At 48.2% G+C, this 115,343-nt stretch carries 101 protein-coding genes and 1 pseudogene (2 of these 102 cut by a window edge); 32 read left to right on the forward strand and 70 right to left on the reverse strand.

The window, feature by feature from the left end:
* From LWL52_RS10780 to LWL52_RS10840, 13 genes are all read right to left on the reverse strand, one after another.
* Positions 1-229, reverse strand: partial view of a hypothetical protein gene (locus LWL52_RS10780; protein WP_242919685.1) — the 5' end (the start) only. 332 nt of this gene lie to the left of the window's left edge; 229 of the gene's 561 nt are visible here — the first part of the coding sequence; it begins with the start codon at positions 227-229; its stop codon lies off the left edge, out of view.
* A 125-nt stretch (positions 230-354) separates the two neighbouring features.
* Entirely contained in the window at positions 355-915 is a 561-nt protein-coding gene (locus LWL52_RS10785; RefSeq protein WP_242919687.1) for a hypothetical protein, read from the reverse strand.
* 104 nt (positions 916-1,019) lie between these two features.
* Positions 1,020-1,556 (reverse strand): hypothetical protein, encoded by a 537-nt coding sequence (locus tag LWL52_RS10790; protein WP_242919689.1) that lies wholly within the window; start codon positions 1,554-1,556, stop codon positions 1,020-1,022.
* A 91-nt stretch (positions 1,557-1,647) separates the two neighbouring features.
* A complete protein-coding gene (locus tag LWL52_RS10795) occupies positions 1,648-2,157 on the reverse strand; it encodes a hypothetical protein (protein ID WP_242919692.1) in 510 nt (169 codons plus the stop codon).
* Between the two features lie 72 nt (positions 2,158-2,229).
* Positions 2,230-2,784 carry a hypothetical protein gene (locus LWL52_RS10800; RefSeq protein WP_242919694.1) on the reverse strand — a complete coding sequence of 185 codons (555 nt, stop codon included), beginning with the start codon at positions 2,782-2,784 and terminating at the stop codon, positions 2,230-2,232.
* A gap of 95 nt (positions 2,785-2,879) precedes the next feature.
* Entirely contained in the window at positions 2,880-3,335 is a 456-nt protein-coding gene (locus tag LWL52_RS10805; protein WP_242919696.1) for a hypothetical protein, read from the reverse strand.
* Positions 3,336-3,439: 104 nt separating this feature from the next.
* Positions 3,440-4,165, reverse strand: a complete 726-nt coding sequence (locus LWL52_RS10810; RefSeq protein WP_242919697.1) for a hypothetical protein — start codon at positions 4,163-4,165, stop codon at positions 3,440-3,442.
* A 72-nt stretch (positions 4,166-4,237) separates the two neighbouring features.
* Positions 4,238-4,723 carry a DUF4262 domain-containing protein gene (locus LWL52_RS10815; RefSeq protein WP_242919700.1) on the reverse strand — a complete coding sequence of 162 codons (486 nt, stop codon included), beginning with the start codon at positions 4,721-4,723 and terminating at the stop codon, positions 4,238-4,240.
* Between the two features lie 98 nt (positions 4,724-4,821).
* The gene (locus LWL52_RS10820) at positions 4,822-5,517 is read right to left on the reverse strand and encodes an LEM-3-like GIY-YIG domain-containing protein (RefSeq protein WP_242919702.1); all 696 of its coding nucleotides are present in this window, start codon (positions 5,515-5,517) and stop codon (positions 4,822-4,824) included.
* A 5-nt stretch (positions 5,518-5,522) separates the two neighbouring features.
* The gene (locus tag LWL52_RS10825; RefSeq protein WP_242919704.1) at positions 5,523-5,825 is read right to left on the reverse strand and encodes a hypothetical protein; all 303 of its coding nucleotides are present in this window, start codon (positions 5,823-5,825) and stop codon (positions 5,523-5,525) included.
* A gap of 116 nt (positions 5,826-5,941) precedes the next feature.
* Positions 5,942-6,292 carry a cyclic-phosphate processing receiver domain-containing protein gene (locus LWL52_RS10830; protein WP_242919706.1) on the reverse strand — a complete coding sequence of 117 codons (351 nt, stop codon included), beginning with the start codon at positions 6,290-6,292 and terminating at the stop codon, positions 5,942-5,944.
* 84 nt (positions 6,293-6,376) lie between these two features.
* On the reverse strand, positions 6,377-6,940 hold the full coding sequence (locus LWL52_RS10835) for a tetratricopeptide repeat protein (RefSeq protein WP_242919708.1): 564 nt from the start codon (positions 6,938-6,940) through the stop codon (positions 6,377-6,379).
* A gap of 174 nt (positions 6,941-7,114) precedes the next feature.
* Positions 7,115-8,569, reverse strand: coding sequence for a tyrosine-type recombinase/integrase (locus tag LWL52_RS10840; RefSeq protein WP_242919710.1), 1,455 nt, complete (start codon positions 8,567-8,569; stop codon positions 7,115-7,117).
* A 106-nt stretch (positions 8,570-8,675) separates the two neighbouring features.
* On the opposite strand from LWL52_RS10840, the gene LWL52_RS10845 reads away from it, so the two are divergent.
* Both LWL52_RS10845 and LWL52_RS10850 read left to right on the forward strand, forming a co-directional pair.
* Entirely contained in the window at positions 8,676-9,056 is a 381-nt protein-coding gene (locus LWL52_RS10845) for a hypothetical protein (protein ID WP_242919712.1), read from the forward strand.
* Between the two features lie 161 nt (positions 9,057-9,217).
* Positions 9,218-9,850 (forward strand): recombinase family protein, encoded by a 633-nt coding sequence (locus tag LWL52_RS10850; protein WP_242919714.1) that lies wholly within the window; start codon positions 9,218-9,220, stop codon positions 9,848-9,850.
* 556 nt (positions 9,851-10,406) lie between these two features.
* Here LWL52_RS10850 and LWL52_RS10855 read toward each other — a convergent pair.
* The 5 genes from LWL52_RS10855 to LWL52_RS10875 form a co-directional block, all read right to left on the reverse strand.
* Positions 10,407-10,877: a glycine-rich domain-containing protein gene (locus LWL52_RS10855; RefSeq protein WP_242919715.1), complete on the reverse strand. Its 471-nt coding sequence runs from the start codon at positions 10,875-10,877 to the stop codon at positions 10,407-10,409.
* Between the two features lie 197 nt (positions 10,878-11,074).
* Positions 11,075-13,246: a DEAD/DEAH box helicase gene (locus LWL52_RS10860; RefSeq protein ID WP_242919716.1), complete on the reverse strand. Its 2,172-nt coding sequence runs from the start codon at positions 13,244-13,246 to the stop codon at positions 11,075-11,077.
* Positions 13,247-14,572, reverse strand: a complete 1,326-nt coding sequence (locus LWL52_RS10865; RefSeq protein WP_242919717.1) for an ATP-binding protein — start codon at positions 14,570-14,572, stop codon at positions 13,247-13,249.
* Positions 14,569-16,743 carry a tellurite resistance TerB C-terminal domain-containing protein gene (locus LWL52_RS10870; RefSeq protein WP_242919718.1) on the reverse strand — a complete coding sequence of 725 codons (2,175 nt, stop codon included), beginning with the start codon at positions 16,741-16,743 and terminating at the stop codon, positions 14,569-14,571. Before LWL52_RS10870 ends, LWL52_RS10865 begins: the two co-directional genes overlap by 4 nt.
* A gap of 474 nt (positions 16,744-17,217) precedes the next feature.
* Positions 17,218-17,460, reverse strand: coding sequence for a helix-turn-helix domain-containing protein (locus LWL52_RS10875; RefSeq protein ID WP_242919719.1), 243 nt, complete (start codon positions 17,458-17,460; stop codon positions 17,218-17,220).
* 126 nt (positions 17,461-17,586) lie between these two features.
* Here LWL52_RS10875 and LWL52_RS10880 point away from each other — a divergent pair, with 126 nt between their 5' ends.
* The 4 genes from LWL52_RS10880 to LWL52_RS10895 all read left to right on the forward strand — a co-directional run bounded on the left by LWL52_RS10880 (position 17,587) and on the right by LWL52_RS10895 (position 21,322).
* Positions 17,587-18,084, forward strand: coding sequence for a hypothetical protein (locus LWL52_RS10880; RefSeq protein ID WP_242919720.1), 498 nt, complete (start codon positions 17,587-17,589; stop codon positions 18,082-18,084).
* A gap of 45 nt (positions 18,085-18,129) precedes the next feature.
* Positions 18,130-18,381: a hypothetical protein gene (locus LWL52_RS10885; RefSeq protein ID WP_242919722.1), complete on the forward strand. Its 252-nt coding sequence runs from the start codon at positions 18,130-18,132 to the stop codon at positions 18,379-18,381.
* Between the two features lie 1,496 nt (positions 18,382-19,877).
* Positions 19,878-20,780: an SMI1/KNR4 family protein gene (locus tag LWL52_RS10890; RefSeq protein WP_242919724.1), complete on the forward strand. Its 903-nt coding sequence runs from the start codon at positions 19,878-19,880 to the stop codon at positions 20,778-20,780.
* Between the two features lie 266 nt (positions 20,781-21,046).
* Positions 21,047-21,322: an RtcB family protein gene (locus LWL52_RS10895; protein WP_367615710.1), complete on the forward strand. Its 276-nt coding sequence runs from the start codon at positions 21,047-21,049 to the stop codon at positions 21,320-21,322.
* Positions 21,323-21,562: 240 nt separating this feature from the next.
* On the opposite strand, the gene LWL52_RS10900 is transcribed toward LWL52_RS10895, so the two are convergent.
* Together LWL52_RS10900 and LWL52_RS10905 are read right to left on the reverse strand one after the other, a co-directional pair.
* A complete protein-coding gene (locus tag LWL52_RS10900) occupies positions 21,563-23,659 on the reverse strand; it encodes an ATP-binding protein (protein WP_242919728.1) in 2,097 nt (698 codons plus the stop codon).
* On the reverse strand, positions 23,652-24,965 hold the full coding sequence (locus LWL52_RS10905) for an SIR2 family protein (RefSeq protein WP_242919730.1): 1,314 nt from the start codon (positions 24,963-24,965) through the stop codon (positions 23,652-23,654). The genes LWL52_RS10900 and LWL52_RS10905 overlap by 8 nt, the downstream gene beginning before the upstream one ends.
* Before the next feature lie 183 nt (positions 24,966-25,148).
* Here LWL52_RS10905 and LWL52_RS20530 point away from each other — a divergent pair, with 183 nt between their 5' ends.
* The 3 genes from LWL52_RS20530 to LWL52_RS10915 all read left to right on the forward strand — a co-directional run bounded on the left by LWL52_RS20530 (position 25,149) and on the right by LWL52_RS10915 (position 29,860).
* A complete protein-coding gene (locus LWL52_RS20530; protein ID WP_255749057.1) occupies positions 25,149-25,280 on the forward strand; it encodes a hypothetical protein in 132 nt (43 codons plus the stop codon).
* 966 nt (positions 25,281-26,246) lie between these two features.
* Positions 26,247-29,522 carry a S41 family peptidase gene (locus LWL52_RS10910; RefSeq protein ID WP_242919732.1) on the forward strand — a complete coding sequence of 1,092 codons (3,276 nt, stop codon included), beginning with the start codon at positions 26,247-26,249 and terminating at the stop codon, positions 29,520-29,522.
* Between the two features lie 95 nt (positions 29,523-29,617).
* Positions 29,618-29,860, forward strand: a complete 243-nt coding sequence (locus tag LWL52_RS10915; protein ID WP_242919734.1) for a hypothetical protein — start codon at positions 29,618-29,620, stop codon at positions 29,858-29,860.
* A gap of 852 nt (positions 29,861-30,712) precedes the next feature.
* Here the strand turns inward: LWL52_RS10915 and LWL52_RS10920 are convergent.
* The 4 genes from LWL52_RS10920 to LWL52_RS10935 all read right to left on the reverse strand — a co-directional run bounded on the left by LWL52_RS10920 (position 30,713) and on the right by LWL52_RS10935 (position 37,475).
* Complete coding sequence (locus LWL52_RS10920; RefSeq protein ID WP_242919736.1) at positions 30,713-33,034, reverse strand: DUF7133 domain-containing protein; 2,322 nt, start codon at positions 33,032-33,034, stop codon at positions 30,713-30,715.
* Between the two features lie 116 nt (positions 33,035-33,150).
* Positions 33,151-34,473: an MFS transporter gene (locus tag LWL52_RS10925; RefSeq protein WP_242919737.1), complete on the reverse strand. Its 1,323-nt coding sequence runs from the start codon at positions 34,471-34,473 to the stop codon at positions 33,151-33,153.
* A gap of 272 nt (positions 34,474-34,745) precedes the next feature.
* Positions 34,746-35,927: a Gfo/Idh/MocA family protein gene (locus LWL52_RS10930; RefSeq protein ID WP_242919738.1), complete on the reverse strand. Its 1,182-nt coding sequence runs from the start codon at positions 35,925-35,927 to the stop codon at positions 34,746-34,748.
* Between the two features lie 126 nt (positions 35,928-36,053).
* Positions 36,054-37,475 (reverse strand): 3-keto-disaccharide hydrolase, encoded by a 1,422-nt coding sequence (locus LWL52_RS10935; RefSeq protein WP_242919739.1) that lies wholly within the window; start codon positions 37,473-37,475, stop codon positions 36,054-36,056.
* A gap of 803 nt (positions 37,476-38,278) precedes the next feature.
* Here LWL52_RS10935 and LWL52_RS10940 point away from each other — a divergent pair.
* Positions 38,279-38,464, forward strand: a complete 186-nt coding sequence (locus LWL52_RS10940; RefSeq protein ID WP_242919740.1) for a hypothetical protein — start codon at positions 38,279-38,281, stop codon at positions 38,462-38,464.
* Positions 38,465-39,051: 587 nt separating this feature from the next.
* Positions 39,052-40,953 (forward strand): acyltransferase family protein, encoded by a 1,902-nt coding sequence (locus LWL52_RS10945; RefSeq protein ID WP_242919741.1) that lies wholly within the window; start codon positions 39,052-39,054, stop codon positions 40,951-40,953.
* 730 nt (positions 40,954-41,683) lie between these two features.
* Here LWL52_RS10945 and LWL52_RS10950 read toward each other — a convergent pair.
* From LWL52_RS10950 to LWL52_RS10995, 10 genes are all read right to left on the reverse strand, one after another.
* Positions 41,684-42,178 (reverse strand): DinB family protein, encoded by a 495-nt coding sequence (locus LWL52_RS10950; protein ID WP_242919742.1) that lies wholly within the window; start codon positions 42,176-42,178, stop codon positions 41,684-41,686.
* Positions 42,179-43,049: 871 nt separating this feature from the next.
* Positions 43,050-43,526 (reverse strand): cyclophilin-like fold protein, encoded by a 477-nt coding sequence (locus LWL52_RS10955; protein WP_242919743.1) that lies wholly within the window; start codon positions 43,524-43,526, stop codon positions 43,050-43,052.
* Positions 43,527-43,733: 207 nt separating this feature from the next.
* Positions 43,734-44,714, reverse strand: coding sequence for an aldo/keto reductase (locus tag LWL52_RS10960; protein ID WP_242919745.1), 981 nt, complete (start codon positions 44,712-44,714; stop codon positions 43,734-43,736).
* A 281-nt stretch (positions 44,715-44,995) separates the two neighbouring features.
* On the reverse strand, positions 44,996-45,397 hold the full coding sequence (locus LWL52_RS10965) for an SDR family oxidoreductase (RefSeq protein WP_242919747.1): 402 nt from the start codon (positions 45,395-45,397) through the stop codon (positions 44,996-44,998).
* Positions 45,398-45,591: 194 nt separating this feature from the next.
* On the reverse strand, positions 45,592-45,957 hold the full coding sequence (locus LWL52_RS10970) for an alpha/beta hydrolase family protein (protein WP_242919749.1): 366 nt from the start codon (positions 45,955-45,957) through the stop codon (positions 45,592-45,594).
* A gap of 33 nt (positions 45,958-45,990) precedes the next feature.
* Positions 45,991-46,860, reverse strand: coding sequence for an alpha/beta hydrolase (locus tag LWL52_RS10975; protein ID WP_242919751.1), 870 nt, complete (start codon positions 46,858-46,860; stop codon positions 45,991-45,993).
* Positions 46,861-46,889: 29 nt separating this feature from the next.
* A complete protein-coding gene (locus LWL52_RS10980; RefSeq protein ID WP_242919753.1) occupies positions 46,890-48,053 on the reverse strand; it encodes an aldo/keto reductase in 1,164 nt (387 codons plus the stop codon).
* Between the two features lie 95 nt (positions 48,054-48,148).
* Positions 48,149-48,640: a cupin domain-containing protein gene (locus tag LWL52_RS10985; protein ID WP_242919755.1), complete on the reverse strand. Its 492-nt coding sequence runs from the start codon at positions 48,638-48,640 to the stop codon at positions 48,149-48,151.
* Between the two features lie 22 nt (positions 48,641-48,662).
* Positions 48,663-49,832 carry an alpha/beta hydrolase gene (locus LWL52_RS10990; protein ID WP_242919757.1) on the reverse strand — a complete coding sequence of 390 codons (1,170 nt, stop codon included), beginning with the start codon at positions 49,830-49,832 and terminating at the stop codon, positions 48,663-48,665.
* A gap of 47 nt (positions 49,833-49,879) precedes the next feature.
* Positions 49,880-50,449 (reverse strand): DapH/DapD/GlmU-related protein, encoded by a 570-nt coding sequence (locus LWL52_RS10995; protein ID WP_242919759.1) that lies wholly within the window; start codon positions 50,447-50,449, stop codon positions 49,880-49,882.
* Positions 50,450-50,560: 111 nt separating this feature from the next.
* Here LWL52_RS10995 and LWL52_RS11000 point away from each other — a divergent pair, with 111 nt between their 5' ends.
* Together LWL52_RS11000 and LWL52_RS11005 are read left to right on the forward strand one after the other, a co-directional pair.
* The gene (locus tag LWL52_RS11000) at positions 50,561-51,388 is read left to right on the forward strand and encodes a helix-turn-helix domain-containing protein (protein ID WP_242919761.1); all 828 of its coding nucleotides are present in this window, start codon (positions 50,561-50,563) and stop codon (positions 51,386-51,388) included.
* Positions 51,389-51,738: 350 nt separating this feature from the next.
* The gene (locus tag LWL52_RS11005) at positions 51,739-52,305 is read left to right on the forward strand and encodes a dihydrofolate reductase family protein (RefSeq protein WP_242919763.1); all 567 of its coding nucleotides are present in this window, start codon (positions 51,739-51,741) and stop codon (positions 52,303-52,305) included.
* A gap of 272 nt (positions 52,306-52,577) precedes the next feature.
* Here the strand turns inward: LWL52_RS11005 and LWL52_RS11010 are convergent, their stop codons facing one another.
* Complete coding sequence (locus tag LWL52_RS11010; protein WP_242919766.1) at positions 52,578-52,991, reverse strand: hypothetical protein; 414 nt, start codon at positions 52,989-52,991, stop codon at positions 52,578-52,580.
* 372 nt (positions 52,992-53,363) lie between these two features.
* Here LWL52_RS11010 and LWL52_RS11015 point away from each other — a divergent pair, with 372 nt between their 5' ends.
* Positions 53,364-54,599: a multidrug effflux MFS transporter gene (locus LWL52_RS11015; RefSeq protein WP_242919768.1), complete on the forward strand. Its 1,236-nt coding sequence runs from the start codon at positions 53,364-53,366 to the stop codon at positions 54,597-54,599.
* A 696-nt stretch (positions 54,600-55,295) separates the two neighbouring features.
* On the opposite strand, the gene LWL52_RS11020 is transcribed toward LWL52_RS11015, so the two are convergent.
* From LWL52_RS11020 to ypfJ, 5 genes and pseudogenes are all read right to left on the reverse strand, one after another.
* Positions 55,296-56,327: a DUF6340 family protein gene (locus tag LWL52_RS11020; RefSeq protein WP_255749076.1), complete on the reverse strand. Its 1,032-nt coding sequence runs from the start codon at positions 56,325-56,327 to the stop codon at positions 55,296-55,298.
* A 43-nt stretch (positions 56,328-56,370) separates the two neighbouring features.
* Positions 56,371-56,463: pseudogene (locus LWL52_RS20720) on the reverse strand (hypothetical protein); the annotation flags it as partial.
* Positions 56,464-56,476: 13 nt separating this feature from the next.
* Positions 56,477-56,731 carry a hypothetical protein gene (locus LWL52_RS11025; RefSeq protein WP_242920708.1) on the reverse strand — a complete coding sequence of 85 codons (255 nt, stop codon included), beginning with the start codon at positions 56,729-56,731 and terminating at the stop codon, positions 56,477-56,479.
* 208 nt (positions 56,732-56,939) lie between these two features.
* Positions 56,940-57,662 carry an adenylate/guanylate cyclase domain-containing protein gene (locus LWL52_RS11030; protein WP_242919772.1) on the reverse strand — a complete coding sequence of 241 codons (723 nt, stop codon included), beginning with the start codon at positions 57,660-57,662 and terminating at the stop codon, positions 56,940-56,942.
* Positions 57,663-58,006: 344 nt separating this feature from the next.
* Positions 58,007-58,909, reverse strand: a complete 903-nt coding sequence (ypfJ, locus tag LWL52_RS11035; protein ID WP_242919774.1) for a KPN_02809 family neutral zinc metallopeptidase — start codon at positions 58,907-58,909, stop codon at positions 58,007-58,009.
* A gap of 298 nt (positions 58,910-59,207) precedes the next feature.
* On the opposite strand from ypfJ, the gene LWL52_RS11040 reads away from it, so the two are divergent.
* On the forward strand, positions 59,208-59,699 hold the full coding sequence (locus LWL52_RS11040) for a YciE/YciF ferroxidase family protein (protein WP_242919776.1): 492 nt from the start codon (positions 59,208-59,210) through the stop codon (positions 59,697-59,699).
* Positions 59,700-59,882: 183 nt separating this feature from the next.
* Here LWL52_RS11040 and LWL52_RS11045 read toward each other — a convergent pair whose 3' ends face one another.
* The gene (locus LWL52_RS11045) at positions 59,883-60,278 is read right to left on the reverse strand and encodes a (R)-mandelonitrile lyase (protein WP_242919778.1); all 396 of its coding nucleotides are present in this window, start codon (positions 60,276-60,278) and stop codon (positions 59,883-59,885) included.
* Between the two features lie 77 nt (positions 60,279-60,355).
* Positions 60,356-61,435: an NAD(P)-dependent alcohol dehydrogenase gene (locus tag LWL52_RS11050; RefSeq protein WP_242919780.1), complete on the reverse strand. Its 1,080-nt coding sequence runs from the start codon at positions 61,433-61,435 to the stop codon at positions 60,356-60,358.
* A gap of 361 nt (positions 61,436-61,796) precedes the next feature.
* Between LWL52_RS11050 and LWL52_RS11055 the strand changes: the two genes are divergently transcribed.
* From LWL52_RS11055 to LWL52_RS11065, 3 genes are all read left to right on the forward strand, one after another.
* Complete coding sequence (locus tag LWL52_RS11055) at positions 61,797-62,366, forward strand: DUF4256 domain-containing protein (RefSeq protein ID WP_242919782.1); 570 nt, start codon at positions 61,797-61,799, stop codon at positions 62,364-62,366.
* Between the two features lie 255 nt (positions 62,367-62,621).
* The gene (locus LWL52_RS11060) at positions 62,622-64,166 is read left to right on the forward strand and encodes an aldehyde dehydrogenase family protein (RefSeq protein WP_242919784.1); all 1,545 of its coding nucleotides are present in this window, start codon (positions 62,622-62,624) and stop codon (positions 64,164-64,166) included.
* Between the two features lie 272 nt (positions 64,167-64,438).
* Complete coding sequence (locus LWL52_RS11065) at positions 64,439-65,284, forward strand: SDR family oxidoreductase (protein WP_242919786.1); 846 nt, start codon at positions 64,439-64,441, stop codon at positions 65,282-65,284.
* A gap of 278 nt (positions 65,285-65,562) precedes the next feature.
* Here the strand turns inward: LWL52_RS11065 and LWL52_RS11070 are convergent, their stop codons facing one another.
* The 7 genes from LWL52_RS11070 to LWL52_RS11100 all read right to left on the reverse strand — a co-directional run bounded on the left by LWL52_RS11070 (position 65,563) and on the right by LWL52_RS11100 (position 69,374).
* A complete protein-coding gene (locus LWL52_RS11070; RefSeq protein ID WP_242919788.1) occupies positions 65,563-65,835 on the reverse strand; it encodes a hypothetical protein in 273 nt (90 codons plus the stop codon).
* Positions 65,836-66,007: 172 nt separating this feature from the next.
* Positions 66,008-67,252 carry a hypothetical protein gene (locus LWL52_RS11075; protein ID WP_242919790.1) on the reverse strand — a complete coding sequence of 415 codons (1,245 nt, stop codon included), beginning with the start codon at positions 67,250-67,252 and terminating at the stop codon, positions 66,008-66,010.
* Positions 67,253-67,302: 50 nt separating this feature from the next.
* A complete protein-coding gene (locus LWL52_RS11080) occupies positions 67,303-67,593 on the reverse strand; it encodes a hypothetical protein (protein ID WP_242919792.1) in 291 nt (96 codons plus the stop codon).
* A gap of 52 nt (positions 67,594-67,645) precedes the next feature.
* Positions 67,646-67,978, reverse strand: coding sequence for a hypothetical protein (locus tag LWL52_RS11085; protein WP_242919794.1), 333 nt, complete (start codon positions 67,976-67,978; stop codon positions 67,646-67,648).
* A 53-nt stretch (positions 67,979-68,031) separates the two neighbouring features.
* The gene (locus LWL52_RS11090; protein ID WP_242919796.1) at positions 68,032-68,370 is read right to left on the reverse strand and encodes a potassium transporter KefB; all 339 of its coding nucleotides are present in this window, start codon (positions 68,368-68,370) and stop codon (positions 68,032-68,034) included.
* A 64-nt stretch (positions 68,371-68,434) separates the two neighbouring features.
* Complete coding sequence (locus tag LWL52_RS11095; protein WP_242919798.1) at positions 68,435-68,743, reverse strand: winged helix-turn-helix domain-containing protein; 309 nt, start codon at positions 68,741-68,743, stop codon at positions 68,435-68,437.
* 7 nt (positions 68,744-68,750) lie between these two features.
* Complete coding sequence (locus LWL52_RS11100) at positions 68,751-69,374, reverse strand: hypothetical protein (RefSeq protein WP_242919801.1); 624 nt, start codon at positions 69,372-69,374, stop codon at positions 68,751-68,753.
* Between the two features lie 292 nt (positions 69,375-69,666).
* On the opposite strand from LWL52_RS11100, the gene LWL52_RS11105 reads away from it, so the two are divergent.
* From LWL52_RS11105 to LWL52_RS11125, 5 genes are all read left to right on the forward strand, one after another.
* Positions 69,667-70,380, forward strand: coding sequence for a ferritin-like domain-containing protein (locus LWL52_RS11105; protein WP_367615702.1), 714 nt, complete (start codon positions 69,667-69,669; stop codon positions 70,378-70,380).
* Between the two features lie 8 nt (positions 70,381-70,388).
* Positions 70,389-71,189 carry a ferritin-like domain-containing protein gene (locus LWL52_RS11110; protein WP_242919803.1) on the forward strand — a complete coding sequence of 267 codons (801 nt, stop codon included), beginning with the start codon at positions 70,389-70,391 and terminating at the stop codon, positions 71,187-71,189.
* Positions 71,190-71,463: 274 nt separating this feature from the next.
* On the forward strand, positions 71,464-72,021 hold the full coding sequence (locus LWL52_RS11115; RefSeq protein WP_242919805.1) for an RNA polymerase sigma factor: 558 nt from the start codon (positions 71,464-71,466) through the stop codon (positions 72,019-72,021).
* Positions 72,014-72,826, forward strand: coding sequence for an anti-sigma factor (locus LWL52_RS11120; protein WP_242919807.1), 813 nt, complete (start codon positions 72,014-72,016; stop codon positions 72,824-72,826). The genes LWL52_RS11115 and LWL52_RS11120 overlap by 8 nt, the downstream gene beginning before the upstream one ends.
* Before the next feature lie 219 nt (positions 72,827-73,045).
* A complete protein-coding gene (locus LWL52_RS11125) occupies positions 73,046-73,453 on the forward strand; it encodes a hypothetical protein (protein ID WP_242919809.1) in 408 nt (135 codons plus the stop codon).
* Positions 73,454-73,579: 126 nt separating this feature from the next.
* Here the strand turns inward: LWL52_RS11125 and LWL52_RS11130 are convergent, their stop codons facing one another.
* The 3 genes from LWL52_RS11130 to LWL52_RS11140 form a co-directional block, all read right to left on the reverse strand.
* Positions 73,580-74,011, reverse strand: a complete 432-nt coding sequence (locus LWL52_RS11130) for a nuclease A inhibitor family protein (RefSeq protein WP_242919811.1) — start codon at positions 74,009-74,011, stop codon at positions 73,580-73,582.
* A 57-nt stretch (positions 74,012-74,068) separates the two neighbouring features.
* On the reverse strand, positions 74,069-74,929 hold the full coding sequence (locus LWL52_RS11135) for a DNA/RNA non-specific endonuclease (RefSeq protein WP_242919813.1): 861 nt from the start codon (positions 74,927-74,929) through the stop codon (positions 74,069-74,071).
* A gap of 267 nt (positions 74,930-75,196) precedes the next feature.
* Positions 75,197-76,372 (reverse strand): neutral zinc metallopeptidase, encoded by a 1,176-nt coding sequence (locus LWL52_RS11140; RefSeq protein WP_242919815.1) that lies wholly within the window; start codon positions 76,370-76,372, stop codon positions 75,197-75,199.
* A gap of 1,101 nt (positions 76,373-77,473) precedes the next feature.
* Here LWL52_RS11140 and LWL52_RS11145 point away from each other — a divergent pair.
* Entirely contained in the window at positions 77,474-79,093 is a 1,620-nt protein-coding gene (locus LWL52_RS11145) for a tail fiber domain-containing protein (protein WP_242919817.1), read from the forward strand.
* 179 nt (positions 79,094-79,272) lie between these two features.
* On the opposite strand, the gene LWL52_RS11150 is transcribed toward LWL52_RS11145, so the two are convergent.
* Both LWL52_RS11150 and LWL52_RS11155 read right to left on the reverse strand, forming a co-directional pair.
* On the reverse strand, positions 79,273-80,916 hold the full coding sequence (locus LWL52_RS11150; protein WP_242919819.1) for an ABC-F family ATP-binding cassette domain-containing protein: 1,644 nt from the start codon (positions 80,914-80,916) through the stop codon (positions 79,273-79,275).
* A 140-nt stretch (positions 80,917-81,056) separates the two neighbouring features.
* Positions 81,057-81,923, reverse strand: a complete 867-nt coding sequence (locus tag LWL52_RS11155) for a DUF937 domain-containing protein (protein WP_242919821.1) — start codon at positions 81,921-81,923, stop codon at positions 81,057-81,059.
* 1,027 nt (positions 81,924-82,950) lie between these two features.
* On the opposite strand from LWL52_RS11155, the gene LWL52_RS11160 reads away from it, so the two are divergent.
* The gene (locus tag LWL52_RS11160; protein ID WP_242919822.1) at positions 82,951-85,080 is read left to right on the forward strand and encodes an Ig-like domain-containing protein; all 2,130 of its coding nucleotides are present in this window, start codon (positions 82,951-82,953) and stop codon (positions 85,078-85,080) included.
* Positions 85,081-85,355: 275 nt separating this feature from the next.
* On the opposite strand, the gene LWL52_RS11165 is transcribed toward LWL52_RS11160, so the two are convergent.
* The 8 genes from LWL52_RS11165 to LWL52_RS11200 form a co-directional block, all read right to left on the reverse strand.
* Positions 85,356-86,009 carry an OmpA family protein gene (locus LWL52_RS11165; protein ID WP_242919823.1) on the reverse strand — a complete coding sequence of 218 codons (654 nt, stop codon included), beginning with the start codon at positions 86,007-86,009 and terminating at the stop codon, positions 85,356-85,358.
* 2 nt (positions 86,010-86,011) lie between these two features.
* Positions 86,012-87,769 carry a hypothetical protein gene (locus LWL52_RS11170; protein ID WP_242919824.1) on the reverse strand — a complete coding sequence of 586 codons (1,758 nt, stop codon included), beginning with the start codon at positions 87,767-87,769 and terminating at the stop codon, positions 86,012-86,014.
* A 9-nt stretch (positions 87,770-87,778) separates the two neighbouring features.
* On the reverse strand, positions 87,779-88,666 hold the full coding sequence (locus tag LWL52_RS11175) for a hypothetical protein (RefSeq protein ID WP_242919825.1): 888 nt from the start codon (positions 88,664-88,666) through the stop codon (positions 87,779-87,781).
* A 128-nt stretch (positions 88,667-88,794) separates the two neighbouring features.
* Positions 88,795-92,259 carry an acetate and sugar kinases/Hsc70/actin family protein gene (locus LWL52_RS11180; RefSeq protein WP_242919826.1) on the reverse strand — a complete coding sequence of 1,155 codons (3,465 nt, stop codon included), beginning with the start codon at positions 92,257-92,259 and terminating at the stop codon, positions 88,795-88,797.
* Between the two features lie 370 nt (positions 92,260-92,629).
* Positions 92,630-94,081: a hypothetical protein gene (locus LWL52_RS11185; RefSeq protein WP_242919827.1), complete on the reverse strand. Its 1,452-nt coding sequence runs from the start codon at positions 94,079-94,081 to the stop codon at positions 92,630-92,632.
* A 2-nt stretch (positions 94,082-94,083) separates the two neighbouring features.
* Positions 94,084-94,497, reverse strand: a complete 414-nt coding sequence (locus tag LWL52_RS11190; RefSeq protein WP_242919829.1) for a hypothetical protein — start codon at positions 94,495-94,497, stop codon at positions 94,084-94,086.
* Positions 94,498-94,502: 5 nt separating this feature from the next.
* Positions 94,503-95,864 (reverse strand): hypothetical protein, encoded by a 1,362-nt coding sequence (locus tag LWL52_RS11195; RefSeq protein ID WP_242919831.1) that lies wholly within the window; start codon positions 95,862-95,864, stop codon positions 94,503-94,505.
* 440 nt (positions 95,865-96,304) lie between these two features.
* The gene (locus LWL52_RS11200; protein ID WP_242919833.1) at positions 96,305-97,846 is read right to left on the reverse strand and encodes an alpha-N-arabinofuranosidase; all 1,542 of its coding nucleotides are present in this window, start codon (positions 97,844-97,846) and stop codon (positions 96,305-96,307) included.
* A 329-nt stretch (positions 97,847-98,175) separates the two neighbouring features.
* Here LWL52_RS11200 and LWL52_RS11205 point away from each other — a divergent pair, with 329 nt between their 5' ends.
* From LWL52_RS11205 to LWL52_RS20660, 3 genes are all read left to right on the forward strand, one after another.
* Positions 98,176-99,198: a class I SAM-dependent methyltransferase gene (locus LWL52_RS11205; RefSeq protein WP_242919834.1), complete on the forward strand. Its 1,023-nt coding sequence runs from the start codon at positions 98,176-98,178 to the stop codon at positions 99,196-99,198.
* A 162-nt stretch (positions 99,199-99,360) separates the two neighbouring features.
* Positions 99,361-99,690, forward strand: a complete 330-nt coding sequence (locus LWL52_RS11210) for a hypothetical protein (RefSeq protein WP_242919835.1) — start codon at positions 99,361-99,363, stop codon at positions 99,688-99,690.
* A gap of 61 nt (positions 99,691-99,751) precedes the next feature.
* Complete coding sequence (locus LWL52_RS20660) at positions 99,752-100,561, forward strand: tRNA pseudouridine synthase A (protein WP_242919836.1); 810 nt, start codon at positions 99,752-99,754, stop codon at positions 100,559-100,561.
* 25 nt (positions 100,562-100,586) lie between these two features.
* On the opposite strand, the gene pgl is transcribed toward LWL52_RS20660, so the two are convergent.
* The 7 genes from pgl to LWL52_RS11250 all read right to left on the reverse strand — a co-directional run bounded on the left by pgl (position 100,587) and on the right by LWL52_RS11250 (position 108,995).
* Entirely contained in the window at positions 100,587-101,321 is a 735-nt protein-coding gene (gene pgl, locus LWL52_RS11220; protein ID WP_242919837.1) for a 6-phosphogluconolactonase, read from the reverse strand.
* Positions 101,305-102,852, reverse strand: a complete 1,548-nt coding sequence (gene zwf, locus LWL52_RS11225) for a glucose-6-phosphate dehydrogenase (RefSeq protein WP_242919838.1) — start codon at positions 102,850-102,852, stop codon at positions 101,305-101,307. Before zwf ends, pgl begins: the two co-directional genes overlap by 17 nt.
* 206 nt (positions 102,853-103,058) lie before the next feature.
* Positions 103,059-104,507 (reverse strand): NADP-dependent phosphogluconate dehydrogenase, encoded by a 1,449-nt coding sequence (gene gnd / locus LWL52_RS11230; protein WP_242919839.1) that lies wholly within the window; start codon positions 104,505-104,507, stop codon positions 103,059-103,061.
* 59 nt (positions 104,508-104,566) lie between these two features.
* Entirely contained in the window at positions 104,567-105,682 is a 1,116-nt protein-coding gene (gene tal, locus LWL52_RS11235; RefSeq protein WP_242919841.1) for a transaldolase, read from the reverse strand.
* A gap of 12 nt (positions 105,683-105,694) precedes the next feature.
* Positions 105,695-106,144, reverse strand: a complete 450-nt coding sequence (locus LWL52_RS11240) for an RpiB/LacA/LacB family sugar-phosphate isomerase (protein ID WP_242919843.1) — start codon at positions 106,142-106,144, stop codon at positions 105,695-105,697.
* A 33-nt stretch (positions 106,145-106,177) separates the two neighbouring features.
* Positions 106,178-108,184, reverse strand: a complete 2,007-nt coding sequence (gene tkt, locus LWL52_RS11245) for a transketolase (protein WP_242919845.1) — start codon at positions 108,182-108,184, stop codon at positions 106,178-106,180.
* Between the two features lie 88 nt (positions 108,185-108,272).
* Positions 108,273-108,995, reverse strand: a complete 723-nt coding sequence (locus tag LWL52_RS11250; protein ID WP_242919847.1) for an ROK family protein — start codon at positions 108,993-108,995, stop codon at positions 108,273-108,275.
* Positions 108,996-109,401: 406 nt separating this feature from the next.
* On the opposite strand from LWL52_RS11250, the gene LWL52_RS11255 reads away from it, so the two are divergent.
* On the forward strand, positions 109,402-110,982 hold the full coding sequence (locus LWL52_RS11255) for a serine/threonine-protein kinase (RefSeq protein WP_242919848.1): 1,581 nt from the start codon (positions 109,402-109,404) through the stop codon (positions 110,980-110,982).
* Between the two features lie 23 nt (positions 110,983-111,005).
* On the opposite strand, the gene LWL52_RS11260 is transcribed toward LWL52_RS11255, so the two are convergent.
* Positions 111,006-111,794: an MBL fold metallo-hydrolase gene (locus LWL52_RS11260; protein WP_242919850.1), complete on the reverse strand. Its 789-nt coding sequence runs from the start codon at positions 111,792-111,794 to the stop codon at positions 111,006-111,008.
* A 99-nt stretch (positions 111,795-111,893) separates the two neighbouring features.
* Between LWL52_RS11260 and LWL52_RS11265 the strand changes: the two genes are divergently transcribed.
* The 3 genes from LWL52_RS11265 to LWL52_RS11275 all read left to right on the forward strand — a co-directional run.
* A complete protein-coding gene (locus tag LWL52_RS11265) occupies positions 111,894-112,130 on the forward strand; it encodes a hypothetical protein (RefSeq protein ID WP_242919852.1) in 237 nt (78 codons plus the stop codon).
* 286 nt (positions 112,131-112,416) lie between these two features.
* Entirely contained in the window at positions 112,417-112,884 is a 468-nt protein-coding gene (locus LWL52_RS11270; RefSeq protein WP_242919854.1) for a MaoC family dehydratase, read from the forward strand.
* A gap of 239 nt (positions 112,885-113,123) precedes the next feature.
* Positions 113,124-115,343 carry the 5' portion of a penicillin-binding protein 1A gene (locus LWL52_RS11275; RefSeq protein ID WP_242919856.1) on the forward strand. It continues 258 nt past the right edge of the window, so the window shows 2,220 of its 2,478 coding nt (coding positions 1-2,220); it begins with the start codon at positions 113,124-113,126; its stop codon lies off the right edge, out of view.

Here is a 115,343-nt window from a genome sequence, read left to right on the forward strand (position 1 = left end):
GCGGTTCATGGTCTAGATAGCCATCTGTATTGAATTCTACAATTCTATTTTCACCGTTTTCGTCCTTTTTGAGGTAATCTAACCTATAGTATTTAAATAATTCATTGGGTTCTTCATTATTCAATAGCAAAAGAATCTCCGATACTCCATCCTGACTTGCTCTCAAAGCATTTTCAAAACGTTCTAAGTAATAGTCTCGGTGCTGCTGTAAAATCTCTTTTATTGTCATATTAATTTGGCACAACGGTCTCGTATAAACGGCGGCGGAGGCCGTCGGCCGATGCTGGCGTTTATACAATGTTAGGTGGCGTTATTTTTTTCTTTTATTAGCTTTCTCTCTGAATACAACCCGCTTCATTCTTTCTCTATTGCCTTGAACAAGCTTTCTAGCTGGCCACTTTGTGGAAGTGATTTCCAGTAACTAAAGTTGGCCTGAACTGCTACAGATTCTTCCTTTACCAAGGAATCCAGATTACCTTTCTCCCAATCGGTCTTAACTGCAAGTAGCTGCTGCGTCGCAGGCATAGTTTTGAATCGGCCAGAGCTTTCGATGTTGCCGACGTATTTCTCTCCATAGAAAGCGGCTGTAATCTGTATTCCGCCAATTATCCTGTCGTTAAATTCTTCCAGTTCTTCGGACGGCACCCACAGTTCCCTGTGCATGTCTCCGCCGACCACCTGCTCCTCAAACTTTTCCAGATAAGATTCATCTAGGGAGAATTCTGTAACAAATCCGCTGAAACCTGAATTGTCGTCCACTACGTTCCATTGGTAGCAAATCTGCGCGGCGTAATCGAAGTTCAGTACTGGGTAGAATATCGGTTGCCAACTCAAACGGGGAGGAAATCTCTTTGAGTCGCTGTTGAGAATTAGCTCAAGCTCTTTAAGCCCAACTGGTCGGTAAAGTTTCTTCAATTTAATCTTCTTTATTTTTATTAATGCCACCTAACGGTTGGTACAGGCGAAGGCAAGGCGTAAGCCGATGCTTAAGCCTGTACAGGGTTATGTAGTGCTTTTCTTTATATAATTACTCTGGGTTCTGATATATGAGTCACTTCTGCTTTGCTCACAAACTCTGATAAACTGGTTTCCCTTGTTGCTTTACCATTAGTAAGTTCAATCAGATATTCCAGCGGGTTAGCCACACCTTCTTCAAACACCCAAAACTTAAACCGTCTGTGGGTGCCATTCTTATTTAAATGAGTCAGTTCTTCAAAGCAACATATCTGCATTGACTGGCTATAGTAAAGATGATTTGGGCTTAGAATTCCCTCTGTAAAAACCCTTCGGTGTACTACATCTTCAATTTCCAAGATAACTCTTAAACTATCAAAGTAGACGATGTTGTATTCGCTTAGGGAGTCTGTGAGAATTTTTCCAGCGAACTTCTGGTATTTCTTAGTCTCGTAGTCCTGATTGAAATATTCTTCAGCGAGGTGATTCTCATATTCGCCCTGATTAGCATAAGTCCTTTCCTGTTCGACTACCCCACTTCTTTCGGCCGTTTTGCAGCCACAAATAGCGATAACAATGAGAAAAAGATAGGCTGCTTTCATTTGGCTTCTATGACTGAAGTGCTACATAACGTCTTGTGCAGCTGAAGCCCGAAGCGAAGCAAGGGTTACGGCTGCGCTGGGTTATGTACTGCTATTTTTTCTTAAAGTATTCTTGCACCATTACAAAGTAGTCTATATCCGTTCCTACTCCATAATCAACCTTCGGTTCATCAAGTCCATCGAACAGTAACACACCGACTTCACCTTTCTTATTGTTTCTAGTGACGTAGTTTCTTTGTCCGTTGTTCTTCTCAATGATAAAGGTTTTGTTGGTTGTAAGTAAAGTTCTAAATCCTGCCTTATTAAGCGAGTCTGCTACTTCTGAAGCATAATAGTTGAAATCATCGAGAATTTCATTAATTCCAGAGTCCTCACCTTCTTCTTTTAGGATTCTATCATACTCTTCTTGATTTATGGAGAAGAAAACAACGCTTCTTCCTCTTACAAGAACTGTATCGCTACCAACAGAAGCATTTTTACTTAATGTAGAGTTAGAAGAGCCTTCTTCAGTTTTTACTTTTGATTCAGATGTCTGCTCGGTTACTGTTTCTTGGCAGCTTATAAGGAAGATACTTAGAAACAGGCATATTATCTTTTTCATTTATGATTATAGTTGTACATAACGGTTGGGCTAAAAAACGCTTTAGTGGTTTTTAGCTTTTGTTGGCAGACTTTAATTTTTCATTTTAAAGTAATTCTTGAGTTTGAATTCACTAAAAATTAATGATTCAATTCTGTCAAATTTTTCATCGCTCTCTTGGTTGCTTGGAAAATAGGTATCAAATTTAAAGCTGTTATAATCGCTCCCGTTTTTAATTTCTACCACGTAAGTTGAGAATCCCTGGTGTAATGTTATCTCTAATTCTTTTTCTGGCGTTTTTATTTCAAATAACTGAAGTTTATCCAGCTTATTCTTAAACTCTTTGAAACCACTTTTGGGAGTAATATTTGTTTTTGAATAATAGTTTTTCGACTTGTTGCCTCTGTATAAATTTCCATACTCTATGAAAGTACCTTGAAATCCATCTACTGAATCTTCTGAAATCGTGATTACCCTATCAACTGAGGTGCTATTATTAATCCAAATCCTGAAAGTAAATTCACTTCCATTTAATTTAATTGGATATAGTCTGTCACCTGTAATCAAATAATTCTTAAATGGCATTACTGCTTCTCGTCCAGAGGAACACCCAGTCAGTATTACCAAAATCAAAATTAACCACTTCATTTTTTATTAATTATGCCTGCCAACGGTTAGTATAGAAGGCGAACGAGGCGTAGCCGAAGTGAGGCTTATATACCTTGTTGGCAGCTGCCATTCTCTTATTCATTAATTGCGTATTCCTGCTTTAGTTCTTGAAATTTGAGCCTTAGTTCTTTTACAACCCTGTCAGGGTCTGTGCTTGTTATATGCCTGAATATACTTGATGTGTTTAAGGCAAAACATGCTTTACTTCCGTCCTGAAACTTGATGCAGTATTTCAAGGGCATTATTGCTTGCTCTACTGTCTTATATTCAGCTATTGGCTTAGCCTTAACACTAAACAGCTTCTTTACTATGATAGTATTGCCTTCTAGGTATAAGTCGGCATACGTATAGGCATGTCTCACCACAAGTACGCTTGGAATTAAGATAGCCAACAGAAATATTACTCCTTCGAAGCTGAAGTTTTTAGTGATGATAATGTAAAGTAAGAACAAGCAGAGAGGAACAAAGAAAAGTAGCACCAAAGCATGTCCTACCGCAGCAAAGCCCCCGCTAATCTTTTCTCTTTTCATTTCTTTCCATACTTACTGGTTACTGCCAACGTCTCGTGTATACCTTGTGCGAGGCTATCAGCCGAAGCATAGGGTATAAACCTTGTTGTGTGGAGCCCTTTTTCTTATTCTCTTATTATTTGTTCCTGACAGTCAAACTCAAAACACTCAATAGATTCAGATTTAAGAACCTTTTTTGCTACTTCTTCGCCACAGCCAAGTAGTAGAAAGCCTTGGTCTTCAGGGTGACAGAAGCACCATGCTTTGTTCTCTGCAAAGAAGTAGCTTGGAAAGTCTTGATTCTGCTCAACGTAAACTGTTGTAAGTTCTGACAACTCACCGAAGAAAAGCCAATCTACAACGTCATCATTTTCTTGAAAACCTTTGCCATCCAGCACGTCACCAAAGAAGAAGGTTGGAGTTGCTGCACCAATAATGCTGATGATTTCATTGAGAGTTTCAATATCTTCTTCAAGCAAGCTTCCTAAATTGGGTGGCCATTGCTTATCAATGTTCCAAATACTTTGGGTGTCTATGTGTTTATTATAAGGAATGTTTAGTTCTTTAGATAGTTCTTTATAGGATGTTCTTTCCAGTCTGTCTTTGGCTGGATGACCATTGATTATTCCATACTTATTCCAAAACTCTACCCTTTTATTAAGGTCTTCAACTGATTTGGCATTGTAAGAATATTCTTTAATTGGCATCTTCTTATCAATACAAATAGGCATCAGTATTTTAATGTAGCTGTTAAAGCAAGAAGGCAGTAAATTACTCACCTTTCCAAAGCCTTCCTGGTCTACACCTTTGCTAATCCAATCAACTATACTAAAATCAAAGACTCTTTTCATTATTTGGGTTACACACAACGTACTTGGCCATAAGGCGGCGAAGCTGGCTTATGGGTGTGGTTAGCCAATGTATTATTTCTTGATAGTGCTACTATTGATTTTGCCTAACAATGGTTGGAGGTCTTTTAGGTTTTCTGGCCAATTATCTTCCCATGGGTATATCCCACTTACAGTAGGATAAACACACTGCAGCACAGGAAAGTCATTGCTTTCATAAAATCTGCTTGCCTGACCAAAATATTCATCATAGTATTTCGATTCTACGTCCAACATTAGGCAATCAAAATCATCTAATATATCAGAGTAAAACTGCCCACCCTCGTACGTTTTGCCTTCTTTGATGTCAAAGGCGATATTGTTGATAAGGATATGGGCTAATTCTCTTTTTAGACCAATCATTATGATTTCTGGATGCTGATAATTGTGAAACAGTCCTACTGAATAAGAAAAGTTAGGACCTTTTTCATCTTCTAAAACATGAATAACATGCAGCCCATGCTCCTTAATATCTGCAAGCTGTTTTTCATACCCCTTCTTCTCTTTTTTCTTTTTTATCATTACATATGCTGGCTAACCAGACTGGTGTAGACGGCGTGCGAGGCTTTAGCCGAAGCATGAAGTATACACGTGGTTGGGTGTTTAGCTTTTTTATCTGGTCAGAAAGTATATTTTATGGGGTTTTGGCTCCCTTTTTTCATATATCCCGATAGAGATTGATTTATATACTTATCTCTAATTTCTGGTTCGGCTATACTTCCAGTAAATTCCCAACGTCTGCCATTGACATGGTGCCAGTCATGTATGCGATATACTTCCCTAACAAGTCCACGATAAGCTGCAAAAGCATATTTAGCCAAATTACGTTTAGGTCCGACTATCCATGAAGAACGCGTTGCTTTATAAAGTTTTTCATCAGCCATGAACCGCTCGTAAAGCCGATTTATGTTAATGATAATAGAGGGTTCTTCTATATTTATGACCTGTGCGTCATAATGTTGTATAACTTCAGCTATCGATTTTAGGCCACGCTCCCACGAATTGTGACCATTAACTTCGTTCTTTAAGTTCTCCAGCCCCAATAGGTCAATGCAAGCGCTCTCAATTTCTAATGCCTGCTCTTCGTTTAAGCCGTGTCTTAATATGTAATGCTCTACTTTATCTACTCCAATTTTTCTGATCTCGTCAAGCTTATCTGAAATGAGTTCAGTTTCTAATGCACATTGCACATGATTAAAGAGCCGATTGTTCTTACCCTTACCGACATAGATTACTTGCTGCGAAATTGGGTCTTTTAAAATGTAAACATAATACCCTATTCGTTCGCAAACTGCTTGAGTAAATTCTCTTGTCATATTAACTAGATGTAACGGATTAACGAGCCACTTTCTTTACGTAATTCTGTCTTCCCAACTTTAGTCTCAACAAGAATATCACTTCCACTAAACTTAGCTTTTATAGCGCTGTTGGTTCCAATGTAGCGGATAAGACTTCCCGCTTCCTTCCTTAACTCCACTTTTCCTTTGTCAGTTGTTACAAGAATCAATGAACCGTCAGAATTAATTTCAGCGTTTACCGCATTTCCAGTTCCAATATACCTAATAATCGACCCGCTAGGCTTGCGGAGTTCAACTTTTCCGTTGTTAACTTTTACAATGTTCATTTTATAGATGATTTTGGTGAGGCTGGTATTATACTCAAGATTGGGTAGAAGTTACACCAAACAGATTTTTTTAATGATGTAAGTAAACCTTGGCTGGATATAAATTATGAGCTTTATTATGCGCCACTATTTTTATTCTCTTTGATATAATTAATATAGTTTGTCAATAGTCCCTTGATTTGCTGTGCCGCTACCGGATTTGCCGAATGAACATTAAATTTTAGTTCAGTCAAATCAAGACCCGATTCATAAACCAACCACTTAGCAGCGGCGTATCCATCAGGTGCTAAATCTCCATTCTTTTCTAATCCTAAATCGTTGTCAAAACTGATAAATTCAGGAAGACCATTGGATTGAATATATTTTACAAAGTCATAGTATGTTCTGACAACTACAAATTCATTTGCAATGGCCTTATTATAAACCATTTCAACAGTTCTTATATCATCAAGAAATAGCTTTTTCATTCTTAAAGTTACACCCAACGGTTTGTATAAAAGGCGAGTGAGGCGAAGCTGAACTTGACTTTTATACTGGGTTAGCAGTAGATTTTATTTGTACAGATTAGAATAGTCTTCATATGTCCTTAACTGATGCGGAGCCAACTGCTGAGCCATTTCTCTATCTTTTTCTGCTTCATCTCTTTTCCCAAGTATAAACTTAGCGGCACCTCTATCATAATAGGCGTTATGTACATATTGAAAATCAGGCCCAGTACTGATTACCTTGCTATAATCTTCGATTGCAAGTTCGTATTTATGCTGGCTTAACCTACTGTCAGCTCGCCTGAATAAAAATTCTACGTCATTTGGGTATGCTTCTAATGCATCAGTTAGCATTTCTTCAATTTTAGAGTCACTATGAATATGGGTATAGGCCCAATACAGATTTACATATACATTTCTGTCTCTATAACCTTTTTCTATCGCTCTTTCAAAATAGTCTGCCGCTTGTCTCTTTCCCTGTACATCTATGGCATCATTTCCTTCATCAGATTTTGCTACACCTAATTGATAGAGCATTTTTGCTGACGTGAAAAAGTAAGGGTCTGATAAAACGTATATTGCTATTCCAAGTATTGCAGCGCTTATTATAAATGGAATCAGCTTTTTCATTCTAATTTCTATACTTCAATTTACTGCTAACTACTGGATATACGACAACATACGCTTATCTGCACTATGTACGTAATTGCTGCATCCTGCTTTAGCGCTCGTTTGCTGCCTGGAACGGGTAAAGAATACTGCTATGTACATGAATGTATATGTTTAAGCTAATATAGGTGATTGCTAGAGATTATCCAACGGGCTGACAATCTTATCCAAAGCATGGGTAGTGATGTGGGTGTAGATCTCTGTGGTCTTGCTGGATCGGTGCCCCAGCAGCACCTGGATATACCTTAGATCGGTGCCCTGCTCCAGCAAATGCGTGGCAAACGAATGCCTGAGGGTATGCGGCGTAGCAGGCGCTTTCACGCCCGCTTTCTCCTTGCTGGCTCGGAACACATTGCGGATGCTTTCGACCGTGTACTGGCCGCCTGCCTGTCCTTCAAAGAGCCACACCTTGGGCTTGTACTGCTTGTAATACGCCCTGAGGCTTTCCAGCAGCTTTTGGGAAAGCAAGGTGGTGCGGTCTTTCTTGCCCTTGCCGCCCCGTATGAGCAGCAAATTACGCTCTGACTGCACATCGGTAAGTTTGAGGTTGATCACTTCGCCAATCCTTAGCCCGCCTGCATAGAGCAATTGCAGCATACAGCGGTGCTTTACGTTCTCTGTGACCGAGAGGATCTTCAACACGTCCTGCTTGCTGAGCACCTGGGGCAAACGTTCGGGCTTCTCGGGCCGCTCTACCTGGTTTAACTGCACCTCGTGGCGCAAGAGCATGCGCTGGTAGTAGAACTTGACCGCGTTGATCGACTGGTTGATAAACGAGACAGAATAGGTGCCTGCCTGCACCATGCTTCTATGATAGTGGTTGATTTCTTCTTCCGAGAAGGCGTTTATAGCCTCCATTCCTTTCCCCTTATGGGCGTTGAGAAACCGCAAGAGCAGCGCGTGGTAGGTGCGGATAGTGCTGAGACTATAGTTGAGCAGGTACAGTTTTTCCAGGTAGGCAAGCGGGCACGGGATATAGCCTTCGCCTTTAAGGTAGCTTTGTTCCCAGAACCTGGCCTGCAGGGTCATGTCCTTTACCTGTATGGTTTGCGCCTGCCACAGCTGCGCGACAGCTTCCAGCTCGGTCAGGAGTGTGTGCAGAGCAAGGCTATCCGTTGAAATGGCAAAGCACTGCATCTCTGCCAGCCACTGGGCCACCTTGCTTTGTTTCAGGCAAGCATAGATGTCTTTGTTGTAGGGATAGCTTAGCTCCACGTACTGTTTTCCCTGATGCTCCAGGGGCTGCAGGCGCACCACTGGCCGAACGGGCACCTTCTCCAGGGGTTCTGCCACGATTTTGTCCTGCTGCAGGATCACCGCTCCCTGGGCTGGACGCAGGCGCTTAGGCTTATACAAATAGCGGGCATCCACTTTGGCCAGCCCCTGAAAGTGCTGGTGGGTCATTTCAATGGCTTGGCTCGTGTGGTGCATGACAAAGCACTTGTAGGTATTGCTGTACCTGACCCAGGCAGCTTCTTTCAGGCGCCTGGAGATAAAAGGGTTGGGCTTATGCCAGATACGGATAAACGCCTTCCCAGCATGCTCCAGGGGATTTAAGAACAGAACAGGTAATTGCGAAGGATAAGCCATAGCAAATGAGGTAGTTACTGCAGGCAAAGGTAAAACCTTCTTGATCCATAGCCGTGTTATTACGCGGGTATATCCGTTTATAAACGGGTAATAACACGCTTAAGCGATGACACACGAAAAGACATGCCTGCAGTGCCATGCCGCTATCACAGGTAGAAGTGATAAGCGCTTTTGCACGGATCAATGCCGTTACCTGCATAACAACCTCATCAAGCAGCAGAGCCAGGGCGAGCGCAGGATACAACAGGTCAATGCAGCCTTACGTAAGAACCGCAGCATCTTAAGGCAGTTCAGCCCGCTTGGCAAGACGACAGTGTCCAGACAGCACCTGGAACTGGCAGGTTTCGACTTCCGCTTTCTGACCCAGGTATACCGCACCCAACGCGGCAACACCTACCACCTGTGCTACGACTACGGCTACCTGCTCTTGCCTGATGAGAAGGTACTGATCGTAAACTGGCAGCCCTACATGGACGAGCGCAGCTAAGCAGCAACTGTATCAAATAAAGTGTTCCTCTCTTTGCCTCCCTTGCTGAGGTTATAACCTATACAAAACATTTCTCATGCTGTATCATGTAAAGCACTAGCTTTTATTGACACAATCACTATATTTGCAGCTCACGATATTTAACCCTAACATAGCTGCACATGAAAGCTGCCCTTTACACCCGCGTCTCTACCACAAGGCAGAACTCCGACCGTCAAGTCACCGAGCTAAACCATTACGCCACCCGCCAGGGCTTCGAAGTGGTCTATACCGTCTGCGAGACTGTATCGGGCACCCGAAGCAAGTACGAGCGCCCAGGCATGGAGGAGATCTTTGAGCTGGCCAGAAGAAAAGAGATCACCGAAGTCATTTGCCTCGAACTATCCAGGCTGGGCAGGGACAACATGGATGTGCGCCAGATCATCCTGGAACTGGCTGAGCTGGGCGTCTGCACCCATGTGGTGAACCGTAACCTACGCTCACTGGACAAGCACCGTAGGAAGGACTCGGTAACGATGATGGTGCTGGGCATACTGGCAGATCTTGCTCAGATGGAGCGCGAGTCACTTGTAGAGCGTATTGTCTCAGGCCAGCAGGAAGCCAAACGACAGGGCAAGCATATAGCCAGACCCAAGGGAACGGTGAAGAGTACTGAGAAGCTTCTGGAGGAGAACAGGAAGGTTGCTGAATACCTGAAAGAAGGCAGATGTTCTGTCAGAGAGATTGCCAAGCTGTGTGCCGTGTCACCTAACACGGTGATGAAGGTGAAGCGCACGCTGGGAGAGTTGGTCTAAAGCACCGGCACATCCCTTTATGCTATGAGTATAAGTTCTTGCAGACTGTAAAGCAGAGGCTGCAGTTCAGGTTTTCTTTCCCTATCCACAAGAACACATGCTCTGAACATCAGCCAAAGCAAACGGAGCCGGAGCAAAACAGCGCCACCCGGTCAGCCCAAAGCGTTTTCATTTCCCTCAGACATCCCCACCCCTCAAACAAGAGATGCCGAAATCAGGGTCTCAGAAATTTTTTGGTATTTTTCAGAAGTCAGGACTAGCCTCTTTAACTAAAAGCCATTAGAAGGTGAAGCTTGCTTGTCTTGATTCAATGTCTTATGCGTATAGTTTGCCGGGGTTGCTTTCGAATTATATTAGATTCACTCAAGATTGCTTTTTTGTACTAGCACAACAATTACGCTCTACCTCCAGGTGCGTAGATTTTGGAGTTACCAAACAAATCCGTACTGGATCTCATCGTGTTCTCTTTTTTCTATTAACTGAACAAAATAAAAGCCACCGATAAACTGGTGGCTTCCAATTAAACAAAAGCGATTATCATCTCGAGTAGCAGTTGCTATTTACACTTTACGGGCTTACAAGCGGTTCTACACTTTCCTCGTCCTCCACCTTTAGCACTATCATATCCCTCGCCAAAATGATTCTTGTATAATGCAGTGGTATCTGCGAATGCAGTATGTAAATCACGCAGATCCTGCTCTCCTCTCATTCCGAAATAAGGGAAGTGATGAACAAAATATCCAAAAACGCGATCACAATCCCGTACATATGCTTGGGTGTCTAGAATGTGATAATGCCAAAACTTATCAACCTCCTGATTTGGCACAATTTCCTCATTAGGATAAGCATACTTGAGTGCAAGAAAACGCTTGTAGTCCTGCTCGGCTATATCGCATTGCTCGCTTGTCCAACCGAGCCCTTCCTCAGCATCCTGAAGCTTCTGCTTTAGCATTTGAAAATCGATCTCAGAGAGAACGGCAAGAGCCTTGCTTACAAGGTCTCTTTTGTTTTTAACAATTGTTGTCATGAATATAAAGTGTTAAATGTTTAATTTAAATATAATAATATTCATGCAATTTTACTAAACTAATTAGGCCTTTTCCATTTACATCTAAATCAGTTAGCAAAGAACTACATAGTTCCGTTAGCTGATGACACAAAATTCCTACATATGGAAGAAAAGGATTCTAGCCTTAGGATTCATAAACAACTAATAGAGTCACATCAATGAGGGTTAGCTAACTTGTCTGCGCTTCTTAACAACGAGACTGTATTGTTAGAGACAAACAGCATGTTGCTTAAGAGAATATTAACACCCTTAAAATCATAGAACCTTTCCTCAAGAATATTCCCCTTATACTGGAGGGGAAGCATCAAACCCCATTTGGAGAAATCCAGCAGAGATGCGTTATCTTCAAGTGCATGTTGTAAATGAAAGTCCACATCTTCAATAAATAAACTTAACTGCTCAAAGAGCTCCTGAAGCAAATCATGATTTATAGAAAGAATGAAGCTACTACTTTGTTCGTCATAAACATGCTTCAGATCCAGGCGGTTGAGCAGGAAGGCAAGGCTTCGGTTTATCCTTGTACCGGTAAATGTATAAAATATGATCTGACCATCCTTGACGAGCACCGGCCTTTCTTTGGCAAAGTCTCTTAGCGGAAAGATTGCAAAGTCTTTGCGCAGTTCCGCAAGCTTGTCCAGCCCCTCCTCATCGAGCTCCGGGTATTGGGCATCTGCATAAAGGATCTCCAGCATTTTTTCCCTGACTTTGGCGTCAACGGTGCCTCCCCCTCCCAGGAACAAGGGTTTTTTACCATCCACAGCAGGGACAACCTCTATTTTCTTGGTCTTGAAATCCACAAACCTGATCTTCCAGATCCTTGCTGCCAACAGGATGTTCTCGTCTTCCATTACCTGTGGCGTGAGCGGTATTTCCCCAATCGGTTTCCCGGCATTCACCACTTTGAAGCTGGGCTCGGTCTTGAAGACGCTATAAAACTCACGCGAATTAACCATGCGTTCGCCCTCCACGCCGATGATGAGTTCCCGGTGGACCTGCTCCAGCCAATCCTGCCGGATGAGCTCATCAAGGATGTCCTGCATTGCCTGATCTTCGATTTCGGAGAAGGCATAGTTACTTTTCATCGTGGCGATCAGTTCATCTTTCGTGCAGCCGGAGCGTTCTTTCACGGTGGAAAGTGCCTGGTGCAGGAATAGATCATAAGGTTTTTCTGCCGTGCGGAAAGGCTCAATATATCCCTCCTTGTAGAGTAACCAGCAGGCCAGGGACTGCAACAGGCTCCACTTGTCAGTGGCATAAAGCAGCAGCTGGCTTTTTTCTCCTTCCCTCCTGCCGCTTCTGCCCACTCGCTGAATGAGGGAAGCGATCGAATGCGTAGCATCCACCTGCACTACTTTATCCACTGAGCCTATGTCAATGCCAAGCTCAAGCGTAGAAGTACAGGAAATACAGAAATTATGCCGCCTGTTATGCTTGGCAAAATGCTCAACATATTCTCGCACTTCCTTGTCTACTGAGGAGTGGTGAGAAAAATAGTTGGGATGACCTCCTACTCGCTGGGAAATCTTCAGGAGTTTCACAGCAATCTCCTCGGCCCTGCCACGGCTATTGGGAAAGATGAGGACTTTATGGTTCCAGGTCTGCGTATACAGGTCCTTAACCATCTCCAGCGGCAGTTCTTGAGTATCAGATTCAAAGTACCTAAAGCAGGTGGTCATCTCCCTAGAAGACCTGTCCAACAGCACCTTGGTATTCACCTCATCCCCGGTAAATTTCTTTGCCTCCGAGTAGTCCCCTATCGTCGCAGAAAGACCGACTATGCGGAAGCTGGTTTTGTTGACAGCACCTAAACGGGCCAGCAACGACTTTAGGTGGATGCCTCGATCTGTGCCTAAAAAGGAGTGGATCTCATCAATGACAATATACTTCAGGTTCGAGAACAGGGCCTTTGCACTGTATGGTGCATTCACCAGCATGGCTTCTATGGATTCGGGCGTGATGAGCACAATCCCTTCAGGCTTCTGCACCAGTTTCTTCTTTTCTGTACGGTTCGCCTCGCCATGCCACTTGGTTACTTTGACATCCAGGTTTTTGCAGAGCTCTTCCACCCGGTAAAACTGATCGTTGATCAGGGCTATCAGCGGGGAAATGTAAAGCACCTGCACCCCTGTTTCCCGAAAATCAACCTTTGAGAGGATAGGCAGGAAAGCAGCCTCAGTCTTTCCCGAGGCTGTCCTGGAAGCCAGAATAAAGTTGCTGTCACTGGAGAGGATGTGCTGTATAGCGGCTCCTTGAATCGGGCGCAAAGACTCCCAACGCTTATCCCGGATATAGCGTCGGATAGGTTCAGAAAGCAGCTGGTACGGCATTTATAATACCTCTATGCTATCTACCAGACTATCTACAGCAGATTCATCCGGACGCTCGTCATGAATCTCTATATCTCCAAAAAGGTGTTGCTTGTCGATGCTTGGGTTCTGCCGGATAATACTCAGGATGTTGAGAAAATCGCGTATCACCTCCCGGGGCGTGAGAAATTCGCTCGCACCGGGTTTGTTAAACATCTCTTCCATGAATTGGTGGATCTCCTCATCCGTGATGTCAAGCTGGGTTTTGTAGTTGAAGTCGAAAATAGCTTTTAGCTTTTTGAGCAACACAAAGATCTCGGTATGATTGAGTGGCATCAAGCGAATCACTGGCTGAGAGAAATCGCGCTCAGCTAGCGTCTCAAACTTATTTGTCTCCAACCTCGATTTAAGCGCATGATAGCTAAACAGCCCCCTTCGCTCATTTTCCAGCACCTCTTTGGTACCGGCGAAATTGATAAAGAAATTGCTCACTTTCCCCTGAAAGCAGTCGTTGTAGATGGCTAGCACTTTTTCATAGTTTTTCTCCCGCATCACGGAGGTGGAGATTTTGTAGAGGTTGATGGCCTCATCGAGGTTAATCATAAAACCACTATAGCCCATGCTCACAAACAACTTACAGAAGTTCTTGAGCATGTCGTAATAATTGAGGTCATGGATTATCTCCCGCACCCCCAGGTCCTGACGAGCCTCGGTCTTAGTTCTGTATTCGCCCTTAAGCCACTTGAGTGCGTTCCTGCGTAGCTGTTCATTGTCACTGATGTAGCCTTCATAGTATTTCATCACCACCACACCAAAGTCAAACCCACCTACATCCGTTAGTTCATTGATCGTATTCATGATGCTGCGCTGAATCAAAGGCAGGTGCTGCTCCTCACGGATTTGAGTTAATGGAATGTTTTTATCTTGTGATGTTTTGGTGATAACCTGCTCAATCCATTTTTCCAGCAAAGTTGCCAGTGCCCCTCCTTCCGGTTTTGTCTGGATGGCAATGTTGTCCATGATTGCTGAATAAAGAGCCACTGCCTTTCCATCATTGGAGTAGAGCCTGTTATCCGGGGTAAAGTCAGCATTGGCTACGACAAACTTCTGCTTCAAGGCTACTGTATTAAGCAGATGCATCATAAAGGATTTGCCTGAGCCGAAATCACCGATCCAGAACTTAACCATACTATGGCCATTTTTGACGTCTTCCAGTGATTTGATAAAGGCCTCAATTTCTGCCGACCTTCCTACAGTAATATGCTGCACGCCTATCTTAGGCACCACGCCCCCGAGCAGAGAGTTAACAATGGCGGTGGCCTCTTTAGGTTTTATATTATCCATCATTTCTTTATGAGTTGTTGAAAGTAGTTTTCATAGATCGTGTAATGCTCCCCGTCTTCTTCAATGAGCACATCGTCCAGCTGATCATAGCAGCTTTCGTTGATGCTGTCAATGAGTTGGTTTTTTAGGAGACCATGAGCTCTGGAGAAACTTTCCACCTCCTGCTGGGCAAGGGAGAAAGTGCTGTTGGAGAAAAGCCGGAGCAATCCCCGTTGTACCTCACTGAGCAGGAGACCGTCAACGAAATAGTCATCAGCTACACTTGCCTGCGGGATGAGGCGCTCGAAGGAGATTTCACCTTCCTGATCGATCTCGGCTTCTTCTACCGCTCCGGTAGCAGCATTCTCCTCTTCATCTTGCAGGTATTCGTTTAAGAGCTCCACTGTGCCCGAATGCTGCTGCTGCACTTTCTGGATAGCAGCTATGTTGAGTTGTATCTTCTTTCGCTTGGGAACTTCGAATCGGGAGACAGCCTGCAGCGCCTTTTCCAAATCTCTGTCCTGGATCAGGCTACTGACTATCCGTTCGAATTCATGCAGCTGTTCCTCCGACCTGAAGAGGCTCTTCTTAATTGCTTTCGTCAGCTGCTTATTATTGAAGGTAACAGATTGTAGGTCATGATAGAGGTAGTACACATATAGGATCAGGGCTGCCTGACGGTCTGTCTTGGAAATAAACTTTGACGCTTCAAAGAATATGTTCTCCAAGGCAGGGTTCTTTTTGTTACGCTCACCTAACTGTTTAACCTGCTCGATGAATTGCTTGGGAGCAGCGCCGTAGGTTACACATAAAGCATCCAGGCGAGCCTTCCACCTGCTGGTATTCTGCATATTGAGTTCCTGCTCAGTGGCTTCATCGGGCAGGCTGGCCTTGCTCAGTAATGCAGGGATAAACGAATTAAATCTTGAGAGGACTCTTCCCTCTAGCTCTGAAGCCACCTCAGATAAGGCGGTATAGGCCGTGTCAGTAGATAGCTTCCGCTTATGCTCATAGTGTTCCCGCAGAGCATTTTCGCAATGCTTGAAAATAAGGTTATACAGTTCATTGGTGGTGGACTCTATACTGTACTTATAGTTGTTGGAGTTCTTTCGGAATTTATAATATTTGCGGGCAACCACATCCGCAACAGCTTCCAGCTCTTTTCCCAGGGAAGTAGCCTCTTTCGTGAAACTTTTCTCCAACTCTACTATGGTAGCCAGAAACAGTTTAATTACTTGGTGGCAGCAAAACTCGATGTTGCAGAAGTTATTACTGGGACTCCAAAGCTTGTTGAGCAGTGCAACTTCATCATCCTGCAGATTCAACGTTGTTTTATACTTACTCCCCAGCCTCCAGTAGTCATAATCGTATCCGCTCTGGTAAGCATTATAGTACCTCCCTTGCAATCGCTCTACTCCCAGCCTGTCGCCTGCAGCTGCCATTTTCTGAATCAGAAAAGAGGTCGCGTAAGACCGGGTCTTTGGGTAATGTAGGCCTAGATTATCCAGCTCTTTTTCCAGCCTGATGAGATCCTTATGCCTTTCATACTCATTATTCAATAAATCAAAAAGCAGGATAAAGGCATAGTTGGTATTGCCTTCCAGATTCAGATAAGTACCGTTAAAGAAAGCGCTTTTAAAGTACCTGTAAAACCGTATTTGCTCCGATGTGGCACTATTTATTTCTGAGTAGGAATACACATATTGGTGCCGCCAGTAAGGAACAAGTATCTTGTCCTCTTTTATGGCTACTGGCACCTGTTGGGGCTGGGGCTCTGGAGCCTGTGCTACTTGTTGAGGCCAAGCTGACGTGGATGACGCAGGTGCCTGCACAGGTGCAGGAGCTAACTTGAACGATTGCCCTGTCACATCCAAAATCGAGTTATCTTCTGCAGCAGTTGTCCTTACCTCAGTAGCACGGTATTCAGCAGCTCTGTGTACGGGCTGATGATTAAATGCTTGCTTTACGTCTTTTTTAGTGAAAAGCGATGGAGGAACATGAACTGGTAGAATTTGTGGAGAAATTTTGTGCCTATTTCTTTGGAAAATAGCAACCGATACAGGAGGCAGCAACAACAACCCAAGAGCTAAAACAAAGAAGGCAAAACCAGTGTCCCCGTTCGCAAAACCACCAAGAGAAGTAAAACAGAAAAATAATCCAAAGAACCAACGAATGATATTACCTAAAATCTTCATGTATTGTATTACTTGTTAAAAGAAACCAAAGTGCAGCAATACAATTTAATAAAAATATATTAATAAACCATATTGTCATTAAACTGGAAAAAAGAAATTTTACAAGAAGAGATAAGGCTTTTACCAGCTTTATCTCTAAAGATTGCGCCCTTGGCTTTCTGTGGGAGGTTACAGTACAGGTCGGAAGATGATTTTATTTAGTTAGTCAGTAAGTGCTATACTGATAACAAACGTAAGTCCAACAACTGACTTGGAAAAATTTCAAAAGCTATAGCCAACGTCATCAGCATTATGATGGTGAAAATATGATTACCGTACTGGATATGCTGTACCTGGGACCGTTTCAAACAAGTCTTAAAGGCAACTAAGACACACCAACTTCCACTTTCCAAGCAGCAAAGTTTGTTAGATGAAGCTGTGCAGCTTTAGGGTTACGTAGACAAACTCCGAACAGAGTGCGAAAAAAACAATTGATTAAAAGCGGGTAGACTCCTCTGGTACATCAAAGTTAACCAACTCTGGGAGCGACACCCGCAACGCGCGGGAGATGGATATGAGCACGTCCAGAGTGGCGGAGAACTTGGCATTCTCCGTCCGCTGCACTGTCAGCTTGGACACATCAGCCAGATCCGCCAACTCTTGCTGGCTTAGGCCACGCTCCTCCCTTAGCCTTCGGAGGTGCAACCCAAATGCCTGTATGCCTGACGGATTTTTCACGCCGCTAAAGTGAGGCAGAATATTTTGTGTTATGGTATCATATATGTATCCATATGTCTATATTTGTTCTCTCCCCGATACCATCCAACCAGGGGTGCCTGTCAGGTAATTTAATAAACAGATCATATGCAAAATGTAAAATCTAATTTCAAGAGCGCCGAAGTGTTTGTCGGCGACGGAAAATTCTACCCGGTCCACCTGTCCAGCAGGGAGATAGAGGACATCATCAGCAATATGCTGCAGCTGGTGAACTGCTACGGCCGTGAAAATGTGAAAGCCTACTTCCGCAAGGACAAAGGCGGCAAAGGCATCGACATCCGCATTGATATCCTGAGTGTTGAGGAGACGGCACCGGAGCTGAGCCGGGAGCGGCGCTACTCCTTCGGCATCAACGCCAACTGGGATGTGGTGGATTTATTCGACCACTGGCTGTTTTATGCCTCTGACGAACAGGGCAACCTGGTGGTGAACACCTCCTGCGAAGAGCTGCTGCTGCGTCCGGATTTCGGGATCGAAGATATCCTGCAGTACCGTAAAGAGGGAGGCAGAACGCCGGTGCAGAATCCTTACCTGGAGAACGAAGCGTGGGTTTGCCTCATTCCTGCTGTCATTAAAGAAGCATAAGGCCATTCGTTTACATCAAACAAAGTCCTTTTAACATTACCGCTTATGTGGAAATTCTTCCTTGTCGCTGCCCTGGTGGCGGCTTACAGGCTCTGGCAGGCCGATCAGATGGTCATGGCCGGTATAGCCGCATTCTCTGCCCTGATGGTGTTCTGGTCTGCCGGTGTGATAGATAATTACGCCAGGGCCTCGGGCAACTACTGGGAGACAGGCTCTGTGGTAGAGTCTGTGGTCGTGGCCGTGAACTTTCTCTTCACCATGTCCTCGCTCGGGCTGCTGATCTACTCGTTCTTTTAACGGTGTACAATGACCTTTGCCCGACACGGTCATCAGGCCTGCGTCGGGCAAAGCGTTGTACTGTAAGGAATAGACCTGTATAAAAACAGGGTATACTCTAGCCTTCGCCCTAACCAATGTCAACATGAACAAGACGGGCTACTCCTTTCACAACTACCTAATTTGTGCTTCTGCCAGCGTATAGGGCAGGTACATTAGTTTCAGTTCTGACTGCACTTTCCGTTTCCATTCCGGTTCGGGCAGGTCGGGAAACTTACCATGGTCAGCAGTAATCTTGATCTGCTGGAAACAGACCCACCCGGTCTACCAAAAGCGTTTCCATCTGCCAAGGACACCCCCACCCTTGTATCAAGAGGCCCTTAAACAGAAGCCTGAAAATTTTTTGGGATTTTTTCTATCGGAACCAGCTCTGCTGCTTGCAGATAACAGCATTATGGATTAAAACATAAGGATAAAGGCGGCATTGAGCAGGACACTTTCCTGTGTTATCAGTAGAAGCAATCGCTCCAGCCAACCTGTTGGGACACTGCCGTGGGCGCGTCTCTGTCGAGCCGCAACTCTTTATCTCACTTCTTTTTATAATACCTGCCACAACACCAGGTTCTCCTCTGCCGGTTCACCAGCTTATCTGCTGCAGGGCTTCTCCCCTTATACCCTCTCCTCTTATATCTATATCCATTCCCTTCTCCTCTACCTCCTTCTCTCCCCTTCCCTCCCCCTCTTATGTGGTCTCTTTTTTTAAAATGAAGATGAGATATCACCTGCTTTTAGGGAGGCTTGCCCAGGAACAAATGGGCGTGGCAGGTAACCAGTTTCCTCTACCAGGCCTGTTGGCTGATCCTAACGGACATACACTCTCTACCAAGGCACAGAGTATAGGATTTGTCAGAGGATACCCTGTGTTTGGTCATGGCGTCCGCCTGCCATCAGGATAGCCCTTGTTACACTTCTATAATATTGCGGCCTCCAACCGGTGTAAGAGTGGGGAAATGGAAAATCCCAGAGGGGAGATGTGGGAGTACCTGCACCGGTGTCAGGAAACAGAACAGGCATGCCTACTGTGGCAGCAGCGCTATGAGGCTCTTTCAGGTCAGTACAGCTATACCCGAAAGCAACACCGCAGCAAAAGAGTTACTGTTGCAAACCAATTTCACCTCTTCAATGAATAGCACTCCACAGACTACCAGCAGCCCATAATAGCTTTAGCTTAACCCTGTCTGGTAAAATAGTAACCAACGGCAACAAAAGGAAAAGAAGTTGTCCCTGGAGTATGGAGTGAATGCTGTCTGAAGCATGTTATGCTAGTGTATCATTCATAACAAAATCAACCAATCACACCATGAAACAAGAACTATTACATCAGATCCATGTCGACATCGCTCTGCATCGTGGAAGTAGAAATTTACCAGCATGCTGATTAGCAAAGAAATCCACTACTACTATACATTAATTTTATACTCAATAACAAACAACCAAAACAATAAGCAAATTAGACCATGGAAAACTTGGTAAGAGAAAAACAAGTGAAGTTGGCAGAGGAACTGCTGGGGGTCAAATTTCCTGATAGCTACCGGGCAAGCCTGCTCAGGGACAGCGCCGAAATCGTAAAATCCAATCTGAGTGAGTGGGTGGTGTTCCCTATACCGGGTGAAATACGGCGCGGGCAGGAAGGCCATCTGTACAAGGAACTGATAACAGAAAATGAAGATGCCCGAAGGTGGGACAACTTTCCGAATGGTGCCCTTGCCATCGCCGGGAATGATTGCGGCGACTACCTGGTCCTGCTGCCTTCAGGTGAAGGTTCTAATGAACTTTCCGACAACGTCCACTACTGGTGGCATTCAACCGGCGATGTCTTCCCATTAGGCAGGACAATAGAGAACATCCGGTTCATTAATGAGGGGAGTATCTGGAGCGGCAACCTCATCAGCATGGTCAAGCAAGCTGAGAACAAGGAATTAATGGGTGAAATGCTTGTGGGCGTAACAGAATATGTCCTGAAAATCAAGTTTCCTGCCATCTATACAAACCTTCTGTTGAGTGACAAATACGAAGATCATTATACTTTTTGGGACATCTACCCGGAAGTTAAGCTGATCGCTTGCGAGTTCAGTGAGGATGAGGAGGAACCGGACGGCCTGGCTCTGATCGAGTTTATCCAGAAGATGACCCTGGAAGCCATAAAGAAATGGGAGGATTTTCCGGAAGACGGACTGGTCATAGCCAAAAACGGGCTTGGCGACGTACTTGTTCTGCTGCCTAGCGACCTGAACAGCGAGGATGTGCTGGAGTACGAGGAGAGGATCTACCTATTCGACCACTCTGATTCTAAACTCTATATCCTGGCAAACACACTGGAGGAATTCAAGGCGTATCACAACATTGAACTGGAGGCATAATGTAGTGAAACCTTGACTCATAACACCCTTGGTCACGTTGTATTCAGGTATTGGTCAAGGGTGTTATGGGATCACTTAAGCTGGACCTGAACACAGCGCAAGGGCAAGAGGCATAGGCTGGCAATGAACCTGCCACAGCCTATGCTTCAGCCTTTAACCACCAGATACATGGGTGGTTCGCAATAGCCTTAGGTAAGCAGCCTTTGGCGGTAATAGAAAACCACCACAACTTTTCCTGGAAGGAAAAGGATACGGCTGGAACCGAGGTGATCGTGTATCACAAGGTCGCAACACTAGCAGTGGGTAAGGGCGTGTTGGGTATTATACCTGGCTCAATGGCTACACCAGGTTTTGTTGTGCGTGGTAAAGGTGAGGCAAGCTCCCTTAATTCTGCTTCACACGGAGCAGGTAGGGTGATGTTTAGAACCAAAGCAGATGCTCTTGCTGCCATAGGTACAGTTGTACCTGCAGGAGGCGTCTGTGGAAGTGATCGGTCAGGGTTGGACGAAGCACCTATGGTTTACAGGACATCCGCCAGGTGATGCAATCGCAGCAGGACCTTGTGGATGTAGTGGGAACCTTTAATCCGAAGATTGTTCGCATGTGTGGAGATGAGAAGTATATGGAGAAGGATTAGGGTTAGATAAAGTTTGTTCTGCTTAAATCAAAAGCCCCTGCCTTAGGTTAAGATAGGGGCTTTATTTTCTATTGGTGCAGCAATATTTCTCATTAGAGATTATTAGAGATTATTAGAGATATTTAGTTAGAAAAATATTTTCTACCTATTCACTACCCATTTGATTTGATTTTATATACAACACGTCTGGGTCGAACTCCTCTAGTATAATCCCGGGCATAGCTGGTACTCTTTGGTTGTCAGTATTATCGTATTCTTTCTCCCATGACTGGCATACCTTTTCAAAGTTAGGCTCACGACAATCGAAAGGATAATCATCTTCGATAGAATAAGCATTAGTCCAATGCTTCCAATAATCAGGATCGTTACTCTTTGGTTTGGGAGCAGGCTCTTTCACTTTAATTTGCATTGGAGCTCTAACACAATCGCCAAATATTAGACCTACACCCTGGCCTAAGATTGGAATTTGTTTCAGCAGATCCTGACTTACAGAGGGTAAAAGCTTTCTAATGTATTCTTGGTCCTCCGGGTTTTGAATACGATGTACAATATAGGAGTTACATTGAGAAAGAACTGTCGTAGATAATTCACTCGGTCTTTGTGACGATACAACTAAACTTAAGCCATACTTTCTTCCCTCTCTCGCTATTCTTTCAAATACTTCTCTTGAAACATTTTTATCTTCACGATTTGTAGCTTTCGGTATATAGTTATGGGCTTCTTCTAAAACAAGAACATAAGGACATTTACCTCTAACATCTTTACCTTTGTACTCCTCTACTTTCTCGATTCTTTGAAGAAATTCTAAGATTAATCTACCTAAAAGGGCAGTTACATTTTGCAGGATGTCTGAAGGTATAAGATTTAAGTCAAAAATCACTACCTGATAGTTCTTCTTATGTTCCTTGAATTTGTTCAAAAAGTAATAATCATCAGTATCAGAAGTTTCGCTATGATCAGCTTTCTCCATTCTACCCAGACACAATCTCATAAAGTTTGAAAGTGATTTAGCAAAGTCCTGTTCTGCAAACTCATGGAATAGAAACTCGTACCGTGGATCTCGAAAAAAACGATCCATTCGCTGCAGCATCGTTTCACAATGGCTTCTAATTTGAGAGCTACTTGAGCCACTCTCTTGAATAGCCATATCAATTGATTCATGTCTTAGTTTATGTAAAGAAAAAAAAGACGGGGTATCAACATCCTTTAGTTTATTTTCTTGCTTTCCATCAGAAACAGATTTTGACTGTATATAATTTTTAACTAAAGTTGACAATTCTGTCATTCTAGTACTACTTCCAACTCCCTTGTGCTTTTTTAGAACATAGTCATATTTATCTTCATCTGAACCATCTTTTAGATTCATAAAATGCTTTTTGGCATCATCTAGAAGAGAATTTATCTGAGTGGGAGTAACAATTTCAGGTTTTAAATCAGGGTTCCTAGCGTATAGTAGAGCCTTGCTCAAGGTAGGAATTTGGCTTCCTTCTTTTGGCTGCAACAAATGAACCCAGTCTTCAAAGTTCATGAACCAATAAGGTAACCGCAATTCATCTGAACTGATATACAGAACATCAAAATTTGGATTTCCTTTGAAAGCTTCATGATATTCCCCGTTCGTATCAAAAAGAATAAAATGAGCTCCTTCCCCCCTACTTACCTCTTCATGATTTAAAATTGATTGCAGTAACGAAGCAATTGTGGATGATTTTCCAGCACCAGTATTACCTAAAACACCTAAGTGTCTTGAAAGTAATTTATCCGGATTAACCTTTACATGATAAGAAGGATAAGCTGTACTCGTACCTACTTCTAGAAAGTAATGGTCGTCTGCTGTCGAATGTTTATCAAAAATAGTGTCTAACTCCTGTTCGAGGATAAACCAGACAGGATTATCTAAAGCAGGAAACTGAGAGATTCCAAAACTAAATATTTGACTATGATTTTTTGCCTCAAGTGTGCCAACCATAGTAGCAGATAGGGTCCTCTTAGGCTGTGGTAATGAAAGAGTTGCTTCTGAAGTCAGTTCCACACTTTCCTTAGCCATACTAACCCTTGTAACTACAGCTACCACACATACTGACCCTATGGGCAGTAAAACATAAGAATTGATTCTAGCTATTGGATATACTCCTGTAACAAAAGTTTTAGTAAGAGATTTAGAACTATGGTTAAGCTCAATTAAAACTTTGTCACTCTCAACTCCTATAACTCTACCTATTTCTCGTTCCTGATCAGTCATCGAACTTGTGTTTTGTAAGGGGTGAAACAAGATCCCGTGCAGCACTTCTTTTTGCCTGGTATTTTTCTTCTAAATCCATTGCAGGCAGGTCTGGAAGTAATTCAGTAGAGAATGTAGGCCAGTTGGCAAAATGCTCTCCAATAATAAAGCTAACACTACTTTCACTCTTAAATCTCTCATACAGAGCTTTAATACTATCACTCCAACTATAAGAAACCACAATTAGATGAAAAGAAGGAATAGTTAATGCTTCAAGTATAATCCTGTTAATGTGAGCATCACCAAAACTATAACCATATGTAACTAGTACACTTTGAGGCTGTTGAATAGTATTAGCAAATCTTCTGAACATCTCAGAATATGGAAAACCAATTGTGTCGTTTTCTTTCATGGGGGTAGGATAAATAAGGACATTACCTTCATCCCCATTGAACTCTACACCTTTCTTTTCTATACCATATATATTATGTAAGCTCGCTTCATCAGCTTCTACCCAATTTAAAGATCCATGGATTTTATAATAGTGTATTATACGTTCCATTCTACTAACCCTACCTTCAGTTGTAGCGGCAGGATAGTAGTAATCAAAGTTAAAAGCCTCTGGATGAAAAAACTTTTGCAATCCTCCAATGAAACCATCTACATAGATTACCCCCAATTGATCCATTGCCTTTTCGAACACTAAATCATAATTAGTAGTAAACAAATTAGCCCTTCTAAGATTAATTGGCCGAGATATTATTCTCTTAATAAATGTCTTATAGTACTTAAGATCATCCTCCAATCCTGCTTTAGGAAGCTTACAAAGTTTTCTTAACTCTACTAATACTTTGGCTTTGATAGTTCCTGCTTCAACTGCACCACTCTCGTCTTTTACACTCAGGCCAAGTTTCTCAACAAACTGAATTTTGTAAAGGAAAGTGATAAAATCCTCAACACCGTAATTCTCTTTGAATGATTCTTTGAATAGGGTGAGCAGTCTTTTATAATTATTATCTCCTATGAATAATTGCCCTAACCAGCCATCATCATCTAAAGAACTGGGACCAAAAATTATACCTCCTACTTGAACGGATGAGCCAGCGCCTGTAAGTACAGAAAAATTGTCTGAATACATTAGCTCCCTTAACCTTAGACTTATAGCTTCTATTACACTCCTTTTTATAGTAGCATCATCCTTGGATTCTATTTGTCCCCTTAGCTCATCAAAAATGTTCTTTCCAAAAAGCCTAATAAAGTCTATCCCTGGTTGATATGGGTTGTCTTCATCAAATGCTTCTATTAACTCCCGATATGATTTACTCATCTTCAAATATGAATGCCAGCCATTGATCTAAAAGAATGTAATTAAATGATAAAATTTATATATATCTATAAAATACTCTTTGTAACTAAATTTATTTTTGTTTTTATTTTAAACTTTTTTTCCTGCGCAAAAAGACTGCGCACTAGCCCCTGAACTTTGGTCTATCATTAAAGGAAAAAGGCCATGAAGTTCAACATTCTCACTTCCAAAAAGCACCAGACCACGAACCACGAAGGAGCGCTGGCCTGGAAAATAGGACCAGCCGCCGAGTTGTATGCAGCTGTTGTAACTGCCTCACTGAGCGACAAATTCTAAGAGAGGGGAAACCAGTGCCTGGAGCGCATCCGGGAGCTGATCGCGCAAAATGATCCGGTATTTGTGGCAAAGCTGGCCGCGTACTCCCGCACCCACATGCACCTGCACTGCGTGTCACTTGTGCTGGTGGTATAGTTGCCCTTGCAGGAGTTTGTATTAGGATTAGAGTCGCTGGAGTGCTTTGTAAGATATGAGCCACTGCTGTGAGTGTACGAGTGCATTGTGGGCGTGCTGGTACTGGAAAGCGAGACTATAATTTCTAAGTTTTAGCGATTGATTCACTTATATTTCTTTGGTAAACTTGCGGGATGGTACGTGCAGCTTAAAAAAATTTAACAATGTGGATAAATATTTTTAAGCATCAAGGGTTGATAAAGTACAAGTGCCTTACAATAGATAACCTGTGAAGGATTTGTTGCTCTCTTGTTACCAACACATAACAACCCCGAAGCAAGATATTATCTATCAACTATTTACCAATAAAGTCAGATTCCCCTACGGACTACTGAAACAGAAAAGCCGCTCCACGCAAAATGGAGCGGCTTTTCTGTTTCGATATCGATCCCCTTTGGTTGTACTTGTCGAATTTTTACAGAAGAAGTCACGCTTCCCAGATCATCCCCGACCTGTTTCCATGTCTTTCTACTCCTAAAGAGCAATACTCTCCTTACCCATTACCGCTTTCACTATAACCCGACTGCGCTGAGGATTTCGCCCTGCCTCTCTCCAATCCCCTTCTGAACCAGCGGGGGCTCTTTGGGCAGAGGTGCCGACTACTATAGGAGTCGGGCATATTATTTAAAATTTTAGATTGATCAATGTGGAAGTATGCTACCCCTGTTTTAGCTTTTTTACCAGCTATTGCATCCGCTCATAATGCAAACTCTTCCAATAAACTTATACACATTTCCCCAAGCACTACAAAATCCCACATCTTCCTTATCTTAGGGCGCTCAATCAGAACCCATGATAAAAAAACTTACCTTATCAGCGCTACTGGCTGCAGGATCAGTATTCTCTGCAGTTGGCCAAGAGGCGCCTTCCTGGCTTCGCTACCCGGCTATCTCCCCAGACGGCAAGACCATCGTGTTTACCTACAAAGGTGATATTTACACCGTGCCGACAGCTGGTGGCAATGCCATACCGCTCACGATGCACGAAGCCCACGACTTTATGCCGGTATGGAGCCATGATGGCAAATCGATTGCCTTTGCCAGCGATCGCTACGGCAACTTCGACATCTTCGTAATGCCGGCTACCGGTGGTGCTGCCCAGCGCATTACGTTCCACTCGGCGCATGAGTATCCTTATGAATTCAGTGCTGATAATAAGACTGTACTCTTCGGCTCTACCCGCATGGATGCAGCCACTAACCGCCAGTTCCCGACCGCTTCGCAGCCAGAGCTGTACCAGGTGGCCGTAAATGGCGGACGTGTGACGCAGGTGCTTACCACTCCAGCTGAAGAGGTGAAACTGAGCCATGATGGCAGCAAAATGCTCTACCACGACAAAAAAGGCGGCGAGAATACCTGGAGAAAGCACCACGTTTCTTCGGTTACGCGCGACATCTGGGTATACGACACCAAGAGCGGCAAGCACACCAAACTCACTACCTACGAAGGCGAAGACCGCAACCCCGTTTTTGCCGAAAACGACAACACCATCTACTTCCTGAGCGAAGCCAGCGGTACCTTCAACGTGCACAAAATGGCAGCCCAGGGACCAGCCAAGCCAACACAGGTAACCAAGTTTGAGAAGCACCCGGTACGCTTCCTGACTGCTGCCAACGACGGTACGCTTTCCTTCAGTCAGAACGGGGAAATCTACACCAAAAAGGCAAACGGCGAGGCGCAGAAGGTAAACATCCGCATTGCAACAGATGCTAAAACCAACAACGAGAGCATCCTGCAGGTAGGCAATGGCATCCGTGATCTGGCCGTGTCGCCTAACGGCAAAGAGGTGGCTTTCATTTACCGCGGGGAAGTGTTTGTGAGCGCCGTGGAAGGCTCTGTAACCAAGCGTATTACTAATACGCCGGAGCAGGAGCGCAGCGTGACTTTCTCCCCGAATGGCAAGTCGCTGCTATACGCCAGCGAGCGCGGCAAGAGCTGGAAGGTATACAAGACCGATATTGTGCGACAGGAGGAACCTTACTTCTATGCTTCTACACTTCTCAAGGAAACAGCCTTGGTTGAAAACGACAAAGAAAACTATGACCCGCAGTACTCCCCTGATGGTAAGGAGATTGCCTTTTTGGAAAACCGCATGATCCTTAAAGTGCTCAATCTTGCCAGCAAGCAGGTACGCACCATACTTAACACCAACGAGCTGTTCTCCATGGGCGACAACGACCAGTACTATACTTGGAGTCCGGATGGCAAGTGGCTGTTGTTTGAGTACTCGGAGCCGGGCTTTGCCAATGGCGAAGTAGGCATCATCGCTTCAGATGGTAAAGGCAAGAAAATGAACCTGACCGAAAGCGGCTACAACGACTTTGCTCCCAAATGGATGATGGGCGGCAAGATGATGATCTGGAACAGCACCCGCGACGGCATGCGCAGCCAAGCCAACAGCGGTGGTGCTCAGGCTGACGTGTACGCCATGTTCTTCACCCAGGACGCTTTTGACAAGTATAGACTGAGCAAAGAGGACTATACCCTGCTAAAAGAACAGGAAGAAAAAGCTGCCAAAGACAAGGAGAAGGAAAAAGAGCAGGAGAAAAATAAGAAGAAGGCTAAGAAGGACGCATCTCCTAAAAAAGAAGACCTAAAGATCGACTGGGAAGGCCTCAACTACCGCAAAGCTAAGTTGACGCTTCACTCCTCCAGCCTCTCCGATGCCCTGATATCGAAAGACGGCGAGACCCTTTACTACCTGGCCCGGTTTGAGAAAGGCTACAACCTCTGGTCCACGAGCCTGCGCAGCAAAGAAACCAAAATGCTGGTGACCCTGAACGCCAACCGCGCCCGCATGCTGTGGGACAAGGAGCAGAAGAACATCTTCCTGGAGTCGGATGGCAAGATCGTGAAACTGGACCCAGCCACCAGCAAACAGGAAACCGTAAAACTGGACGGCGAAATGAACCTGGACGTGGCGGCCGAAAGAGCCTTTATGTTTGAGCACGTATGGCGCCGCACCAAGCAAACCTTCTATACTGCAGGTTATCACGGTGCCAAGTGGGACGAGCTGAAAGGCGATTACGAAAAGTACCTGCCGCATATCAGCAACGAGTATGAGTTCTCTGAAATGCTGAGCGAATTGCTGGGCGAGCTCAACGTATCGCACTCCGGCTCTAGCTACAGCAAAAACGACCCGAACGGCGACGCCACCGCTTCGCTGGGTATCTTCTACGACCAGAACTATACTGGTAACGGCATCAAGATTGATGAAGTGATTGTGGGTGGTCCGCTCAACAAGGCAGGCCTTAACCTGAAACCGGGCATGATCATCCAGAAAATCGATGGAGAAACTATCACGCCGGACAAAGATCTGGCACAGTTGCTTAACCGCAAAGCCAGTAAAAACACCCTGCTTACCGTATCGGACGCCGCTGGTAAAAGCATTCGGGACATTACCATAAAGCCTGTTACGCTGGGTGAAGAAAACGCCCTGTTGTACAAGCGCTGGGTGCGCCGCAATGCAGATGAAGTGGACCGCCTCAGCAACGGCCAGCTGGGCTATGTGCACATCCCGGGCATGAACGACCCAAGCTACCGCACGGTGTACGAAGAAGTGATGGGCAAGTATGCCAACCGCAAAGGTATGGTGGTGGATACCCGCAACAACGGCGGCGGTGACCTGGTGGCAGACCTGGCCATGTTCCTGAGCGGCCAGAAATTCCTCGACTATACCACTGACACCCGCTCTGTGGGCGTTGAGCCGTCTTTCCGTTGGACTAAGCCAAGCATTGCGCTAGCCAACGAAGCCAACTACAGCGACGGCCACTGTTTCGCTTTCAGCTACATGGACCTGAAGCTGGGCAAGCTGGTAGGTATGCCAGTGCCGGGCACCTGTACCTTTGCCGGCTGGGAAGTGCTGCAGGACGGCAATGTGCGCTGGGGCGTGCCGCCACTGGGCGTAAAAGACGTGCAGGGCCAGTACCTGGAGAACCTGCAGACCGAACCGAATGTGAAAGTAATGAACGAGTACGAACTGGTGAGCAAAGGCAAGGACCAGCAGCTGGAGGCAGCTGTGAAAGAACTGCTGAAAGACCTAGAAGCGAAGAGAAGCGCTCAGAAATAAGTAACCCTTAAGTATAAACCATAATTCATCCTTAACTTTGGTTGATGGAAAAGTAAAGCGGTGTTGGGGCCTCCCTGCACCGCTTTACTATTTCTATGGCAGCTCAGCCTGAGGAGACATCAATACCAGTGCAACCGACTACTACAAATCCACCAGAACCGAACAGCACTGAAAAAGCAAGAACAACTGTAAAGGAGCAGCCCGAAAGCATGGCTGTTGCCAATGCGCCAGAGACTCTTGACCAGGTGTTGGCCAGTATACCGGACGAGGAGCTGCCTCTACTCGCTGCCATCGCAGAAATAGATTTGTATGTACATGAACAAACATTTGACCAATGAACACCCTAATAAAATACGCATACTTACAGTTTTTCTGTTTAGCCTTAATGGCCTGGCGCAGGCTATGCGTACCAATCCTAATGTGTGGGAGCGGCTTATGCAGCTTGTGGTGATCAAGAGCGCTCTTCATCTCAGCGAAGATTAGCTAAAGGATTTTTCCCGGTTTACAAGCGAAATGAGGCCGAGATCAATAGGCTGAGCGGCAAGACAGCGAAATTTGATGCGAACCAGCTTGGACAACCTCCTTACCGTGGAAGCAGATAAAATAACGACACCCCAGCTGGATAATGTGGTTAAAATCATCTTTATCAACCGTAAGTACGACCCAGAATTAAGGACCGTATTAACCCTGCAACAGGTTATACAGCCCTACAAGTCCGAGGCATAAATACGCAGAAATTACGAAGGCTTAGAGAAAAGACAAACCCAATAATCAATACTTTCCTTTTCTAGGCTACATGCTCTAGCATTGTGCTCAACATCGCTATATCCCTGTGGGAAAAGTTTGAAAATCCAATCCTTTGATCTACTCTAAAGCCCTTCAGTTAATTTTGAAGGCTTTTTTATGCCCTACAGGTGGCCCGCCTGCTACGTTGGTTGTGTCAGCCTCTCCGCTGCTAACATTATAAATATTCTACCCTTTTATACTAGCAATGATCTAATTTCCCCTACTTTGTACGCTGTTTAAACACTGCGTACACTCCTCTAGCGCACGAAACAGCCGGTATCTGTATGAGAACTTACCGGATGACGAGCAACCCGGGGCGCTCACGGCCTCGTCATTATCTGCGCTATGAAACAACTCGCAGATAATTATCTAGCGTATTTGATGTTATTGATTTGTTCTGCTAACTACGGGTATAATTTGTTTAACTCATCCACCGTAAATGCTTTTTGCCGGTCCTTCAGCCGTAGCCGTACTTCACCTACTTCTTCGGGGTTGATTCTATCTGCATCGTTACGCCACGATTTCCGGATAAAGCTAAGCAGTTGGGCGAGGTCTTCGTTAGATAGCGTTTTGTCGTAGCCAATGCCTGGCATGTCGCCGTTTATCTCCGGTGCTTTGTACAGGTGGCCGTTTACGCGCACGGGTCCAGTCAGGCCAAACAACACAATAGAGATCAGTCTCCCCTTTTCTCCCGTTACCCAATCCGACTGGTTCAGCGGTGGTGCCAGGGATCTCACACCATTGCCGTCGGGACCGTGGCAGGTCTGGCAAGTCGAGGCAAACATTGCGGCCCCTTTCGGAAACTCCTTCAGCAAATCTTTGACATCGTTTTTCACTTTTGTGCTCCCGATTTGGTTTAGTACGCGCTGCAACCTTTTACTAATGACCACCGAGGTGTCTGCTACAAAGGCTGTGAGTTGCTTTTGAAGCGCATTTTCCCGGTCCCGGTAATTGCTTATTACCGCATCTGCCACATAGTCGTTTGTCGGATACGTCCTGGCAATCTGCCGCAGCAGACTTTGGGCGGCTGCCTGGTCATATCGCTGGATGTCGTTGGCCAGGAAAGCGACATAAGGCGCTGCCAGGGTATCGTTGCTAGCTACCAGTTGCTCCAGCACCGGCACATACTGCGACACATTCGTTTTGTTCATCACAGACGGCAACACGCTCAGCGCCTGCATCCGCACAGGCCAGACGGGCTGCTGCAGCAAGGCAATAACCTCCTGTGTCTGCAAGGCTCCCAGGCCTTCCAAGGCCCACAGGGCGTGCATGGCCTGCAAAGGCTTACCCGTGTTTTTAGCCGCCAGCCGCAAAGCAGGTATAGCCTGCGTAAAGTGATCGTCTATGAGCATTTGCTGCGCGTTGTCGCGCACCCAGCCATTCGGATGGCCCAGCAGATCTACCAGTTGCTCCGGGTCTTGAGGCAACTTTACGGGTTTTGCCTGTTTGTTTTTTGGAGTGATTCTGTAGATGCGGCCATACCCTAAAGGCTGCGTTAATTTACGGCGACCGATTTCGTTTTTAAGGTAGGTGGTCAGGTAGGTCTTGTGCTGAATAATGCCGCGGTACATGTCTACCACGTATAAGGCGCCGTCCGGGCCATTGTACAAGCTGACCGGGCGGAAGCGCTCATCTATACTTGCCAGGAACTCTTTGCTTTCGTACGCCTGCTTCCCGCTTACAACGTATCCATTTTCGTTCAGGATGTTGCGCTTAATGAGGTTGCCTGCCGGTTCAGCTACAAACACATTAGACGCGTAAGCTTCCCCGAACAGACCGCCCCGGTATACTAAAGGACTGCTGGCGGCCGTAAAGTTCACCAGGCGAAGGCTGTCATCCAATATGCCTTCCATGTATCCCCTGTTCACGCCGGGCGTTGGCCGGAGAGGGTACACCCGGTTATCGGCTATGATCTTCTCATTAAACCCTGCTACACCAGGCTGGTTTTTGTTAGTCGCCCCGAAACCCGGCATAAAATAGTCGCCTAATACATTATCGGAGTTGTTGTTATAGTATAGCCGCCCATAATTGTCCTGCGAAATGCCCCATTGCCCCCGAAAGTGCGTCTCCTCAATCTTCCACTCATCGCCCTCTTTCCGGTAGCGCTTTGCAGACTTGGCATTATAGATCCAGTTATCCATGGCCCGGAGCAGGCCGTTTGGCTGGTGCTCCACATTTCCGCCTTCCGCATAATTAGCGTCCACCAAAGTCCTTTTACCCGGCTTGTCATTTTTTATTTCATAGTACCACAGGCTTGGCGTTTCAGCCACCAGAATGCCCCCATCAATCAGGCAGAGCGCGCGTGGCAATACCAGGGAGTCTAGAAACACCTTCCGTTGATCGGCCACCCCATCGCTGTTGCTGTCTTCCAGAATCACGATCTTACCGTTGGGTACTTCTTCTCCTGTTCCGACGGTGTCGGGCATATAGCCCTCCATCTCCACCACCCATATGCGCCCATTATGATCAAAGGTCATGGCAACGGGCGTGCTGATTAGGGGTTCTGCGGCAACCAAGCTTATGTCAAATCCATCAGCTAGCTGCATCAGGTCAATAGATTTCTCAGGAGAGAGCACGGGCGAGGAATCCAGGCTTACTTTGGCAGCCTCCTCTTTTGTTACTTCGCCGGGAGTACCTGTTTGGGTAATTTTAGAACCCTGTTGCTGACAGGAGCAAAAGGCACCTACTATGACAGGTAAGAGAAGTAAATACAGTTTGTTTTTCATTATAATCACTAATAAATTGTTATTCTTAGCCGGTATTTTCTAAGAGAAAGCTTCTTCCGGTAATGACATCGTTTTATATAAATATTAGCTGTTGATACAACCACTGGGCTCTCTCTTTACGAAAGCGCTACCGGCTTCATACGTCTGGTCAGGAAGTGGATGATGATCCATGCTGAAAAATAAGCGAGACCACAGATGATAAACAGTATATTGTAGCCGGCACCAATGTTTCCAAGATTTTCATAGTACTGCAGCAGCGCCCCCACAAACAGAGGAAAAACAGTGGAAGCAATAGAGCCAGACATACCACCTATACCCACCACCGTACTGACAGCACTTTTAGGCACTATGTCTGACACAATGGTAAAGATATTCGTGCTCCATGCCTGGTGCGCAGCCGCCGCCAAACTGATGATGCCCACTGCCACCCAGATGTCGGTCGCATACCTTGCCAGGATGATCGGCAGCACCACAAAGGCAACAAGAAGCAGCGTTGTTTTTCTTGCCTTCAGCACAGGCCAGCCTTTCTTTATGAGATAAGACGACAAGTATCCTCCACCAATACTGCCAAACGTAGTAGCCGTGTATACTACAGCCAGCGGCAGGCTGGGTTTGGTCAGGTCCAGCTTAAATGTTGTCGCGAAATAAGACGGCAACCAGAACAAGAAGAACCACCAGACAGGATCAGTCAGCACTTTGCCGATGATGAACACCCACGTTTGGCGGATGCGCAGCAGGCGCCCCCATTTCAGTGAGCCGGCATTTTCCTGATGTTCAAATTCCTCATCGCTGTGAATGAAGGAATATTCCTGTGGCGATAGTCTTTTCTGGCGCGAAGGCACCTCATAGAAGTACCACCACAGCACCAGCCAGACAAAACCAATAGCCCCAGTAAGCAGGAACGCCTCCTGCCAGCCATAAGCACTCAGCATCCAGGGCACAAGCAAGGGCGCTGCCACGGCACCTATACTAGTGCCGGAGTTGAATATGCCCGTAGCCAGCGCGCGCTCCTTCCTGGGGAACCACTCGGCTACGGCTTTTACGGCTGCCGGGAAGTTCCCAGCCTCAGCCAGACCCAACAGCCCTCTGACCAGCCCAAAACCCAGCGTTGTCCTGGCAGCGGCATGCAGCATGGCCGCTATACTCCAGACAGTTACCGAAACAGCGTACCCAAGCTTGGAACCAAGCTTATCGATGATGCTGCCGAACACGATGTAACCCAGGGCATAAGAAGCAGAAAAGAACATGATGATGTAGCCATAGTCCAGCTCTGACCAGTTAAACTCGCGCTCCAGGGTAGGCTTCAACAAACCGATGACCTGCCTGTCGATATAGTTGATGGTGGTGGCAAAGAAAAGTAAGGCGCAGACCACCCAACGGTAACTCCCTACCTTCACTATGTTTTCGGTGCTGGTCTCGCTTAGTTTTATCTTTTCCATGTTTGATGTAACTCGTGTCTGTTGATGGTATAAAAGCTGTTAAGTACCCTTACTGTAGCCTTTGAAGAGGGTAAGCCTTTTTCATTTTTCCCTTGTATTGGCGCAAACATTTAAACTTGTGTCTAAAAATGTTGCCGGTTTATACTCCAACTGGGCCAAAGTCCTCCTATCCCCTCACACTCGTAAAATGCAACTATGGCAACAACAAAACGCAACGAACCTGCTTATGTCCGGGGTTTTACTTCACCCTCCTTTTCTTGCTCTTTGCGACTTTACAGAACAGTAATGAGCGTTTCAGCGCCTTTTCGCTCGGAGGAGACATAGCCGGCATAGATGGTGGCGATCACATCGGCAGCCAGGGCGCTGTTGCTTTCCACGGGCTCCTCTAAGGTAGCAGACCTGTAAAAGGCTTCCATCTCATGCTGATAGCCCGCAAACCAGGCCTCGTCCGGCGACATAGCGGACCACCCCTGCTTCGTCTCTGTTTTCTCCACCACATACACATCCTTGAAATAATGCGCTGCCGGCGTATAGGCCTGCATGGCATTGTTAGGGTGTATGTTGCAGATGGTACGGTGGTTGTTGGTGTTCACCTCGATCCAGTTATGCACGCCGCCCAGCACCAATTCACTGGCAAACACGTCGGCAATAGTGCCATCTTCGAACACCACGTGCAGCATCGCAAAGTCTTCAATGTCTTTATAGGTTGTTCGCAGGTGGCCCTCATCCCGGAAGCCAGGCATGCGCGTGATGGCATGTGTTCTGGCGGAGATAGACTGCGGACGGATAGGTTTGCCGTCACGGGCACGGCCCTCCACGTGCTTCAGGTAGATGGCTGCCGACAAGGGATGGCACCCTTTGCCAATCATGGAGCCGCCGCCGGAAAGCTTCCACTGTCCATAAGCCAGCGAGTGAGAGCCGGAATGCGATTCCTCCCCATGCATCCAGATAATCTGCGCGCCCGTTTTCTCCAGCACCTCGCGCTCTTTCTGAATGGCCGGGGCATATACCCAGTTCTCCGCATACATAATAAGGCCTTCGCTTTCTTTCTCGGCCTGAAGCATCCGCTTTATACTAGCTAAGGTCGCTTCCAGCCCTTTTTCCCTGGAGAAAGTATCACCATCAAAATCCGCCTCCCCATCGCCAAAGTACCCCGTAAAAGGCTTTTCCACGATCACGTGCTTGTTCCGTTTTAAGGCGGCAATGACGATGGGCTCATGGGTAACAGGCGGCGTACAGACATGCACCACATCCGACTCTTCGAGTAGTTCCTCCAGGCTACTGAAGGCCTTCAGGTTTCTTTCTGCTGTAAATGCCTGCAGGTTTTCAGGAGAGGGAGAGTAGGCACCCGCAATGTCCACCCTGGCGCTGAAAACGCGCTGCAGCGCTTCGTAATGAAATTTTGCGGCGAATCCGGAACCAACAATCCCTGCCCTTACCGTTTTTTTTTCCATTCAGTATGCTGATTTAATGTCTTTCATCGGTTTCGTTGGTAATCGGCAGCTTAGTTAGGGAAGTAGCTTTTAGTATTGTAGTAGCAGATCTCCCAACGCCAGAGCTCCGAGACAAGAATGCCTGAATTACTTAGGATTTGAGCTAAGATCTTTAATCTTAATGCTTCTGAAAGAAACATGGTTGCCGTGGTCCTGTAGCAGGATGTGGCCTTTTTCAGCTTCCCCAAAGTTTTCCCAGTCTTTGTATTTACTTCGGGCCACTAAATCCCGGAACTCCTGAGAGCCTCTCTTATATTCCAGCACTTTGATGCCATTCAGCCAGTGCTCCACGGTGTTATCCGGGTTCACGACCAGGCGCGCCTGGTTCCACTCGCCGATCGGCTTAAGAAAGCGTTTGTTTTTCTCCGAAGGCATCAGATCATATAAAGAAGCCAGGGTGCGGTTTCCGTCACGGCCCAACTTTGCGTCCGGGTGCCTTTCGTCGTCCAGCAACTGGTACTCCAGGCCAATGGCTGACGCTTTAGCGACATTTTCCTTCTCCGTCACAAAATATTTGATGCCGCTGTTTGCCCCTTCTGTCAGCTTGAACTGGACCTGCAGGTCAAAGGCGCTATACTCTTTTTCCGTTACAATGTCGCCGCCGTTCACCGATTCGCCCCCGCCGGACTCCAGCACCTGCAACTCTCCATCCTGTATTTTCCAGCCACCTTCCGGAAATTTATCTTTGTAAGCGCCTCTCCAGCCATTGGTGGTTTTGCCATCCCACAGCAACGTCCAGCCCTGCGCTTTCTCCGCCTCCGTTAGGTTGTTTGGCAGTAGGTTCACGACAAAGGCATTATGCCCTTCGCGCGGTTTCAGGTCATCTGTTTTGATGCGGATATTGCGCCACTTGATTTCTTTTCCGGCGTCTTCCGCCTTTTCAATGGCGTGCACCTGCAGCGCAATAATACCTTTGGACGTCATGTCATCTATCACAGCGGCAACCGGTATGTCATTTACCCAGGTGGTAAGGTGATTGCCGATGGCTTCGATGCGGGCCCTGTTCCACTCTCCTTTTTTAAAAGCCGACTGGGCTTCAGGGTTCAGGCTAAGCGGATAGAGCCAATCCCGTCTTGCCTCATCATAAATGCCGCCGGTCCATTTTCGATCGGAAGGGTCCAGCTCGAACTGGTAGCCATGTACCCGGCCATCCATCACGGCAGGGTCTGAAATTGAGCGGAACTGCACACCGCTGTTGATGTCGTTGTTCAGCATAACCTCAAACTCTAGGATGAAGTCGCCATATTCTTTATCTGTCGCCAGGAAGCTGTTGGGGGAGTTTGTGACGGTAGTTCCCACAATTGCTCCGTCCTCTACCCTGTAATCGGCCTTGCCGTTCACCTGCTTCCAACCTGACAGATCTTTGCCGTTGAACAGGTTTATCCAGCCCGATTCTTGTGTGGCTTCAGCACTTACACCCGTATTTTTCCCATTCTGAGTAGAGCACCCGAACTGAGCAAAGGCGATAGGAAACAGCATAAGCAAAAGAGGCAGATCACTTCTTTTCATTGTTAAATATAATTAGGTGGTATGATTTAAAAGTAAACTATCCGTTAAGGGATTGTGGCAGGCAAGTATAGCTGGCACAGGAACTATAAATGCCAAGGTTCATTGCCAAGTAATTATTATTCTCCCTATAAAGTACATTTTTTTTGCTATAAGACCAGCTCGTCCTGAAAAAATTTCACTCAGCTGATAAGTACAAGTTGGGGTAAACCAGATCAGAACCCCAATTTGTGAACAAAGGCAGAACTGGTAAGGTCTATCTGATCGCATGGATTTGCAGGAGCATAGGGTGAGGCTGTATGGTTAAGGCAGCATACGGTTTATGGAATTGCAATGATTTACTGGAGACTTTTTAGGCAGCCACTGCTTGGGTGTACAATGGGGTTTCATACTGACGAGGATTCCGGTAACTAGGAAAAGTGTTCTAAACTATGTCATCTCCTTCTTTCCTTTTACTGGCCCTGTGGTTGTATTGGTGTGAATTCTTACAACTACTAAATTAAATTTTGAATAGCATCTCACTTCAAGTCCAATTGCATCCGTCCCCAAACCAGGTATGCGTCCATCTATTACAGGCTGAACCCCTACCTAATAGTTGGGTAGGTAAGTTTCTGACCCCATTTGGCATATTCGGGGAACGGCTGCACCCTACCTGGATCAATAAACAACCCTGGGCCACAACTATTGGCTGTCCTGGAACGATGTGTTGAAAGTGAACTATGCTATAGAGGATATAAAGGGAGGTAATGCTGATAATGCACTCTTTATCCAGTTCTCACTGGGTTTCTAAACGATAACTACAACCTATGCAAAAGCCCACAACCATACTTTTTCCTTTCTCAGGTGTGCTGTTTGTCGTAGTGGTCATCACGAACAGCTGTGCGCCAACAGCCGCGGTGATCGCTAAATCTGGTACGCAGCTTTGGGCAGAAAACTGTCAGCGTTGCCACAACACGCCGCCTCTAAATATATATAACGACAAGGAATGGTAAGCTGTAGCAATGCAGATCAGGGGCAACCTTATAAAAAAGGAGTCAGAAAAAGTAAAAGCGTACCTGCAAGAGTCTAATCAAACAGAAGGCCAATACCTGTTGTGTAGAAGATGTTTGCGCATGGTTGACAGCCGCCTCTAAAACAACTCCTGCAAATATATTTCCGATCAAAGGAGGCAAAGGTTGCTTATCCTTAGACTAAGAGGGAACAAAAAATCAAAAATTACAGAAAACCCTTTACTCTTTAGCTATACTTATTCCGGCTTAACAACTCATATTATTTTGAGCAGCAGCCAAGAGGTAGGCGAGATGCCAATTTGAGAAAAATTCTATAGGCATCAAGACGCAAGCGTACCGGTGCAGTTTCTGCCTCAAAACGGGGTTGTTTAAGGACATAGTTTCTGTCAATCACTATTCAGGACAGGTATAACCGCATCTTTCAGGGGTTGAGGCATCTGTTACTCCCTATTGCCTTTTGTTACCTTTGTGCATAAGATTTGTGTTTTCTTCCGTTATATGGCTACCTGCTGTAACACCTTTTATCAAAAGCAGTTTTAGGTGAAGCAGTAAACGTTTACCACCACCATATGACCGAGCACAGTAAGCCAAAACTTGACTTTAGATACGACATTAACGCTCTTAGGGCTGTTGCAATAGTGGGAGTGCTCCTCTTCCACTATAAGATTTCCATTTTCCAGGGGGGATATACAGGTGTAGATGTGTTCTTCGTCATCTCGGGCTATTTGATGAGCCGCATTATTGTTCGTTCCATTAGCAAAAACGAGTTTTCATTCAAAGATTACCTGAGCAAGCGACTTCAAAGGATTGTACCCGCCCTGCTGTTCCTGGTCACGATTCTTACCCTCGCTGGGTTCTTTCTTTATCTTCCTCAAGCCTACAAGCTAAATGAACAGAACGCCGCAGCAAGTGTGCTTTTCCTATCCAATGTCCTGTACTGGCAGCATTCGAGCTACTTTGACCCTGCCTCGGACCTGAACATCCTCCTGCACACCTGGTCTCTCTCCGTGGAATGGCAGTTTTACCTGCTTTATCCGGCTGTGCTGCTGCTTTTCCACAAAGTCTTCAAGACAAGACTCCCCTATATATTTTTCTTCGTCAGCACTACCCTGCTGATTGCCTTTCTGTCCTTCAGATTTACAGAAACTGACCCTACCGCCTCCTTCTATTTGTTTCCGACAAGATCCTGGGAAATGCTTTGCGGGGGAATCGCTTTTTTTACAGAAGGCCGTATCAAAAGTTACCAGTGGCGGAAAGCCTTGGCCATAGTCGGGTATATGGCCATAGCCGCCAGCTTTATTTTTCTTGATACCACCCTACCCTGGCCGGGTATCTACACGCTTCTACCGGTAGCAGCCACCTTCCTGGTGATCATTGCCGACTATAGTGAACTGCCGCTCATCAAGCACAACGGTATTCAATTCATCGGGCGCATTTCCTACTCTTTGTATTTATGGCACTGGCCTGTTTTTGTCTTAGCCCAATATTTCGGTCTAGGGGCAGGCCTTGTGGCAGTAACTTGCTATACTTTGCTGTCCCTGATCTTAGGTTATATTTCATACAAATATGTGGAGCCCCGCCGGTTTGTCAGCAGCAAGCCCCTATTCGCAGCCATGGCCATACTCTTTCTCGGCACCGCCAGCTTAGCATATTTTAAGGCTAACCGGTTCCTCTACAAAGAGGAGACCATCGAAATGGAAGCCTACCAGAGCACACACACACGTGAGCGGGATGTGCAGTATTGGCAGGATACCTGCCATGTCAGCGACATGGAAGATTATGATCAAGGGCGCTGCCTGTGTATTGAAGAGGGAAAGAAAAACATCCTGCTGCTCGGCGACAGCCACATGGGACAGCTCTCCCAATCCATTAGAGAACGTCTCGAGGATAGGGGCATCCATATTCTCCAGGCTACGGCTTCCGGCACCTTTCCGACGCTTAGGCACTATGAAGGAGAAGTGGCAATGGTTCGGCCGCTGATGGACTATATCTTCAAAGGTTTCATTCCCAAGAACGCAAGTAAAATCGATGGGGTCATTCTCACGGCCAGCTGGGCAGGCAAAAGTAGCATCTCCCGGGACAGCATTTTGTCTGGCATTCAGGAAGCCCAGCGTTACTTCCGGAAGTATAACCTTAACACCATTGTCATTGGACAAACTGATCGCTACACGATACCCTATCCCACAATAGCGGCACGTGATCTTGAGTATTCCAGCAACACCGGCCATCGGTTTTTGGATGACTATGCTTACGAACTGGACAAATACCTGAGTAAACACCTGGGCCCCTCATACATTAGGGTGATCAACACCAGCTCCTTTCCCCGGCTTTCACCACAGGGTGCCCCCTATATGGCTGATGATCATCATGTAACGTCATACGGGGCAAACCTGATCGTGTCCAGGATCTTCGAGAACCCTGAGGTGCGAAAATTCCTCGGACTGCACAAGAAGACGTTTGCGTATGAGTAGTAGCGGGTCTTCCACTTCCAGCCTTTTTCTCTTTGGTGCACGCTAACCGTGATTGTACAGAACTCTTGTAATTGGTCTGTATTGAAGCATTTCGGCCCATCTTCAGAGATAGTGGTGTATGTTGAGATGATTTTACTATAATCCGTATAGTATGTCATGGACCTCTCCCACTTCAACAGACATTCCGCAGCCGCAAGATTAGAAATAGTCAGGGCACATGGAACATTTCTTGCCCACCGCGGCAGAAGGGGGTATCACATAGAAATATATGATATGGGGAGCTTTTTTGCGGAAGTATGGTCAAACCCACATACTGATTTTATAAGTCTGATACGAGGCTTGGACAGTAAAAGGGCACTTGAGCCGTATGTGACCTCTATCAATATCTTTGAGATGACACAAAGGATTTCCTAAGTAGTAATATAGCATCTTCTCATAAGGCATTTTTTGTAAAGCAGGTAGCTGTAGTGGTTTAATGCTTTATTATTCTATGGCAGCTGCTATTAACAAAGATCTCAATAGGAAAAGATAAATGCATGACACGACTAATGAGTTTGATACAGCCTATCTCGCGAATCCGTCTCCGTCTAGGTTTTAGATAATTCTGAATTAGAAGTAAAAGCTTTCAAGTCTAGGGGCTAGCTTTTAACCAAAGAGCACAGTACAACAGGTGACGCTTAAAACAGCACAGAAACTACCAGATTCAGGTCAGCTTCTGTGCTGTTGCCTGCTAGCCTTGCTCGTCGGCACTTGGTCCGTAGCTACCCGGAATAGGAATATTGAGCAGCCGCAGGTACAAGCCAAGCTGTGCCCTGTGATGGATGGTCTGTGCCAGTGCATGTCGAATAGTCTCATACTTCGACAGGGTCATGTACACGACTGCACCGTTACGCAAGGTCCAGGGCTCTTCCAGTTGCTCTTCTGTTGCCTGCTCCAAATCTGATTTCGCCTTGACCAGGTTCTTCCCGAACAGCGTTAAGAGTTCTTCCGTATTGTTTACCTGACCTGGATTATAGGGGTTATCACCAAAGTCAAGTTCATCAGTTGTAACAGCCAAGGATATCCAGGTAGGTAAATCGGCAATGTGGAGTGCGAGGTTTTTAACAGACATGCTTTTGGGGTGAGGCTGCCAATCGTATTTGTCGTCTGGCACGATAGCTAGCATTTTGCGTGTTTTCTGCCCTTCTTCCTCGACTTCCTTCAGAAGCTTTTCGATGATTTTCATAGGTTTATATTATATATTTTATCTATGTAATATTACTAAATAAATTAGTATTAGCCAGCATTTTTAGCATAAATTTTACTTCAAAATTGTATAAATAATATCCTTGGAGAAAACCTTTCCTAGGTAGACGTTGCAATTTGTGCAGTGCCCTGAAGCGTGGTTCTGCAGCTTTCTTGCCGTTTGCATCTTGGATCTTATGTAAATCAAGCACTCGATGCAACAGATTAAATGGGGTTTTACCGCTCCTCTCCCAGAACTAAGTATTTACTCACAGCCGCTAAATCTCTGTGGATAAAGTTCGGTAATTCCATACTATTGTTTATTAAAATAAAAAAGCCGCTTCACATTATATGGAGCGGCTTTTTTATTCGATATTCATCCATTTGGCTTATTTTCTTGAAATTCAGTCCCCTCGCCTCTCTACACAAAAGCATCTACTTAAACAATGGTGACTACTTCTGATATTGATCATTTGTGACCTTTCCCATCCAGGTCACTATTTCGTTATTCACTTCTTTAATGTATAGCAACAATGCTCATGGCCTTACCCGGACTGACTCATTGCCAGTGTTTTTCAACCGTGGCAACAACACCACGCCTTCGGGGCGTATTTCGCTACAGGCTCGCCTGCGCATTGTACCCAACCCAGCTCCGATGTTATAATCAGCGTTTGTCCGGCAGGATGGGTGTGACAGGCAGTTCTGGCACCTGGTTCAACAGTCACCAGTGTGCTGCTACCTTCGTTGTTTTTTGAAAATAAAGGGTCTATTCTCACCACTCCCGTGAACCAGTCGTCCAACCCTTTTACGGATGCCTGTGCACCCTTTCTAAGGATATTTATCTGATTTTATGTTTGCTTATATCTTGCTATTTATTTTATTTCAAAAGTCACCTTTACGTTTCCGGAACCAACTGCTAGGGAAAGGCCAGCAGGATCGTTTATTCGTCCAATGCGGGTGTAGCTGTAGGAAGTAGGAAATGTCTCATAAAAGAGCACCAGCGTATTAGAACCCCAGAGCATCAAATCACCCGCCTGGATGGTGCCTGGGTTCGAAGCGTTTTCGTGCAGATTTTTCTGTAAACGAAAGAATTTCTCGTTGCCGTTCAGCTCGCTCATATCTAAAGTAAGTGGCAGCAGCTTTTTTAGTACTGTTACCGCCTCATTATCGACAAGTGTTGCTTCAAATGCCTTTGATCCAATAGTTATTTTCATCTGATTGCCTGTCATGTTTTTCACTGGATCATCTGAGGTATCACCAGTAGCCGTAATGGCAGTTTTGTCTCCCTTACAAGCTCCCAGAACGTTTAGTGATATCACGGATATGATAAGGATAAGCAAATGTTTCATTTTTCAATCAGCGTTTGATATTGAATATCTGATACGGGGTCCATCCTCTACAATACCTTTCTCTATATTGAGAATGAAGTATAGCTGCTGCAAGCTTGTACTTAGGCTTGCGCCATTCCAATGTTTTACAGCGTCAGGTGGTACTCCTGCCGTTTCGGGTCCGATGAGGAAGCTTGCATTTAAAAAATTACTATTCTTTTACAACTGCTAAGCATGTCCCACTATGCGATGGGGTATATAAGGCTCCTCCATGTAAGCAATCTCTTCGTCCGTTAGCTTGATGGATAATGCCGGCACTACACTTTCAAGATGTGAAATTTTGGTAGCGCCAATGATCGGAATGGTGACCGGTTGTTTTTGCAGCAGCCATGCCAGTGCAATTTCGACGCGGGGCACGCCTCTTTTTTCCGCTACCGACGCCAGCCCTTCCACTACCAATTTATCGGCCTCTGCTGTAGCATCGTACTTGTCTTTGGCTATGTTGTCAGTTTCGGAACGTTGCGTCGTTTCTGACCAATCCCTGGTTAATCTTCCCGAAGCAAGCGGACTGTAGGGAGTAAGGGCAATGTTTTCACTCCTACAGTACGGTATCATTTCTCTTTCTTCTTCTCTGTACAACAAGTTCAAGTGGTTTTGCATGGAAACAAACTGTGGCCAGCCGTTTTTTTCCGCCACATGCTGTGCCTTTTGAAATTGCCAGGTGTACATAGAAGATGCGCCAATGTATCTTGCCTTTCCCATCTTCACTACATCGTTCAATGCCTCCATTGTTTCTTCAATTGGCGTTTTGTAATCCCAGCGGTGAATGATGTACAGGTCAACATAGTCTGTCCCAAGGCGTGTCAGGCTGTTGTCTATTTCACTCATAATCGCCTTTCGGGAAAGCCCTTTGCCATTGGGTCCTTTATGCATCTCGCCCCAAACTTTTGTTGCTACCACAATTTCATCACGGTGGCCATAGTCCTTTAACGCACGCCCCAGAATCTCCTCACTTCTACCAATTGAATAAACATTTGCTGTATCAAAGAAGTTGATGCCGATGTCAAGGGCTTTTTTGATGATTGGGCGACTTTCTTCCTCATTCAATACCCATTGATGCACCCAGGTTTCCGGGTCACCAAAACCCATACATCCAAGGCAAAGCTTTGATACATCCAACCCTGTATTTCCGAATTTTACATATTCCATTTGTTATGGTTTTAGATGATACTATAGATTTAGTCAGCTTCCCTTCATTAAAGAAATCTAACATCTCTCATTCACCTGCCTGTTTTATTATTAGCATGATGAGCGTTTTCATTCTACGAAGTACTGCCGCTGCAAGCAAAGCTTATTTAAAGTTCCTGGGATGTAGGACGGAAGATAATTTCGTTGATGTCTACCTCCTACGGCTGGCTTATGGCGAAAGCGACCACCCGTGCAAAACTGTCCGGACTGATTCATACCGCTCCCACATAATCTTTAGTAGCCTACTGGATGTCAGCCTCGGTGATATGTTCCAGCAATTCCGTTTTAACAGCGCCGGGACATATGATTGTTGTTCGGATGTTATACGGCTTCACCTCCATCCGTAAGCCTTCTGTCAAGGTGCGTACCGCAAATTTGGTAGCAGAATAAACAGCAGAGTCGTTGAATATTTTATGACCTGCTACAGAAGACGTATTAATTATCTGACCTAACTTTTGCTCTTTAATGTATGGCACAACAGCGGCAATGCCTTTGAGCACACCTTTGATGTTCACATCGATCATCGTATACCACTCCTCAACATTCATGCGGTCAATTAGCGATAAGGGCATCAAACCTGCATTGTTAAGTATGACGTCTACACGTACAAATTGTTGAACAGCTGAATCGGCCAGTTTCTTCACCTGTTCCGGTGCGTTACATCTACAGTGATGGTAAGGGCTTGTCCACAATTCTCCTTTATTTCCTTTGCAAGATTTTTAATTCTTTCAGCTCTCCTTGCGCCCAGTACAATCTGTTGGTTATGCTTTTATCGTTTTTAAGAATTAATCTATTTAAGCTATCCTTATATGAATACCAAGCAGTATAATTCTTGTGATTAACTTTTATAGAATATACCATTGAAGAAAGTCTGCATTTGAGCGGCATAAGGCACCCCATATTTGGCAAAAGTTGCTCTCGTTGTTGCATCTGGTTTCCAATCGAAAAAGGCGTGTCCTGCACCTTCCACCTGAATATAGCTTACCGGCTGCACGGCTGCTTTTAACACATCTACATAGCGCTGCACCATGGCGTGATCTACGATCGGGTCTTTTGTACCACGTATCATAAAGTGCGGAAGAATACGTTCACCAACTTTTGGAACATGGCTTGTTGGAGAAATAGCATCCCAATAGTCCCTGTCTATTTGCTCCAGCAAGGTTTTAAAGTCGGCTGCCTCAGATGCACCATAGCTGGGTGCCACAGCCTTGATGGAGCTTATGATTTCATTTTTTACCTAGACCAATGATTTTCTTTTTGGCAGGTAGCTTGGCATATACTGGTAAACCCCACTCGTAATACCAAAACCACCGTCGCCAATGAGTGAACTAAGGGTTGCAGCTGCTTCAGCTAAATGACCACCCGCGCTGTCGCCTGTAACTGCAATACGGGTCGGATCGCCACCATACTTTCCAGCATGTTCCTGAATGTGGGCTATAGCTCCAAAAACATCTTCTATCAGTTGGTGCATGTGAGTAGGCTTTGTTTCTCCATCCAGTTTGTTAATCCACCGGTAGTCAATACTGAATACGACATAGCGGCCACCTTTCACCAGTTCACGCGCCAGGCCCCGCATGATATCTTCGTTGTTGGAAGACCAACCGCCGCCATGAATAATGATAATACATGGAAGATTTTTAGCGCCTTTGGGCGCATACACATCGTACTTTAAGGGTTTGATTCCTGGCTTTGCATACACCACATCCTGCGTTACTATTACATTATCCACCAAGGAACGCGGAATAAACGTGGCCCCCATCTTCATATCCTTGGTAACCGGTATTTTCATTTTCGAGGAGAAGCTTTCGTAGCTGGTCGTCCCCCAAATGCCGCCTTTGACAGTGTAATACACAGCATCCAAGCTGTAACCAGGTGCCGGTTTCGCTTTTACCGTTAATAATGTGCCCGCTGGTACTTTGCAGTCTTCCCTGATTTTGGGAATAATAGTGTAAGACCCATTTTCGGCTGGAACAGAGGTTACCGTATATGTTTCTACCGGCTCCTTTTTAGAAGAGGATGACACTGTCTGTGCATTTAACCCAGAAGTCAGTAGAACGAAAACATAGATAAATGTTGTTATCACCAGCCTTGCAATAAATTTATTCATGATAAAAATTTTATTATTTTCTTAGCTGGCTAATATTCTACCCGAGACTGTTGCAGTGCATCATAGCGATCACCAACAACGCCTATTTTCTCTATTTTGCTTTCAATCTCATTTATCTCGGCTGCGGTTAAGACGAAGTCAGCCGCTCGTAAATCTTCCTCCAAATGTGAAAGCTTGGTTGTGCCAGGCAAGGGGACAATAAAAGGATATTTTGACAGCATCCACGCTAGGCATATTTGAGATGAAGTCATGCCTCTTGTCTTGCCAAACTCATTTAGCGCCTCGACGATCCGGATGTTAGATTTGATTGCCTCCGACTGAAACCGCGGCCATGCACCCCGGATGTCATTTGTATTCAAATCAGAATATTCAGTAAGATTTCCTCCCAATAAACCACGGCAAAGCGGACTATAGGCCACAAACCCTATCTCCAGTTCCTGCAAAGTAGAAAAAATGAAATCTTCGGGCAGCCTGGTCATAAAGGAATATTCACTTTGCACTGCCGTAACTGGGCAAACAGCGTGTGCCCTTCTGATGGTTTCCGCTTTTGCTTCACTAAGACCAAAGTGCAGCACCTTTCCAGCATTTATAATGTCCTTTACGGCACCTGCAACCTCTTCAATGGGTACGTTGGGATCAACCCGGTGCTGATAGCATAAATCAATGCGATCAGTTCTGAGGCGCTTGAGTGATTGGTCCACAACCTTGCGGATGTGCTCAGGCCTACTGTTCAACCCATTTTTACCCTCAATATCAAAACCAAATTTGGTGGAGATGGCAACTTTGTTTCGGATGGGTGCCAGTGCTTCTCCTACTAATTCTTCGTTAACATAGGGTCCATAAACTTCAGCGGTATCAAAAAAGTCGCAACCACGTTCCGCAGCGTCCCTGATTAGTTTGACCATGCTTTTATGGTCGGGATGGATACCACGACCAGTGTGCATACCCATACAACCCAACTGAATGGCCGACACTTCCAGCGGATTCTTCTTTGAGCCTAAAACCCGCTTTTTAGATAAGATGGTGCCGATGCCTTTTCTCTTTTCACTTTCCAGTGGAGTGGTTGCATAACTATTAACAGGTCCAGCAGCTATCGCCCCTATACCCAGCAAAGTTGCTGCTTTTAGAAAGTCCCTTCGCATTACAGGATCTGTGTTTTTATTTTCAAACTGATTCCCAATATTCTTCTCCATCACTCCTTATATTTTTGTGAAACAAGAATGCCTAGCTACCAACCTGCTACCCAAAACCCTCGTTTCTAAATGACACTGTCTAATGTAAATAATTTCTAATTGCTATATTCTTCATCGGTTACGGGTTCCATCCATTCTACAATCCCTTTCTCTGTATTGGGAATGATGTATAGCTGCTGTAAGCCTGTATCAGAACTGGCTCCGTGCCAATGAACCGTGTTGGGCGGACACTGAATAACATCTCCCTTTCGCATGGTTTGCCGGGCCTGCCCTTTTATTTGATAGTAACCTACCCCATCTGTGATGATGAGAATTTGCCCTGCCGGATGCCTGTGCCAGTTGCTTCTGGCGCCTGGCTCAAAGTATACATTGCCTACCAGCGTTGCATAGGTGGAGTCTGCAGGAACCAGCCCATTGGTATAAGCATTGCCAGTGAAGTACTCCGAAGATCCTTTCTCTCCTTTTGGAAAGATGCTTTGCACTTTTGCTGCAGTTGCCTGTTTGTCAGTTTGCGCGTTAGTTTGCTCTTTACAGCCTGTAATTACCAGGCTGTAAAGAGCAATGGCTGTTATCATGGATAGTCTCATTCCGTTCATTTTATGTGTTTGTCTATTTTCCGTTTGCAGAACCATTCCCCTTTGCCTTTTCTGCCTGATCGGTCTTAGCCGTTTTCAGGTGATCGTTGAAGAACGATGCCAGTTTTCCAAATGGGATCAGCTCTGTCCTGTCATATAAATCCACGTGATCTGCATTGGGTACCAGCACTAGTTCTTTCGGCTCAGAAGCCCTTTTATAAACATCTTCAGAATAATACCGGGAGTGGGCATTTTCTCCTGCAATCAGCATTATCGGGCGAGGCGAGATCATTTCGATATTTGCTGCCATTGGAAAATTAAAAAATGCCATCGGTGTTGTTGCCGTCCACGCTGTTAAGGAGTTGATGGACCTTGGGTGGAATCCCCGTGGTGTCCGGTAATAATCGAAGAAAGCAGCTAAAACAGGGTCCGCTTCCTTTGGAAGCGCCTCAGGAAGCACCCGCTTACCTTTCACCATTTTGCCGTTTTCATCGAATGGAACTTCGTGTAATCCTAAGGCATAATGGCCGTTTTCCGCATCCTCCCAACGCTGCTGGCTTAGGTAATCCATCACCTGCATGCGCTGCTCTAAGGTGTACCCATCTTTATGACTGCGGCTCATGCTGCGGGACATATCATACATCGAAGCTGTGGCTACCGCTTTTATCCGGGTATCGCTTGAGGCGGCGGTAAGCGCCATACCGCTCAGACCGCAGATGCCGATAGCACCAATGCGGCTGCGGTCAACAGATTCTACCAAGCCGATATAATCCACCGCTGCACTGAAGTCCTCAGTATAAATATCAGGTGATGCCACGTTTCGGACTTCTCCGCCACTTTCGCCTGTGAAGGAGGGATCGAAGGCCAATGTCACAAAGCCCCTGGCCGCCATTTCGTTTGCATAAAGTCCCGAAGATTGCTCTTTCACTGCGCCAAACGGACCGCTGATGACAAGTGCTGCCAAAGGCTCGTTGCCACGGCGTTTAGGAAGGTATAAATCGGCTGCTATGGTGATGCCATACCGGTTTTTGAACGTTACTTCCTGACGGGTAACCTTATCACTTAACTGAAAGGTATAATGTTCTGTTGTGACTTTCTCTTTTGAAGTAATTGTCTTATCAGTTTTTACTCTTGGCTTTGTTTGTGCATGAGCCTGCCCCAAAACCAGGAGGGAAGCAACTACTAAAACTGTTATTCTTTTCATGTCTCTTTAAGTTTGATAGTCCCACTTTAAGGTCGAACTGAAGTTAACTACTCGATTGCTTTAATAAATTTTGCAGGAATGCCGCCCACTACTGCATTAGCAGGTACATCTTTTGACACAACCGCACCGGCTGCGACGACAGCATTTTCTCCAACCGTGACCCCTTGCAGAATTACTGCATTTGCACCGATCCAGGCGTTTCGCTTGATGTGAATGGGTTTTGGAATAAGCGACTGCCTGTCTTCGGAGGAAAGCGGATGGCTCTCTGAAAGTAATTTCACGCCGGGCGCCAACATCACATTATCCTCAATGGTGATGCCGCCCAGGTCTAAAAAGGTGCAGCCGAAGTTGATGAATACATTTTTCCCAATTATGGTGTTCTTGCCGTAATTGATGTACAAGGGTGGGAATACAGCCGTTGACGCATCTATTTTACTTTCCGTGATCCGGCTCAACAAGCTTCTGATCTCCTCCGGATTACTGGAAATATTCATACTTTGAACCAAGGCCATCGTAGTGTAGGATGCTTCCCGCAACCTGCCACTCTGCGGATCATCCGGGCGGACTGTTTCCCCTTTCATCAGTCGCTCAAAAATGTCTTTGTCGGATGCTTTCATATCATAACATATTAGCAATCACAAAATTAAAGTATAACATCTTCTCAATTGTTACACATTGTTCGACAGTAATGTCAAATATCACCTATATTAGCAGAAAGGTCTCATTCAATGCAAAAGGAAGCACTGCCGAAAGTCATTTCATTGGAAATATTGAGTAAAGAAGACTTTCCCATTCATTTTGAGAAGCTATACCATACCCATTTACTCTGTCACCGTGGGAGCATCAAGTTTATGTTCAATGACCAGGAGATGGAATGCGAGAGAGGAGAATTCTTGTTTTGGTTTGCTGAGAGCAGACTTACAGGTTTGCAGCTTTCAAAAAACTTCAAAGCGTCGGCATTGCTGGTGGAAAAAGACTTTTTAAACAACAACATGCCCGACCAGGGCTGGAGTATCAATGCCTTGTTGCATTCCAGGGTCTATCCGGTCAAAACGCTGCATGGCAAAAACGACAGGCAGAAAATCCTTTCAAATTTTAAGTGGCTGAGTGATCGCGCTTTGGAAACCGATCATCGCTTTTACAACGAAGCCCTGAACTTGCAGATGCAACTGTTTATACTTGATATGTGGCACATTTTTGCCAACGAGTATGAAAGACGGAAACACACGTTGCAAACCGGAACCCTGTACGAACGATTTATGCAATTGGCACAGGAGCACTGCATGACGGAGCGTGAAGTACAGTTTTACAGCGCTCAATTGAACATCACTTCCAAGTACCTCAACCAAATTTGCAAGAACTCATCCGGTGTCACGGCTTCTGAATGGATCCAGCGTTTCGCCAGGGAGCGCATCGTCCTTCTTTTGCAAAACAGAAACCTCAATATCTCTGAAATTGCCGATGAGATGGAATTTAGCAGCCGTTCGTTTTTTACCCGCTATGTGAAAAAACTGTTAGGTGCTACACCGAGTGAGTACCGAAGCCGATTGAGCTAAAAAAACTATGCGGCAACATTACTTACATTTTATGTCAGTTTTGGTAGCTTGTCAACATCTACTCGATACCAGTCTTCTGCACAATGTACGTAGGTGTGCAGCGCTGCTTTAAGGCTTCTATTTCTGCCTGGGGCATCTATATTAAATATGTTTTGTGCGATAGCTTTTCTCGGATTTAGCTATAAAAAGCAACAGGATGAAGCTGCAATTTAAATTCATATCTGATGATGGCAAAAGCAGGAGCAGAACACCCGATTAAAATGCTAATAACCGGATCAACTCCTTGTACACTTTAGTTAGTAGTAATGGTAAAATGACATACGAATTTGGATTGGCCTAAACTTGAAATTATGAGAAAAGTAGTTGCAGCGATCAATATGACACTTGACGGGTTTTGCGACCACACAGCAGGTGTTCCAGATGAAGAAATACATCAACATTATACGGAACTATTAAATGAGGGAGATGCAATTCTATATGGTAGAATTACATATCAACTTATGGACTATTGGCAAACTTTCTTGAAAAATCCTTCAGGTGAAAAATCGATGGACGACTTTGCTAGAGCAATAGATAAAATCCCAAAAATTGTTTTTTCCCACACGTTGAAAAATGTAGAATGGGAAAGTGCAAAGTTAGCAAACCGGGGAATTGAAGAGGAAGTTTTAGAACTCAAGCAACAACCAGGCAGAGACATTTTAGTTGGCAGTCGGAGTTTAATCATACAGCTAATGAAACTTCATTTGATTGATGAATACCAACTTTGTATTCACCCTGTTGTTGCAGGAAGTGGTTTGCCACTATTTGAAAATATAAACGACAGGACTATTCTTAAACTCCTCAAGACAAAAACTTTTAGTGGTGGTGCAGTAACGCTTTACTATATGCCAACAATCGAAAAAACAACGAACCGCTAATGTGGGAATTGTCAAAAGGGTAAATGACGGGATTTGAACCTCGTCTATGCCTGGCTAAACTTTAGTTTTTCAAGGCAAGGGTAGTGCTAAAAAGTCCCGACTTCGACAATACCCTGCCCGCTGTACCAAATTGGAAATAATAAATTATTGCCATAGCTAACAGCACAACAAAGAAACGAAAGAGGTACTTCAGGAAGACTGGGGCTTTTACAGCTCACGAGCCAACAAGGTCTAACCTTCAAGGTGCAGCTACGCCTGGCACAGGGCTTTGCCTATGCATTCTTCAACAGCCATGCCGTGGCTTCTTCCCTGCTGGTAAACGCCTGAATCTGGAAGGCTGGGGCCTGTGTTAGCTCGATGTGCTTTATGTTGTCCTGTGCCCTTTTCTCAACCAGACCTGCTGAAGACTGCATACGGGCTAGTTTCTGCAGGCGCGTTGTCCTAAGCCCCGCTGCCAGGTAAGTTGCTATTTCCCTGCCCTGTTCCGATTCTACTGTAGACACCGTTCTGGTACCATCCAGTATGAGCAGCTTTACGTCATAGCTCCTTAGCGTATCAACCACCAGATCAATGCTGTGCTTTATTTCAGGAAGCAGGTAGCTGTGCAGGTCAGGGTACTCTGCCACAGCAATGTCGGTGGCGGGGTGATAGTCTAGCTTGATCAGACTGTTCTGAAATAAAATCATGTACAAAGTATAAAATTTCAGCGAAGCTAATAAAACAGGCGCTTGCTTGCTAGAAATTATGAAGCAACCGGTAAGTTGGTGTACAGGAAAATGATATCTAACGTGACAGTAAAGTCCTTATGCTATAAGGTTTATGCATTTACCCGTTCTGTATACTTCAATCTCCTGGCCATTCAAGCGCTTTATGACAGGCAATAGCATCTAGTCCCGCAGCAATAGGTTTTACAAATTTTAATGAAGTATAGTAACTACTTAAGCTAAGAATAAGCCTTTGCGCTAAAAGGAACAAGGGGCATGAAAACGCCAGGATTATCGTAATTTCCCGCAGAAGCCAGCATATCCATTGTACCTTTACGGCCTTTTAATAAAAATATGACACGAAAAAAATACCTGAGCCTGATCTTGATATTAGGTACCCTCACGGCTCTTGGGCCTTTTTCCATCGATATGTACCTGCCTGGTTTTCCGGCGATAGCACAGGACCTTAAAACCACAACTGCCGAAGTGGCCTTGTCCTTATCCAGCTTTTTTGTGGGTATTTCGGCAGGGCAGCTTTTGTACGGCCCCCTGCTCGACCGTTTTGGCAGGAAAAAACCGCTTTACTTCGGACTGGGAGTGTACGTTTTGAGTTCTGTTGCATGTGCCCTGGCTACATCTATCGATGCATTAGTCATCTTGCGTTTCGTACAGGCAGTGGGCAGCTGCGCGGCCGGTGTAGCTGCCGTCGCCATGGTGCGCGATCTGTTTCCGGTAGAAGACAGCGCTAAGGTTTTTTCGTTGCTCATGCTGGTAGTAGGTGTGTCGCCCATGATCGCTCCTACCGTTGGCGGTTATGTTACAGTAGCTTTTGGCTGGCAATCGGTTTTCCTGATTCTAGCTGGCATGGGCGCAGGGATATTTGCTGCCGTTTATTTCGGCTTACCCGAAAGCAGCAAACCCGATCCTACTTTATCCCTGAAACCAAGACCCATTCTCACCAATTTCTTAGCTGTCATCAGGATTCCGCAATTTCTTACCTACGCGCTGGCGGGTGCCGTTTCCTTCTCTGGTTTACTTACTTACGTTTCCGGCTCACCGCTTTTGTTTATGGAGATCTTTAAAGTAGGGGAAAAAACGTACGGTTGGATCTTCGCCTTTCTATCCGTAGGCTTGATCGGAGCGAGCCAGGTAAACAGCATAATGCACCGGAAATTTCGAAGCGAACAGATCATCCGGGTTGCCATCCTCTTCCAGGTGCTGGTAGGGCTCTTTCTCTTTTTCGGTACCATTTTCGACTGGCTGGGTTTGTACGGCACGATTGCTGTCCTTTTTACATTTTTATGCTGCCTGGGCTTTACGTTTCCAAATGCTTCAGCCCTTTCCATGGCTCCTTTCAGTAAAAACGCGGGGAGTGCTTCCGCGTTAATGGGTGCTATTCAGATGGGCTTAGGTGCCTTGGCTACGGTTATCTTAAGCATTTTCAACGACCAAACGGCCGTTCCGATGGCGGCGATCATGGCAGGTTCGGCATTTTTATCCCTGCTAATTTTACTGTTCGGCCGCTCGTTTATTCGAGAAGAGGATAACCTTTTGGAAAGTAAAGAATCCGTTACAGGAACCTTTCACTAGCTAACCTTTAGCACATGCGCTTTGCAGCAAAATAGCTTTATAATTTTCAACTTAGTTTAATAATGCTATTGCGAAACTGATCCATTTAAAGTTTCGGTCTTTATCAAATCTTAGGGGAAATTACGGAAGTGATTGGCTTTGCGAGTTTTGAAACAAAGAAGCAGGCAGAACTGCTGTTTAAGAGCGATCTATGGGGTTGAATTAGAAGAATACAGAGGTATAATCGATGTTAAGTAAAACCGGAATAGTTTAGAATAAACTATCTAATTGCAAGTACCCTTCTATAACAGTGAAAACCCGGTGGATAAAGTTCGATCCTTTGGTCTACTGAAATACAAAAGCCGCAACACATCGAATGGAGCGGCTTTTTGGTTCGATCATTTATCCCCTTTGGTTAGCCTATCGGACTTTTCAAGAAACTACAAGTTCAGCTTTCCAAATCTCCTCTCCTATACTCCCCTATTGTCATATCGATATAACGGGCTAAAAGCGCATCGCTGCAAGTGCAGTTAAACTTTTTTTCAAGTATGATTTGCGGGTTGTTAGTAAGTAATCCTAAACATTCTGCTCGTTCTCAGCGGACCAATACGTATCGGGCAGACTTTTCTATTTTACGATTTTAACGTACTTTCCAGAGGAGATACCCTATCTCGTCGCTAACTGCTGCAATCTCCAGCACTTTTTTTCCTGATGAATTTATTCCATACTTTTCCTGTGGAGTAATATTTTGGCGTAGTCTCTCCCGAGCTTATCGCCATACACTTCGTACGATTTTTTAGCCCACTCTAAGGCTTGGTCTGTATTGCCTAGTACTTCATGTGCGACCGCAATGTTGAGGCAGGCCTTCCCGGCATTTTTGCGATTTGCCTGGCTCAATAAGGCGGTCCAGCTATTGATAGCGCCTTGCCAATTTGCGACTTCGGCGCTCCTGAACGCCGCCTCGAAGGCCGGCTTACTGGATCCTTTTCCTTTTTTGTAAAGTTCTCGCTTAACGGTATAATAATCTGGAAGAAATCGCTCGATGTAGGCACGCCCCGCCTCGTAAGCTGTGTTGTGCAGGGCTTCAGGTGGCGGCAAGGTCAGGTTGCTGCCAGTTGCGCCATTAAAGGTCAGAAAGCTTTTTGCCTGGTGCTGATCAAGGATGGTCCTGGAGGCAGGGTCATACAACCGCCAGAAAGCGTGTACATTTACCCTGATCTGGCTGGGGGCAGCAGGTATGGCGGCCTTATTATTTAGTGCTGCCGTTACGCCGTTAGTAACTGTTGCTAACAACACATCGGAGTTGGAGTCGAATGTCTCAAGCACAAGTAAAGCGTCGGCGTTGCTGGCATCACAAATAGTTCTTACATGTGCCCAATCGAGCAGCTCAGGCGTTTCGCGGGTACCTGTTCCGTATAGCCTGGTTTGGGGAGGGATCACCACGTGTATGCTCCTGTGCCCATTGATCCTATCGAATACGCCTTTCAAACACTCGTCCGAGGCCAAGCGGTCTGAACCTAAAACCTCTCCTGTCACAATGGCCTCCAGCACCTTCCCCTGTTTATCCGCTGGCCTTGTGAGCGATCTGTTCACCAGTGCAATTGTTTGGATGTTGTCGGGCAGGTATACAGGAGGCGGTAACGGATAATCTAGCTTAACATAGCCATGTTTGCTGCACCCGCTAAAAGCAAGGCTTAGTAACAAAAGGAAAACCGGTGAACACCTTAGAAAACGAGAGAAGTATAGCATGTATTAAATATATAGAATATTTAAACAACATGATATTTTCACGTTAAAACTGCTCTACCCTAATGATTGCGAAAACATTGGACGAATAAACGATGAACTGATCCTGCGTAATGGCAAGTATGGCCGGACTGCTGTCAACCGCAAAGAAGCTACTTTGACAGTTGCTCTATTATTTCCCGTTTTAATTCCCGTTCTACATTTATAGTATCGATCGCTTTCATTTTAGTAGTCAGCGAATCTATCCCGGTGTGTCGTTCAAGTTCTTTGTTTGCGGTATTATGCAGCGAATCGAGGGCCATAGTGGCACCTGACTCTACTACATTGTAAAGGGTATCCCGTAAGTCACTCTCTGTTGAGCAGGATGCGAAAACCAAGGCGATGGCAACATATAGGTACTTCTTCATAGGGTGGTAGTAAGTCTTTTAATATCTAATATACCACTCACTCAAAACAACACCACCATCAAACTATAGTCAACGCCTTAGCTAAGCCATATAACAAATTTGGCGGGCTATGCTGGTCGGCAATGGTTCATACAGCGCGGTGCAGCATGCAATTATTTTAGTGAGGGAGTAGCTGCTGTAAAGGCGGTTTTATTTTAGCCCTTTCATGCTAGGCAAGAACATAAGCCGTTACAGGGCTGTTGATGCCTTTCAAGGTCAGCACTCTTCTTTGTACATCAGGGAATTGATTTGCCAGCTGGTTGAACACATCTTCAGTGACCAGAATTTCCCCTGAACCTGCTGCTCCCTGCAACCTTGCTGCGAGGTTAACGACAGGGCCAATTGCTGTAAAATCTTTATAGCTTGTTCCTACTTCACCCATAAAACACTCGCCGGTATGAATTCCTATTCCTACACCTAAGGCATGTTCATTTCCCAAGCCATTTTCGGTTTTAAAATTCTCACAGCTTTTTTGTAGTTGAACAGCTGCATTCACCGCATTCTTAATATGCTCTTTTCGGACGAGTGGAAAATTGAAAATGGCCAGTACCGAATCTCCAATAAATTTGTTGACGATTCCTTCATTTTCCCAAACTGCTGTTGAGCATCGGTCATAAAAGCAGCCGAGTAGTTCATTCATTTCAGACGCCTCTACTTGTTGAGACATATCAGTATACCCACGTATATCAGCAAAGAGGATCGTCGTGGAAATAGAGATTTGCTTATACTTCTTCACCTTCGTGAACATGCTTTCGCAAATGGTGCAAAGGTTCGGATGCATTTGGCTTTTCTTAATACCAAATGGCCTGAAAAAGAAAGAAAGAGGACCACGTATCGCAATCGGCACGTGCATCTGTTCCCAGCACCCCTGGCAAATTATCGTTTCTTTCATCGTCTCTTTCCCTCCCTTCTAACAACGATTTAGTCACATCCTATCTTAAAATTAAGTTAGATGACCTTATTACTTATACGGCTATGCACCGTTTGCATCTGGTTTGTCACCCCCCCTGGGAAGCGGTCAGGTATTAAGCTCTGCACCCGCAAGGCACAAGCGGACGCTTGCGCCAGTGCTGCTCAGTTGTTGCAGGCGTGTTCCTTTTAATCCATGCAGCTAACCCTCTTGAATAAGCAGTAATGAAAGCTGCAAGCACACACCAGCAGAGAAAACAAAAAGCCTCTCCTTTTCTGGAGAGGCTTTTTGTTTTGCAACAAGTATAAAGCAGTTAAACTGTTGCTCTACAACTCAGTGGCATTAAAAGTATCGCCCTGTGACACATCACCTGATTCGAAGCCTTTCCGAAACCAGCGGACTCTTTGGGCAGAGGTACCGTGCGTAAAGGAGTCGGGCACCACTCTGCCGGTGGCTTGCTTTTGAAGGCGGTCATCGCCGATGGCACTGGCTGCATTTAGGGCTTCTTCCAGGTCGCCGGGCTCCATAAATCCAGTTGCTTTTTGCGTATGATTTGCCCACACGCCGGCATAGAAATCGGCCTGTAGCTCTACTCTTACCATGAGCTTGTTAAATTCCACATCGGATAACTGGCCCCGCATGGCGTTTACCTTGTCCATGGTGCCTGTGAGTTTCTGAATATGGTGTCCTACCTCATGGCCCACCACATAAGCTTGCGCAAAGTCGCCTGCGGCCCCAAACTTGCGCTCCATTTCATTAAAAAAACTGAGGTCGATGTACAATTTCTCATCATCAGGGCAGTAAAAGGGTCCTGACGCGGAAGAAGCAAGGCCACAGGCTGAGTTTACCTGTCCGGAAAACAGTACCAAAGTGGGTGCTCTGTACCCTGGGATTTCCTTACTCCAGAAATCCTCGGTATCAGCCAGCACAACGGCCGTCTGATCGGCCAGCGCCTGCTCTTCGGGGCTCGGCGTGTAAGTGGTTGACTGTGCATACTGCGGTTCGCCACCTACAAACTGCTGCAGGAGCGCAATGGGGTTGGTGCCTGTTAAAAACATCAGCGCCAGCAGCACCGCCACAATGATTAGCCCTACTTTCGAGAAAAGGAGCCGGAACAAAGGTATAAGTAGCATGGGACTAATGCCTCTGCCACCTCCCCCGAAACCACCTGCTGATTGGCCTCTACGGTCTTCTATATTGCTGCTTTTTCTTCTGCCTTGCCATTTCATAAAAATCTATTTTTAATGAAGTGAAGTGGATGTTGGTAGATTACTTGATTTCTACCGCGCAGGTGAAAGTCCATACCGCTATCCGAACAGTATAACGGCATGCAGCTTCACTAAGATGCACCTAATTTATACAGAGTGCCTCTACCGGTTTGTAGATGAACACGTGAGGCCGAACTAGTAACGGATCATAGCACCTCATCCGAGCAAAAAGAAGGTCTCCTAGCTGTAAAAGATTTAACCCTCTCAGAGTGCCCGCGTATAGACTTGGCAGATACTAACCAACAGAAACTATACCGTTATGGCTAAATTAAGAACCTTAGAAGACCTATTTGAGCACCAATTAAAAGACCTTTACAGTGCCGAAAAGCAACTGATAGCAGCCCTTCCTAAAATGGCTAAGGCCACCGAGGATCAGAAACTGCGAAGTGCCTTTGAGAACCACCTGGAGGAAACCAAAGAGCAGAAAGATCGCCTGGAGAAAGTATGCGAGCTGGTAGGCATAAGCCCCGGCCGCATGAAGTGCAAAGCCATGGAAGGCCTGGTAGAAGAAGGCGAAGAAACCATTGAGGAAGATGCCAGCCCCGAGGTGAAAGACGCTGGCCTCATTGCCTCCGCCCAACGCATTGAGCACTATGAAATAGCTGGTTACGGCACGGCTGCTCACTTCGCCGAGCGCCTGGGCCATGCCGAGGCGGCCAAATTATTAAGACAAACCCTTGAAGAAGAGCAGAAAACAGATACCCTCTTAAATAAGCTCGCCAAAGGGTATATCAACCAGAAGGCAGAGTAGTTAAAGATACCATAGTAAGTATAGCCCGCTCCTTGCAAGGCGGGCTATACTTGTTTATAAGGTTAAAGCTATTATTTTCAGATTTCGCGTAAGGCATTGCTGGCAATCGTACGCTTCGATAAATCAAAAACTTATACTATCCTTTGGTTAAAATGAGCCACTGATTTCTGTAAACAACAGCGCTTACTTCCGGTACTGCTCGTCTGTGACTTTCTCCAACCAATCAACCACCTTTCCGTCCAGTTGCTCCTGAATGGCGATATGCGTCATGCCGGTTGTGGAAGTGGCCCCATGCCAGTGCTTTTCTCCTGGAGAGAACCAAACAACATCACCCGGATGTATTTCTTCAACCGGCCCTCCTTCGTGTTGTACCCACCCACAACCGGCTGTTACAAGCAGCGTCTGGCCCAGCGGATGCGTGTGCCACGCCGTTCTGGCACCCGGCTCAAATGTTACGCTGGCTGCAGCGCCGCGTCTTGCCTCATTTGCCTGAAACAAGGGATCAATGCGTACTGCACCCGTAAACCAATCGTCGGGCCCTTTGCCCGAAGGCTGTGAGCCAATTCTTGTAATTTCCATTGTATTTGCTGTTTATACTTCCCTCAAAGAATCCTTGATTAAAGATCAACCCGGAAGATTATACCATTAAGAGCACACTATACTTCAACTGACGCCTTCTTTAAAGAGGCCATATCAATTACAAAGCGATACTTCACATCGCCTTTCAGCAGGCGATCATAGGCCTCGTTGATCTGCTGGATGTTGATCATCTCGATATCTGACACGATGTTGTGTTTGCCACAGAAATCGAGCATCTCCTGGGTTTCGGCAATACCCCCGATCATAGATCCGGCAAAGCTCCTGCGGGAAGGTATGAGGCTGAAGGCGGCCACAGGCAGGGGCTGCTCAGGTGCTCCAACCAGTACCAGGGAGCCATCTATCCGTAGCAGGTTCAGGTAAGTATTGATGTCGTGCTCTGCAGAAACGGCATCCAGAATAAAATGGAGCTTACCCGCATAGCGTTTCATTTGTTCTTCATCCCTCGATAGCACAACTTCATCAGCCCCGAGCCGTTTGGCATCTTCCACTTTAGATGGGGAAGTGGTAAATACAATCACTTCTGCACCCATTGCCTTTGCTATTTTAACGGCCATGTGCCCCAGGCCGCCAAGCCCTACCACTCCTACTTTCTGGCCCGGCCCTACATGCCAATGCTTTAATGGGGAGTATGTCGTGATGCCGGCGCACAACAGGGGTGCAACCGCGGCAAGGTCAAGGTTTTCGGGTACCCGCAATACAAAACTTTCGTCCACTACAATGCTTTCCGAATACCCACCATAGGTTTGTGTGCCCAGGTGCTTATCAGGAGAATTATAGGTTTGAATGTTGCCCTTCGCGCAATATTGCTCCAGATCTTCTCTGCAATACTCGCATTCCCGGCAACTGTCTACCATACAACCAACTGCTGCCAGGTCGCCAGTTTTGAATTTGGAAACATGCTCGCCAACGCGGACCACTTTGCCTACTATTTCATGGCCCGGCACGCAGGGATAAATGGTACCGTGCCATTCATTTCTAGCCGTATGCAGGTCAGAATGGCAAACCCCACAGTATAAGATTTCGATTTCCACGTCATGGGGCGTAGGATTTCTTCGGTTGATATTTACTTCTTCTAAAGGCGCTTCTGCCGCCTGGGTGCCAAATGCTTTTACTTCCTTAACTTCAATAACTTCCATAATTAATACTTAAGATTTCTAAACGATTTATCTACACTTGTACGAACGCTGATCAAAAAGTAGCTGCACAATCGTAGCTCCTCCCCTTGCTTCTTTAAGCCTGAATTTAGGCCGCTGGTTAAATCAGGTTTCGGCACGTACGCCTGAGAAAGAAGCACAACTCACTCGCTTGTACAAATCCTGCCTGCCTTGCATCCTGCCAAAGATTTGGCACTTTCTCCATTTACACCTATCTTCAACAGGCTGTGCATCATACCTCAACACCTATAAGGTAGCGTTGCCACCTTTTATAGTATAGTTGGCAGCCAGAATAGCTTTAACACGATTTTAAAACATAGAAATCAAATCAACAGAACACCTTATGGCAGTGGAAACTAAAAAGGCGTTATCAGCGGAACAACAGAAAGAACTACTCAGCACATTAAAAAGCCGTTTTGAGAAAAACATGAAACGCCATGCAGGGCTTGAATGGGCTTCCGTGGAGGCTAAGCTGGAAAAAAATCCTGAAAAACTATGGTCGCTGTATGAAATGGAAAGAACCGGCGGCGAACCGGATGTTGTGGGCTCCGATGAAAATACAGGTGAATACATTTTTTATGATTGCGCTGCAGAGAGTCCGAAAGGCCGCAGAAGTATCTGTTACGACCGGGACGGGCTGGAGTCCAGGAAAGAACACCGACCGGAAAATAACGCCCTGGACATGGCGGCTGCCATGGGCATCGAACTTTTAACAGAAGCAGAATACCTGGAACTGCAAAAACTTGGAACTTTCGATACGAAAACATCCAGCTGGCTGAAAACGCCCCCGGAAATCAGAAAACTTGGCGGGGCCATCTTTGCAGATTTTCGTTACGGCCAGGTGTTCGTGTATCACAATGGTGCCCCCTCCTACTATGCTGCCCGCGGATTCCGGGGTTCGCTCAAAGTATAAAACATATAAAACAGCCCCTGGCAGCGATACATATTTTGAGAAAAGGCAGCCTTCCCGGAACGGCCATCAAAATTATCTGCGTCATTTAACTGTTTTGCCGCGCACGAATTTCCCTGTTAAGTATAAAACTCTTTTAAAAATCATGTATTTAACAGAATTACTATATATCTTAAGGGCTTGGGTATGATGGAGCTGCTGCTTGCGCTTCCCTCCTAACCGCTTATTCTTATCCTGAAATTGCTATAAAAGATACTTATGCCGAAGATCGTTTCCCCACAAGTTGAGTTTTCAGAGCTGCTACGCCAGGTAAAACAGGTAACCCCCGAGATATTTGATCAGGAGGGGCAATTTCTTAACCTCCTGGAAGGCCGCTGGCAGGAGCCCGGCAAACCCCAGGCGTTTACATCCCCTATTGATGGCTCTGTTATTGGCTACCTTCCCATGCTCGATCGGGCTACCGCCTCGCGTGCGGTAAAGGGGGCTCACCACGAAGCAGTTGATTGGGGCAGGGTGGATCTGGATGAGCGCAAGCAACGCGTGCAGGACTGCCTTGATCAGTTACGCACCCATGTCGAGCTTATTGGCAAGCTATTGATGTGGGAGATCGGCAAAACCTATAAACTTGGCTTTACTGATATTGACCGCTGCATTGACGGCGTGCAATGGTACGTCGACAACATTGAAGAAATGCTGGGCCGCCGTGAGCCCTTGGGCGTGGTCTCGAACATTGCATCCTGGAACTACCCCATGTCGGTGCTGATGCACGCGGTGCTGGTGCAGGTGCTTTGCGGTAATGCAGCCGTGGCCAAAACACCTACAGATGGCGGCTTTATTTCGCTGAGCGTAGCCTTTGCCATTGCCCGCCGCTGCGGCTTGCCTGTTACGCTTGTTAGCGGGTCGGGCGGCGAATTAAGCGAGGTGCTGGTGAAAGATCAGGCTATTGAATGCCTCTCGTTTGTTGGTGGGCGCTACAACGGACGCAACATCGCCGACGCGCTGTCTTCGGTGCACAAGCGCTACATGCTGGAAATGGAAGGAGTCAATACATATGGCATCTGGAATTTCTCGGACTGGGACAGCCTGGGAGACCAGCTCAAAAAAGGCTACGATTACGGCAAGCAACGTTGCACGGCTTACGTGCGCTTTGTGGTGGAGCGCCACCTGTTTCCGCAGTTTCTCGAAACATACTGGAGCGCGATCAGCAGCCTGAAAGTGGGCAACCCTACCCTGGTAGACAACCCAACGGACAAGCTGCCCGACCTGGCCTTTGGCCCTGTGATCAACCGTCGCCAGGCAGAAGACCTTGACCGCCTTTACGCTGATGCCCTTAAGACCGGTGCCACGCCTATTTACGAAGGCAAGCTCGACGACTCGCTCTTTTTACCGGGCCAGGATCGCTCGGCTTACCGTGCACCGCGGGCCCTAGTAAACCTGCCACGCCAGAGCGAGCTATACTTTAAAGAGCCTTTCGGCCCGATCGATTCGATTGTGCTGGTAGACCGTGTAGAGGAATTGGTAGGTGAAATGAATATTTCCAATGGCGCCCTGGTAGCAGCCATTGCCTCCGATGATCAGAAGTGGGCCCAGCGCACGGCCAAAGAAGTACGGGCGTTTAAAGTAGGCATCAACAAACTCCGCTCCAGAGGAGACCGCGAAGAAGTGTTCGGCGGATTGGGCGAATCGTGGAAAGGTGCCTTTGTTGGCGGCAAACTGCTGGTAGAGGCGGTTACGCAGGGAGCACCCACCGAACTGGTGCTCGGCAACTACGAAGATTCCCTCCTGCTACCGGAAAAGATCTAAGCAGGAGTTGCCGCTTATCGGCGCACGCCGCATCAGGTGGGCGAATCATAACTTTACCTCAGATTTCTCCTATCATCGAAATGACAGGTATAAATTTTTTGTCATTTCGACGATAGGAGAAATCTGTTTAATTCAAGTATAAACTTCGTACTTCCCTGTCGTGCTGCTATGCGGGCAAAGGTAATTTTCTTCTTTATTCCTCTTCCGAACGTCCATTGTTGTGTTTCTTTTGCGTACATGATACATAGCAAAACGAAACGAAGTATAATAGCATGAAAATAGCCGTTACCGGCGCAACAGGGCAACTAGGTCGCCTTGTAATAGCCAGACTGAAGGAAAAAGCAGCCACTGACACCCTGATTGGGCTTGTTCGTTCGCCACAGAAGGCAGCGGACCTTGGCATAGAAGTACGTGAAGCCGATTATGACCAGCCAGAAACACTTGATCCTGCCCTGAAAGGCGTAGATACCCTACTGCTGATCTCGGGGAGTGAAGTGGGGAAACGGGCTACGCAGCACCGGAATGTAATTGACGCAGCAAAGAAGGCAGGTGTAAAATGGATCGTTTATACCAGCCTCCTTCATACTGATACGTCATCACTTAGTCTAGCAACAGAACACCTGGCAACAGAAGCGGCACTGGAACGTGCAGGTATTCCCTATACTCTTCTGCGCAACGGATGGTACACTGAAAACTACACCGGCTCCATTTCGGGTGCATTGGCGGGCGGTGCTTTTATCGGCAGTGCAGGCGATGGCAAAATTTCCGGAGCCACACGGGCCGATTACGCGGAAGCAGCAGTGGCTGTTTTAACCGGGAAAGGCCATGAAGGCAGGAAGTATGAACTGGCAGGAGATGAAGCCTTTACCCTTCGAGATCTGGCGGCCGAAATATCCCGGCAAACGGGCAAAACCATTCCTTACAAAAATTTGCCTGAGGCAGATTACGCTGCAGCACTCACCAGCTTCGGCTTGCCGGAAGGGCTGGCGCAGGCCATTGCCGGTTGGGATACCGGGGCCTCGCGCGGCGATCTGTTCGATGACAGCCGCCAGCTTTCCACCTTGATCGGGCGCCCCACCACACCACTGGCAGATGCGGTTGCGGAGGCAATCAAATAGACTTTGGCACTTGACTAAGCTGCCCGGCTTTGCGGACTGATAAAGTATAAACGAAAACGCAGCATACAGCCAGCTAATAATAAGGCTTTCGCGTTGTGCGGTAATTTTTCGCTGCACAACGCGAAAGTTCACCATCAAAAACCTACTATAACAAACTGCTTGACAGGGTTTGCCTTCCGACACTCGCGTTTGGTCTTTCATTAGCAACACAAAAGAAAACGCCTGCCAGCTGCATCTATCCTTTATCCTGCCTGGGCAAAATCAGCATCACCTGACCCTTACAACTTATCGATCATATCGCCAAGGTCACTCACGCCTAAGGTGAACATCATAAGCACGATGCCCAGGAGGATCTTCACGACGGCCGGTATCGGGAAGCCGAGCTTTTTCCGGAGCAAGGTATTTGTCTGGGGCAGGTAAAGGATAGCCAAAAGCAGGTAAATAATTCCCGGTACAGGGTGCACTAGCACCGCATTCAACACAGCTATTACGGTAAGCACAAGGGCAAACAGCCCGCTGATGAGAGAGCCCCAGTTTAATGTTCTGTTCATAAGTTTGCTCGTTAATTAATGTATAAAATGTTTGGTATTCCGCTTTCCTTCCTGCGGCTCCTACCATTGCCCCGCCGCTTTGTTTTCTCAGCAAAAGCAAGTTTCTCCTACTTCACTCCTTCAATATCCCCGGTAGTGCCGCTAAAAACCGATCATTTATACTTTGCAGTTGCTACTTAAAATTGAATAGCAGCGGAAACAGGAAGACCACGATCATTGCCCAGATACCGTAAACGGGCAGAAACAGCGCAATGGACCGTCCGACGTCTGCTAAAGCATACTTCTTTGTTTGTGACCTGAAAAGCAGTACCGTGATGAAGAGCAGGTTTAGCAGCATAAGGATATTACTGCCCAGCACAGCCAGCCTGTTTGGGGTGATGCCCCATTCAGCTATCCGGAAAAGGATGGCTGAAAGCGCAATACCATTTACCACAATCGTGACGGCCGCCAACAGGAAAAGGACCCAGGTAGCCATAGCGTTTCCGGCAGTTGCAGCGCTCTCTGCCACCGAAAAGAAAATAATGGCCATCACGCCGATCAAAAGCAAATTAAAAATGAGGAGGAATTCGCGGTCGTTGTAAGGGTCTTTCCCGGAATAGATGATCGCAAAAAGGTAAATCACGAGCATGACCAGCACCAGCGGACTGAAGATTTTAGCAATGACCGGGGAAACCTTATTTACCAGCTGCGGATTGGTCTGGATCAGGTAAGTGCCCACAATTGGCGCCGCTGCCAGTCCGAAAATACCGAAATACGCAAAGTATAACTGCTCGATTCGTAGCCCTATCAGCAAAAAGAGGTTGATCGTGAGGGCGGTCATAATCCCCCCGGCAATCAGGATAAGCGTTGTCATCACGATCAGGTCGCCGTTATACTTCAGGTAATCGAGCCGTCGGTTATGGTCTGTCAGGTTGTTGCCAGTAAAGGCCGCGCCCAGCAGCACCCACAACAGCAAAGGCAAATGGATGCAGGCCAGCAGTAACGTGTCGCTTTGGGTAGAGGCAGGCAGGACGTTGATATAAAAAAGCGAAAGCAGCATGACGGCGCCTATCACGACGATGAGCCTGGTATGCAGGTTATTTTTCCAGGCAAAGTAAGCCGTTAGGATCGGCAGGAAAATAAAGCCAATATTCCGGGGATAAAAGAACGCTTCATCGAGGTGGAAGATGATTGGAATTTTGGCAATAAAACCAGCTACGAGCGCACCCATAATCACAAGGGCCAGTTCCCTGCTGCTGCCCCAGTTAATGTCATCCGTATCATAATACAGCCTTTCGTACCAGAAATCAGCAAGGGCGTTGCCTTTCAGCTCAGGGTATAAGGCGCTGAACTCCCGCTTAAAAGGGGCCTTGTTGCTGCGGTATAGCTTTTCCAGCTGCCGCGGGTCGTTCAGATGCGTAAGTATTTCCGTTTTCATGGAGTTTTCAAATAGCTGATTATAAAGGATTTCTAACAATGGCTTTCAGTTTAACTTCCGGCAAAAGGGCTCCCGAAAATGCCCACAGCAAGTTCTGCCCAAATAAGCAGGAGCGCTACAAGTATAAGCGCAATGATGCCGATGCGGTAGTCTCTGTTCCTGACTTTCCGTATCACTAGCTCAGCTAAAAGGCCTGTGCCGAGCAACAATGTCCCCATCACCATGAAATCGATTAAATTCCAGTCTACCTCTTCTGTAAACTGCATGGCGATCAGAGGAATGAGTAGTATGCCTACTACTGTAAGTACAATCCCGATAAGTCTTCTGTTTTGCGTCATCATAAAGCTGTGTTTTTAGGTTTATAAATTTATTTAATGCCTGTATTTTAAGCTGCTACAGGCTCAGCATCATAAGTTCTATTTTATCGAATAACTCGCCTACCCCCACAGCTGCCCAGCTAATAAAGAGGCCCAGCAGGATCTTTACTACGCCCATTTTAGGAATGGAAAAGCCGGTCGTTTTTTGGAGTAGCGCATTTACCGGAAGAAAATACACCAAAGAGAGAAGAAGTATAAACACGCCAAACCCGGGATCGTTGCCCCAGAACGTATTCACCACACCGATTGCAAAGAAAACGGTTCCGAACAGCCAATTGATGATCTTCAAAGCGACAGATCCGTCATTTACGCCTGTTTCTGCCTGCCATTTCTTGTCGTCCTTCATCATTTTATACTTTAAATGTGTTAGCCTTAATTTCAATCCTGATCTAAGAAGGCTGCTTAATCCCACATTGTGCCGTTCAGCCCTAGCACAGTTCCGAGCCACAGCACCACCAGGAAAACCAGCAGGCTGAGGATATAAGCTACCACTGTTCTGCCCCCGCCCTGAGCGCGCAGAGGATCCATGTTGTAAAAGAACAGCCCACCCAGCGCACCGGCAGCCGGCACCATCAATAGCGGCTTGACCATCCAGAATGAGGGCCAGGCGGGATCAGGCGCTCCGGCCCCGATCAGAAAAAATGCGATGAGGATAAGGCCAACTGTTGCGCCCTGCAACATGCGTTTCCCCACGGATGCCGGATGAACCGGCTTATTCCGCAATTCGTTTTGCTGTGTCATACTATTTCTGTTTTATACTTCTATAAAGTACTTTGAATTACAAAGTTTAAGAACAAAAAAAATATCAGCTGTCTTTCCTGTTATTTAAAATCAGCTGTTCCAGCGCATCCAGGTGGCTGTTGAAAGCTTCACGGCCCGCCTCAGTGGCAAGGTATGTAGTGTTTGGTTTTCGGCCCACAAACTGCTTTTCTACGCGCAGGTAATCGGCTTCTTCCAGCGCCCGCAGGTGGCTGGCCAGGTTCCCGTCCGTAAGTTGCAGGGTATCTTTCAGGGTGCTGAAATCTACCTTCTCCTCCACCATCAGCACCGACATAATGCCTAGCCGCGCCCTGCTTTCGAAGGCTTTGTTTATATTTTCAAGGTAATCTTTCACAGGGCTGCTACCGTTCGTATTTGAAGTATACCAGCGTACCATACACGATGTGCAGCACCCCGAATCCGAGTGTCCAGGCGAACAGCCCATACCCTATAAAAAAGCTGGCAAGCAACCCAAGTACAAGCTCACAAAGGCCCAGGTAACGAATATCGCTCAGGGTATACTTGCTGGCATTTAACAGCGCGCACCCATAAAAAAGCAGCATCGCAGGGGCCACTAAGTAGAGCAGACCATGATAGATCAGAATCGCACAAAAAATACCGCCGGCAGCTAAAGGGATGAACAGGTTAATAAGCATCCTTTCGGTTTTACTATCCCATACCCGGTGATTGGATTTGCGGGCGTTGCGTGCCGTAAAATAAATGGCCGAGCAAAGAGCAAGTATAAACACGAGCGCTGCCACCGCAAGTATAAACAAAACCGCTTCCCGGGTAAGATAGCGTCCCGCATCCTGCTTATAATCGATGTGGTGCGTGAGCAGGTACCATTTTACAACAACTGCCCCTAATAGGGCCGATACGCCGGCTGCCACACCCGAAAGCCCGCTCAGCGAAATAAAGCGGGAAGAGCGGTCCATGATGTTACGGATCTCGTGCAGGGCTGCTAACTGGTCTTGCTGCTGGTTCATCTTAAAGTACTTTGTGTTTCAAAGTTAGTTAAGCTTTACGTAAGCGCAAGTAATTTGATATAAATATTTTCGGGGGAGTGTTTTCCTTACAAACACTTCCAGCAGCCAACCTGCTCTATGCAACCTGATCTGCGAAAAACAGCGCTATCTCTAAGTTTCCCTTCATCCCAAACGCGCGTAAATTTTTCCACCCCCTAAATCCGGTCCTTCCTTCGGCATCGTAGGTCTTGCAATCTACAGGTTATACATCCCTGTAGCTCATCAAAAACTTGTTCACTAAACGCTTATACTTATGAAAAAACTACAAGACAAACCATCCGGGAAAGATGCCGGCTTAACCAGCAACTTGTTGGTTCCGATGCAGCGCCGTATGTTCTTCCGTTATGCAGGCGCAACCGCAGCAGTTACGACACTTCTATTTGCCACTTCCTCCTGCGACAACGACGATGATGAAGCGCCGCTGGACCCGACAGCGGTAGACCTGGGTTCTGGCGACACCGGTGTGTTAAATTATGCTTATGCTTTGGAGCAACTGGAAGCTGCCTTTTATACCCAGGTGGTAGCCAAATCGCTGAGTATGTTTAACCAGACAGAGCAGCAGATCATGCAGGACCTGAAAGGGCATGAAAATATTCACCGCGATTTCCTGAAAGCGGCACTTGGTTCCGCGGCCATACCTGACCTGGAAGTAAATTTCAGTGCCATCGACTTCAATGATAAAAACAGCATTTTATCAACTGCCCGCACGTTCGAAGATCTGGGAGTGGCGGCCTACAATGGCGCCGGAAGGCTGTTAGAAAATGCCGGGTACCTGACATTAGCCGGCAAGATCGTTTCGGTGGAGGCACGCCATGCAGCCGTTATCCGGGACCTGATCACAAACGGCACCTTTTCCGACTCGGCCAACGACAAAGGGCTGGATCCGGCTATGATGCCGGCCGATGTACTGGCCGCAGCCTCTGCGTTTATCAAGACAAAAATTTCTGCTAACAACTTACCTAAATAAGCCGCGCCATGAACATTTTCAACATACTAGAAGATATACAAAAAGCTGATCCGGAAGTATACAACAGGATCGACTCCCGCCGAAGCGCTTTTAAAAACCTTGGAAGCTTTGGCAAAAAAGCGGCTCTGGCTGCTATCCCGCTGGCCCTCGGCTCCGTTTTTCAGAAGGCCTACGGGCAAAGCTCCGGCACAGTGGTTGATGTGCTTAACTTCGCGTTGAAGCTGGAATACCTGGAGCGTAATTTTTATACCCAGGCTTTAGCCGCTAACGGCCTGATAACAGACACTGCTGCCAAAGCAGCCCTACAGAAAATACAACAGCACGAGGCAGCGCACGTGGACCTGCTGAAAGCAACCATCCAAAGCCTGAACGGAACGCCCATCAGCGAACCAACCTTTAATTTCGGAAAAAATTTCCCGGACTGGAACACCAACTACCAGACATTTCTGACACTGGCGCAGGCTTTTGAAGACACCGGAGTGCGAGCCTACAAAGGTCAGGCAGCAAACCTGATCAGCAACGATACCGTGCTGACAGCTGCTTTGCAGATACACTCAGTGGAGGCACGCCATGCGGCGCATATCAGGCGCATGCGTAGCAAAGCAGGATGGATTTTGGGAGCAGGTGCTAATAGCAATGTACCTGCAGGTGCTCAGCCGGTTTATGCCGGCGAAGACAACGTAGCGCACGGCGGCATAAACGATATCACATCGCTGGGTGGCGGTTACTCAACAGAAATTGCTACCGGCGCATTCGATGAGCCATTGACTAAAGAAAAAGTAGCTGAAATTGTATCGCTTTTTGAATAACCATTCTGCTAAACAACCGTGATTTTCCATCAATGTAAGTTTGAAAAGAGCTGCCCCTGGCGGCTCTTTTCCTTTCAGCTTAGGGCTAAATTTCAGGCTAATTCGTTCGCTATTGGTGCTCTGGATCTGACCTAAATTGTAGCTATCTAAACTTTTTACCTCTCACCATGTTGGACTTTTATTCCTGGCAAGTATAAATTACACTAAAACCTACCAGAATTTTACTACATTACGAGTACCCTTATAAAATTTGTTCATTATAAAGGTAAACAGATTGGCTAACCAACACTCAGTACCCAAAGTAAGTGAAGAAGACCTGGTGTCCCGCCTCCGCAACCGGGATACCTCGGCCATGTCTGTGCTGTATGATATGTACAGTGCCACCCTATATGGTGTGGTTTTGCAGATCGTACGGATCGAGGAGACGGCGGAGGATGTGCTGCAGGAGGCATTCCTGAAAATATGGAACTCATTTGAACATTATGATGCGTCGAAAGGAAGGCTTTTTACCTGGATGATCAACATCTGCAGAAACCAGGCGATCGATTCAATCCGCTCCAAGCAGCACCGCGTAAGTAACCTGACACAAGATATCACGACCAACGTACACGCCAGCCTTTCGGCAGTAGCGTTTAAGCCGGAGCATGTCGGTGTCTATGATATGATCGAGAACCTAAATCCGGAACAGAAACAGGTCATAGACCTGATGTATTTTGAGGGATTTACGCAAAGCGAAATTGCTGAAGCATATAACATACCTTTGGGAACAGTGAAGACCAGGGCGCGCAGCGCTGTAAAATCTTTGTCCAAATTTTTTAAAGACCGTGCATAACGAAGATTACATAGCATCCGGAATTCTGGAGCTTTATGCAGCCGGAGGCTTGACCCCGGCTGAATGCGAGGAAGTAGAACGCCATGCCGCTGCTTCTCCTGCCGTGCGCCAGGCCCTGGAGGAAGCCTGCGCTACGATGGAAGCGTATGCGAACCTTTATGCTGTTCCCCCCAGAGCCGCGCTCAAAGACAGGGTTATGCAGCACATCGATAGTTCAGCGCATGCAGAAACTCCTGTTAGGGCGCTCTATCCGGAAGATCGTAAAGAAGCGGGTGCCTTCAAATGGCTGTTTGTGGCAAGCATTGTATTGGTTTTATTATCTGGCTTTTTGTGCTTTCATTTTTATACCAAATGGCAGCAGGCCGAAGAAAGACTGGCTGGTGCTATTGCCTCGGAGCAGCAGCTGGCACAAAATTTTGAAAGGACCTCACTTCAATTGCAGAATCAGGAAGAAATCCTCTCGGTTCTGCGAAACCCGGAGTTTAAATCTGTCAGATTGGAAGGTGTAGAATCTCATGCCGGCGCCAGTATGATGGTTTACTGGAACGCGCGTCAGCAAAAAGTATTTGTTGATGAAGTCCGCTTACCCGCACCACCTCCTGGTAAGCAGTATCAATTATGGGCGCTACAAGACGGACAGCCGATTGATGCGGGGCTGATCGCGATTTCGGATGCGAAAGCAAGTATGCAGCAGATGAAAAAGATCAGCGCTGCGGAGGCTTTTGCCGTGACCCTTGAACCGGTTGGTGGAAGCAAGACGCCAACACTGGAACAGCTTACTGTAATGGGCAAAATCACCTCCTGATTTTATACTTACTTTATTTAGGAACATGCCGCTTTAGAAGGTTTATTGCTTAACTAGCAGCAGTGAACGTATAAAGCTTGTTCCGGTATACTTTCGAAAGCTTATATAAATTAACTAGTACCTGCTAACTCCAAAGGCTCCTGTTGCCTGTTCGGCTTCCTGCTTCATCCCTTCCCTAAATACCACAACTCTTTCATTTTTAAAAAGTTAAAAATAAACATGGAAGTATACAGCGATGATCATATCAGGCTGACCTATACCGCGGAACAGAGCCTCTTATATGCCGTCTGGAAAGAGCATAAGGAGTATGATGCTGCAGCGGTAAAACAGGCTTTCATGGCCATAGTGGCCACTGCCACCGAACATAAAATACTGAACCTCATGCTGAACTTTGCCAACAACACCCAAAACTTAACAGAGGCTGAATACAAAAGTCTGATCGCCCAACTGGCGCTGGGGCTGCAGCATACTTCCACCCAGAAAATAGCCTGCATCGGCCCGATCGACAGTCCGCGCGAACAAAGCATCCTCGCTGCGTTTAACGAGATCAAAACAGCTATTCCGCTGGCTTTGGACTTCCGCTTCTATTCTAACAGGGCATCGGCCTTGCAATGGCTACTTACCTGACAGAAAACTAGTATAGGCATACTCCCTGCGGCTATCGCCGGTTAAAGTATAAACGCCGTTTAGATTGTTGGCTCTTTTGCTATTTAAGCGGCATTTACACATTGCTGCAAAGAAGAGCAATACGCCTTACGTTTCCACCAGCTGCGTTTTCAGGCCTGCCAGGTTTCCGGTTCTAGTCCTGCCCAGCACAAGGGCCGTTTTCCGGCGCGCACCAACCCGGTATACTTTAACATCCTGCAGGTGCTGCGCCAGAAAAGCCTGCAACTGCTGAAAGCGCTGGGCCATTTTCCTGTCCTCCTCCCCCATGTCAGGCGTTTCTGTTACCTGGTTGCGGAAAAATGCGGCAAGCGTCACAGTCTCTGTCTTTTCACCCGCAGGCATACCGGCCCAGGAGGTCAGTTCTGCTGCCGTGGGCTCATTCCCTTCCATTGCAGGAAAATGTACTACCACGAATGGAGCATCTGTTTCGCTCACATAGTATAAGCCTTCTGCCTGTTGCCGGAGCCCTTCCAGCAGGGCCGCTGTGGTAGCAGCATTCTCTCTTTCGCTTGCGTTCATGTCTTTCTGTGGCGCTTACACCATTTACCTGACCTATTTATAGTACGGCAGCCGCTGCTACGAGGCGGGCACCCTATCTACCTGGCTCTCGAGCACCTGCTGCACCTGCTCGGGCAAGGCCGAGAGCAGATCGTACCCAGTGGCTTTTTCAATCGCGTCTACTGTGGTGCGGTAGGAGGCCCAGTCGGAACGGACGCTCTCCTCGTTGGGTGTATCCACGGCAATCACCCGGGTCGTTCTGCTGATGCGCTGCAGGTCATTTTCTCCTTCGGGGAGCACCACCAGCACTTTCCAGATGCGGGCGGGCACTGTTATCCGGCCGTTGTCTATGGTTTTGGCAAAGCCATTACTGCCCGTACCTCCCTGGCCATAGCTGCCCATCACCACATATACTTCCATGCCTGCCGCTACCAATGCACGGGTATAATCCTCCAGGTTCGCCCATGTCTGCTGGTTGTTATTTGGAGCCTGCGGAATCATGTTGGTCATCAGAAAGGTGGCTGCATTGCTTTCTACGGAGTTTGTCCGGTCTGCTGAAGGCGTGTTATGCCCGCGATCGAAGCCACTGCCCCTGTACGCCGAGGCACTTACCTGGTACCAGCCTTCCGGCAAAGCAGGATCCGGGCGAAAGTTATCCTGCCGTTCGGCCGAACCCAGCCACTGCCTGCTCACATGCCAGCTCACCCAGTTCGGCGTGCCGCGCTGCCGGCTATAGGAAAGCGCAAACTGCGGCTTTAGCAGCAGGAAGTTGTTCTCCTGGGTGGCACTGGCGGTAGCGCCGCTGGGGTTTCCCAATAGCAACTGCTCCTGCTCCGGGGTGATTGTCTTACCGGGTATTAACTGCGTTTCTTTACAGCCGGAAAGCAGCAGAAAGAGTACGAGAATGTATTTGTAGGTTTGTTTAAAGGTCTTGCTCATGCTTAAAGTTAAGCAACAAGACCTTTGCAGCTGCCATGGAAGCAGCTATTACCCGGAAAGCTTAAATCTTACATTCCTTAAATCCAGTAACGCTACAAAGTATAGTCTTTCAGGCGCAATTCTAGGAAGAAACATTGGAAACGTGCGGACACAAGCGGACGCTCGCGCCGGAAAGGGCTGTTCGGCAAAACGCCCAAGTAGCTTCAAAAAAAAGCGGGGTGAATACGTATATCCACCCCGCTTTTATACTTTATATAATATCCTTTATCAAAGCTTTACAAGCGTAGGCAGCTGCGCTTCGAAGAGCCGTGTAAATTCCTGGCTGGTGAGGATGTGCCCTTGTTTTTGTGCACTATTTGCCAGGTTATAGCCCCATTCAGCAGCGGCCATGCGCTGTGTCGGCGTGCCATGGTGGCCCGTACTTGTAAAAGAACAATCGCCTATGTTAAAGAACACCTGCAAGAATTGCTGCACCCGCTTCCATTGCATCGAAGCGCCTCTTGCATGCGAGAGGTAGTAGGCTGAATAGGCATCTGCCATCAGTTCGGTTCTGCGGGTAGCCTCCGGGCTGCGGACGCCTTCAAACAGGTTTAGTTGAAACTGGATGTGGTGGCCAAATTCGTGCGCGAGAATAGCCTGTGGGGCAATGTCTCCATACCCGAGGGCAGAAAAAGCTTCCATAATGCCATCGCCCATAATGATCTTATCCGGTATGTTGGCGTATGGTTGGTAGTTAAATCCTTTAATGGCAAAGGCATTAAAAGTAAAAATAGGATGATCACCCCCTCTGTACTGCGGGAACACCTTTACCAATTCTACCACGATATCAGCCAGGTTGGCTGCTAAGGAGGGACTTAAGCCATACACGGCAACATAGGTTCTGATGATCTTATCTCTGTCCTGCAGCATGTTTCCATGCATGGCAGCCAGTACAATGTCGTCTGATTGAATATTCCAGAAACGTTTCAGATCCTTGAACGCTTTCGTTACCTGGTGTGTATATTCTCCATCTACGCCGAAATACTGGTTCTCAGAGCTGTTTTCAAACACGTAGGCTTCATACGTGGGCAGATCGAGCATCGCAAAATCAAGCACATACCCTATTATCTCCGCGTTCCAGTCAGCCAGTTGTTTATCCAGCCATACGTTCATAGGGGTATTTGCATCGCAGGGAGTGGGTTCTATGGCCAGCGCACTACGGACCAGGTCCCGGTAGTGCGCATCGGTTTGTAATAACTGCGCAGAACTTTGCCTGAGTTGTTCTTCAAAGCCCGCCGGCAGCGAAGCGCGCAAGCGGCTGAGCTTTTCTGCGGATGCTTTTGAAACTTGATTTGCCTGAATGGTAGACGCAGGGTTTACGGTGCTGTCGATCTCTTTATCGCAACCGGTCAGAAGGAAAAAAGAAAAGGCGAGGAAAGCCGTCAGGAGTCTGAAGTGTTTCATAGAATTGTCTTTTGATTAAATTGATGGGAGATAAACCGGTAGTAGTTGGCAGCTAAGTATAAACAGAAGGCATACCGCACTACATGGCTATGAAAGCTATAAGGTACAAATTTTACTTTTTAATTGACTTATTAAAAGTATTAATTGTACTAACAAAGCACATAATCTTAGTAAACGTTCCTAAAATGAAAGGGAACCACTGCTTTCACCTTCTGAAAGCTTCTGCTTGGCTAGCAATAGAATTTGAATCGAATACTAACTAAACAGGTTTAGAGATTGCTATAACTGGCTGCTGCCGCTGATGGGAAACATGGCGGTTGAATTTCACACCAAAGCAGGTGAAGCAAAACCGTACCCTTTATACAAGCAGGGAGATTGAAGTATTATGACACTCGCCTAAAGACTTATTTGAACATAAAGGCAGAAAATGATCATGCTGCTTTGCCGGTATAGCCTTAAAATCCATGATCGTTCTTACTTCTTATCTTAGGCAAGTATAAGTAGCCTTCTTGTACAGGACTGCACGTAAACCTAAGTTGAAAAACAGCGAGCGAAAACCTGGATAATCAACAACTAATACAAACTTACGCCGTTGTAAATTATTGATAGATAACTTATTAACCAAAATTTATATTACTACACACTATGCCGCCTTTTATACTAACAGCAGTTTAAACTGCCTCTTTTCAAACTGACATGAGGAACTCCCAGCAGGTAATCCCGCCCGGGATGCCATGCCTGTTAGAGTAGCATAATCACTCCCCCTTCTCTCCATAGATTCTGAAGCAAAAATTTCTATACCTTCTACCTTCTAAACCGTCCCTTTTTATCTGTATCTACCTTTTCCTGCCATTGAGAAGGTGCAAACTATACTCCCAGTAATGAGGTCTCGCTACCTTTTGCCTGCATCTCCCGGCCTGTTCAGACTGCTAAGCGCAATATGCTGAAATAAGGCTCCTGTTATTGACTTCGCCGCAATTCATCATACCTCATTTCCAGACAATCACATACCTCCGGAATTTACTTGCCTGCAATGTAAAGCGCCGGAAAGCGAATAGCGTCGCTCCAGTTTAAAAGTTATCAGGTTAAATTTTAATCATTATGAAGAAAACAATACTTCTGCTTATGAGCATCCTGCTCTTCAGCAACTATAAATTAATGGCACAAAATTGGGTAAATGGGGGCAACACCCTCAGCGCCAATGGCCGGTTGGGCATCAATAGCAACTTCTCGCTTATTTTTGAGACCAATAACACCGAACGCGGCAGAATAACCAATGGCGGCAACTGGGGAATAGGCACCAGTAGCCCCGGCGCTAAGTTGCAGGTAAACAGCGCTTCTGGCGCCAGTGCTTTTCGGGCCAGCGTAAACGGCTCTACCAAACTGCTGGTGCACAGTGGTGGTGGCGTATCGGTTGGCAGTAGTTTAACTCCTCCGGCCAATGGCTTATATGTATCCGGCAATGCCGGTTTCGGCATAACCTCTCCTGGGGCAAAGGTCCATATCAACAGTGCTGCCGGCCAGTATCCCTTAAGAGTTCAGTCAAATAATTTAACGGGTCTGTTGGTGCATGATAACCTGGGTGTCTCTGTAGGAAGCGCTGCTATTCCGCCGCCCAATGGCTTGTCTGTTAACAACAGCCTAATTGTTAATAATGGTGGAATTACGAGCACCAATACATCCTCTACAGGTAATGGGGTTTATGGTAAAGGATACTATGGTTTATATGGTGTAGGTAGTAATGTGGGTGTTTTTGGCAATGGTGGCACCTATGGTGTATATGGTTTCAATAATAACAGTTCCGGTGGTACCGGGGTTTATGGCTCGGGTATAACGTTTGGGGTACAGGGAAATGTTTCAACTGCTTCGGCGTATGGTGTAGGTGCTATTTCAACACAATCTATAGGGCTATATGCCTACACCGGTAACACAGCCTCCTATGCCGGTTACTTTATTGGCAGGGTTTACAGCAGCGGTGGTTACCTGTCGCCTTCTGACCGCAAACTCAAGCAAAATATTTCCGAATTAGGCAGCGCCATGGACATCATCAATAAATTGCAGCCAAAGACCTACGAGTACCGCCAGGATGGCACCTATAAGCAGATGAACCTGCCCAAAGGAAAACAGTATGGCCTGATCGCGCAGGAGGTGGAGCAGGTGCTGCCCGATCTGGTAACTGAAGCAACTTATAATGCTGCAAGAACAATACCCGATAAGCAAGCTGTAGCTCCTGATGCTACACAGCCAACTGCAACTGGCATGCAAACCCAGCAGCCTGCAGCACAAAATCAGGGAGAAGAGATAGCCTTTAAAGCAGTAAACTATACCGAGCTGATCCCGATACTGGTGAAAGCCATACAGGAACAGCAGCAGGAAAACGACCTCTTAAAGGATCGGATTGCAAAGCTGGAAGCCGCAGTAAGCGCACAAAGTAATGGTAGCAAGGGGATGGGGAATGATATACCAGGTGCATCGCTGGAACAGAACTATCCCAATCCTTTTGACCAGAGCACCACGTTCCGTTATACAATACCAGCCGGCGCAACAGGTCAGATCCTGATCCACGAAGTGGCAACAGGCAGGCTGGTCCGAAGCCTGGAGGCACCGGCCAGCGGAGAGGCACAGCTCCATGCAGGTGATCTAAAGCCGGGTATTTATACCTATACCTTAACCGTGAACGGACAAGTGGCCGCCTATAAAACCATGATGCTGAACAAGTAAAGTTCTCCCCTCCGGCTAAGCCGCATAGCGCCATCAAGTATAAAAGGCCTGCCCCGACAACAGGGCAGGCCTATTATACTTGTATGCCTTCTTATACTATCGTGTCATAAGGTAAAGCCGTAAAGGATACCCGCAGCTTCTCATATCTAAGTATAACCCGGGTTCCAGGCGGGTATGATTTACTTTGCAGTCGTTCTTTCGATCTCCCGCAGATTTTCCAGCTTCTTATTTCGCAGGAAGCCGTTGATATCTTCGAAGTGCTCGCGAATGCGCTTGTTGCCAAATTCAAATACTTTGGTGGCCAGCCCGTCCAGAAAATCCCTGTCGTGCGACACAAGTATGATTGTGCCGTCAAACGCTTTGAGTGCATCCTTCAGAATATCCTTTGTTTTGATGTCGAGGTGGTTAGTCGGTTCGTCCAGGATCAGCAGGTTTACCGGTTGCAGCAACAGCTTGATCATGGCCAGGCGCGTTTTTTCGCCTCCGGAAAGCACCTTCACTTTCTTCTCCACCGTTTCGCCGCTGAACATAAAAGCACCCAGTAAGTCCTTCACCCGGGTGCGCACGTCGCCGATGGCAATTTCGTCTATGGTCTGGAACACGGTCAGGTTCTCGTCGAGCAGCGAGGCCTGGTTCTGGGCAAAATACCCGATCATGCTGTTATGGCCCAGTTGCAGCTTACCGTCGTAGTCCAGCTCGCCCATAATGGCTTTTACCAGCGTCGATTTACCTTCGCCGTTCTTCCCGACAAAGGCCACCTTCTCGCCGCGGTTAATGGTAAGCGAGGCATCCTGGAAAACAGTATAGTCGCCATACTTCTTAGTGAGTCCCTCCACAATAACCGGGTAATTGCCCGAGCGCGGCGCCGGCGGAAACTTGAGGTTAAGCGCCGAGGTATCTACTTCGTCCACCTCAATGATTTCCATCTTTTCCAGCATCTTCACCCGCGACTGCACCTGCAGGGTTTTGGAGTAAGTGCCTTTAAAGCGATCGATAAAGGCCTGAATATCGGCCATCTCTTTCTGCTGGTCTTCGAACTGTTTTTGCTGCTGCTCGCGGCGCTCTTTCCGGAGCTGCAGGTATTGGCTATAGTTTACCTTGTAGTCGTAGATGCGGCCCATCGTTACCTCGATGGTGCGGTTGGTGATATTGTCGACAAAAGTCTTATCGTGCGAGATCACGATCACGGCTTTGGCATTGTTCACCAGGAAATCTTCCAGCCACTGAATCGATTCAATATCCAGGTGGTTGGTCGGCTCATCAAGCAAAATCAGGTCGGGCTGTTGCAGCAGGATCTTGGCCAGCTCGATACGCATGCGCCAGCCACCACTAAACTCTTTGGTAGGGCGGTTGAGGTCCGCGCGCGAAAAGCCCAGGCCTTTCAGCGTTTTTTCAACCTCGGCGTCGTAGTTGATCTCTTCTACCGAATAGTATTTCTCGCTCAGCTCCGATACCTGCTCGATGATAGCATAATATTCCTCGGATTCGTAGTCGGTACGTGTTTCGAGCTCAGAGTTAAGATGCTCCATCTGCTTTTTCATCTCCAGGATCTTGGCAAAAGCTTTGGAGGCTTCCTCAAATACCGTACAGTCATCGTTGGTGAGCAAGTGCTGCGGCAGGTAAGCGATAATGGCCTCTTTCGGGGCAGATACCTTTCCGCGGGTAGGCTTGTTTACGCCGGCAATTACCTTTAATAAGGTCGATTTTCCTGCTCCATTTTTACCCATCAGGGCAATCCGGTCGTTCTCGTTGATGTTAAAAGTAACATTGCTGAAAAGCGCTGCCCCGTTAAACTCAACTGCAACCGCGTCTACTGAAATCATATGCGTTATTTTAAGGCTGCAAAGATACTACATATTTCTGCGTATGTATCAGAACTTTAAAACAACTATTTAAGGCGCTGCAAGAGGTTAGTTTGGTAAAACTCCTGGCCAGGTACAGTTTACTGTCTCGGTTCTGATGCCTATACTTGAAACGCTTCAATTTCGGTAACCGGAACATTTCTACTCCCTATAGGATAGAAGGCAGCGGCCCTGCAGGTAGTGGTGGTTGCGAAAGTATGCGGGGCTGTCGTATCCATTTTCGTTGTCTCCGCCCCGCGCGTTGTTCCCTGCTCCTGGTTGTTACCGCAATTCCGAAGTCCGAACACAAGCAACACGACGGCAAGAGCCAACAATACCAGCCAGAGCCAGTTTGTCTTTTTTGCGGAAGGCGGTGGTACAGGGCGTCCGTTGGAGGGCGGGGAAGTTGGGGTAGCTATGACAGGTGCAGAGGTTGCCGTGGTGAGCGGTTCGGTTTGCCTTAAGTCGCCGAAGCCCGGCAACTCGGCCAAATCAGTTGGCAAGGCACTCCGGATGCCAGCATTTTGTTCTGAAAGAAAGCTGGCCAGTCCGCCTGCATCCAGGTTTTCCGCTTTGGTCATTTTCCCTAAAAAGCCCAGCACCAACGGGCCGACATACTCCAGCACCGCGGTAGCCGAAGAAGCTTTAATGCCTGCCGAATGGCTGATGGTTGTTTGGACGGTAGCGAGGTTGCTGCCAAATATTTCTGATAAAAATTTGTTTCCGGCAGGCATGTGGCTGCCCGGTCCGCCAGGCACGGTGTTGTCCATATCCAGGAGCGTACTGCCGCCATCGTGCCGGATGTGGTTGTAAACAGCGTTCCACGCGTCAGGCTTACCGGTTTTATTTTCAAGGCCAGCCAGAACGGCAGGCAAACCGGCCTCGAAGGCATTCGCAATGCCTGCTTCACTTTCCTCTAAATGGCTGCTGGTTTTGCTTATTAAATGTGGGGTTATAAACCCTTGTAGCGACGCGAGTAGATCTGCCATACTTTCTTTTTTAATTTGACAACACTAAATATTGTCTCATACAGCTTATATCCTATTAAGTTTCAGAATCTTACAAGCGCTTCAAATGGCTAGCTACTACTTTTCAAAAGACTTCTGTTTAGAGCGAGATAAATTCAGCAACAAAGCTGGCCTGTGGTTAGACAAGTATAACGCTTGCTTACCTGCTTATACTTGCCATGATGGGCTAACCGCTCATGAACCTGTCCTGGAAACTGAGCAATTGCATTATACAAAACCTCGTTAAAACTTACTACAAGCCCCTTTTATCATTTTCAGGAGGTGTATTGCAACCTGGCTATCGGTTATTGTCAGGGCTTCGCACAACACAGGATGGCAGCCTGCCCGCAACGCGAAAACATCCTTTTATACTTGGTCGGCATCGGAGAATTGAAACCAGCAACGGGGATTTTGTCGTTGTTCGGAGCCTTCGAGGCCTGTGGCAGGACAGGGCAACAGGGGCGTACGTGCCGGGCGATTCTGGTGGTGCAAAGAGGTGCTTATGCCGGGGCTTTGGCCGGAAAGGAAACTTTGTTAAAATTTAATATTCTTTGCTTCAACTAGTTAGCATTTAAACAAGCATAAGTTGCATAACATCATCGAACTTTTATGAGGGAATAAAGTATTATATCACCGTAGTATATAGTTGATTTCTATTTCTGCTATGGACTGATCAGATACAACCCTCAAGGATCATATCACCCACATGTTTGTTTTTCCCAATCTAGCCCTACTCCGGTTAAATTTATGTAACCGGAAAGCCGGATAGCAGCCTTTATGAGGTGCTTTTTAGCTATCCCCGCAACATGATAAATTCCGCGCGCCCACAACTCCTCCTTTCACTACCTACTACCAGATCATCCTTTATCTTAACCAAGCTGGAAGGTGATAATGGTAAGTTCATACATGTATAGTAAAATAGTACAGCATGAAAATAAAATTTACCCTTACAGTTAAAGCCCTTCTATTATCCGGAAAGAGTGCAGCCTGGTTGCTTTTCATCTGCCTTATGAGCTGTGCCCTGCCCGCTTTCAGTCAATCGGCCAGCCAGGCAGCACCGGCTGCGCCTGTTACCAAAGCCCGGAAAAACCTTGCCAACAAGCCTTTCGTGGTTGGCAGACCAGGCAATGAACTTCGCTTTGTGGCCGCTGCTTCCCAGTCCATGCAGCCTTACGTATCAGCCGTACGCCCTGAAAACGGTGCCACCGATGTTCCGATCGACAAGTCCATTTCCGTTGACCTGGAATTTCCGAATGGCAATGGCCTGGATGGAAACACGGTAACTATTCAAACGGTAAGGCTATATGAGATAAAGGGGGCTCTGCGGATGCAGGTGGCCGGAACGGCCGTCAATGCGACTGCGGCCGGCGATGCCATTACACTTTCTGCTCCGCTGGCCCTTAGCACGACCTACGAATTTGAAATAACCGATCAGGTAAAAGACCTCGAAGGATATCCTATCCTGCCTTTTACCTCCCGCTTCACTACCACCAATACCTCCTCCGTTACGTTGGCTGGATTGGATGGGGTTGCCTTTACGCCACAAACCCTGATCTCGGCCAGCCCCGACAACGACGGGTTCACTTCCCTGGCCATCGGCCCGGACCACCGCCTGTATGCCACCACCTCCGGCGGCAAAATAGAACGGTGGGATATTCAGCCGGATGGTACGCTGCTAAACCAGGTCACGATCGCCCCTTTTGGCGATACCAAGCAGCTCCTAATCGGTTTTCATTTCGATCCTTACGCCACGGCCACGAACCTGCAGGCCTGGATTGCTTATTCTTCGGGTGAGTTCATGCGTGCTCCCGACTGGTCGAGCCGCATTGCAAAGATAAACCTTACTGACCCGGTCAAACCCGAGACCAAAGTATACGTGACCAACCTGCCGCGCTCTTACAAGGATCATAGTATAAATTCCATTGATTTCGGTCCGGATGGTGCCTTGTATGTCATGATGGGCAGCAACACAGCCATGGGGGAATCGAACAAAGTATGGGGCAACCGCCCGGAAAGACTTTTATCAGCGGCCGTGTTGCGCCTGGATATTGTAAAGGCCGATAAAAAGCCGCTGCCCATTGATGCCATGACGAGGGATGGTGGCGGCACTTATAATCCTTATGCCAGCGATGCGCCGCTAACCCTTTTTGCCACGGGCATCCGGAATGCTTACGACCTAGTATGGCACAGCAACGGCCAGTTGTATGTGCCCACAAATGGCTCTGCCGCCGGCGGCAATACGCCGGCGTTAAAGTCTGGCACCATCTGGTCGGATGGTAAACCCTATACCGGCCCCGATATTCCGGCTTTAACTAACGTGCGGGCTACACAGTGTGATTTCCTTTACAGTGTGGTGAAAGGCGGGTATTATGGCCACCCGAATGCCCTGAGAAACGAATATATTTTAAACGGCGGCAACCCCACCGACGGGAAAGATCCGGGAGAGATCGTTTGGACGGCTTCGGGCAATTCCTACGGCTACCCGGTAGGCACTCCCAAAGAACCTAACTTCCGGGGCTGGGCCTATAACTTCGGGCCCAATATCTCTCCCAACGGCGCCATCGAATATAAAAGCAATGCCTTTGGGGGCAAGTTGCAGGGGCGGCTGCTGGTGTGCCGCTTTAGTGGCGGTGACGACCTGATCGTACTCGAGCCGGGTCCTACCGGTCTGGAGATCGTAAGCGCTGTAGATGGCATCCAGGTGCCGGGGTTCAGGCGGCCTTACGCTAACCCGCTGGATGTGACGGAAGATGAACTAACGGGCAACCTCTACATCTCCGAGTACTTCGACATGAACGGCAAGGGCAAACCGCAGATCACGTTGCTAAAAGCCAATGAGCCTGCTAGGCCGGAAGTGCCCGGCGGCGACTCAACGGTGGACATGATCGTTTACCCAAACCCTGTGACCCGCCGAGAAATGTTTATACTACTGCACAAGCTCCAACCAAAAGAAGAAGTAAACGTGACATTGCTCGACATTGATGGCCGCCTGGTAACTTCTCACACTGAATTATCGGACGAGCAGGGTTCCCTGAAAATGCAGATTGCCCTAGATCCCAAACTGCACGGGGGCCTGTATATTATCAAGCTACAGGCTGCTTCCGGCAAAACCGAGTTTAAGCGCGTGATCATTCAGTAGCCCTCCATTCGCTTCAGAACGTAAGCTCCTGATTTAGAAATGCACCATATAAGATGGCAGCAGCTGCGAGTTGAAGCTACATGAAAGTATAAAAGAATACGGCCACAGGTAAGCTAACTACCTGTGGCCGTATTCTTTTATACTTGCTAAGTTGTAGTTGTAGCAGGTATTGATAGTATTTTAAAGCAGGAAGTTTAGAAATGCCAGCCGGCAAGTGCAACAGGATAGCGTAAAGAAAGGCACCTATCAGATGGCACCCTACAAGTATGGCGAGCTTACTTTCTGACTTCCAGCGTGCCTACCTTCGGTAAGATCTGGATCACAAACCGGCGGTCACGGATATCGCCTTTACGGCCTGCTCCTTCAAAGCCGCTTCCGGCTGCGATCAGCTCAATCCGGTCTTTGGGGAACCTGATGCCGGCATTCTGCCAGAACCGGAGCAGCGCCAGCGCCCGCTGGTAACTAAGCTCCAGGGCATACTCCCGCTGGGTGATGTTGCGGGGATCGCCTTTCGGAAAACTGGCCGCACGGCCGTCTATCACGATCAGGTATTTTACGTCTTTGTCTTTGATAGAATTGATGACCTGGCTCAAATTTTGCCCGGCCCTGAGGAGCGGCGCCCGCGAACGCTCCGGTATCACGGCGCTGCTCTGCTCAAAGAGCACATCTACCAGCAGCTCATGCCGTTTATACTTGGCATTGTACTGGAAATACTTTTCATCCAGGCGGGCGAGTGCCGCTTTTATCTCATCCAACTTGCGCTTTTCCTGTACCTCAACCTGCAGGCGGGCTATATTTTCGCGGTTCTCCCGGTCTTTGCCCTGAAACATTTTAAAGCTCAGCACAAACAACACCAGCATTACCAGGAACAGCACCGTCATCAGGTCGACATAGCTGGGCCAGAAAAAATCCCTGCTCTCCTTGTTCATACTTACCTCCTGTTATTTCCGCCTCCGAAAATTTTGCCCAACGCCGCTTTAAAAGGCCCCGGCTCCATACTTTTTATCATCAGGGTATTCAGGGTCTGGAGTTGCCCGAGCAGTTGCTGCTGAATAACCGAATCGGCTTCTATTTTCTGAAGCAGGCGTTCATTGGTCTGCTGTATCTGGCCGGCAAGTTGTTGCTGGTTATGGTTCAGGCGCTCCTGCTGCTTGTCGAGGTCTGCGAAGGGCTGCATGTAGTCCACAATGCGCTGGTAAATGTTGTCCTGGTTCAGGTTGCGGAAATGCTCCTGCCACTTTTCATACGCATTCTGGGCATCGCGTTCCTGGTGCTGCAGCCGCGCTTCCATCAGATCGGTCAGCCGGAGGGCGGCCTTATCGAAATACTGCTCCACCCGGGAGCCAATGTCGTTTAACTCGCGTTCGTGCTGCCCAAAGAAGTTAACCTGCCGCTGTATGGATTCGTCGTGTTTCTGCAGGTAGCCCGGCACCTGGTCAAAGCCTTGCTGCAGGCTGGTCAGGCGGCCCAGCACCTCGCTTATACTATGTGTCAGCTCGGCGCCTTTCTGCACCGATTCATTCAGGGCTACCTGGTAGTTCATAAAGTTCCGGAACAACTGCTCGCTTTCCTTCATCTTGTCAAACACCTGCAGGTTGGCATTGGCCATCTGCGTGAAACCGATCTTATCCAGCTTCTCAATAAATTCTTTCTGCGTGCTGATGTTCTCCGTGAGCGTATCCACAATGGGCCGGAAACCGAGGATCTTATCCAGAAAATCCTTGTTAAACGAATCGAGCACCGATTTCAGGTTGCCCAGGCTGGCAGCCATATCCGAGTTAAGCTTGGGCAGCAGGTGCGTCTGCAGGAAAGTATAATACTCGTTCTGCAGCCTGTCGCGTGTGCTGCGGGCATTCTTCAGCGCATGGTTGCCGATGAGCGTGAGCAGCAGCCCGCAAAAGCTGCCGGCCATAGCTATCAGTACTCCGAAGAGAAAAGAAGGGATGTTCTGGTCTGTGATGAACGAGCCCGCGGCAGCGCCGGTATCTTCCCCACCCAAGCCCGACCAGATCAGGCTCGACAACCCGATGATCACCCCGGAAAAAGTACCCAGCAAGCCCACATACAATGGCGTGGAGACAGTAGACTGCACTTCCGCTTCCAGGGCTTCGGAATAGCGCTCCGACACATCCTTGAGGATATCAAAATCCGCGGCAGCGCCTTTATTCCGTTTCAGGTACTCGTTGGTGCTTCGGATAATCTTGCTGAACGTCTCGGATGGGTTGCGGACCTCGATCAGGTCGATGGTGGCAGCTGCTTTCCCGCCTGCCGCCACGGTACTCACCAGCGTATCGGGGTCGCCTTGTACCAGGTAAATATTATTCCCTTTCAGCAGCCGCTCAAACTTCTCTTTTGGGATAGTATAAGCCGGCACCGGGCCACCTTTTGCCTCGATGTGGAGCAGATCATTTTCCACCGAAACGATCCGCTTTACAGCCGGGTTCGAGGGCGTATATTCGCGGAAAGGCTTGCCCGCTAAAAGCTTCTCCCATACCTGTTCGGCGGCCGGGCTATTGGCAGCCGGAGCCGGGCTTTGGTCGAGCAGCAGCTCCGCTACCGACAGCTGCTCTTCGGAAGGAAAAAGATCTTTGATCAGCGCAATTTTGCTCCTGGTATGCCGGTAGATATAAAACTGGTAACCAAGTATACACAGCACCAAAAGCGCCTCAAAAATAAAGATCCCTTCCATGTAAGCGGTTTATCTGAAATCAATTCGGGCCTTTTCCATGATCTTCCAGCCATTGTTTACTTTGGTGAGCACACCATCCTGTTGCTGCACCACTTTGGTCACCATGCGGTTGGAAGGCTTTTCAAAATCAAAGGCATTTTCAAGGCGGTCAATCCCCTGTGCGATCACAAAAGCATGGTTGCCTGCCAGGTTAAAACGGTAATGGGTTGAGCTGCTGCCGTCTGCCGGCGCATCGATCTCGATGTAACTGTCTGAATCAGGGCGTTGCTGCAACTGGTGCATTCTGATCACGCCATCTTCCGGAATAATAGCATACCGGATACGTGATTCCGGCTCAGCTTCCGGAATAACGGTTGGCGGCATACTTCCAGCGGCCTGTTCTAGTTCGTCCAGGAGATCTCCGCCGGCAATTTCCAGTTTAATGGGCTTTGCAGCCGGAAGTTGCTGTTCTCTGCGCGTTTCTTCTTCCGGGTTTCTCTCCATTGGCTCATTACGGCCTTTGGGTTCGTTCCGGCGTCTGTTTTCTTTTTTACGTCTTGGTTGCTGTTCCTGTGGCTGCTGCTGAATCATAGGGGCTTCTTCTGACTGGATTGCCTGCGGCTGTGGCTGCGGTCGCTCACGCTCCCGTTGCCGCTGCCGCTGTTCGGGCTGTGGTTCCTGCCGCTGCTCAGGCCGCTGCTTTTTCTGGCGCCCGGATTCGTTTGGTTCGTTGGCTGGTCTGTTTCCGCGGCTTGAGGCGCCTTCCAGTCTTCGGAGCCTTTCTTCCAGAAAGCTGTTCTTGTCTCTCAGCTTTTCAAGCTTGCTTCCCAGAATATGATGCGAGCTGCTGGCCCTGATAAAAGCAAAACCTGCTCCTACCAGTGCTATGATACTTATGATGATTGCGATAAAATCCATGTAATCCTGCTGTTAATTTCTTTTAGTGATGTTACAAAGATGGCTGTTTTTTTCGGCTTGCATATAGCTATAACCAAACCACCTCTCTCCCAGCCCGAATCAGAAGGAAAAAAGGGGATTTGTTACCTTCAGGAAAAAGTGCTCACCTGCGTTTGTTGCTTGTACAATTCTTTAGACAACAAGTATAACGACTGCTTGAGCGGCATAAAGAACATGGTCTCGTGCAATGGCTCGCGGTCTGTCAGGCCATTTACAGTATCTTCCAACACCATGGTGTAGCTGTCCTGCAGGTTAGCGCGCATAAACTCCAGCACCCGCATTGGGTCTACTTCCACGCCCATTGAGCGCATCAGCGGCGAAATGTCCGCGTCGTCGAGCAGCATGGTCAGGCAAGCCATCACATTGTCCATCACTTCCTGGCGCAACTCGCCCGTGATCTGCGTTTTAGTAACCGGCGTTAAAGCATCTGCCATGTTGGCTGAACCGGTCGGCTTCATGATCGGGATGTTGGTCAGATCGTTCAGGTCGGTTCCTTCCAGCGCCATGGCGCCGCCGTTAGCCGTTACCTGTTTCGGATTATCTACCAGCACCAGTTTAAAGTTAGCAGGCGGCTCTTGCCCCGTCACTTTCTGGAAAATGGCTTTGGCATAACGCTCCACGTTCGAGAGGTTGTTGCCCGCACTCAGCAGCTTGATGTACAAACTGCCGCGACCGCTGAAGGAGATGTAGCGCGGCACTTTCACGTCCAGTTGCTGCACGAGCTGCGCCAGGTGGTACATCAGCGAACCAAAGTGCAGGTAGAACATCAACCGCAGCTGGCGCGCCTGCAACAGCTGCGAGCTGTAGTTCAGTTCTTTGTCGTAGCTGAACAAGAGCGAGCTGATATCGGCGGAGTTGAAGTCCGGGTTGTCCAGGGCTGTTTCCAGGAACTTGCGGTACTCGCGTCCTTCTTCCGTGAGCGGAATGCGCAGCACGTGGTCCACGCCGTACTGCAGCAGGCCGTTGTCTTTGCTTGTTTTTACGGTGGCAAAACCATCGCCCCACAAATCGTTACCGGCAAAGCGGAACGAGGAGCTGTGCGAAGGCTTGCGGTTGGTAAACAGCAGCACGTCGGTGGTACCGCCGCCGATGTCCACGTTGATCAGGTTCTCGTCCTGGCTCGGCACCACAGCACCGGTACGGGACAGGAAGTAGAACGGCGCTACCGATTCTGTAATGCAAACCGTGTTTCTACCGTTCTTGAACACGCTGTTGTACACGGTATCCCACACATTCTGGAACATGTTGCGCGAATACTCGTCAAAGCTCAGTGGGGCAAACCACACGATCTTGGTGCTGGCCACGTTGCCGTTATTCAATACTACTTTGTTTTTAATAAGCAGCATGATCTCGGTGAAGAAGGCTTCGATACGGCGCTTACCGGTATTGGTCAGCGTCTCGCTCCACTTCAGGTCGGTGTGGTAGGTCTGCTTGTACTGTTCCTGGTGCGTGCCTTCGGTGTTGATGGAGAAACCGATGTTGATGTTGCCAAACAGGTTCGTGATCTGGTTTTCAAAATCAATGGACTCGCAGGTAGCCGTACGCGTCGGGAAGTTATAAAGCGAACCGCCGGAACCGATGATCAACGGGATGAATTCGCGCTTGAGCAAGGTCTCTACGGCAAACAACCTGCCGAATCCGCGCTTGTGAAAACGCTGGTAATCCGTTAATGCAGGGTCTTCGGAAGGCTTGTTGAGCATTACCAGCTGCTGGTCATTAGCAGTGATGGAGAATTCGCGCGGCGGCTGGTTAGCGCCGGAAGTATAGGCAATGTGCGTATTCGACGTTCCGAAGTCGATGGCAAAGGTAAAGTTGTGTATCCCCTGCTGCTTTTCTTCAAACTTCGGCACGATCAGCGCTTTGCCCACAAAATCTACGCCGGCGTGCGTAAACTCCGCCACATCGAAGTGCGTGCCGCGGATCTCATAATAAGTACTGCCGGCGCTGCTGTTACTCTTCTTCGTACGCTTGTGTGCCGTGGCCGAAATGATACCGCCACCGGTTTCGAGCTGCTTGCCGCCTACAAAGAAGCTGAGCGAATGGTTCTTGTTCACCAGCAGCGGATCGATGTCTTCGTCTACCAGCATCACCTTGTATAAGTCGTTGTACTGCACCGCATCGGTGAACTTGTAGAACGGGAACACGCCCAGACCAATTCTGGATTTGAGGATATGGCCTTTCTCCGGAATCACGTTGCCGTGCGCGTCTTTTGAGTTGAGCGGGTTGTCGTAATAGCTGCGCTCGTACACCACGTTTCCTTTCTCGGTTGGCACGTTCAGCGTTACCCGCACATGGTTCACGTCGATGTGGAAGGTCAGGTGATTGGCCAAATCTTCCGGCGTAAAGAACTGGAAGTATAAGCTCGTGATCGGCAGCAGGTAATTGAATGTTTTATCTGTAACACCCGGCTGATACACCACCGTTCCACTATAGAAACGGTCAGTATTTACCTCGTAAGGCACCTGCACCAGCGTTTCCTGCAACAGGTCGTTTATAGTTAAGTATGGGTAGTTAAACCCAACCCCTGGCAGCGATCGGTTCTCCAATGGTTTCTCATCGTAATAGCCAACAATGGTATTTACCGGCCAGGCCAAGTTGTTTACATACTTGATGTTCGGTGCCAGTCTTAATTCAGGCTTCAACACAATTGGTCGCTCGCCGGCGAAACCAGTATGGGTTGGCCGGATGAACAGGTCGCTGCTCGTAACAGCAGTCTGGTCTTTCTTTACCAGGAAGTTCAGGTGGCCCACATGCACCGGGTTCTGCTGAAAATCCACCAGTTGCAGGTATTCCGAGGCGATGGCATTCTGGCCTACGTTTCCGGCCATGTTGATCTTGCGCAGCAGGTTCTCATCCAGCGCATTGTACACGGCCGGGAAGGCCTGGATCATCGCAGGGTTCGACACAAACAGCTTGTGCACGTACTCCCGGAAATCCTGTTCCCGATCCTCGAGCGACACATAGTTATCGTCGAAGTAGGTACCGATGTTCTGCGCCCGGTTTATACTTAGCGGCTGCACGTTTGGTGCTACAAACAGGAAGGTCAGCGGCGACGTGCCTCCGATGAGCTGCATGTGGCGGTCGCCGCGTGGGCTTGTAGATTCGAAGAAGATCAGGAAAATGTCCTCAATGCCCTGGAAGCGGCTGTCGTTCATGAACAGCTCCAGCGTTCGACCCAGCAAACTCGTGTTCGGGTTCGACTGCATAGCACCTAGCTGCTGGTGTTTGTTCCAACGGCGAATGATGATTTTGTTACCGGCCTGCGCATAGCTTTGGTGGTTATAAAGCAGCTCCCACAGATCCCAGAAATGAGTTACGAACTTGTGGTAAATGGTGTTGTTGTTGGAGCCTGCCACACCGCGCTTTACAAAATCGAAAGCGGTTTCGAACAGGTGCATGCGGGCAAATGGCGTCGGAATGGAGGCGTTGATTTTCAAGGCACGGCCCCCGGCGCCATCGGTGATATCTTTTATCTCGGTGCTCGTGATCTGGCTGGTCTTGGCCCAGCCCTCCACGTTCGAACCGGTTTTATGTAGACGAAGTACTTTCGGCATGTTTGTTTTAGTTTGTTAAAGTATGATTTGTATCAAACAGATGACTAGTCTTGGTCTTCTTTTCAGTTGCCTCCCAAACTTTAAATGTTGTTGTTTTTTGCCAGCTTTCGCCTCGCCGGCTGGGCCTTCCTTTTCTTCTTGATAAGAAAAGGAAGCAAAAGAATCAAGACGATTTTGAACTCGCTGACCGCTCAAACAAAAAATCGTCATTAGTGCACCTGGACAACGGCTTTGCGCTGTAGCCTCTTCAGGAACTGTCCCCTTGAGGGGACGATAGGGGTGTTAAGTACGGTTGTAAATCTTTGTACTTCAACTCGCAGCAGAACCCGATGATTACACCCCTGTGGTCCCCTCAAGGGGACAGTTCCTTTTAGCTATACTTCAGCTTCTCCTCCACCAGCGAATTGGTTGCAGCTTCGAAGGCTTTGATGGTGGCCTTGAAAGCGTCGCGGTCGGAGATGGATTCAGAAGCACGGTTAAGCTCTTTTACGAAAGCTCCCTGGCTAATACCCTTGTTCAGGAAGCCCGTTTCGATCTGCTTGTCAGATACCATGCGGTTGAAGTCCGTTTCGTTCAGGTTGAGCGCAGCAAAAGTACGCTCCTTGCGGCTCAACTCGCGCAGCCACGACTGATAGCCGAATTCCGGATGGGTTAGGAACTTGTTCAGCTCCTTGAACACCGGCTCGTTGCGGATCGCGCTCGTCAGGTCCACGCCTTTGGCATAAGCGGCTTGCGAGTCATGTGGCAGGTGCGTGGCGTAGTAGCGCTCGAAGTAATGGAAACGGATCAGTTGCTTGGCAATGCGATCGCGGGTTTCGCTGTCCAGGTGCGAGAACTGCACGTTGCTCACGTCTTCGCGCAGGCCGTACTCATGGTATACTTCGTTGCCGGATAGCTCATTGTCTGAGTAATCCATGAAGTCTACGATCGCAAGCGCGCTCAGCAGTTCTACCAGGTGTGCGTCGTTTTTCTGGCTAGCACGGCCCGGGTTGTTTTCCATTGGTTTGTCCGGCGTGTCACCCATATAGTAGACCGCGTTCACCCCGTTCAGGTGGTTCTGGTAGTACGAGAGCGCGTCTTTTGCCTTGGTGGTGAAGGTGTTCGAATCGATGAAATCCGCCTCTACGCCGGCGGCAGGTTGCTCCAGCGAGAAATATGGCAACACCACCATCGCACCTGTCAGGGCATAATTTAAGCTAGCCGCATTCGGCAGCGAAGTACGCGAATCTTTGAAGTTTTTGAGCAGCAGCGGGAAACCGGCCGCGCCTGTTCCACCAAAGATCGAGCTCACAAAGAAGATACGGTCACCGGCCTGAAAGTTGGACGCAAAAAAGCGCATTTCCGGCGAGTCGATGATCTCGTTCAATACCACACTGCCCACGTTCGGGCTGCCACGGAAACCCACGTCCAGGCTGTTGTTCAGGTTCTCCGGCGTGAACAACAAATCGATCAGCGCCTGGCTTTCGATATCGAGCTGGTTATAGCCTACATGGTCTTTAAAGGGTTTGTTGATCCCACCGAAATCATATACAAAACTGTCGCGGATCTTGGAAGTACCATCGCCGGCAATGCTGGAGAGTGTGCTGATATCGGTATGAAAGAAGCCTTCGTCGCGGCGGCCCAGGGCGTCATGGATGTGCTTGTAGGTTTTAAGCAATTCCACGGTACGGTTCATGTCCCCGTTCTGCGTGTCGGGATCGATGATGATGGGTACTATTTTATCACAGTTCTGAATTTTGACACCTGCGGCCATGAGCATGACCAGCGAGCGGATCACGCGGGAACCGGTGCCACCTATTCCGAATACAAAAAGTTTTGCCATAGTTATTTTTTGTTAGGCCATTTCATAGGAGTTGTCCATGCCTGCACGGAGCCCCTTTTGAGTAGTATAGAGAAAACGAAGAAAAGGATCAAGCTGTATATCACATTCACAAAAGCGAACATATACGTGTAAGAGTGCGTCTCGATCTCGTTGCCAGTTACCTGCGTGATCGGAATGATGAATTGAATAATGGCATTTAGAATGAGGAACATCACCCAGTGCCGCGGCTTGTACAATCCAGTACTCATAGCGCGGTTCAGCACATAGTAATAAAGTACAACGATGCCTAAGGTGATGATAAAGAGCATCAGCCCGGTATTGGGGAACACCACCTCGCGGTAGTCGTTGGTAAAGTTGGCAGGCAGAGGCCGGCCTAAAACCAGTTCGTAGAGTCCTGAAAAAAACTTTTGTATCATACTTGTTAGTCTGCTTTGTTAAATTGTATGGTTGCGTTAAAGACGAAGTCGCTCTGGTCGCGGTAAAGCGCCTGAACACCGTCTATGATTTTGGTTAGCTGGTAAGTCTTTTTCTGCGCCGCGGCCGGGTTGTTGTCGTTTTCGGTCGACCAGGCCGTAATCCAGTTTGGTGTTACCTGCGGCAACTGCACCGATATCGTGCCGGAGTTTGCCGTAAGCTCAGGTACGCGCACCCGAACAAAATGTGTATACTTTGCCAGGTCTGGGGTGGCTTTTATACTTTCATCGGCTGCCGTAACCGAAACAATATTTGGCCTGCTGCCCGTGCTGGTTACTTTGAGGTTCTTTTTCAGGTAGTCTATACTTTGCATCGACAGCGGCAGCCGGCTCAGGTCCAGGCCAATGGTAAATTCCACCGGCTCATTCTTTTCCGGCTGCAGGCTCACTTCTGTACACGGATCGGCGTTGCGGCTACTGCAGTACACCACACCGGCCGGCTTGAATTGTTTTTCTTTTAATAAAGCGGAATAAGGTATGGACTTATACTCAAAACCAAAGTAGGCCTGCTGCGCCGGTAGGCTGCGCAGCACCTTGTTGGTGACCACCTGCACGTCTTCCTGCTTACCGATCACCCAAATGTAATATGGTATTGCTTCGCCGTTTAGCGTGCGTCTGAGTTCCGGCTTTTTGACGGCCGGGTAGTAGCTACCGAAGAACTCAGAGGTGTTGCCTAGTATGGCCACAGCCAATCCCTGGTGCTCGGCCTCGCGCAGGCTGCTGCGGATGTCAGCGTCAAGTGAAAGGAACTGTCCCTGGTCACGTGGGTCGGGGCCATGTATAAAATCAGAGATGATCACGCTGACTGCTCCTTGCTCGATTGACTTTTGTAAAATCGCCTGCAGCATGGCCGGTAGCGGCGTACCGCGTACATCATCCTTTATACCACTAACGATGTAGCTTTTTATGGTATTGTACGACACGCTGTCCAGTACCGGGCGGCTCCGGGCATCTTCTTTGGCCAGGTAAAAACCTTTGTCAGCCACGTAGCGGCCATCTTCTACTTCCGAGATCAGCTTTACCAGATTGTTCTGAAAGGTAGTGGCTTCTTTACCGGCCGCCGGAGCCGGCATAAAGCCCTTCATACCGTTGGAGATCTCCAGGTATACGTTCACATTGACCTTCGCCGGAGCAGCTTTTTCGGGAGAATTTGCAGGTGTTTTGGAAGCAGTTTTCTTTTCCGGTGCCGATGTAGCGGTAGCCGGGTTATTTTCTTCGCCGGCACTTTGCTTTTTGTAGCAACCGGATAAGAGCAATAGGATGGGAATCAGTAGCAAACAGGCGCTACGCACAAACCTTTTTATAAGCATGCAGTTAGTTTTAAAAGCCGTTGGGCAATACTATGAAAACGTAAATAAGGTTCTAGCGCACAAAACGTGCCTAAAAAAAGAGGTAAAAACCTGCCAAAAGCAACGGCAGACGCAATAGCAATTGCACTGATAAGAATATACTTTGAACGATATATTGAACGATAAGATACACAGGCTATTATATATTGCTGAAAATAAGGAATACGCCCTTGCAAAACGCCTTCCTCCTATCGCGCAGCCACAGCTACCAAGTATAGCCTAACGCAGAAACGATCGCTGCTCCGAAGGCCGGATATGCTACCCGATGTTGTGCGCCTCCAGTATGCAAAAAGCCACCTTCCGGCAGGAAAGGTGGCTTTTTAAGGCTACAGTAAATCTTTTTACCTAAGGGTGATCCGTCTTTGATACTGCAGGCGCCTGCCGGCACAAACAAGGTGCGCTTAAGTTAACTCCAGTACCACCACAGAGAAGGGCGGCAGGTCTACTTTCAGGTTATCGCCTTTCAGTTTAGCTCCCTTAAAGGGCTGTGGCTCGATTTTGGACGGCTTTTCAAACGTATTAAAGTCCTGGAGCTTTTCAGAGGTAAGAATCCTTCCTTTTGCCGTTTTATACTTGCCTCCTGCTATGTTGATGGAAACCTGCTGGCCTTTGCGGGCATCTATATTAACCAGCGTGACATGCGTCAGGCCGTTTTCGGCGCGGGAGGCCGACACGGAAACAGCTGGCAGTTTCTCTCCGCCTACCTCATAACTGGCACTCTGAAGTTGTATGGGCAGCAAGGTAGCATCCTGATGCACTTTATACATTTCCATTACATGGTAGGTGGGCGTGAGCAACAATTTCTCCCCTTCGGTAAGTATAACCGCCTGCAGCACATTAATGGTCTGGGCCAGGTTTGCCATCCGTACCCGGTCGCAGTGGTTGTTAAAGATATTGAGGGTGGCGCCGGCGATCATCGCATCACGCATTGTATTCTGCTGGTATAAAAAACCAGGATTGGTGCCTGGCTCCACGTCATACCAGCCTCCCCATTCATCCACCACCAGGGCTACCTTTTTCTCCGGATCATATTTATCCATGATGGCGCCATGCTTGCGGATCAGTTCATCCATGAACAGGGCCTGCTTCATCGTGGAAAAATACTGCTGCTCAGTAAAAGTGGTGGAAGGGCCTTTGGCATCCCAGTTGATCACGGCATAATGGTGCAGGGCATAGCCTTCCATTAGATGGAGTGGGATTTTCTTCATCAGCACCTCCGTCCAGGTATAGTTGTCGGAAGATGGGCCGGAAGCGATCCGCATGATGCCTTTCTCCAGATAGCCTTTGCCGAGGTAGGTGGCGTTTTGCCTGTACAGGTCCGCATAATAGTCGGCCGTCATGTTGCCACCGCAGCCCCAGGGCTCATTGCCTACGCCCCAGAAAGTTACCTTCCAGGGCTCCTTTCGGCCGTTTTTGCGGCGCAGATCCGACATGGGACTCACCCCGTCAAAATTGGTGTATTGCACCCAGTCCATGAGTTCCTGCACCGATCCGCTGCCTACATTGCCAGCCAGGTAGGGTTCGGTACCCAGCAGCTCACACATATCCAGAAAATCATGAGTGCCAAAGCTGTTGTTTTCCGTTACCCCTCCCCACCAGGCGTTCACCAGGGTCGGCCGGTCCTCTTTCGGGCCTATTCCGTTCTTCCAGTGATAAGTATCGGCAAAGCAGCCGCCCGGCCAGCGCAGATTCGGGATCTGCAGTTTTTTCAGGGCCGCAACCACATCGTTACGAACACCGCGGGTATGCGGAATTTTGGTGTTATCCTCGCCCACATAAAAGCCGCCGTAAATGCTGCGCCCTAAGTGCTCGGCAAAGTGGCCATAGATATTGCGGTTAATTTTCAGCGCATTTTTTGTAGATGCATCCAGGGTTGCTGTGTTTTGTGCCTGGCATACGTATCCGCCCAGGGTGAGCAGGCAGCTTAAAATAATCTTTTTCATGGCAGTTTTGCTCGTGGCTATTGGAGGTAACCTGTTCCGGAATAGATTTCAATCCTGATAACAGAAGGCATAAGCTACAAAATTTATTTAAAATATAATATTTTAGATTTTAGATAATGTCAGCTTTACCCCCTTCTATTCGGCTCAAGTTTAATGCGTTAGTGAGGCCTGCGAACACATACTGCACGGGACGCTGCACAGGAGAAATGCAGCCGCAGCTCATATCCCTCTAATCTTTACAAGCCATACTTAATATGGTAGCATAATTTAATGCGCTCCTTTTTATTAAACGTATATGTAAGCAGTCATACCTTTTTGATATTACCCGTATGGTTTCCAACTTTAATTGCCCGATCTGTGATGCCCATGATTGGCAGACAGTTAAAACCTTTCATTACCGGCAGCAGGATGCGTTAGCTACTAATTCACTGCCTTCCTTTTCAAGTCTCCGGCGCCAGATCTTATTTACACTCTGGTTTCCCAACACTCCGGATGTTGCGCTCACCGCTATTTACTGCAATAACTGCGGTTTTATGTGTTATACTCCCCGGCCTACCAACGAAGACCTGCAAGCCAAATATCAGTACCTTGGCCAACGCGAAGAGATCGGCGCCCTGCATAATCCCTCGCAACGGGCGCTCCGGCTCGACCGGAAACGGGAGCAATTCATGTACCGGGTGATCACCAGGCAGTATTCCGGAATTTCCCGGAGCGTGTTAGATGTAGGGGGTGGCGATGGCCGCCTGATGCGCCCTTTTCTGGCAAACGGGTATGCCTGCTCCGTTGTTGATTTTAACCAAAACCCTTACCCAGGCATTACACGGCTTGGCGCCACCCTGGACGATCTGCCCGCTGACGCCCGATTCGATATTCTTATCTGTAGCCATGTGCTGGAGCATGTTAGCGACCCGGCCCTGTTCCTGCAGAAACTTCGCTCCCGCCTAGCTCCGAACGGCGTTCTCTACATTGAAGTCCCCCTTGAGATATGGAAAGAGATTCCCATCACAAAGGACCCGGTAACGCATATCAACTTCTTTACTGTCTCTTCCTTAAAAAATGCCTTGCTCCTGAACGGGCTGCATCCGCTGGAAGTAAAGTATAGGCTGGCCACCTATGGCGGAAACTATAAACGGGTAGCCTGGGCCCTTGCCACCGCCACGGAAGTAAGCCCGGCAACGCGCCCTTTGGAGAATGCCCGCAGAACAAGGGCACTGTTGCGGCCAGGGGCCTACCACACGCTCCTGCGCAAGGCAGAGAACTTCTGGATCCGATACGTTCTGAATTTACCACCCAAAATTGCGGCCAAATTCAAGGCTTTACGCCCGGCAAAGTCTCAACCAGCCAGCACATAATTTTATACATTGCAAAAGTGGCCTTGCAAGACAAAAGCTTATCAGGGGTAAACTGCGCCATTCGTATACTTATCTAAACCTTGTCGAAACTTGGCAGGCAATCTTACTTTTCTTCAGTCGTTTCGTAACTGATTCTGCACAGCATGTCTTACCTTAGCAGTTATGGAAATACAGGGTGCCTGGACAAAAGATGAGGAGGGCTATATGCAGTTCGAAACTTCGGAACTGCAGCGGCTATACGAACTGGTGACAGACAAATATCACCAGGTATACAACCATTACCTGGAGACGTTTGATGATGATGAAGCGTTCTACAAAGCGTTGAAAGATGGTTACGAGATGGTAACCGATTACAAGATTATTGCTGGAAAAGAGGAATTTGTAACCACTTATACCACGCCGACGCACGTGCTAGATGTATGGTATGGTTGCGACGAGGCAACAAACAAACGCGTTTACACCAAAGGCTTCCTTCGGATCAGCACCCGGTAAGGCGGGGGCCCCTTTACAAGACAGGCGAACGGCACTGGTTAGCCGCAAACAAATACGAATTGTGAGATACTTTTTACATATTGGCTATAACGGCACCAACTACAGGGGCTGGCAGCGGCACCCGGATGCTGTAAATGTGCAGCAGGTGCTGGAGGCATGTCTCAGCCGCATATTAAAGGAGCCCATTGCCATTGTGGGCTGCGGCAGAACCGATGCCCTGGTACACGCCAGCCAGTTCTACTTCCATATGGACGTGGAAAAGGAATGGGATTTTGACCTTTTTTTCCGGCTGAACAAAGCACTGCCTTCCGATATTGCCATCTACGACATCATTCCGATGCAGGGCCTGCCCCATGCCCGTTTTGACGCCACGCAAAGAAGCTACGACTATTTCATCCATACTTACAAGGATCCTTTTCTGAGCGGGCTGAGCGCGCTATACCTTGAAAAGAACCTGGACCTGGACGCAATGCGGGATGCGGTGGCCCTGCTACCCCAATACAATGATTACAGGGCTTTCTGCAAAACACCGGCCCAGTACGAGCACACGATTTGCCACGTATCGGCTGCCCGCCTATTATCAGATCATAACGGCGATAAGCTGCGGTTTCAGATCTCCTCAAACAGGTTCCTGAGCCGCATGATCCGTATCATTGTCGGCAAGCTGCTGCTGGTTGGAACAGGTAGTATAAGCCTGGAAGAGTTTGAGAGTTACCTCATCACAAAAGAGACTCCCCCTACCATCATTCCCGCGCATCCGCAGGGTTTATACTTGTCTAAGGTGACATACCCCTACCTGGACCTGCCCCCACGAACCGATTTTGCGGCCATACTTGCCAACCAGGCGGCGCATTCCTGGCAAGCGGTTTAAACCGAAGCCAGGTAGAAACACCGGCTCAGGCTTTATATTTCACAGGCAATAGAGCTGCGGCCGTTTCATCCAGAAACCAATCTACTTTCCCCTGGTCTGGCCGGATAAGCTGGGCCGGGTACCGGCTGGTATCGCGCTCTCCTTCCAGCACGTGCCGCACAGCTTCGGCTTTTGCGGCGCCGTAAACTAAAAAGGCAATCTGGTGCGAGAGGTTGATGAGCGGCGCTGTGAGCGTGAGGCGGTAGGTTTTCTGATCCGGCAGCAAGACTGCTTTCACATCTACGGCCTGCTCCTGCAGCACGGTGGTACCCGGAAAAAGCGACGCCGTATGCGCATCATTCCCCAGCCCAAGCAGCATCAGGTCAAACCGGATCTCCTGCCGCTTAAAGTGCTGCAGAATGCGTTGCATATACTCCTGCGCAGCCTGCTGCGGGGCTAGGGTGGTATTCACCGCGAAGATATTTTCTGGGGAGATGTTCAGCGGTCCGAAAAGGGCGTGCTGCACCATCAGGGCGTTGCTTTCCGGATCATCAGCCGGCACATAGCGCTCGTCGCCAAAAAAGAAGTATGCGCGGCTCCAATCCACCTTCCAGTTATAAGCCGGGGAGGCAAGCTTTTCATACAGCTGTTTGGGCGAGCTGCCACCCGAAAGGGCGACATTAAACTGTCCGCGGGCGGCGATCGCCTCCCGCGCAGCATCCACAAAAAGATCCGCTACTGCAGTAAGTAAGGCTTCTGTGTCTTTATATATGTTCACCATCCTTAGTGTATTTTTTAGTGCTTAACGGAAGCGAAAACCAATGAAAGCCGTCGCGCGCAATCAGGGCCTCTGCTACTTCGGGGCCCCAGGAGTCGGCTGAATAATTAGGGAAGTTAAGGCTTTTCTTGGCTTGCCAGGCATTCAGGATCGGCATCAGCAAATCCCAGGCAGCTTCCACCTGGTCGGCCCGCATAAACAGCGTCTGGTCTCCTACCATGGTATCGAGCAGCAGGGTTTCGTAAGCTTCCGGCGCTTCAAACGCATAGGTGCCTTTGTAATCGAAGACCATATCGACGGTATTGAGTACCATCTCCAGGCCCGGCCGCTTGGCCTGCAGCTGCAGTCGTATGCTCATCTCAGGTTGTATGCTGATAACGAGCCTGTTTTGCTGCCAGGTTTCCGTTGTTTCCGGCGGGAAGATAAAGTGGGGCACATCCTTGAACTGGATTGAAATAACAGAGGCCGTCTGGTGCATGCGCTTGCCGGTGCGCACATAGAACGGCACTCCCTGCCAGCGCCAGTTATCGATAAAGAACTTGGCAGCCGCAAAGGTCTCGGTATTCGAATCAGGGTCAACGCCTTCCTCCTCGCGGTAGCCGGGCACTTCTTTCCCTTCGATCCATCCCTGGCCATACTGGCCTCGCACGGCATTTAACCGGACCTCCTCTTTGGAAAAGCGCCGCATGGCATGCAGCACATCTACCTTGCGGTTGCGTACCTCTTCGGCCCCGAAGTTGGTAGGCGCTTCCATGGCAATCAGGCACAGGAGCTGCAACAGGTGGTTTTGCACCATGTCGCGCAGCGCGCCTGCTCCTTCGTAGTAACCGCCACGGTCGCCCACGCCCAGTTGTTCTGTTACCGAGATCTGCACGTGCTCAATGTGGTTGCGGTTCCAAAGCGGCTCAAAGAGGGAGTTGGCAAAGCGGAACGCCATAATGTTCTGCACGGTTTCCTTGCCCAGGTAATGGTCGATGCGGTAGATCTGCTTCTCATCAAAAAGCTCCCCGAGTAACTGGTTCAGAGCTTTGGAAGACTCCAGGTCGTGGCCGAACGGTTTTTCGAACACCAGGCGGGTATTATCCACGTTTTCGGAGAGCTTGTGCGATGCAATGTTGCGGGCAATAACCGGGAAAAAGTTGGGAGATACGGCCAGGTAATAGATCACCTGCGGTTCCTGCTTCCAGTCTTTGGCCAGTTTCTCGATGCGCCCTCTCAGCTCGGTGTACGTCTCTTCTTTCTGCACATCGGAGATCTGGTAGAAGACATGGTGGCAGAATTGCGCCCAATCTTTTTTATCGGCCTTGCCGCGGCGCGAAAATTTATTGATGCCTTCCAGCAGCTTTTCTCTGAACTCCTCGTCCGATAATTTGGTGCGGCCCGTGCCGATTATGGCAAAATTTTCGGGCAGGCTGTTTTCCAGGTACAGGTTGTAGATGGCGGGAGCCAGCTTGCGCCAGTTCAGATCACCTGTTCCTCCGAAGATGACAAAAATGGTGGGCTGCGCCTTTATGGTTGTTTTGATCGATGGCATAATAAACGTATAAATACGGCTGATGTGATGGTAATCCGGGTGCAAAGAAAGTATACAGAATCAGTTTAACCTACTCTACAGGCTAATCCGGCCGCAGGAAATATTGACTGAAAGCCCTAATTGCTTCACCTGCACCGGTGTTGCCCGCTAAACAGGCACACCAGGAAGGCAGCCAGGCAGCAGGATTTAAACAGATGCTGCCTGCTTTAATCGATGGCATCCGGAACCCAGTTGGTATGCACGAACACCCCTTCTTTTCCGATCAGTTCATAAGTATGGGCACCAAAATAATCCCGTTGTGCCTGAATCAGGTTCGACGGCATGGTGGCATTCCGGAAGTTATCAAAATAGCTCAGGCTGGCCGCATACGCTGGTATGGCCACGCCCGACATAGCAGCGGTAGCTACCACAGTGCGCATGCCCGGCACCGCCTGCTGCACCAGTTGTGCTACCTGCGGGTCGAGCAGCAGGTGCTGCAGGGTGGGGTTTTGCTGGTAAGCATTGTAGATATTCTCCAGAAACGCAGCCCGTATAATGCAGCCGCCGCGCCATATTTTAGCTATCTGATCCAGCTGCAGCTGGTAGTCGAATGCCACAGATGCTTTGGCCAGTAAATGCATGCCCTGCGCATAAGTGGTTACCATACTGAAATAGAACGCCTGCTCCAGCTGGGTTAACAGTTGTTGTTGCTCTACTGCGGTAAACCCGTTGGGTTGTTCGGCCCCATACACCGAAGCGGCTTCCACGCGCAGCGATTTATACTTGGACAGGTCCCGCGTTTCCACTGCGGCATCAATAGAAGGTATCGGCAACTCCAGGTCCATGGCTACCTGTGAGGTCCATTTGCCAGTGCCCTTGGACCGTGCTACATCCAGCAGCCTGTCTACCAGATATCCATCGGCTCCGGATTCTTTGTAGGAAAAGATATCGCGCGTAATTTCGAGCAGGAAAGACTGTAGCCTGCCCTCGTTCCAGGTTTTAAATACCTGGTAGATCGCTTCATTTTCCAGCCGAATCCCTTTGCGTAAGATCTCATAGGTTTCCGCGATCAGCTGCATCAGGCCATACTCGATGCCGTTGTGCACCATCTTTACAAAGTGGCCGGCAGCACCGGGCCCGATGTAAGTAACGCAAGGCTCCCCGTTCACTTTGGCGGCCACCGCTTCCAAAATCGGTTTTACAACTTTATAGGCTTCAATGTCGCCCCCCGGCATCATACTTGGCCCCCGGCGGGCGCCTTCCTCACCGCCCGAGATGCCCATCCCGAAGAAATGAAAGCCTTTGGCGGCCAGTTCCTTGTCGCGGCGGGTGGTATCGGTAAAATGCGAGTTTCCGCCATCTATCAGGATATCGCCTTTGTCCAGCAAGGGCAGGATCTCCGCGATCACGCTATCGACAATGGGCCCGGCCGGTACCAGCATCATAATGGCTCGCGGACTTTTGAGGCTGGCGACAAATTCGGGCAGCGAAGAAAAAACACTTACTGGGGCGTGCTGCCCTTCCTGCTCCAGAATGGCCACCTGAGCGGCATTTTTATCATAGCCGGCTACGGCAAAGCCATGGTCAGCCATGTTGAGCAATAAACTGCGGCCCATGGTGCCCAGGCCAATCATACCAAAAACGTTCGCGGCACTACTGTTTTGTTCGGGGTTCATTCGATATCTGTTTGCATGAAGTATAATGGAAGTATGTCGTGGCTTTTGCAGCGGCATTATCAGGAATTGCCTGCAGCCAGGGCTTTTTTACGTTGCAGGCCAATGGCCTCCAGCAAATGGTCGTAGGGCTTGTTGAACTTCTCGATCCCTTCCACTTCCAGTTGGTGGGTCACAGCGTCCAGGTCAATGCCGGCCTGCTTCAGCTGCGCCAGCACCTGCTCGGCTTTGTCCAAGTTCTGCTCCAGTGTATTGCCTAGCTTGCCATGGTCGCGGAACGCTTCCAGGGTTTCCAGCGGGATGGTGTTGATGGTGTTCGGACCGATGAGGGCTTCTACATACTTGGTATCGGAGAAAGCCGGATTTTTACTGCTGGTGCTGGCCCACAACAGGCGCTGTGGCCGGGCGCCCTTCGCTTCGAGCTTTTTAAAGCGCTCACTGCCAAAGATCTCCTTATATAACTGGTAGGCTTTTTTAGCCGAAGCAATGGCAACTTCGCCCTGCAGTTGGTCCAGGCCTTTTTCTTTTAGCTGCGGGTCGATCAGCACGTCTATGCGGCTCAGGAAAAAACTGGCGACAGAAGCAATGCCGGCAATGGGCTTGTTGGCGTTTACACGCTCCTCCAGCCCGGCAATATACGCTTCGGCCACTTCCTTGTAGCGGTCTAGGCTAAAAAGCAGGGTCACGTTGATATTGATCCCTTCGCTGATACAGGTGCGGATAGCCGGAATACCTTCCGGGGTACCGGGTATCTTGATCATGACGTTTTCACGGTCTACCGCTTTCCACAGCTGGCGCGCCTGCCGTATCGTTCCTTTGGTATCGCGGGCCAGGTGCGGCGAAACTTCCAGGCTGATGTAGCCGTCAGCGCCCCGCACTTCTTCTTCAAAAACAGGTTTAAACAGATCGGCTGCCCGTTTAATATCGCGCACAGCCAGGCTATAAAAAAGCGCTTCGTTGTTTTCCTGCTCCTGACTCAGTTCCCTGATATCGGCATCGTAATCGGAGCTGCTGCTAATAGCTTTTTCAAAAATGGCCGGGTTGGAGGTAACGCCCCGCACACCATCTTCGGTGATCAGCTTTTGCAGTTCGCCGGTATCCATGATCTTGCGGTCTATAAAGTCGAGCCAGATGCTCTGTCCATAGTCGTGTATACTTTTAACCTTGTTCTTTTCCATGTCTTAAATTGTTTAATGGTTTTGTTCCAGTTGCTGCACTTTCTGCAATCTCCGCAGATGCCGCTCTGCCCCGGTAAACGTCGCATTTAAATAGGCTACAATTAAGTCTTTGGCGGCCATGTTGCCCGTCACGCGGCCACCCAGGCACAACAAATTCATATCATCATCCTCCACGCCCTGGTGGGCCGAAAAATGATCGTTGATCAGGGCTGCGCGTACCCCGGCGATCTTGTTTGCCACAATAGCCGCGCCCACGCCGCTGCCACAAACCGCTATTCCGCGTTCCACTTCCTGGCTGGCTACGGCCCTGGCCAGGGGCACGATATAGTCGGGATAATCATCCTGGTTGTTAAGGCTGTATGCGCCAAAATCCGTTACGGTATGCCCATGCTCTTTTAAGAAAGGAAGAATGATTTCTTTCAGCGCATACCCGCCATGATCAGCTGCTATCCCTATTTTCATCTTAAAGTACTTATAATTTCTTCATCTAAGCAATCAGGCAAGTAAAGATTTAGCCTGCTTTACCACGTTGGCTACCGTAAAACCGAATTCTTCAAACAGCGCTTCAGCCGGTGCCGACTCCCCAAAAGTATGCATCCCAATGATGCGGCCTTCATCGGTTACATACTTGTGCCAGCCTAATGTGGAGCCCGCCTCAACGGCCAGCCGTTTGCGCAGCCCGGCAGGGAAAATCGTTTCCTTGTAGGCGGCATCCTGCTTTTCAAAAAGCTCCCACGAGGGCATGCTGATCACGCGGGCGGCAATACCCTCCTGCTGCAGTTTTTGCTGCGCCTGCAGCACCAAAGATACTTCAGAACCGGTGGCAATTAAAAGCAATTTAGGATCGGGTGCATCCGAGAGAATGTAGGCGCCCTGCTCCAACCCGATGGCCTTGTTATACTTTTCCTGGTCCAGCACGGGTAATTCCTGGCGGGTAAGTATAAGCGCGACAGGGCCATCGGCATGCTCCAGGGCCACGCGCCAGGCCTGTACAGTTTCGTTGGCATCCGCCGGGCGAATGACGATCAGGTTCGGGATAGCCCGCAGCGAAATAAGTTGCTCTACGGGTTGGTGGGTCGTGCCGTCTTCTCCCAGCCCAATGCTGTCGTGGGTATAAATAAAGATCGGCTTTATTTTCATGATGGCCGCCAGCCTGATGGGCGGGCGCATGTATTCGGAAAAGATGAGGAAGGTGGCGCCATAAGGGATGAGCCCTTTGGTAACCGCCATGCCGTTGAGGGCGGCTCCCATGGCATGCTCCCGGATACCGAAGTGGAAGTTACGGCCCTGGGGCGATCCGCCGGTAAAAGAGGCATAGCCTTTAAGTTCAGTTCCGGTAGAGGGTGACAGGTCGGCGGAGCCTCCCAGTAGGTTAGGAAGTTTGGCGGCCAGGGCATTGAGCACTTTACCTGACGCTTTGCGGGTAGCCACCTCTCCTTCGTCGGGCTTAAATACCGGGAGCTCGTCTTTCCAGCCTTCGGGCAGCTTGCCGCTTCGCAGCAATTCATACTCGGCAGCCAGTTCGGGATACTCTTGTTTGTAGGCTTTATAGAGGTTGTTCCACTCCTGCTCTTTTGTAGCCCCCTGCGCGCCTATGCCGCGGTAGTATGCCAGCACTTCTTCCGGCACGACAAAGGACTTATCCGGATCAAAGCCCAGGTTCTCTTTTACCAGCCGTACTTCTTCCTTGCCCAGGGGAGATCCGTGCGAGCCGGCCGTATCTACTTTGTTCGGGCTTCCGAAGGCAATGTGCGTGCGTACTTTGATCAGGGACGGGCGCTGTGTCTCTGCTTTGGCTTTGTTTACAGCTTTGGACAGAGCATCCAGGTCGTTGCCGTCCTTTACTACCTGCACGTGCCAGTTGTAGGCTTCAAAGCGTTTGGCTACATCTTCGTCAAAGGCAAGGCCTGTGCTTCCCTCGATCGAGATATGGTTGTCGTCATATAAATAGATGAGGTTGCCCAGTTGCAAATGGCCGGCCAGGGAGGCTGCCTCGGCGGTGACTCCTTCCATCATGTCGCCGTCGCTGCAGATGGCATAGATCCGGTAATTGAACAGCTCAAAGCCGGGCTTGTTGTAGCGGGCCGCCAGGTGGCGCTGGGCTATGGCAAAGCCTACGCCGTTGGCAAAGCCCTGCCCCAGCGGCCCGGTGGTGATTTCAATGCCGGGTGTGAGGCCATACTCGGGGTGGCCGGCCGTTTTGCTGTGCAGCTGCCGGAATTGCTTCAGATCCTCCAGGCTAAGATCATACCCCGTCAGGAAAAGGTAGCAGTACTGCAGCAGGCACCCATGGCCGGCAGAAAGTATAAACCTGTCGCGGTTGGCCCAGTCCGGGTTTGCGGGGTTATAGTTCATAGCTTGGGCCCAGAGCACATGCCCCATCGGTGCGGCACCCATCGGCATACCCGGGTGGCCGGAATTCGCTTTTTGCACCGCATCGGCTGCCAGCACCCGCACCGTATCGATTCCGGCCTGTTCCAGCGTTTGATCTTTTATATCCATCGTTCTAGCTTAAGGTTATACGTACGCAAGTAGGTGCCTGCGCGGTATAGGTTCCTGTTAAGTATGAACGGAGGCCGGACCGAGATGTTTAAACGGCAAAGTCATCCTGCCATAACCGGGCGCCGCCTTTAATGCCATCCACATTCGATACGATGGTTATATTGTCGTCCAGCGTAAAGCGGAGCTTATCGGCGTTCCCGCCGCTGATGTATAAATGGTCGTAGTTGAAAACGGTTTTGAGGATTTGCAGTACCTTCTGCATCCGCCGGTTCCATTTTGCTTCGCCCACTGTTTCGAGCGCTTTGTCTCCGATGTACTGGTCATAGTCTTTGTGCTTGGTAACGGGGTGATGCGCCAGCTCGAGGTGGGGCAGCAGCACGCCACGCTGCAGCAGGGCCGTGCCAAAGCCGGTACCCAGTGTAATCACCATTTCAAAGCCTTTGCCCTGCACCACGCCCAGGCCCTGCAGGTCGGCATCGTTCACCACCCTAACCTGTTTCTGCAGCACATCGGCCAGCTTTGCCTGCAGGTCGAGCCCCTGCCAGAGCGCCGTCCCCAGGTTCGGCGCCGTCATCACATGGCCCTCATGGATATAGCCCGGAAAGCCCACAGAGACCCTGTCATAGTCCGTAAAGTCCTTTACCAGTTCCTGCACGCCGGCCAGCACTTTTTCCGGGGTAGCCGGCGAGGGAGTGTCTATTTTTTTATAGCTCGTCTGCAGTTCGCCTGCCCGGTTCAGGATGGTTGCCTTGATGTGAGAGCCCCCGACATCAATCGTTAAAATGCGGTGAATGTCCTTGTTTTCTATCATAAAGCCCTTTACGCGAAAGGGCAGAAAAACGGATAAACCCTTGGGTATAAACGCCAGCTGTTTTAGAAGTATAAACGCTTTCCACCATGTTACTAATAAGGAGATAAGTATAAAATGCCATCTATATTTCCGCTTCTCCGTAATGCAAGGCAGCTTAGGATGGATTTTAGATCGGGACAAAGCAAGGCAGTTATACTTTAAGTATAAACGCTGTCGCTTTCCGGATCTGAACTTAAGGCATTATGTATACTTTGCCGCACGGGGTTAGCGAAGGAGCGGATGCGGTAGCTGCCGGAGCACAGCAGCCGGCAAGGAAAAAGGAAGTATATGCCTGAAAGCAGTTTTACCGTTTAAAGAATTAGCCACAACCATGCGCGTGGCAGCCAAAATAAAGAACATTACCTCTATGCTTGCACTACAGCAAAATGACGTTTTTGCAGAACGGTATCTTTTAAGAGAACTGGTAGATTCTCAGGGTGTTTCAGAAGTATGGGTAGCCGAAGACCTGACAGCACCGGGCGCTTTAGAGGCCATTAAGATCTTTGCTCCCCAGCACAAACTGGACAAGCTCACGCTCAAGCTGCTGAGAACGGACCTGGAGAACCTCCGCGTTCCAAGCCATCCGCATTTACTCACCTTCTACCGCTTCGAAGTATACCAGGACATTCCGTACGTGGTAATGCCCTATATGCCGGATGGTTCGCTGAGCAGACGACTGCAGCAGAAGGCGCCGTTTTCAGAACGTGAAATTGCTTTATTGCTCAAGCACATTGGCAGCGCCCTGAGTTATCTACATGCTGCCGAGCCACTGATTTTACACCAGAACATCAAACCGGACAATATCCTGATCACACCGGGCGGCGAGTACGTGCTGGCCGACTTCGGCATCAGTATTCCGACGCGTTATGCGCTGCAGCGGGCTATCGGCCAGACCAATGCGCTACCCGCCACGTATGCTCCACCCGAACAGATGGCCTTTCAGCCGGCAAGCAACAAGGCAGGCGATATCTTCTCGCTGGGCGTCGTGATCTACCAGTTGTGCACCGGCAAAATTCCCTGGATTGGCAGCGGCGTAGGCGTGCAACAAGACACTACGCTCCCCTCCCTCCCCGATATTTACCCGCAGGCACTAAGCAACCTGATCAAGGCGTGCATGGATCCGAACGTGGAGAAACGACCCACTGCCCAGGAGCTGGAAGCAGCCGGCACTTATTATCTGGTAAACGGCACCTGGAAAGTGCCAGGCAAATTTGGAAAGGGCACCAGATCGGGCTTTAAGCTATCTGTCACTTCGGTGCTGGTTGCCCTTGCCGTGCTCATTGTCGGGCTCTCGGTTGCCTACATCATTTACGAAAACAGGAAAACACCGCTGCAGGAGCAGCCGGCGCTGGCCGTGGTTACCGGCACCCCCACCGTATTAACAAAGCCCGAAACGCCACTAGAAAAGAAAGAAGCGACGCCACCTGCCCCAAAAACTGCGCAGAAGGCAAGCCCGGCTGTGCCGGTAGCAAAGCCAAAACCACAGGAGCCGGTTGAAACCAAAGCGGAGTTACCTTCGGTTGAAAAGCCAAAGGAAACGCCGGCAAAAGAAGCTGAAAAGACTACGGAAACACCTGCAAAAGAAAAGGAAACCACTGAACCGGCAACAGCCAAAGCAAAACCTGCCGCAACAAAAAAGAAAGAAAGCGCTGAAAAGAAACCCGCTACGCTGAATGAATACCTCAGCCAGTTACTGAACAGTACTATTCCGATTGAAAAACGGGAAAAATGGCGGGCAGATATTCTGGCCTACTTTACGCCGGATGCCGTGATCGATTGCGTGGTAGGCGATACGCCGCTGGGCAAGCTTACGCCCGGAGAGTTCGTGGATATTTTGTTAAGCGCAGACTCTGCCAACACCTTACAGATCGATAACATCCAGCAGGACGATAATGGCAAAGTACAGGACCTGAAAGTACACCTGGTGCAACCCGACAGCCTGGAATAAACCTACCTGCACGAAGGAGGTACTTACAGGAGCACTTCCGGGCAGCTAATCGTATACACCGCCGTTTCCTGGTAGCGCGAGGCCACCACCACTTCTGTGTCGTCAGCATTAGCTGTGAACAGTTCTTTTACTACTTCCGGGCAGTTGTTGTCTTTGGAGAGGTGGGCCAGCAGCACATGGCTCATAAAAGCAGGCTTGTACCTCATAAACAGCTCGAGTGCCTGTTGGTTAGACAGGTGCCCTTTGTCGCTGCGGATGCGCCTTTTTAAGTAAAAGGGATAATGGCCGCGTTCCAGCAGCTCGTCGTCGTAATTGGCTTCCAGGAAAGCGGCGTGGCACTGCTGAAAATAATGGATCACGTGCTCGCAGGGAGCGCCGATATCGGTAAAAACACCCACTTTACTGTCTTTATAGGCTACAATAAAGCTATGCGGATCCGAGGCATCATGCCATTTGGGAAAGGCCGTAACAGAAAGGCCGCCGATCTGCACCGGCTCATGCGCCTTAAAAGGAATAAACTCCAGTTGCATACGCTCAAAGCCAAGCCGGGCACCCTGCAGGGTAGCCGGGGTGATATAAACCGGCAGTTGGTATTTGCTTGCCAGCACGGCCATGCCCCGGATATGGTCGGAGTGCTCGTGCGAGATAAAGAGCGCTTTAACCTTGCGCATCGATAAGCCCAGGCGCTTCATGCGCAGCTCCGTTTCGCGGCAGGAGATCCCCGCATCGACCAGCACCGCTTCCCGCTCGTTTCCGATGTAGTAGCAGTTGCCGTTACTCCCAGAATTCAATGATGTAATAAACAATTGCATAGGGCAGCAAAGTAACCGGATCTTTCGCTCTTCTTCAACTGAAATATAGTCGAAGAGAAGCTTTCTTTTCCGGTAATTTAAAGATTGATAAAGTATAAGATGTTGCCTGAACAGAAGTATAAGAATCCGGTTTATGGCAGTCCTGCTGCCGGGCGATCTTTACAGCGTGCTTGCCAGCAGGCCGGCATCCCAAGTATGGCGGCGGCACCGAGCTTTGCTGGTTTCCGCCGCTCTTCTGTTCATGTAGAGAGTAACATATCCGCAATGAAAAAATTCCACATACCGGGCTTTCTCTTTTCCGGAGCCGCTGTAAACAGGCGCTTCACAGCTCTTTAAATTCAGTCGAACTTTTTAGGAGCAGCGCTTGCCTGCTTCGTATCAGGTAGTTAGCAGCAACTTTGCATTTCACAAGTATAAACAGTGTCCCCGCGTATGCCCGAAAAAAATATGGCCCGCCTCCCCCTGCAGGAAGTTGAAAAGCAGGCAGCAGCTGGCAGGTTCAGCCCCTACAGGAGCCTTGCAGATAAAATCAGCACGGAAGTGGCGGCGTAAGTACCGGAAACACGTATATTTGATTTCACATATTTAAGGAGCCAATCACCTTTGTTTAAAAAATACCGGAATGGGTAAACTAACCATCAATAGCTACGAAGAGTTTGAGAAATTCGAAGGCACCGAAATAGGCGTTTCGGAGTATCATACCATTACCCAGGAGCAGATCAACCGTTTTGCCGAAGCGACCCTCGATCACCAGTGGATTCACCTGGACCAGGAACGCGCCAAAACAGAATCGCCCTTCCACAACACCATTGCCCATGGCTACCTGACCGTTTCGTTGCTGCCTTACCTGTGGGGCCAGATCGCCACGATCGAGAACATCAAGATGCAGGTGAACTATGGCATCGATACGTTGCGCTTTAACCAGGCCGTCGTAGTGGATAGCCAGGTGCGCCTTCGAGCCAAGCTGGTTTCGCTGAAAAATCTTAGGGGCATCATCAAGGCGCAGCTGGAAGTGACCATGGAAATAAAAGACAGCAAAAAACCCGCTTTCACCGGCGCCATCACGTTCCTGTATCACTTTAACGAATAAGGTCGTCAGCGTTCGTAGCACCGCTTTATACTTTGGCAACTGCGCTGTAAGCAGGATTGGCTGCCTGGCGTATTTTAAAAGCAGCCTTGCTCCTGCCCCGGCCGTTTGCCTGCGCGCTGCTGGCGCAATTCTTGTTTTACACCTGCCGATTGCACCAAAATCCGTAACTTGCGCGTTTACAGGCATTGCAAAAAGAATTATGCCGGTGCTTTTGCAAATCATCAGGGCCAGAACAGAACATGAGGCGGACGCTGAAAAACATACTTACTTTTATCCTTACCAAACTAGTACTACCGGTGGTGCGCATGGTGCATGCCGAGCTGTCTGCTTTCTTCCGGAGCCTGCAACCTAAATTTACCCGCACTTACTGGCGCCAGAAAACAGCGCAGTGGCAGCAGAGCCGCCGCCGCGGCGATTACCGGTTTATACTTCGCCCGCTTTACAAACTCACCCTGCTGGGGCTGCTGCTACTGGTGCTGTTTTACTTTGCCGTATACATTGGCCTGCTCGGCGACATGCCCTCGCGGCACGAGCTGAAAGCCGTTCAGAACAACACCGCATCCGAAGTATACGCGGCAGGCGGAGAGCTGCTCGGCCGCTACTACATCCAGGACCGCACCAACGTACAGTATGCCGCTATTTCGCAGGCTGCTATCAAAGCCCTGGTCGCCACCGAAGATGCCCGCTTTTACAAGCACAGCGGCGTAGATTACCGCAGCCTGGCCCGCGTGCTGGTCAAATCGCTGTTGCTGCAAAACGAGAGCTCGGGCGGCGGCAGCACCCTGAGCCAGCAGCTGGCCAAAAACCTATACCCGCGCAGAAATTACTGGTTCTGGGATATGCCAGTAAACAAGCTGCGCGAGGTCATCATTGCCCAGAAGCTGGAGGCTATCTACTCGAAAGAAGAGATCCTGGAGCTGTATCTGAATACGGTGCCAATGGGCGGCAATCTTTATGGCATCGAGCGGGCCTCCCAGCGTTTCTTCAGCACCTCGGCCGGCGCGCTTAAAACAGAGCAGGCCGCCGTGCTCATCGGCATGCTCAAAGCCACCACCACCTATAACCCGCGTCTGGACCCGGAGAAGTCGCGCAAGCGGCGCAATGTGGTGCTGGCCCAGATGGCCAAGTATAACTACCTCACTGCCGCGCAGGCCGACTCGCTGCAGCAACTGCCCCTGAAGCTGAAGTATAACTATACCACCCACAACGATGGCATGGCGCCCTACTTCCGGGAGTACCTGCGGCAGGAACTGGTGCTGTGGGCCGCCAGCCGGAAAAAGAAGAATGGAGAGCCCTACAACCTCTACACCGACGGGCTGAAAATTTACACGACCATCGATGCCGGTATGCAGCGCCACGCCGAGGCAGCCGTGCAGAAACGCATGGCGCAGCTGCAGCGCGAATTTAACGCCCACTGGCAGGGCCGCGCTCCCTGGGGCCGCAACACCGCCGTGCTGCAGGAAGCCATGCGTCGCTCAGACCGCTATAAAAAGATGAAAGCAGCCGGCCGCTCAGAAACAGATATCCAGGAAGCGTTCCGGAAGCCAGTGCCCATGCAGCTCTACAACTGGGGGGGCAGCAGCAAAAAGACCATGAGCCCCATGGATTCGCTGGCCTATTATGAGCGTTTTCTAAACACCGGGCTGTTTTCGGTGGAGCCCCGTTCGGGCTATGTGCGGGCCTGGGTGGGTGGCATTAACCACCATATCTTTAAGTATGATCATGTACGGGCTAAACGGCAGGTGGGCTCCACGTTCAAGCCTATTGTGTATGCCGCTGCTTTGGAAAAAGGACTTAAGCCCTGCGATTACTTTCCGAATGAGCGTATGACCTACCCTGACTATGATAACTGGTCGCCCCGCAATGCCAACGAGCAGTATGGCGGCGAGTATAGTATGCGCGGTGCGCTGGCGCACTCGGTCAATACCATTTCGGCCCAGATTATGATGCAAACTGGCGTAGAGAATACCGTGGATATGGCGCACCGGCTGGGGGTAACTTCCACCCTGCCCGAAGTGCCTTCGCTGGCGCTAGGTACGGCTAACCTCTCGCTTCTGGAGATGGTTACCGCCTATGCCACCTTTGCTAACCGCGGCTACCACATCACGCCGGTCTACATCACCAAAATAACCGACCGCACGGGCAAGGTGCTGCGGGAGCACCGCGAAGGCGATGATGCAAAGAAAGTATTATCAGAGAAAACGGCAGCCACCATGTTATACCTGATGCAGGGCGTGGTGGAAGAAGGCAGCGCGGCCAAGCTTCGCTCCCAGTTTGGCCTGCAGATGGATATTGCCGGAAAGACGGGCACCACCCAGGATTATGCCGATGGCTGGTTTATCGGCATCACGCCCCAGCTGGTAACGGGCGTTTGGGTAGGCGGCGAGAGCCCGCAAGTACACTTCCGCACGCTGGCCTTGGGACAGGGCTCCCACATGGCCCTACCGATCTGGGGAGAT

The organism is Pontibacter liquoris (genome assembly GCF_022758235.1).
In the GTDB taxonomy this organism is placed as follows: Bacteria; Bacteroidota; Bacteroidia; order Cytophagales; family Hymenobacteraceae; genus Pontibacter; species Pontibacter liquoris.

What these genes read in the sequence shown, in the direction of transcription:
- LWL52_RS10790 (WP_242919689.1), bottom strand. Translation starts at nt 1,556, where the DNA reads ATGAAAGCAGCCTATCTTTTTCTCATTGTTATCGCTATTTGTGGCTGC.
- LWL52_RS10795 (WP_242919692.1), bottom strand. Translation starts at nt 2,157, where the DNA reads ATGAAAAAGATAATATGCCTGTTTCTAAGTATCTTCCTTATAAGCTGC.
- LWL52_RS10800 (WP_242919694.1), bottom strand. Translation starts at nt 2,784, where the DNA reads ATGAAGTGGTTAATTTTGATTTTGGTAATACTGACTGGGTGTTCCTCT.
- LWL52_RS10805 (WP_242919696.1), bottom strand. Translation starts at nt 3,335, where the DNA reads ATGAAAAGAGAAAAGATTAGCGGGGGCTTTGCTGCGGTAGGACATGCT.
- LWL52_RS10810 (WP_242919697.1), bottom strand. Translation starts at nt 4,165, where the DNA reads ATGAAAAGAGTCTTTGATTTTAGTATAGTTGATTGGATTAGCAAAGGT.
- LWL52_RS10815 (WP_242919700.1), bottom strand. Translation starts at nt 4,723, where the DNA reads ATGATAAAAAAGAAAAAAGAGAAGAAGGGGTATGAAAAACAGCTTGCA.
- LWL52_RS10820 (WP_242919702.1), bottom strand. Translation starts at nt 5,517, where the DNA reads ATGACAAGAGAATTTACTCAAGCAGTTTGCGAACGAATAGGGTATTAT.
- LWL52_RS10825 (WP_242919704.1), bottom strand. Translation starts at nt 5,825, where the DNA reads ATGAACATTGTAAAAGTTAACAACGGAAAAGTTGAACTCCGCAAGCCT.
- LWL52_RS10830 (WP_242919706.1), bottom strand. Translation starts at nt 6,292, where the DNA reads ATGAAAAAGCTATTTCTTGATGATATAAGAACTGTTGAAATGGTTTAT.
- LWL52_RS10835 (WP_242919708.1), bottom strand. Translation starts at nt 6,940, where the DNA reads ATGAAAAAGCTGATTCCATTTATAATAAGCGCTGCAATACTTGGAATA.
- LWL52_RS10840 (WP_242919710.1), bottom strand. Translation starts at nt 8,569, where the DNA reads ATGGCTTATCCTTCGCAATTACCTGTTCTGTTCTTAAATCCCCTGGAG.
- LWL52_RS10845 (WP_242919712.1), top strand. Translation starts at nt 8,676, where the DNA reads ATGACACACGAAAAGACATGCCTGCAGTGCCATGCCGCTATCACAGGT.
- LWL52_RS10850 (WP_242919714.1), top strand. Translation starts at nt 9,218, where the DNA reads ATGAAAGCTGCCCTTTACACCCGCGTCTCTACCACAAGGCAGAACTCC.
- LWL52_RS10855 (WP_242919715.1), bottom strand. Translation starts at nt 10,877, where the DNA reads ATGACAACAATTGTTAAAAACAAAAGAGACCTTGTAAGCAAGGCTCTT.
- LWL52_RS10860 (WP_242919716.1), bottom strand. Translation starts at nt 13,246, where the DNA reads ATGCCGTACCAGCTGCTTTCTGAACCTATCCGACGCTATATCCGGGAT.
- LWL52_RS10865 (WP_242919717.1), bottom strand. Translation starts at nt 14,572, where the DNA reads ATGATGGATAATATAAAACCTAAAGAGGCCACCGCCATTGTTAACTCT.
- LWL52_RS10870 (WP_242919718.1), bottom strand. Translation starts at nt 16,743, where the DNA reads ATGAAGATTTTAGGTAATATCATTCGTTGGTTCTTTGGATTATTTTTC.
- LWL52_RS10880 (WP_242919720.1), top strand. Translation starts at nt 17,587, where the DNA reads ATGCAAAATGTAAAATCTAATTTCAAGAGCGCCGAAGTGTTTGTCGGC.
- LWL52_RS10885 (WP_242919722.1), top strand. Translation starts at nt 18,130, where the DNA reads ATGTGGAAATTCTTCCTTGTCGCTGCCCTGGTGGCGGCTTACAGGCTC.
- LWL52_RS10890 (WP_242919724.1), top strand. Translation starts at nt 19,878, where the DNA reads ATGGAAAACTTGGTAAGAGAAAAACAAGTGAAGTTGGCAGAGGAACTG.
- LWL52_RS10900 (WP_242919728.1), bottom strand. Translation starts at nt 23,659, where the DNA reads ATGACTGATCAGGAACGAGAAATAGGTAGAGTTATAGGAGTTGAGAGT.
- LWL52_RS10905 (WP_242919730.1), bottom strand. Translation starts at nt 24,965, where the DNA reads ATGAGTAAATCATATCGGGAGTTAATAGAAGCATTTGATGAAGACAAC.
- LWL52_RS20530 (WP_255749057.1), top strand. Translation starts at nt 25,149, where the DNA reads ATGAAGTTCAACATTCTCACTTCCAAAAAGCACCAGACCACGAACCAC.
- LWL52_RS10910 (WP_242919732.1), top strand. Translation starts at nt 26,247, where the DNA reads ATGATAAAAAAACTTACCTTATCAGCGCTACTGGCTGCAGGATCAGTA.
- LWL52_RS10915 (WP_242919734.1), top strand. Translation starts at nt 29,618, where the DNA reads ATGGCAGCTCAGCCTGAGGAGACATCAATACCAGTGCAACCGACTACT.
- LWL52_RS10920 (WP_242919736.1), bottom strand. Translation starts at nt 33,034, where the DNA reads ATGAAAAACAAACTGTATTTACTTCTCTTACCTGTCATAGTAGGTGCC.
- LWL52_RS10925 (WP_242919737.1), bottom strand. Translation starts at nt 34,473, where the DNA reads ATGGAAAAGATAAAACTAAGCGAGACCAGCACCGAAAACATAGTGAAG.
- LWL52_RS10930 (WP_242919738.1), bottom strand. Translation starts at nt 35,927, where the DNA reads ATGGAAAAAAAAACGGTAAGGGCAGGGATTGTTGGTTCCGGATTCGCC.
- LWL52_RS10935 (WP_242919739.1), bottom strand. Translation starts at nt 37,475, where the DNA reads ATGAAAAGAAGTGATCTGCCTCTTTTGCTTATGCTGTTTCCTATCGCC.
- LWL52_RS10940 (WP_242919740.1), top strand. Translation starts at nt 38,279, where the DNA reads ATGCAAAAGCCCACAACCATACTTTTTCCTTTCTCAGGTGTGCTGTTT.
- LWL52_RS10945 (WP_242919741.1), top strand. Translation starts at nt 39,052, where the DNA reads ATGACCGAGCACAGTAAGCCAAAACTTGACTTTAGATACGACATTAAC.
- LWL52_RS10950 (WP_242919742.1), bottom strand. Translation starts at nt 42,178, where the DNA reads ATGAAAATCATCGAAAAGCTTCTGAAGGAAGTCGAGGAAGAAGGGCAG.
- LWL52_RS10955 (WP_242919743.1), bottom strand. Translation starts at nt 43,526, where the DNA reads ATGAAACATTTGCTTATCCTTATCATATCCGTGATATCACTAAACGTT.
- LWL52_RS10960 (WP_242919745.1), bottom strand. Translation starts at nt 44,714, where the DNA reads ATGGAATATGTAAAATTCGGAAATACAGGGTTGGATGTATCAAAGCTT.
- LWL52_RS10975 (WP_242919751.1), bottom strand. Translation starts at nt 46,860, where the DNA reads ATGAATAAATTTATTGCAAGGCTGGTGATAACAACATTTATCTATGTT.
- LWL52_RS10980 (WP_242919753.1), bottom strand. Translation starts at nt 48,053, where the DNA reads ATGGAGAAGAATATTGGGAATCAGTTTGAAAATAAAAACACAGATCCT.
- LWL52_RS10985 (WP_242919755.1), bottom strand. Translation starts at nt 48,640, where the DNA reads ATGAGACTATCCATGATAACAGCCATTGCTCTTTACAGCCTGGTAATT.
- LWL52_RS10990 (WP_242919757.1), bottom strand. Translation starts at nt 49,832, where the DNA reads ATGAAAAGAATAACAGTTTTAGTAGTTGCTTCCCTCCTGGTTTTGGGG.
- LWL52_RS10995 (WP_242919759.1), bottom strand. Translation starts at nt 50,449, where the DNA reads ATGAAAGCATCCGACAAAGACATTTTTGAGCGACTGATGAAAGGGGAA.
- LWL52_RS11000 (WP_242919761.1), top strand. Translation starts at nt 50,561, where the DNA reads ATGCAAAAGGAAGCACTGCCGAAAGTCATTTCATTGGAAATATTGAGT.
- LWL52_RS11005 (WP_242919763.1), top strand. Translation starts at nt 51,739, where the DNA reads ATGAGAAAAGTAGTTGCAGCGATCAATATGACACTTGACGGGTTTTGC.
- LWL52_RS11010 (WP_242919766.1), bottom strand. Translation starts at nt 52,991, where the DNA reads ATGATTTTATTTCAGAACAGTCTGATCAAGCTAGACTATCACCCCGCC.
- LWL52_RS11015 (WP_242919768.1), top strand. Translation starts at nt 53,364, where the DNA reads ATGACACGAAAAAAATACCTGAGCCTGATCTTGATATTAGGTACCCTC.
- LWL52_RS11020 (WP_255749076.1), bottom strand. Translation starts at nt 56,327, where the DNA reads ATGCTATACTTCTCTCGTTTTCTAAGGTGTTCACCGGTTTTCCTTTTG.
- LWL52_RS11025 (WP_242920708.1), bottom strand. Translation starts at nt 56,731, where the DNA reads ATGAAGAAGTACCTATATGTTGCCATCGCCTTGGTTTTCGCATCCTGC.
- LWL52_RS11030 (WP_242919772.1), bottom strand. Translation starts at nt 57,662, where the DNA reads ATGAAAGAAACGATAATTTGCCAGGGGTGCTGGGAACAGATGCACGTG.
- ypfJ (WP_242919774.1), bottom strand. Translation starts at nt 58,909, where the DNA reads ATGAAATGGCAAGGCAGAAGAAAAAGCAGCAATATAGAAGACCGTAGA.
- LWL52_RS11040 (WP_242919776.1), top strand. Translation starts at nt 59,208, where the DNA reads ATGGCTAAATTAAGAACCTTAGAAGACCTATTTGAGCACCAATTAAAA.
- LWL52_RS11045 (WP_242919778.1), bottom strand. Translation starts at nt 60,278, where the DNA reads ATGGAAATTACAAGAATTGGCTCACAGCCTTCGGGCAAAGGGCCCGAC.
- LWL52_RS11050 (WP_242919780.1), bottom strand. Translation starts at nt 61,435, where the DNA reads ATGGAAGTTATTGAAGTTAAGGAAGTAAAAGCATTTGGCACCCAGGCG.
- LWL52_RS11055 (WP_242919782.1), top strand. Translation starts at nt 61,797, where the DNA reads ATGGCAGTGGAAACTAAAAAGGCGTTATCAGCGGAACAACAGAAAGAA.
- LWL52_RS11060 (WP_242919784.1), top strand. Translation starts at nt 62,622, where the DNA reads ATGCCGAAGATCGTTTCCCCACAAGTTGAGTTTTCAGAGCTGCTACGC.
- LWL52_RS11065 (WP_242919786.1), top strand. Translation starts at nt 64,439, where the DNA reads ATGAAAATAGCCGTTACCGGCGCAACAGGGCAACTAGGTCGCCTTGTA.
- LWL52_RS11070 (WP_242919788.1), bottom strand. Translation starts at nt 65,835, where the DNA reads ATGAACAGAACATTAAACTGGGGCTCTCTCATCAGCGGGCTGTTTGCC.
- LWL52_RS11075 (WP_242919790.1), bottom strand. Translation starts at nt 67,252, where the DNA reads ATGAAAACGGAAATACTTACGCATCTGAACGACCCGCGGCAGCTGGAA.
- LWL52_RS11080 (WP_242919792.1), bottom strand. Translation starts at nt 67,593, where the DNA reads ATGATGACGCAAAACAGAAGACTTATCGGGATTGTACTTACAGTAGTA.
- LWL52_RS11085 (WP_242919794.1), bottom strand. Translation starts at nt 67,978, where the DNA reads ATGATGAAGGACGACAAGAAATGGCAGGCAGAAACAGGCGTAAATGAC.
- LWL52_RS11090 (WP_242919796.1), bottom strand. Translation starts at nt 68,370, where the DNA reads ATGACACAGCAAAACGAATTGCGGAATAAGCCGGTTCATCCGGCATCC.
- LWL52_RS11100 (WP_242919801.1), bottom strand. Translation starts at nt 69,374, where the DNA reads ATGAACCAGCAGCAAGACCAGTTAGCAGCCCTGCACGAGATCCGTAAC.
- LWL52_RS11105 (WP_367615702.1), top strand. Translation starts at nt 69,667, where the DNA reads ATGAAAAAACTACAAGACAAACCATCCGGGAAAGATGCCGGCTTAACC.
- LWL52_RS11110 (WP_242919803.1), top strand. Translation starts at nt 70,389, where the DNA reads ATGAACATTTTCAACATACTAGAAGATATACAAAAAGCTGATCCGGAA.
- LWL52_RS11125 (WP_242919809.1), top strand. Translation starts at nt 73,046, where the DNA reads ATGGAAGTATACAGCGATGATCATATCAGGCTGACCTATACCGCGGAA.
- LWL52_RS11130 (WP_242919811.1), bottom strand. Translation starts at nt 74,011, where the DNA reads ATGAACGCAAGCGAAAGAGAGAATGCTGCTACCACAGCGGCCCTGCTG.
- LWL52_RS11135 (WP_242919813.1), bottom strand. Translation starts at nt 74,929, where the DNA reads ATGAGCAAGACCTTTAAACAAACCTACAAATACATTCTCGTACTCTTT.
- LWL52_RS11140 (WP_242919815.1), bottom strand. Translation starts at nt 76,372, where the DNA reads ATGAAACACTTCAGACTCCTGACGGCTTTCCTCGCCTTTTCTTTTTTC.
- LWL52_RS11145 (WP_242919817.1), top strand. Translation starts at nt 77,474, where the DNA reads ATGAAGAAAACAATACTTCTGCTTATGAGCATCCTGCTCTTCAGCAAC.
- LWL52_RS11150 (WP_242919819.1), bottom strand. Translation starts at nt 80,916, where the DNA reads ATGATTTCAGTAGACGCGGTTGCAGTTGAGTTTAACGGGGCAGCGCTT.
- LWL52_RS11155 (WP_242919821.1), bottom strand. Translation starts at nt 81,923, where the DNA reads ATGGCAGATCTACTCGCGTCGCTACAAGGGTTTATAACCCCACATTTA.
- LWL52_RS11160 (WP_242919822.1), top strand. Translation starts at nt 82,951, where the DNA reads ATGAGCTGTGCCCTGCCCGCTTTCAGTCAATCGGCCAGCCAGGCAGCA.
- LWL52_RS11165 (WP_242919823.1), bottom strand. Translation starts at nt 86,009, where the DNA reads ATGAACAAGGAGAGCAGGGATTTTTTCTGGCCCAGCTATGTCGACCTG.
- LWL52_RS11170 (WP_242919824.1), bottom strand. Translation starts at nt 87,769, where the DNA reads ATGGAAGGGATCTTTATTTTTGAGGCGCTTTTGGTGCTGTGTATACTT.
- LWL52_RS11175 (WP_242919825.1), bottom strand. Translation starts at nt 88,666, where the DNA reads ATGGATTTTATCGCAATCATCATAAGTATCATAGCACTGGTAGGAGCA.
- LWL52_RS11180 (WP_242919826.1), bottom strand. Translation starts at nt 92,259, where the DNA reads ATGCCGAAAGTACTTCGTCTACATAAAACCGGTTCGAACGTGGAGGGC.
- LWL52_RS11185 (WP_242919827.1), bottom strand. Translation starts at nt 94,081, where the DNA reads ATGGCAAAACTTTTTGTATTCGGAATAGGTGGCACCGGTTCCCGCGTG.
- LWL52_RS11190 (WP_242919829.1), bottom strand. Translation starts at nt 94,497, where the DNA reads ATGATACAAAAGTTTTTTTCAGGACTCTACGAACTGGTTTTAGGCCGG.
- LWL52_RS11195 (WP_242919831.1), bottom strand. Translation starts at nt 95,864, where the DNA reads ATGCTTATAAAAAGGTTTGTGCGTAGCGCCTGTTTGCTACTGATTCCC.
- LWL52_RS11200 (WP_242919833.1), bottom strand. Translation starts at nt 97,846, where the DNA reads ATGAAAAAGATTATTTTAAGCTGCCTGCTCACCCTGGGCGGATACGTA.
- LWL52_RS11205 (WP_242919834.1), top strand. Translation starts at nt 98,176, where the DNA reads ATGGTTTCCAACTTTAATTGCCCGATCTGTGATGCCCATGATTGGCAG.
- LWL52_RS11210 (WP_242919835.1), top strand. Translation starts at nt 99,361, where the DNA reads ATGGAAATACAGGGTGCCTGGACAAAAGATGAGGAGGGCTATATGCAG.
- pgl (WP_242919837.1), bottom strand. Translation starts at nt 101,321, where the DNA reads ATGGTGAACATATATAAAGACACAGAAGCCTTACTTACTGCAGTAGCG.
- zwf (WP_242919838.1), bottom strand. Translation starts at nt 102,852, where the DNA reads ATGCCATCGATCAAAACAACCATAAAGGCGCAGCCCACCATTTTTGTC.
- gnd (WP_242919839.1), bottom strand. Translation starts at nt 104,507, where the DNA reads ATGAACCCCGAACAAAACAGTAGTGCCGCGAACGTTTTTGGTATGATT.
- tal (WP_242919841.1), bottom strand. Translation starts at nt 105,682, where the DNA reads ATGGAAAAGAACAAGGTTAAAAGTATACACGACTATGGACAGAGCATC.
- LWL52_RS11240 (WP_242919843.1), bottom strand. Translation starts at nt 106,144, where the DNA reads ATGAAAATAGGGATAGCAGCTGATCATGGCGGGTATGCGCTGAAAGAA.
- tkt (WP_242919845.1), bottom strand. Translation starts at nt 108,184, where the DNA reads ATGGATATAAAAGATCAAACGCTGGAACAGGCCGGAATCGATACGGTG.
- LWL52_RS11250 (WP_242919847.1), bottom strand. Translation starts at nt 108,995, where the DNA reads ATGATAGAAAACAAGGACATTCACCGCATTTTAACGATTGATGTCGGG.
- LWL52_RS11255 (WP_242919848.1), top strand. Translation starts at nt 109,402, where the DNA reads ATGCTTGCACTACAGCAAAATGACGTTTTTGCAGAACGGTATCTTTTA.
- LWL52_RS11260 (WP_242919850.1), bottom strand. Translation starts at nt 111,794, where the DNA reads ATGCAATTGTTTATTACATCATTGAATTCTGGGAGTAACGGCAACTGC.
- LWL52_RS11265 (WP_242919852.1), top strand. Translation starts at nt 111,894, where the DNA reads ATGTTGCCTGAACAGAAGTATAAGAATCCGGTTTATGGCAGTCCTGCT.
- LWL52_RS11270 (WP_242919854.1), top strand. Translation starts at nt 112,417, where the DNA reads ATGGGTAAACTAACCATCAATAGCTACGAAGAGTTTGAGAAATTCGAA.